The sequence below is a fragment of the Cupriavidus sp. 01L43 genome (assembly GCF_056399925.1).
Genome location: NZ_JBFTSH010000001.1, coordinates 558,242 through 651,855 on the forward strand (window position 1 = coordinate 558,242; position 93,614 = coordinate 651,855).

The window sequence follows — 93,614 nt, forward strand, 5'->3', positions numbered from 1 at the left end:
GCGCGCCCATCCGCTGCCCCCGATTTCATGAAGCGAATCCTGCTGATCAAGATCACCTCGCTCGGTGACATGGTGCACACGCTGCCGCTGGTGTCCGACCTGCGCCGCGCCTATCCCGACGCCGCCATCGACTGGGTGGCCGACGCCTCGTGCGCGGACATTCCGCGCTGGGCCATCGGCGTAGACCGGGTGATTGCGCCGCCGCTGCGGCAGTTCAAGAAGAACGGCAAGCAGTGGAAGGACCTGCGCGGCATACTGCACGCCGTGCGTGAGTTGCGCCGCGAGAAGTACGACGTCGTGGTGGACGTGCATGGCGTCTACAAGAGCGCGATCGTCGCCCGGCTGGCCCGCTCGCCGCGCCGCTTCGGCTACGCCGCCGAATTCCTGGGCGAGGCGAAGGCCGAATTCGCCTACACCGACATTTTCGGACCGCATGGCGACGCCACCTGCCGCGAAAAGATGCGGCTGGTGACGGCCAACGCGTTGGGCTACACCTATCCCGAAGCCGAGACCAACGCGCTGCGCATACCGGCCCCGGCCACCCCGCTGAACACGGACGGCGTGCCGCGCGCGATGCTGTTCCATGCCACCTCCGCCGAAATCAAGAAATGGCCGCAGGCCCATTGGATTGCGGTGGGCCAGTCGCTGGCGGCGCGCGGGTTCCGCGTGCAGCTGCCGTGGGGTTCGGAGAAGGAGCACGAGGAGTCCCGCGCGCTGGCCGCCGCGATTCCGGACGCCGAGGTGCTGCCGCGCATGTCGATCACCGAGGTGGCGCAGCGCCTGGACGCCGCCGCGCTGGTCGTCGGCATGGACACCGGCTTTGTCCATCTGGCCGACGCGCTCGGCAAGCCCACGGTGATGATCTTCACGGCCACTTCGTGCGAGCACTTCGGCGTGCAGAAGCCGGGCCAGTCGGTGTCGATCGGCGACCAGGGCAAGCCGCCCTCGGTGGAGGCCGTGCTGGCCGCCATCGACTCCGTGGCGCCCAAGTTGCCGGGTCAGGCGGGTCAGGCGGGTCAGTCGGGTCCGTCGCATCAGGCCGCCGGCAACGTGTCCGCGTAGGACCAGTACTCGAACTGGACGATCGTGGCGTTGCCATGGGTCGTCACCACATCCAGCATGCAGGGCCGCCGCCGGATCGCCATCCGGGCCAGGTAGCGCGCCGCGCCGGGCACACCGGGCGGCGGCTGGATGCGGTCCCCGTGGCGCATGGCCAGCCGCAGGATATGCACCGGCACGAAGCGGTGCGCATCGTTCATCGTGGTGTGCGCGGCGGCCGTGAACAGCAGCGGTGCGGCCGCCAGCCCGGAAAAGCGCTTGCGCAGCAGGGCCAGCGTGGTCGGGGCCATGGCCGAGCCGATGCCGGGCAGCGCCAGCGCGGTCAGGCCGCGCACATTGGCCGCCCACAGGCCGCCCACCACCAGCATGGGGTCGCGCTTCTCCACCGGCACCGTGTCCCGCAGCCCCTCCCAGATCGCCGTCATGTCGCCGTTCAGGTCGTACAACTGATAGCAGCCGCCAAAGCTGCGCTGGTAGCCGATGATGCAGTCAAGATCCTCGTCGAACACGGGGCGCGCGTCGCGCGGAATACGGGGCGGCCGGATCTCGAACAGGCCGGCGGACACGGCGTAGTGGCCGGTCCACGTCAGCGTCCGGCCGGCGACGGCCTGCAGGGTGATTTCATCGGGAAGGACATCGAGGGACATGCGCGGCGCTTTGTGGTGGGACGGAACCCCCACGGTAAGCACGGCGCCCGCTGCTGTCTTTGAGACGATTCTGAAAGTGCAAAGCCCTCGGGCTAATGGACGAAGCCGCCCTTGACGAAGCGGACCGGCTCGGCGTCCATGCGCAGCAGCAGGGCGGTCAGGCCATCGACGGGGGCATCGACCGATGGATCCGGAGACTGGCGCGGTCCCCCAGACGTGCACAGCAGGTCCGATTCGCGCCACGCGGCCTGCCCCGGCGTCCCTCGGGCCCGCAGCCAGCCCTGGCGGTCGCTCAGCAGGGCGGTGCCCGGCAAGGCCGCCGGGGACACGCCGGCAATGCGCGCCATCACCGCCCACGCCTCGGACGCGGCGGCGACGCAGCCGGCCCGGAACTGCGGCACCTCGGCGGGCGCGTGGCCATCCGGCGTCACCAGCAGGGTCAGGAAGCGCGGGTCCTCCATCGGCAGCGCCGCGCGGCTATCCACGGCCACCAGCCGCACCCGCTGCGTCCCGCGCCAGTCGGCCAGCGAGCGGGGCGCCGCGCCTTCGCATTGCACGGGCATGTCCGGCAGGGCCAGCGCCGTGGGCCACGTCCCCTGCAGGCGCGCGCCGGTGCCGGCGGAAAGCGCCTTCATATAGTCGATGACGGCCCAGACATCGGCGTCGCTCAGCGTGGCGCCGAACGTGGGCATGGTCGGCTGCCCGTCGCGGCCCCGCATGCCGGCCACGATATGCCAGAACAGTTCGCCATCGGCGCGGCGGCCCAGCAGCGGGCCGGCGAGCGTGGGCGGCCAGCGTGACAGCGACGCCGCCAGCGGGCCCTCACCCCGGCCATCGTCGCCATGGCAGGCCGCGCAGTGCTGGGTATAGACCCGTTCGCCCCGCGCGATGGAGGCCACGGCGAAGCGGGTAGGACTGACGTGGAAGCTGGTGGGGGCGGCGGGGCCGAGGACGAGGTCGGGCGCCGGCCATGGAGCGAGGATCAGGGCGAGCGCGCCGGCGCCGAACGAGGCCAGCCGGGCCCGTCGCCATGCCAGCGCCAACATCAGCGCGAGCAGCGCGAATGCCATCGCCCCAATGCTCCACGCCAGTTGCCGGGCCAGCCCGGGATCGATCAGCAGCGTCTCCCCGGCGATGCGCCGTGCCCACGGCCACGCCGGCTGGCCGTGGCTATCGCCCGTCAGGCCCAGCGCGTGGCAGAGCCGCAGCAGCGCAAGCTGCGCCGCCTGCAGCCCCGCCAGCAGGTTGTTGAGCCAGACCGAAGCACCCATCACCAGCTGGCATCGAGCCCCAGATGGCGCAGCGCTTCATGCCGCAGCGCGGTCAGGCGCGGATCGCCGCGATGGCGCGGGTAGGGCAGGTCCACCACGATCTCCGCCGTGATGCGCGCCGGCCGCTGGCTGAAGACGATCACGCGCTGGGCCAGGAACAGCGCCTCCTCCACATCGTGCGTGACCAGCAGGGCCGAGAACCGCGCGCGCTGCCACAGTTCGACGAGATCGCTCTGCATGGTCAGGCGCGTCAGGGAGTCCAGCTTGCCGAGCGGTTCGTCGAGCACGAGCAGGCGCGGGTCGTTGACCAGCGCGCGGGCCAGCGCCACGCGCTGCGCCATGCCACCGGAGAGCTGGTGCGGAAACGCGCGGTCGAAGGCTTCCAGCCCCACGCGCCGCAGCGCCTCGTCCACGCGATGCCCCTCCTGCCGGGCGATGCCGCGTGCCTGGAGGCCGAGCGCCACGTTGGCGCGCACGCGGCGCCACGGGAAGAGCGTGGGGTCCTGGAAGACCACGATGCGCGACGGATCGGGCTCGGTGATCGGCGTGCCGTCCTGCAGGATCTGGCCGGACGTGGGCGCATCCAGCCCSGCCACCAGCCGCAGCAGSGTGGACTTGCCGCAGCCGCTCGGCCCCAGCAGCGCCACGAACTCGCCGGGCGCCACGCTCAGGTTCACGTTGTCCAATACGGGCAGGCGCTGGCCGGCATCGCCAAAGTCATGGCTGACGTTGCGGATGTCGATGCGGGCCCCGGCGCTGGCCTGGGCTGCCGGTGCTTCCGCCACGGGTTCACGTTCCAGCACGGCTACCATTTCACAGTTCCTTTCTGCCACGAGAGCGCGCGGTCGCGCACGGCGAACAACAGCGTGATGACGCTCGAGAACAGCAGCGCCATCACGATCAGCGCGGCGTACATGTTCACGTACGAAGCCCAGCCCTGCGCCCAGGTGAGGTACCAGCCCAGCCCGGACTTCACGCCCATCATCTCGGCCGTTACCAGCACCGAGAACGACGCGCCCAGCCCCATGAACAGGCCGACGAAGACCTGCGGCAGCGCGGCCGGAATCGCCACGCGCAGCACCAGGAACCAGCCGGAGGCGCCCAGCGTGCGCGCCACGTCGTAATAGCTCTTGTTGACGCTCGCCACGCCGGACCACGTGAGCACCGCCACGGGGAACGCGGTGGCCAGCGCAATCAGGAACACGGCGGCCGAGTAGCTCGACGGGAAGAAGTAGAAGGTCAGCGGCAGCAGGGCGGTGGAGGGCAGCGGACCCAGCACGCGCAGCACCGGGTGCACCCAGTAGCCGATGCGCCGCGACCAGCCAATCGACACGCCGATCAGGAAGCCCGCCACGCCGCCATAGGCCACGCCCAGCCCCAGCAGGCGGATGGTGTTGAGGACACTGTCGCCCAGGCGGCGCCAGTCATCCACATAGACCTCGATCAGGGCCTGCGGCGGCGCGAAGAAAGGCGTGGGCAGCAGCGCGGCCTTGGCGGTGAGAATTTCCCAGCCGAGGAAGCCGAGCGGCAACGCCACCAGCCACGGCCCGGTGGGGCGCAGGGTGGCCAGCGTGCGGTGCAGCGGGGGGAGGCGCGATCCCGCCAGCGCCAGCCCGGCCAGCGCGGCAGCGACCACCAGCGCGGCGATGCCGAGTTCCTCGGTGTAGGCCCAGTCGGTGAAGCCGGCCACCTTGTTCGGCCAGCGCCAGGTGATGGCGCCGAACGCGGCCCAGGCCAGCGCGGCCAGGAGGCCGGTGGGCCAGAGGCGGCCCGGCCGGGCCACGGCGGTCTGGCGTGGCGCGTTAGCGGCGAGCGAGGCATGCCGGGTGTCGAGCGTGGAGGGACTCGTTGTGGTCATCGCATCATCCCAGTACGTTGGCGTAGACGTGCTGCGCCAGCCGCTTCGCGTCGGTGGACTTCTTCAGCACGCCGATCTTGCGGAAGTCGTCGGCATAGAAGGCGATTTCCTCCTGCAGGTCCACGCCGGTGGGGTGGTGGGTGTAGGTCAGCGTGGCGTAGAGCTTGCGCAGATCGTCCGGGCTGATCTTGGGCGAGTACTTGGCGAAGATCTTCGCGGCCTCGTTCGGGTTCTCGTTGACGAAATCCGTGGCCTGAACGATGGACCGCGCCAGTGCGGCGGCGGCCGGCTTGTCGTTGCGGACCAGATCGCCCCGGGCGCCGACCACGCAGCAGACCTTGCGCGCGTACTCGCCGGTCAGGTTGGTGCCCAGCTCCACGTAGGCGCCGTTGGTGCGTTTCTCCAGCAGGTAGAGATTGGGGTCGCCATCGGCAATCGCCTGGATCTCGCCCTTGTCGACGGCCACGCCGAGCAGGTCGGCGGGGTACTGGCGCCAGGTGATGTCGCGGTCGGGGTCGATGCCGTTCTTGGCCAGCAGGATCGTGAAGAAGTGCTTGCCCGGCGCGGCCAGGTCGCTCACGCCCACGGTCTTGCCCTTGAGCGCCTGGAGGTTGGTCACCCCCGCCGCCTTGGCCCCCACCAGCCGCACGCAGCCGCCGTGGGAGCTGCCGATGATCTTGACGTCGAAGCCGGCTTCCAGCGGCTTGAGCCAGCGGTGGATCATGCCCACCGCCGCATCCGCCTTGCCGGTGGCAATCGACTCCAGCAGCTGGTCCGTGGAGCCGCTGTAGTTGATCAGGTCCACCTGCAGGCCGTTCTTCTCGAAGAAGCCGCGCTCCTGCGCCACCACGATCGGCGTCAGGCAGAACGAATTCTGGTTCCACGCGAAGGTGAGCTTGCGCGGCGCCGACCACGCCTGCCGGCCCAGGATCAGCGCCGGGGCGGCAAGGGCGGCGCTGCCGGCCAGCCGCAGCACGCCGCGTCGGCGGGTGTTGGGTTGCGGCAGGTTGGGCGGATTCGATTCGTTGGATTGGCTCATGGTGTGGAAACTCCCCGTTTTCGTTGTTGTTGGGCGCAGGCGCAGGTGGCCTCAGGTGGCCTCAGGCGGCCTTGCGGCTGGCTTCCGCATCGCGGCGTGCCACCAGCTCCCGTACGCGTGGAATCAGCTCGCGGCCGTAGTCGATGGCGTCCTCCAGCGGGTCGAAGCCGCGGATCAGGAAGGTGGTCACGCCGACGTCGTAGTAAGCCAGCAGGGCCTCCGCCACCTGTTCGGGCGTGCCGACCAGCCCGGTGGAGTTGGAGCGGCCGCCGGTCTCGCGGGCGATGGCGGTCCAGAGGCGCTGGTCCACGCGATCGCCCTGTTCGGCGGCGGCCAGCAGGCGGCGCGCGCCTTCGCTCTGCTGCGGGCCGCCCCGGCTGTAGCCGGCCTGCACGCGCAGCGCGCGGGTCCGTTCGAGGATGCTGTCGGCACGCGCCCACGCTTTCTCTTCGGTCTCCGCCAGCACCGGGCGGAACGACACCGAGAAGCGCACCTCGCGCCCGTGCTTGGCGGCTTCCGCCCGCACGCGGGTGGTCAGTTCGCGCACCTGGTCGAGCGATTCGCCCCACAGCGCGTAGACATCGGCATGCTTGCCCGCCACGGTCAGCGCCGCCTCGGACGCGCCGCCGAAGTAGATCGGCACATGCGGTTTCTGGGCCGGCTTGACCTCCGAGAAGCCCTGCGTGAAGCGGTAGAACTCGCCGTCGTGGTCGAACGGCTTGTCCTCGGTCCAGATGCGCCGCAGGATGCCCAGGTACTCGTCCGTGCGCGCGTAGCGCTGGTCGTGATCGAGGAAATCGCCGTCGCGCGCCTGCTCGCTGTCGGAGCCGCCCGAGATGAAGTGCACCCCCAGCCGGCCGCCGCTGAACTGGTCGAGCGTGGCGATCTGGCGCGCCGCCAGCGTCGGCGCCGTGAAACCGGGGCGGTGCGCCAGCATGAAGTGGATGCGCTCGGTCACGGCCGCCGCGTAGGCAATCGTCAGCGTGGCCGACGGGCCGGTGGAGTGGTGCGGCACCAGGACGCGGTCGAACCCGGCCTGCTCATGGGCCTGGGCGAACGCGCGCACATAGTTGCGGTCGATCACGGGGCCCGAGGGCGGATGGATCTCGGACTGCTTCTGGCTCTGGATCATGCCGATGAAATCGACGCTCATGGCGCGGGCCTCCTTGCGGGCGGTGTCAGGAATGACGAGCAAAGTACGCCCGGCGGGCGGTGGCCCCAAACGAATAAAAACGCGGCTCGATATGCGGCAGAAACCGTCGCTCGATATGCGATATGCGTCGTTATCGGCGCGGCGGGCGCGCGGTACGCTATGCGGCACTCATCGCACGATGCTTTCCCGAGATCCCCCATCATGGCTTCGACTTCCCCGCGTACCACCCTGCGCCGCCTGCCTGCGAGCGAGCCCCGGCTGGCCGAGTTGCTGGCGACGCTGACCGCCCGGCTGGCTACCACCGCCGCGCGCCATGACGCAGACGGCAGCTTCCCGCACGCGAACTTCGAGCTGCTGCACGAACATGGCCTGATCGCCCAGGTGGTGCCGCGCGACTACGGCGGTGGTGGGGCGGGGCTGGCGGAGGCACGCCGGATCATCGCGGCCGTGGCGGCCGGCGACCCGGCCACGGCGCTGGTCCTGACCATGACCTATCTCCAGCATCGCGCCATCGGCCGGGCCGATTCGCGCTGGCCCGAGGCGGTGCGCCGCGAGGTCTTCGCCAGCGCGGTGGAAGAGGGCGCGCTGATCAACTCGCTGCGCGTGGAGCCGGAACTCGGCTCGCCGGCGCGAGGCGGCCTGCCGGGCACCGTCGCCACGCGTGTCGGCGACCGCTGGCGCATCCGCGGCCACAAGCTCTACACCACCGGCATTCCGGCGCTGCGCTGGCTGGCCGTGTGGGGCCGCACGCACGAGCCGGAGCCGCGCGTGGGCATTTTCCTGGTGCCGAAGCCATCGGCCGACACGCCGGGCATCCGCGTGGTGGAGAGCTGGAATCACCTCGGCCTGCGCGCGTCCGGCAGCCATGAAACCGTGTTCGAGGACGTGTGGATTCCGCTCGACCATGCGGTGGACATCCGCCGGCCCGAGGCCTGGGCGCCAGCCGGGGCCAGCCAGGCCGACGTGGATGCCAATGCCGACCAGCAGGCGTGGATGGTGGGCCTGCTCGGCACGCTCTACGACGCCGTGGCGCGGGCCGGCTTCGACTGGATCCGCAGCTTCGTGCAGGACCGCGCGCCGGGCAGCCTGGGTGCGCCGCTCGCCACCCTGCCGCGCGTGCAGGAGACCATCGGCGAGATCGCCGCGCTGCTCCGTACCAACCAGGTGTTGCTCGACGATGCCGCCGCGCGGGCCGATGCCGGCACGCCGGCCTCGGCGACGGACAGCGGGCTGCTGAAGTACACCGTCACCGGCAATGCGATCCGGGCGGTGGAGCTGGCGCTGCAGCTGTCGGGCAATCACGGCCTGAGCCGCAACAATCCGCTCGAACGGCACTATCGCGATGTGCTTTGCAGCCGCATCCACACGCCGCAGAACGACGCCATCCTGACCGCCGCCGGCCGCGCCGCGCTGGCCGGTTGACCCACATCGGAACGATGGCTTCGTGCTATGTTTAAGGCCGCTGTTCGAGACAGGGCCGCAGCGATCGTCGCCATCCACAGACGGCCCACCGAACGGGATCACCGCGCGGACCACCGAGGAGACACGGGATGCACGACGCCCTGACACACCCCACGCACCCAGCGCGTACGCTCACGCCGCTGCGCGAGTTCATCACCGGCCTCTCGGCGCTGCTCGACCAGCAGCCCGATGAGCCCCGCATCCTGGCCGAAGGCGGCGCGCTGCTCGCCACGCTGGTGGCGCGCGACGACTGGCTGCCCGACGCCTTCGCCCAGCCGCACCCTGAGTACTACCAGCAGGTCCTGCTCCATTGCGATTCCGCCGAGCGGTTCTCGATCGTCAGCTTTGTCTGGGGGCCGGGGCAGCGCACGCCCATCCACGACCACACGGTCTGGGGGCTGATCGGCATGCTGCGCGGGGCCGAGTATTCGCAGCCGTACCGGATCGATGCCGAAGGCCGCCCGCAGTTGGACGGCGCGGCCACGCGGCTGGAGCCGGGCCACGTGGAGGCGGTGTCGCCCACGGTGGGGGACATCCACCGTGTGCACAACGCCTACGAGGACCGCGTCTCCATCAGCATCCACGTGTACGGCGCCAATATCGGCGCGGTGCGGCGGCACGTCTACCCGGAGGCGGGCGAGCGCAAGCCGTTTATCTCCGGTTATTCCAATTCCACCCTGCCCAATCCCTGGGATCGATCGAAGGAACCCGTTTCGTCATGACCGCTTTGCCCTCCGTCATTCCCGCCGTGTTTCCCGCCGTCTCCAGCCTGTCCGTGCGGCAGGCGCTGCTCGGCCGCGCCGAGATCGCGCTGATCGACGTGCGCGAGGAAGACCCCTACGCCCAGGAGCATCCGCTCTGGGCGGCGAACTTCCCGCTCTCGAAGCTCGAACTGGAAGCGTGGCGACGGATTCCGCGCCGCGACACGCGGATCGTCGTCTATGGCGAGCATGCCGGTGAGGATCTGGCGCCGCGCGCGGCGGCGGTGCTGCACGGGTTGGGCTATACGGATGTGTCGCGGCTGGACGGCGGGCTGGCGGCCTGGATCGCCGCCGGCGGCGAGGTGTTCCGCGACGTGAATGTGCCGAGCAAGTCGTTCGGCGAGCTGGTGGAGGCGAAGCGCCATACGCCGTCACTGGCCGCGCAGGAAGTGCAGGCGCTCATCGACGAACGTGCCGATGTGGTCATCGTGGACGCGCGCCGCTTCGACGAATACCAGACCATGAGCATCCCCACGGCCACCAGCCTGCCTGGCGCGGAACTGGTGCTGCGCGTGCGGGAGCTGGCGCCGGACCCGCAGACGCGGGTCATCGTGAACTGCGCGGGCCGGACGCGCAGCATCATCGGCACGCAATCCTTGATCAATGCCGGCCTGCCGAACCCGGTGGCCGCGCTGCGCAACGGCACCATCGGCTGGACGTTGGCGGGGCAGACCCTCGACCATGGCGCCAGCCGGCGCGCGCCGGTAGCGGTGGACGCCGCCCACCGCGAGCGGGCCCGTAGCGGCGCCCGGGCGATTGCCGACCAGGCCGGCGTGCAACGGATTGCCCACGACGCCGTGGCGACGCTGGCCCAGCCGGGGCGGACGCTGTACCGCTTCGACGTCCGCACGCCCGAGGAATATGCCGATGGCCACCTGCCGGGCTTCTCAAGCGCGCCGGGCGGCCAGCTGGTGCAGGAAACCGACCACAGCGCCCCGGTGCGCGGCGCACGGATCGTGCTGGCCGACGACGACCACGGCGTGCGCGCCGACATGACGGCTTCGTGGCTGGCGCAGATGGGCTGGGAAGTATTCGTGGTGGAGCCGGCGGGCGAACATGCTCGCAGCGAGCGCGGCACGTCGGCGGCGCCGGTGCCGGAAGCGGATGCCGTCGATTCCGTCTCGCCAGCCGAACTCGCGAAATGGCTAGAGGATGCGAGCGAGGGCGACATCGCCGTGCTCGACGTGACGGCCAGCGCCAACTACGTGAAGCGCCATATCCCGGGCGCCTGGTTTGCCATCCGCGCCCAACTGGCGCAGGCGCTGGCGACGATCCCTTCGGCAAAACGCTATGTGCTGACCTGCGGCACCAGCCAGCTCGCCCGCTTTGCGGCGGCGGACCTGAAGCGGCTCACATCGGCGCAGGTGGTGGTGCTGGAAGGTGGCACCACGGCCTGGATCGACGCTGGCCTGCCGCTGGAATCCGGCGAAACCCGCCTGGCCGTGCCGAGAACCGACCGCTACCGCCGCCCGTACGAAGGCACCGACAACGCCGCAGCCGCCATGCAGGCCTACCTCGACTGGGAATTCGGCCTCATCGCCCAACTCGACCGCGACGGCACGCATTTCTTCAAGGTGGTCTGATGACGCGCTAAGCGCGCGGCTGCAAGGCAATCAACGCCATGCCGGCCAAGCACACCACCGCGCCGGCCACATCCCAGCTGGTCAGCCGCACCCCATCCACCACTCGCAACCACACCAGCGCCACGACGATATACATGCCGCCATAAGCGGCATACGTCCGCCCGGCGGCGGTGGGGTGGAGGGTCAGCAGCCAGGCAAACAGGGCCAGGGAAATTGCGGCGGGGATTAGCAGCAGCATGCTTTTCCCCTGCTTGAGCACCAGCCACGGCAGGTAGCAACCGACGATCTCGGCAACAGCGGTGATGGCGAAGAGGAGGGCGAGGCGGAGCATTTAGGGAGGGGAAGCGGACGGGATGGCGCGATTGTGCCAGAGGGCGCCGTGCATCCAACTTCGGCGGCCCCCCAAAGCAAAAAGGACCTGGGCTTTCGCCTCAGATCCTTTTTGGTCACCGTATTCTGGTGGGTGGTACAGGGATTGAACCTGTGACCCCTGCCGTGTGAAGGCAGTGCTCTACCGCTGAGCTAACCACCCCTTGCTGCGTCGGCGTCGTTGTTGCGTGACGTCGTGCAGTGGAGAAACGAGATTATGCAGATGCCGCAGTATCTTGTAAAGCCCTTTTTTCGGCTTTCCGCGAAAAACTTCGCGGGTTACTGCAGCGTCGGCGTCGCTTCGGCGGCGTCCTGCCAGACGGTCTTGCCGCCGCTGGCCTTGTCGAGCTCCTTCAGCACGCCCATGTGGGCGGTGACTTCGTCGTCGGTGGCCAGCAGCACGGGCAGGGTCAGGGCGGAGAGGTCCGCCGCGGCCTGGGCGCCGGCGCCGTGGGGGCCGGCGTCGAGCATGTCGATGACCAGCGAGTTCTGGCCGCGCGTCATGGCCAGGTAGACCTCGGCGAGCAGTTCCGCGTCCAGCAAGGCGCCGTGCAGGGTGCGGTGGGCGTTGCTGATGCCGAGGCGGTCGCACAGGGCATCGAGCGAATTCCGCTTGCCCGGGAACATCTGGCGCGCCTCGCGCAGCGTATCGATCACGTTGGCGGCGTGCGAGCGGAAGGGCTGGTGGCCCAGCCGCTGGAATTCCATGTCGAGGAAGCCCAGGTCGAACGCCGCGTTGTGGATGATCAACTCGGCGTCCTGCACGAATTCGCGGATGTCGTGGACGACTTCGGCGAATTTCGGCTTGTCGGCCAGGAAATCGAGCGTGATGCCGTGGACGGCGATGGCGTCCTCGTGGATGTCGCGCTCGGGGTTGACGTAGTAGTGCAGGTGGCGGCCGGTCAGGCGCCGGTTCACCAGTTCCACGCAGCCAATTTCGATCAGGCGATCGCCGGTGGCGTGGTTCAGGCCGGTGGTTTCGGTGTCGAGAACGATCTGTCGCATGGCGGGCATTCTAACGGAGACGGAGCGGTTACACGGCGATGGACGCCACGCCGCGATTCGCCAGCGCGTCGGCCCGCTCGTTGCCCGGGTGGCCGTTGTGGCCGCGCACCCAGTGCCAGGAAATGGTGTGCGGCTGGCGCGCTTCGTCGAGTTGCTGCCACAGGTCGGCGTTCTTCACCGGCTTCTTGTCGGCCGTCTTCCAGCCGCGCGCCTTCCAGCCGGTGATCCACTCGCTGATGCCTTTCTGGACGTATTGCGAGTCCGTATAGACCTGGACCACGCACGGACGCTTCAGGGAGCGCAGCGCCTCGATCACGGCCATCAGCTCCATGCGGTTGTTGGTGGTCGGGTTCTCGCCGCCGAACAGTTCTTTCTCATGGGTGCCCGCGATGAGCACGGCGCCCCAGCCGCCGGGGCCGGGGTTGCCCTTGCAGGCACCGTCGGAGTAAATCGTAACTTCTTGCATGGCGTGGTCGATGGGTTCAGCGATGGTCGCGCGGCGTCTTGCCGTGCGTGCCGGTGGGCGTGGCCACCGGGGCGGAGACTGGCGCCAGCGCGGATTTCGGACTTTTCCAGGCCGGGCCGACGAGTCGGATGTTCTTCACCCGCTTGACCGCCGAGATCATGTAGACGGCGCCGAAGATGGGCCACCAGCGGTCGCCGGCCTTCTCCATGAACGCGCTGCGTTGCAGCCAGCGCTCGGTGCGGTAGGGCGGGCAGTAGCAGCCAAAGCGGCCGCGAATGATATCGAACCCGAGCAGCTTGAGCCAGTCCTTGATGCGAACGAAACCCATGGTCTGGGCGTCGCTGGGCAGGAAGGGCAGGGCGCCGAGCCGGTTCAGGCCCTGGCGGGCGCCCCACAGGCTCATCGGGTTGAAGCAGGTCACCACGATGCGGCCTTCGGGCATCAGCACGCGGGAGACCTCGCGCAGCACTTCGTGCGGGTCTTCCGAGAATTCCAGGATGTGGGGCAGGGTGACGAGGTCGATGCTCTGGGTGTCGAACGGCAGCTCGTCGAAGCGGCACAACAGTTGGCGGGCGTCCGGATGGGCGTCGCGCGGGCCGTGGGGGCCGGCGCGGCCGTCCAGCGCCAGTGCCGAGAACGGCATACGGTTCTCGCGCAGCGTGTCGATGGCGGGCAGGCCCATCTGCACGGCGTGATAGCCGAAGATGTCCGCCACGACCTGGTCGTACTGGCGCGACTCCCATTCCAGCACGTACTGGCCGGGCGGCGAGGCGAGCCATTCTTCCCAATCTATAATCGGTCGGTTGGACATAGGAGCACTCATGTTGAAAGTGGAGCCAATCCCCGCATTCCAGGACAACTATATCTGGGCGATCCATGACGGGCATAGCGCCGCCATCGTCGACCCCGGCGAGGCTGCGCCCGTGGCGCGATTCCTGGCCGAGCGCGGGCTGGCACTGGGCGCTATTGTAATCACCCATCACCATGGCGATCACCAGGGTGGGGTGGCGGACCTGCTGGCGGACCATCCCAAGGGGCCCGATGGCGCCCCGGTGCCGGTGGTCGGGCCGGCCGGCGAACGTATTGGCCACCGCACCCAGGCGGTGCGCGAGGGCGACACGGTGACGCTGCGCCATCCGGCCGCTACCTTCCGGGTGATCGACGTACCGGGGCACACCGCCGGCCATGTGGCCTATGCGGGCGACCTGCCCGGCGCCGGCCCGGTGGTCTTCTGCGGCGACACCCTGTTCGCCAGCGGCTGCGGGCGGCTGTTCGAGGGCACGCCGGCGCAGATGCTGGCCTCGCTGGACAAGCTCGCCGCGCTGCCGGGCGACACCCGCGTCTACTGTGCCCACGAGTACACGCGCAGCAATGTGCGCTTTGCGCAGGCGGTGGAGCCGGCCAATGCGGACCTCGCCGCCTGGGCGGCCCGCGTGGATGCGCTGCGCGAAGCTGGCACGCCCACCGTGCCGACTACCGTGGCGCACGAGCGCGCGGTCAATCCGTTCCTGCGCTCGCGCGAGCCGGCAGTGCGCCGGGCCGTCCAGGCCCAGGGCGCGGATATGAGTACCGACGCGGCGGCTTTCGGCGCGCTGCGCGGCTGGAAGGACAACTTCCGCTGAGCGGGCGCAGGGCTTCCGCTGACCCCGGGCCGGCGCGCGGGGAGGGATCGAAAAGGACATCGAATTTGTCCGAAACAGGCCGGCAGATCGGCCGATCGCGGGAAAATCTCATTGACGCCAACGGGGCTTTTCCATAGGATCGGGCCACCTTTTTTGGCGTCACTTCAGAGAAATTCATGCAATTTGGTCGATTTCTGGCGGTAGTTGCGTGTGCGGTGCTGGTTGCAGCCTGCGCCAGCACACCCACCCCGCCCGCCGGCGAGATGGCCGGCACGACGACCGCCCTCGAATCCGGTCCGCCCAAGGACCCGCTCAATACGCTCAACAGCACCGGCAAGGCCGGCTCGCTGGCCAGCACCACCGTGGTCAACGTGGACCAGGTCAGCCTCGACTGGCTGCGCGGCCCGTCGAACGATATCTGGGACCGCATTCGCCGTGGCTTTGCCATGCAGGACCTCGAGGGCACGCTGGTCGACGACCGCACCCAGTGGTACGCGGCACGCCCTGACTATATGGAGCGGATGGTGGGGCGGTCGAGCCGCTACCTGTACCACATCGTGGAAGAGTTGGAGCGGCGCAAGATGCCCACGGAACTGGCCCTGCTGCCGTTCGTGGAGAGCGCGTTCAATCCGCAGGCGGAATCCACGGCCAAGGCGGCCGGCATGTGGCAGTTCATCCCGAGCACGGGCAAGTCCTACAACCTCAAGCAGAACATGTTCCGCGACGAGCGGCGCGATGTGCTGGCCTCCACGGATGCCGCGCTCGACTATCTCTCGCGCCTGTACGACATGTTCGGCGACTGGCACCTGGCCCTGGCCGCGTATAACTGGGGCGAGGGCGCCGTGTCGCGGGCCATCGCGCGCAACCAGGCGCGCGGGCTGCCCACGGACTACGCCAGCCTGACCATGCCGAACGAGACGCGCTACTACGTGCCCAAGCTGCAGGCGGTGAAGAACATCATCGCCAACCCGGCCGCGTACGGCGTGAAGCTGCCCGAGATCCCCGATCACCCGTATTTCGTCACGGTGACCACCTCGCGGGACATCGACGTGGCGCTGGCCGCCAAGCTCGCCAACATGCCGCTGGACGAGTTCAAGGCGCTGAACCCCTCGTTCAACCGCCCGGTGATCCTCGGCGCGGCCAATCCGCAGATCCTGCTGCCGTTCGATAACGCCGAGCGCTTCCAGTTCAACCTCAATACGTACCGGGGCGGGCTGTCGAGCTGGACGGCGGTGACCGTGGACAGCCGCGAGCGCGTGGAGTCGCTGGCCGCGCGGCTCAATGTCGATGCGGACACGCTGCGCGAGATCAACCGCATTCCCAAGGGCATGCGCCTGAAGGCTGGCTCGACGGTGATGATTCCGCGCTCGGAGCGGCATGACCAGGACATCAGCGCCTCGCTGGTGGACACGGCGATGCTGTCCGTGGAGCCGGATGTGCCGGATGCCAAGCGCATCGTCGTGCGGGCCAGCCGCCGCGACACGGTGGTGTCGGTGGCGCGCCGCTACGGTGTTTCGCCGCGCCAGGTGCAGTCGTGGAACAAGCTGTCGGGCAGCAAGCTCGTGGCGGGCCAGAGCCTCGTGCTGATGGTGCGGCCCAACTCGCCGGCCGCCGCCCGCGCCGCGCGTGACGACGATGACGACACCCCGGTGCGTGCCGCTACCCGTGGCAAGCCGGAGCCCAAGGGCCACACCGTCAACAAGTCCGCCAAGGCGGAAAAGACCGAGAAGGCCGAGCCGCGCAAGCGAGTGGTGGTGGAAGCCACCCCGCGCAAGGGTGCGGCCAAGCCCGCATCCAAGGCCGCGCCGGCCAAGGTCGTGCGCGAGGCCAAGCCGTCGCCGGCGCCCAAGGCCAGCGCCAGCAGCAAGAGCAAGGTCCACTGAGACCGGGAGACGCCGCGCCCCTTCCATGGCGGCGCGGCGTCTCTTTCCCCGCAGTCTTCCCCCCGAGCTTCCCCCCGAGCTTCACCCCATTTCCCCCGATAGACCGGCGCCGCACGCGCTGGCACACTGGCCGTCGACCAAAGACACGCCGGATAAGGCGGAGGAGACACACCATGACGGCAAGCCGTGCCCTGCATGCGCGATCGCTGTCCGACCCGGCGGGGTTCTGGGCGGAACAGGCGAAGCGGATCGACTGGGAAACGCCCTTCGAAACGGTACTCGACGACAGCCGGCCGCCCTTCGCCCGCTGGTTCGTCGGCGGGCGCACCAACCTCTGCCACAACGCCATCGACCGCCATCTGGCGGACCGCGCCGACCAGCGCGCGCTGATCTACGTGTCGACCGAGACGGACCAGCAGCGCGTCTACACCTACGCCCAGCTCCATGACGAAGTGCAGCGCATGGCCGCCATCCTGCAGGGGCTCGGCGTGGGCAAGGGCGACCGCGTGCTGGTGTACATGCCGATGATTCCCGAGGCGATGTTCGCGATGCTGGCCTGCGCCCGCATCGGCGCCGTGCATTCGGTGGTCTTCGGCGGATTTGCCTCGGTGAGCCTCGCCGCGCGCATCGACGATGCCAAGCCGAGCGTGATCGTCAGCGCCGACGCGGGCTCCCGCGCCGGCAAGGTGGTGCCCTACAAGCCGTTGCTGGACGAGGCGATCCGGCTGGCCGGCCATCATCCCGACAAGGTCCTGCTGGTCAACCGTGGCCTCGCGGACATGCCGGTCACCGCTGGCCGCGACGAGGACTACGCCGCCTGGCGCGAGCGCGTGGCCGGGCAGGTGGTGCCCTGCGCCTGGCTGGAGTCGAGCGAGCCTTCGTACGTGCTCTACACCTCCGGCACCACCGGCAAGCCGAAGGGCGTGCAGCGCGACACCGGCGGCTATGCGGTGGCGCTGGCCACGTCGATGGAATACATCTTCTGCGGCAAGCCCGGCGACACGATGTTCACGGCATCGGATATCGGCTGGGTGGTGGGGCACAGCTACATCGTCTACGCGCCGCTGCTGGCGGGCATGGCCACGGTCATGTACGAAGGCACGCCGATCCGGCCCGATGGCGGCATCCTCTGGCAGATCGTGGCGGAGCACGGCGTGAACATCATGTTCAGCGCGCCCACGGCGATCCGCGTGCTCAAGAAGCAGGACCCGGCGCTGCTGCGGCGCCACGACCTGTCCAGCCTGCGGCTGCTGTTCCTGGCCGGCGAGCCGCTGGACGAACCTACCGCGCGCTGGATCCAGGACGGCATCGGCAAGCCCGTGGTGGACAACTACTGGCAGACCGAGTCCGGCTGGCCAATCATCGCCATCCAGCGTGGCGTGGAGCCGCTGCCGCCCAAGCTCGGCTCCCCCGGCGTGCCGGCCTATGGCTACGACCTGCGCATCGTGGATGAGGTGACCGGCGAGGAATGCGCGCCGAACCAGAAGGGCGTGGTGGCCATCGACTATCCGCTGCCGCCGGGCTGCATGAGCACGATCTGGGGCGACGACGCGCGCTTCGTGAAGACCTACTGGTCCGCCGTGCCGAATCGCCAGTGCTACTCGACCTTCGACTGGGGTGTGCGCGACGAAGACGGCTATGTCTTCATCCTGGGCCGCACCGACGATGTGATCAACGTGGCGGGGCACCGGTTGGGCACGCGCGAGATCGAGGAAAGCCTGTCCTCGCACGCCGGCGTGGCCGAGGTGGCCGTGGTGGGCGTGCAGGACGCGCTCAAGGGGCAGGTGGCGATGGCGTTCTGCATCGCCCGTGACGCGGCCCGTACCGCCACGCCGGCGGACTGCCAGGCGTTGGAGGGCGAGCTGATGAAGACGGTGGACCAGCAACTGGGCGCGGTGGCGCGGCCGGCGCGGGTCTATTTCGTCAACGCGCTGCCCAAGACGCGCTCCGGCAAGCTGCTGCGCCGCGCGATCCAGGCCGTGGCCGAGGGCCGCGACCCCGGTGACCTGACCACGATTGAGGATCCCACAGCACTTGAGCAGGTCAAGACCGCCATGGCGGGCTGACTGCCTATATATATAGGGGCGAAGTCTGCACGGCTCGGGGAGGCATCCTTCGACCGCGCAGATTTCGCTTGCCACGACTTCCCATGCGGCCTAATATTTTAAGCATCAAATATTTAACCATGATGTAGTGAGGCGACCCTATGCGCGTGCTTTGCATTGGTGGTGGGCCATCGGGCCTGTATTTCGGGCTGCTGATGAAGCTGCAGGACCCCGCCAACGACGTAGTGGTGGTGGAGCGCAACCGGCCGTACGACACGTTCGGCTGGGGCGTGGTGTTCTCCGATGCCACGCTCGAGAACCTGCGCCAGGCCGACCCCGTGAGTGCGCGCGAGATCGACGCCGCGTTCAACCACTGGGACGACATCGACATCCACATCGGCGGCCGCACCATCCGCTCGGGCGGCCACGGCTTTATCGGCATCGGCCGCAAGCGGCTGCTGAACATCCTCCAGGCGCGCTGCGAGGCGCTGGGCGTGCGGCTCGTGTTCGAGACCGATGTGGCCGATGACCAGGCGCTGGCGCGCCAGTACAGCGCCGATCTGGTGATTGCCTGCGATGGCATCAACAGCCGCATCCGCACGCGTTACGCCGAGACCTTCGCGCCGGACATCGACACCCGCCAGTGCCGCTTCGTCTGGCTCGGCACGCACAAGCTGTTCGACGCCTTCACGTTCGCGTTCGAGAAGACCGAGCACGGCTGGTTCCAAGCTCACGCGTACCGCTTCGACGACACCACGTCCACGTTTATCGTCGAAGCCCCGGAGCGCGTCTGGCGCGACGCCGGCATCGAGCAGATGAGCCAGGAAGAGGGCGTGGCCTTCTGCGAGCGCCTGTTCGCGCGCCATCTGGACGGCCACCCGCTCATCAGCAACGCCACCCATCTGCGCGGCTCGGCCAACTGGATTCGCTTCCCGCGTGTGATCTGCCATCGCTGGGTGCACTGGAACACGCTGGACGATGGGCGCCGGGTGCCGGTCGTGCTGATGGGCGACGCGGCGCATACGGCGCATTTCTCGATCGGCTCGGGGACCAAGCTGGCGCTGGAGGATGCAATCGACCTCGCCAACGCCATCGGACGCGCGCACGGCGGCATCGACGGCCTGCCCGAGGCGTTGACGCACTATGAGGCCACTCGCAGCGTGGAGGTGCTCAAGATCCAGAACGCCGCGCGCAACTCCACGGAATGGTTCGAGAACGTGGAGCGCTACGCGGACAGCCTCGCGCCGGAGCAGTTCGCCTATTCGCTGCTCACCCGCTCGCAGCGCATCTCCCACGAAAACCTGCGCGTACGCGATGCCGGCTACGTGGCGGACTTCGAACAATGGCTGGCCGCCCAGGCCGGCGTGCCGCCCGAGACGCTGCACCTGCGCGCCGCCGATCCCCAACACGGCCTGCCGCCGATGTTCACGCCGTACCGCGTGCGCGGCGTCACCCTCAAAAACCGCGTGGTGGTCAGCCCGATGGCGATGTATTCGTCGGTCGATGGCGTGCCGGGCGATTTCCACCTCGTGCACCTGGGCGCGCGGGCGCTGGGCGGGGCGGGCATGGTCGTGGCCGAGATGACCTGCGTGTCCCCGGACGCGCGGATCACGCCGGGCTGCCCCGGGCTGTGGAACGACACCCAGCGCGATGCGTGGCGCCGGATCGTCGATTTCGTCCACGCCAACAGCGACGCGAAAATCGCCATCCAGCTGGGCCATGCGGGCCGCAAGGGCTCGACCCAACTGGGCTGGGAGAAGATGGACTATCCGCTGGCCGAGGGCAACTGGCCGCTGATCTCCGCGTCGCCGCTGCCCTATCTGCCGGGAATCTCGCAGATGCCGCGCGAGATGACCCCCGCCGACATGGCGCAGGTGCGCGATGACTTCGTGGCCAACGCCCGCCGCGCGGCGGAAGCGGGCTTTGACTGGCTGGAACTGCACTGCGCCCACGGCTACCTGCTCTCCAGCTTTATCTCGCCGCTGACCAATCTGCGCACCGACGCCTATGGCGGCACGCTGGCGAACCGGCTGCGCTTTCCGCTCGAGGTCTTTGCCGCGGTGCGCGCGGTCTGGCCGGCGGAGCGGCCGATGTCGGTGCGGATTTCCGCGCACGACTGGGTGGAGGGCGGCATTACCGCCGACGACGCGGTGGCCATCGCGCGCGCGTTCAAGGCGGCCGGCGCGGACATGATCGACTGCTCTTCCGGGCAGGTCAGCCCCGATCAGGCGCCCGTCTATGGCCGGATGTACCAGACGCCGTTCGCGGACCGCATCCGCAACGAGGCTGGCATTGCGACGATTGCCGTCGGCGCCATCTTCGAGGCCGACCATGTGGACAGCATCGTCGCAGCGGGCCGGGCCGACCTGTGCGCGATTGCCCGCCCGCATCTGGCCGACCCGGCCTGGACGCTGCACGAGGCCGCGCGGCTCGGCTTCCGCGACGTAACCTGGCCGAAGCAGTACGTGGCCGGCAAGCGCCAGCTCGAAACCAATATGGAGCGCGCGGCGGCCACGGCCGGCGTGCCGGGGGGGAAGTGATCATGGGCCTATCCCCATCGCCATCATTGATTGGCAAGCACGCGCTCGTCACCGGCGGCGGACGCGGCATCGGGGCCGCCATCGCGCGCCAGTTACTGGGCGAAGGGGCCAGCGTGACGCTGCTGGGCCGCGATGCCGCCACGCTCGACGCCACCGTCACCACGCTGCAGGCGCACCGGCTCGGCGACGCCTCGGTGGGCGCCGTGTGCGCCGACATCGCCGAGCCCGCCAGCGTGGAAGCCGCCTTTGCCGCCGCCACCGAGGCGCGCGGCGCCATCACCGTGCTGGTCAACAACGCCGGGCAGGCGCACAGCGCGCCGTTCGGCAAGACCGATCTCGCGCTGTGGCAGCGCATGCTCGACGTCAACCTGACCGGCACCTTCCTGTGCACGCAGGCCGCGCTGCCGGCGATGCTGGACGCGGGCTGGGGGCGCATCGTCAACGTGGCGAGCACGGCAGGGCTGATCGGCTACGGCTACGTCAGCGCCTACTGCGCGGCCAAGCACGGCGTGATCGGCCTCACGCGGGCGCTGGCGCTGGAGCTGGCCGCCAAGGGCATCACCGTCAACGCGGTCTGCCCCGGCTACACCGAAACCGACATCGTGCGCGACGCGGTGGCGAATATCGTCGGCAAGACCGGCCGCACCGAGGCGGAGGCCCGGGCCGAACTGGCCGCACGCAATCCGCAGCGCCGGCTGGTGCAGCCGGACGAGGTGGCCGATGCCGTGGCGTGGCTGTGCCGCCCCTCGGCCTCCGCCATCACGGGGCAGGCCGTGCCCGTGGCGGGCGGCGAGGTCATGGCCGGCTGACATCGAACAAATTCGAGAACAAATTCGAGAGCGAGAGAGACAACCCATGAGCGAGATCGCACTGCACATGCACCACCACAAGCGCCCGTTTGCCGACTACCAGCCCAAACACTTCTTGTGGACGGTGTCCGGCGACGGCAAGGTGGCCACCATCACGCTGAACCGGCCCGAGCGCAAGAACCCGCTGACCTTCGATTCGTACGCGGAGCTGCGCGACCTGTTCCGCGGTCTCTGCTACGCCACCGACATCAAGACCGTGGTGGTGACCGGCGCGGGCGGCAATTTCTGCTCGGGCGGCGATGTGCACGAGATCATCGGCCCGCTCACCAAGATGAGCATGCCCGAGCTGCTCGATTTCACCCGCATGACCGGCGACCTGGTCAAGGCGATGCGCGCCTGCGCGCAGCCGGTGATCAGCGCCATCGACGGCATCTGCGCCGGGGCCGGGGCGATGATGGCGCTGGCCTCGGACCTGCGCCTCGGCACCCCGCAGGCGAAGACGGCGTTCCTGTTCGTGCGCGTGGGGCTGGCCGGCGCGGACATGGGCGCGTGCTCGCTGCTGCCGCGCGTGATCGGACAGGGCCGGGCGAGCGAGTTGCTCTACACGGGCCGCGCGATGACCGCCGAGGAGGGCCAGCAATGGGGCTTCTTCAACGCGCTGCACGCGCCGGACGCCGTGCTGGCCGCTGCCCAGACGCTGGCCGCCCAGATCGCGGCGGGGCCGACCTTTGCCCATGGCGTGACCAAGAAGCTGCTGCATCAGGAATGGAACATGGGGCTGGACGAAGCCATCGAGGCCGAGGCCGAGGCGCAGGCCATCTGCATGCAGACGAAGGACTTCCGCCGCGCCTACGACGCCTTCGTGGCGAAGCAGAAGCCGGTATTCGAGGGCGATTGAGGCCGGGGAGCATCCATGAGCGACAAGACCTACCTCGACCTGCCGTTTTTCGACGATGCGCACCGGGCACTGGAGCGTGACCTCGATGCGTGGTGCCGCACCGCGCTGGCCCACGTCGATCACACCGATACTGACGCCGCCTGCCGCGCGCTGGTGCGGCAACTCGGCGACGCCGGCTGGCTGCGCTACTGCGTGCCGGCCGCGCATGGCGGCGCGCTGCCGGCGCTGGACTCGCGCGCGCTGTGCCTGCTGCGCGAAACGCTGGCCCGCCACGATGGGCTGGCCGACTTCGCCTTCGCGATGCAGGGACTGGGCTCGGGCGCGATCACGCTGGCCGGCAGTGACGCCGTGCGCGCCCACTACCTGCCGCGCGTGGCGCGCGGCGAGGCCATCGCCGCGTTCGCGCTGTCCGAGCCCGAAGCCGGCTCCGATGTGGCGGCGATGCAATGCAGCGCGCGGTTGTCCGAGGACGGCAGCCACTACGTGCTGAACGGCAGCAAGACGTGGATTTCGAACGGCGGCATCGCCGATTTCTACTGCGTGTTCGCCCGTACCGGCGAGGCGCCGGGCGCGCGCGGCATCACCGCCTTCGTGGTGGATGCCGACACGCCGGGCCTGCGCATTGCCGAGCGGATCGACGTGATCGCCCCGCATCCGCTGGCCACGCTGCAATTCGACGATTGCCGCGTGCCGGTGGGCCAGCGGCTGGGCGAGGCGGGGCAGGGCTTCAAGGTGGCGATGATGACGCTCGACATCTTCCGCGCCTCGGTGGCGGCGGCTGCGCTGGGCTTCGGCCGCGCGGCGCTGGACGACGCGCTGGCGCGGGCCACCAGCCGCCCGATGTTCGGCGGCGTGCTGGCGGACCTGCAACTGACGCAGGCCGCCATCGGCGACATGGCCACGGCGGTGGATGCCGCCGCGCTGCTCACCTACCGTGCCGCGTGGCTGCGCGACGTGCGGGGGGTGCGCACCACCCGCGAGGCGGCCATGGCCAAGATGGTGGCCACCGAGAACGCCCAGCAGGTCATCGACCGTGCCGTGCAGATGTTCGGCGGGCTCGGGGTGAAGGTCGGGACGCGCGTGGAAAGCCTGTATCGCGAAATCCGCTCGCTGCGGATCTACGAGGGCGCCACCGAGGTGCAGAAGCTGATCATCGCGCGCGAGACGCTGGCCGCGGCCGAGCGCAGCCGGTCGTAAATCGACGAAAACAGGAGAGACAAGCATGGTCGCCCCCGCCCCTGCCACCGCCGCTTCCACTTCCACTCCCACTTCCACGCGCGATACCGTGGTCGACACCTTCGCTCGCGACCGCCTGCCGCCGCCCGAGCAATGGCCCGAATTCCGCTTCAACGCCGACACCACCTATCCGGCGCGGCTGAACGCCGCCGAGGCGCTGGTGGACCACCACGTGGCAGCCGGGCAGGGCGCCCGCGTGGCCATTCGGCACGAGCGCGACGGCCGCATCGAGACCGTGACCTATGCCGAACTGGCCGCGCTGGTCAGCCGTATTGCCCATGTGCTGGTGGAAGACATGGCGCTGGTGCCCGGCAACCGCGTGCTGCTGCGCGGGCCGAACAACCTGATGATGGCGGCCTGCTGGCTGGCCACGCTCAAGGCCGGGCTGATCGCCGTGCCGACCATGCCGCTGCTGCGCGCGAAGGAGCTGAAGCAGGTCATCGACAAAGCCGAGGTGGGCGCGGCGCTCTGCGATGCCCGGCTCCAGGCCGAACTCGACGCCAACCGGCTGGCCGGCGGCGAGCACTTCTGCCCCAGCCTGAAGACGGTGCGCTACTTCAACGGCACCGGCCCGGACGCGCTGGAGACGGCGCTGGCCAGCAAGCCCGACACCTTCACCGCCTGCGACACCGCTGCCGACGACACCTGCCTGATCGCCTTCACCAGCGGCACCACCGGCCAGCCCAAGGGCACGATGCACTTCCACCGCGACGTGCTGGCGATGTGCGACCTGTTCCCGCGCCACGTGCTCAAGCCCACGGCGGACGACATCTTCTGCGGCACGCCGCCGCTGGCGTTCACCTTTGGGCTGGGCGGCATGCTGTGCTTTCCGCTGCGGATCGGGGCGAGCACGGCGCTGGCCGAGAAGCTCACGCCCGAGACGCTGCTGAAGCTGATCCAGGACCATCGCGCCACCATCGTCTTCACGGCGCCGACCTTCTATCGCCAGATGGCGACGCTGGCGCCGCAGTTCGACCTGTCCAGCCTGAAGAAAAGCGTCTCCGCCGGCGAGGCACTGCCGGACGCCACGCGCCAGGCGTGGAAGGCGGCCACCGGCATCGAGATGACCGATGGGCTGGGCGGCACCGAGATGATGCACATCTTCATCTCCAGCGCCGGCGCCGACGTGCGCCCCGGCGCGGTGGGCCGCGTGGTGCCGGGCTACGAGGCCCGTATCGTCGATGAAGCCATGCAGCCGGTGCCGCCGGGCACGGTCGGCAAGCTGGCCGTGCGCGGGCCCACGGGCTGCCGCTACCTGGACGACCCGCGCCAGGCCAACTACGTGCGCGATGGCTGGAACCTGCCGGGCGACACCTTCCTGGCCGACGCCGATGGCTATTACTTCTATCAGGCGCGCTCGGACGACATGATCATCTCGGCCGGCTACAACATCGCCGGCCCCGAGGTGGAAGGCACGCTGATGCGCCACGAGGCCGTGGCCGAGTGCGGCGTGGTGGGCGCGCCGGACCCGGAGCGCGGGCAGGTGGTGATGGCCTACGTGGTGCTGCGCCCCGGCGTGGAGCCCGGCGACGCCATGCGCGCCGCGCTGCAGGCCTACGTGAAGCGCGAGATCGCGCCCTATAAATACCCGCGCCGGATCGAGTTCGTGGCCGCGCTGCCGCGCACCGAGACGGGCAAGCTGCAACGGTTCCGGCTGCGCCAGCTGGCGACCGAGACCGCCGAGACCGGCGCGGAAGGCACCAAGCCATGAGTGACGTGTTCCGCAACACGGTGCGGGTGCGCTTCAAGCACTGCGACACGGCCGGCATCGTGTTCTATCCGCGCTACTTCGAGATGCTCAACGACTTCATCGAAGACTGGTTCGCCGATGGGCTCAACTGGCCGTTCGACGCCATGCACCTCGCCGGCCACGCCGGCGTGCCGACCGCCGAACTGCAATGCCGCTTTACCGCGCCGAGCCGGCTGGGCGAACTGCTGACCCGCGAGTTGCGTGTGACGCACATCGGACGGACCAGCTTCGCCATCGACACCCGCTTCGCCGGGTCGGACGGCGAGACGCGCCTGACCGTGGGCCAGCGGCTCGTCTGCGTCGATACCCAAACCATGACGCCAACGCCGCTGCCCGACCGGGTACGCATCGCGATGGCGCGTTTCCTTCATCCCCACGCATAACCGGATCGTCATATGTTGAAAACGCTGCAACCGCCCGACTGGGCACCGCCCCGGGGCTACGCCAACGGCATCCTCGCCGAGATGACGGTAGGCAGCCGCCTGATCTTCGTCGGCGGTCAGATCGGCTGGAATGCCCAGTGCGAGTTCGAGACCGACGACTTCGCGCTCCAGGTCGCGCAGACCCTGCGCAATATCGTGGCGGTGCTGGCGGCGGGCGGGGCTCGCCCCGAGCACATCGCGCGCATGACCTGGTACGTGAAGGACAAGGCCGCGTACGTGGGCGCGTACAAGGACATCGGCCAGCACTATCGGGAAATCATCGGCCGGCACTTCCCGGCGATGACGGCGGTGGAGGTGGCGGACCTCGTGGAGCCGCGCGCCCAGGTGGAGATCGAGGTCACGGCGGTCGTGCCGGCGGACGTGTCGGCAGGTTAGTGGCGGCGCTGTATATAACCGATCACGGCAGGGCTTGCCATCGCAAGTCCTTGAAAACTTGAGAAATTGGGCACGGCGGGATATAATTCGAAAGTTTCGCTTTCAGAACCCTTCACCCTAGCGCCTACCGTATTCCACCTTCCGCCGCCCCATCCGCGCGCGCCGTTCGTGCACTACAAAAAGTGACGAATGAGACGCAGCCGGCCGGTCCCTCGCCCATGCGCGCGAGGCGCCGCCCCGGGGCACGAGGCGTTGAGCAGGTCGGTCACGGGGTGAGTCCAGCAGGAGCCTACCCGTGTTACCGTCTTTTCCGTCCGCCATTCTCGCGCTTGCAGACGGCACGGTCTTTCGTGGCTATTCCATCGGCGCTTCCGGCCATACCATCGGCGAAGTGGTGTTCAACACCGCTCTCACCGGTTACCAGGAAATCCTCACCGACCCGAGCTATTCCCGGCAGATCGTCACGCTGACGTATCCGCATATCGGCAATGTCGGGGTGAATCGTGAGGACGTCGAAGCCACGAAAGTCCATGCCGCCGGCCTGATCATCAAGGATCTGCCGATTCTGGCCTCGAGCTTCCGCAAGGAACACACGCTCGCCCACTACCTCAAGCAGGAAAAGGTGGTGGCCATTGCCGGCATCGATACCCGCAAGCTGACCCGTATCCTGCGCGAGAAGGGTGCCCAGAACGGCTGCATCCTGGCTGGCGAGGACAACGTCCAGCGCGCCATCGACCTGGCCCGCTCGTTCCCCGGCCTGGCCGGCATGGACCTGGCCAAGGTGGTGTCGGTCAAGGAACCGTACGAGTGGACCCAGAACGAGTGGAAGCTCGGCGAGGGCTACGGCAAGCTGGACAAGCCGCAGTTCCACGTGGTGGCCTATGACTACGGCGTCAAGTTCAACATCCTGCGCATGCTGGCCGAGCGCGGCTGCAAGGTCACGGTGCTGCCGGCCCAGGCCAGCGCCGCCGATGCCCTGGCGCTGAATCCGGACGGCGTCTTCCTGTCCAACGGCCCCGGCGACCCCGAGCCGTGTGACTACGCCGTGGCTGCCACGCGTGAGTTCATCGCCCGTGGCATTCCCACCTTCGGCATCTGCCTGGGTCACCAGATCATGGCCCTGGCCGTGGGCGCCAAGACCCTCAAGATGAAGTTCGGCCACCATGGCGCGAACCATCCGGTCAAGGACATGGACGATGGTCGTGTGGTGATTACGTCGCAAAATCACGGTTTTGCCGTGGATGCCGACACGCTGCCGGCCAACGTGCGCGTCACGCATACGTCGCTGTTCGACGGCTCGCTGCAGGGCTTCGCGCTGACGGACAAGCCGGCGTTCTGCTTCCAGGGTCACCCGGAAGCATCGCCCGGCCCGCACGACGTGGCCTACCTGTTCGACCGCTTCATCAAGCTGATGAAGGACGCGAAGCAGTAAGCCGCCGCGAACGAGAACAAGGACACAGCGAGAAACCATGAACGCGTTCATGCACGCCAGCCTGGGCATTACCGATTTCTGGACCTTTGTGCTCGGCACGATCTTCATCGTGCTGCTGCCGGGGCCGAACTCGATGTACGTGCTGTCGGTGGCCGCCCAGCGCGGTGTGCGCGCCGGCTACCGGGGCGCGTGCGGCGTATTCCTGGGCGACCTGATCCTGATGGTGCTGTCGGCCGCGGGCGTGGCGTCGCTGCTCAAGGCCAGCCCGGCGCTGTTCTACGTGGTCAAGACCATCGGCGCGGCCTACCTGGCCTGGATCGGCTTCCAGATGCTGCGCGGCGCGCTGCGCAGCTGGTCCCAGCGGGGCGAGGCCGGGCAGCCGGCGGCGGCCGAAGTGCCGGTCGAGCGCACCACGGACCCGTTCCGCAAGGCGCTGGTCATCAGCCTGCTGAACCCGAAGGCCATCCTGTTCTTCATCTCGTTCTTTATCCAGTTCGTGGACCCGCAGTTCGCGCGCCCGGTGCTGTCGTTCGTGGCGCTGGGGCTGGTCTGCCAGATCTGCAGCTTCGTCTACCTGACCACCATCATCCTTGTGGGCGCGCGGCTTGCCGAAGCGTTCCGCCGGCGCCGCAGGCTGTCGGCAGGCATGGCGAGCGGTGTGGGGGCCATGTTCATCGGCTTCGGCGCGAAGCTGGCGACGGCCACGCTGAACTGATCCGGCGAGTCGAAATAACCTGAATATCCGGCGCGGCGCGCGAGACTTTCGCGCACCGGCCACCAAAGAGAGCGTGCAATGCCAAAACGCACAGACATCAAGAGCATCCTCATCATCGGCGCGGGCCCCATCATCATCGGGCAGGCGTGCGAATTCGACTACTCCGGCGCCCAGGCCTGCAAGGCCCTGCGCGAAGAGGGCTACAAGGTCATCCTGGTCAATTCGAACCCGGCGACCATCATGACGGACCCGAACACGGCCGACGTGACCTACATCGAGCCCATCACCTGGGAAGTGGTCGAGCGCATCATCGAGCGTGAGCGTCCCGATGCGATCCTGCCGACCATGGGCGGCCAGACCGCGCTGAACTGCGCGCTGGACCTGCACCGCCATGGCGTGCTGGACAAGTACAAGGTGGAGCTGATCGGCGCGTCGCCGGAAGCCATCGACAAGGCCGAGGACCGCCAGAAGTTCAAGGACGCGATGACCAAGATCGGTCTCGGTTCGGCAAAGTCTGGTATCGCGCACTCGATGGACGAGGCCGTGGCCGTGCAGTCGCGCATCGCCGCGGACACCGGCACGGCGGGCTACCCGATCGTGATCCGCCCGTCGTTCACGCTGGGCGGCTCGGGCGGGGGCATCGCCTACAACCGCGAGGAATTCGAGGAAATCTGCAAGCGCGGCCTGGACCTGTCGCCGACGCGCGAGCTGCTGATCGAGGAATCGCTGCTGGGCTGGAAGGAATACGAGATGGAAGTGGTCCGCGACAAGGCGGACAACTGCATCATCATCTGCTCGATCGAGAACCTGGACCCGATGGGCATCCACACCGGCGACTCGATCACCGTGGCCCCGGCGCAGACGCTGACCGACAAGGAATACCAGATCCTGCGTAACGCCTCGCTGGCCGTGCTGCGCGAGATCGGCGTGGATACGGGCGGTTCGAACGTGCAGTTCTCGATCAACCCGGCCGATGGCCGCATGATCGTGATCGAGATGAACCCGCGCGTGTCGCGTTCGTCGGCGCTGGCCTCGAAGGCCACCGGCTTCCCGATCGCCAAGGTGGCGGCCAAGCTGGCCGTGGGATACACGCTGGACGAGCTGAAGAACGAGATCACCGGCGGCCAGACCCCGGCGTCGTTCGAGCCGTCGATCGACTACGTGGTCACCAAGGTGCCGCGTTTCGCCTTCGAGAAGTTCCCGCAGGCCGACAGCCACCTGACTACGCAGATGAAGTCCGTGGGCGAGGTGATGGCGATGGGCCGCACCTTCCAGGAATCGTTCCAGAAGGCACTGCGCGGCCTGGAAGTGGGCGTGGATGGCCTGGACGAGAAGTCGACCGACCGCGACGAGGTGGTGGAAGAGATCGGCGAAGCCGGCCCGGACCGCATCTGGTACGTGGGCGACGCGTTCCGCCTGGGCATGTCGCTCGAGGAAGTGCATGCCGAGACCGCCATCGACCCGTGGTTCCTGGCCCAGATCGAGGACATCGTGAAGACCGAGGGCATCGTGCGCAACCGCACGCTGGCCAGCCTCTCGACGCCCGAACTGCGCCTGCTCAAGCAGAAGGGTTTCTCGGACCGCCGCCTGGCGAAGCTGCTCAAGACCGACGCCAAGTCGGTGCGCGAGGCGCGTATCGCCCAGAACGTGCGCCCGGTCTACAAGCGCGTGGACACCTGCGCGGCCGAGTTCGCCACCAACACCGCCTACATGTACGGCACGTACGAAGCCGAACACGGCGAGTGCGAGGCCGAGCCGACCGCCAACAAGAAGATCATGGTGCTGGGCGGTGGCCCGAACCGGATCGGCCAGGGCATCGAGTTCGACTATTGCTGCGTGCACGCCGCGCTGGCGCTGCGCGAAGACGGGTACGAGACCATCATGGTCAACTGCAACCCGGAAACCGTGTCGACCGACTATGACACCTCGGATCGCCTGTACTTCGAGCCGCTGACGCTGGAAGACGTGCTGGAAATCGTCGACAAGGAAAAGCCGGTCGGCGTGATCGTCCAGTACGGCGGCCAGACCCCGCTGAAGCTGGCGCTGGACCTGGAAGCCAACGGCGTGCCCATCATCGGCACCAGCCCGGACATGATCGACGCCGCGGAAGACCGCGAGCGCTTCCAGAAGCTGCTGCAGGAACTGGGCCTGCGCCAGCCGCCGAACCGCACCGCGCGGGCCGAGGACGAGGCGCTGCGCCTGGCCGAGGAAATCGGCTACCCGCTGGTGGTGCGCCCGTCGTACGTGCTGGGTGGCCGCGCGATGGAAATCGTGCACGAGCCGCGCGACCTCGAGCGCTATATGCGCGAGGCCGTGAAGGTGTCGCACGACTCCCCGGTGCTGCTGGACCGTTTCCTGAACGACGCGATCGAATGCGACGTGGACGCCCTGAGCGACGGCCAGCGCGTGTTCATCGGCGGCGTGATGGAGCACATCGAGCAGGCTGGCGTGCACTCGGGCGACTCGGCTTGCTCGCTGCCGCCGTACTCGCTCTCGCAAGCCACCGTGGACGAGCTGAAGCGCCAGACCGCCGCCATGGCGAAGGCCCTGAACGTGATCGGCCTGATGAACGTGCAGTTCGCGATCCAGCAGCACAACGGCGAAGACACCGTGTACGTGCTGGAAGTGAACCCGCGCGCCTCGCGGACCGTGCCGTATGTGTCGAAGGCTACCGGCCTGTCGCTGGCGAAGATCGCCGCACGCTGCATGGCCGGCCAGTCGCTGGACTCGCAGGGCATCGGCGAAGAGGTGATACCGCCGTACTTCAGCGTCAAGGAAGCCGTGTTCCCGTTCAACAAGTTCCCGGGCGTGGACCCGGTGCTTGGACCTGAGATGCGCTCCACCGGTGAGGTGATGGGCGTGGGCAAGGTGTTCGGCGAGGCCCTGTTCAAGAGCCAGCTGGCCGCCGGTTCGCGCCTGCCCGAGAAGGGCACCGTGCTGATCACCGTCAAGGACAGCGACAAGCCGCGTGCCGTGGGCGTGGCCCGCATGCTGCACGACCTGGGCTACCCGATCGTCGCCACGCGCGGCACGGCGTCGGCCATCGAGGCAGCGGGGATCCCGGTGCGCGTGGTCAACAAGGTCAAGGACGGCCGTCCGCACATCGTGGACATGATCAAGAACGGCGAACTGGCGCTGGTGTTCACCACGGTGGACGAGACGCGTACGGCCATCGCCGATTCGCGTTCGATCCGTATCGCCGCGCTGGCCGGCCGGGTGCCTTACTACACCACCATTGCCGGCGCCCGCGCCGCAGTGGAGGGCCTGAAGCACATGCAAAGCCTGGAGGTCTACGACCTGCAGAGCCTGCACAAGCAGCTGGCCTGATTGCTGCACCGCCAGACCCGCCGGGTTGATACCGGCGGGCTTTCTGGCCTACACTACGTCGAATTCGTCGATTGAACGGCCTACGGGCCGTTCGGTCCTATCCGAAAGCCGCGGTCGAGCGGAAGTGCTTCCGGCAACCTTGCCGGGAGCATGGCTCCAGCTCCGCTGCGGCTCATTTTTTTGTTGAACGAGATATGAGCACCATTCCGATTACCAAGCGTGGCGCCGAACTCCTGAAGGAAGAACTGCAGCGCCTCAAGGCCGTCGAACGTCCCGCGGTGATCACTGCCATCGCCGAAGCGCGCGCGCAGGGTGACCTGTCGGAAAACGCCGAGTACGACGCCGCCAAGGAAAAGCAGGCCTTTATCGAAGGCCGCATCCTGGACGTGGAGTCGAAGCTGTCGGCTGCCCAGATCATCGATCCGACCCAGCTCGACACGGACGGCCGCATCGTCTTTGGCGCCACCGTGGACCTGGAAGACCTGCAATCGGGCAAGCCCGTGAGCTACCAGATCGTCGGCGACGACGAAGCCGACCTCGACAGCGGCAAGATTTCGGTCAGCTCGCCCATCGCCCGGGCCCTGATCGGCAAGTTCGAAGGCGACGTGGCGATCGTGCTGGCCCCGGGTGGCGAGCGCGAATACGAAGTGATCACCGTCCGCTACGTCTGACGGGCGCCCACACGTGTTCTCTTCCTCGTATTCGAACCTGCCGCCGCTGCCCCACCGGATTTTCCTGCTGCTGACCGTTGTTTGGGCCGGCAGTTTGTGGACAGTAGGTTACATGGTGGCACCGACGCTGTTTTCGGTGCTGCCGAACCGTGAGATGGCAGGCATGATCGCCGGCCACCTGTTCCGGACCGAGGCGATCCTCGGCATCACGGTGGGCGTGCTGCAGTTGGTACTGTGCAATGTGATGATCCGCCGCGGTGCCAAGCGCTATCGCACGCTGCGCTGGATCGTGCTGGCCATGCTGGTTTGCGTGCTGGCCGGCTACTTCGGCGTGCAGCCGTTCATGGAAGGCCTCAAGGTCCGTGCGCAGGCGCTGAACCTGGGCGTCTCCGAGTCGCCGTTCAAGGGCCAGTTCGGCATGCTGCACGGCGTGTCGAGCGTCATCTACCTCGTGCACAGCATACTGGCACTAGTGCTGGTGTGGCGCGCGGCAGCGCCGCGTTCGGCCGGGGAATAAAAACGCCCGCGCAAGCGGGCGTTTTTCAGGCCAGGAAGGCAGGGCAGGGCGGATCAGCCCAGCGCCTTCTTCTTCTGGCTGCTGGGGCGGGCGCGCAGGCGCTTGACGTTGCCGCCCTGGGTCACGCGCTCGTTGCCGAGCACGGTCACTTCCTTGCGGGTGGGCCGACGGTTCGGCGCGGCGCTGGGCTTGCGGACCGTCACGGTGCGCGGCGCGGTGCCAGTGGTCGGGCGGCGCGGGGCCATGCGACCCAGTTCCTCGGGCCGGTTCTCTTCCAGACGGGCCGGACCCGGACGCCAGATCACGAGCAGCTTGCCGATATGCTGGATGGGCGCGGCGTCGAGTTCGTCGCAGATGGCTTCATAAATGGCGATGCGCGTGTCGCGCTCGTCGCCGAATACACGGATCTTGATCAGATCGTGAGCCGCCAGGCTCCGGTCGATCTCGGCCAGGACCGCGCGGGTCAGGCCTTCCGCACCGACCATGACCACAGGGTTCAGACCGTGGGCGCGGGCGCGGAGGGAGGAGCGTTGGGCAGGTATCAGTTCTAGTGCGGGCATGTCAGGGCGCAAAGCGGAATGGCGCGTATTATCCGCCAAAATGACGCCGGCAGGCGGTAAAGATCAGCAAAAAATGGCAAAGAACAAGTTTAATCACGCGTGGTTGCATGACCACATCAACGATCCCTACGTGAAAATGGCGCAGCGCGAGGGCTATCGCGCCCGTGCGGCCTACAAGCTCAAGGAGATCGACGAGCAGGACAAGCTGATCCAGCCGGGCCACGTCATCGTCGACCTCGGCGCCGCCCCGGGCAGCTGGAGCCAGTACGCCCGCAACCGGCTGGCGGCCTCGCCGCGCGCCAAGGATGGCAAGATCGACGGGGCGGTGATCGCCATCGACCTGTTGCCGATGGAACCTGTCGCCGACGTCACTTTTATTCTGGGTGACTTCCGCGAGGAATCGGTATTCCGGGAATTCGAGGAGGTGGTCCTGGCCGCGTCTGGCGGCACCCGGATCGACCTTGTTATCTCGGACATGGCCCCCAATTTGTCCGGTGTGTCTTCGGCCGATTCGGCCCGGATCGAGTATTTATGCGATCTGGCGCTCGAGTTCGCCCTGGCGCACTTGAAACCCGAGGGATCGTTGCTGGTAAAGTGTTTCCACGGCAGCGGGTATAGCCAGATCGTGGAGAAATTCAAGCGCCAGTTCAAGGTAGTCGCGAAGCGCAAGCCCAAGGCGTCGCGCGACAAGTCTTCAGAAACCTTTATTCTTGGGCGTTACCTGAAGTCGGTGGACTGAAACGTGCGCCGGACACCCCGGGCGGCTTGCCGCCATGGGGCGCCTCGGGCACTATCGGGACCATAGATTCAGAGATTCCCTGCGGGGGCGGGGGCTGCATTACAATGCAATGCAGCTATCCCGTTGGCAAGGCAATTGCAAAGGAGTTCGGCCTTGAATAACAACCTGTTTCAAAAGGCGGCAATCTGGCTCGTAATCGCGCTGGTATTGTTCACCGTCTTCAAGCAGTTCGACAAACCACGTGCCCAGGACGGTGTCACCTATTCGCAGTTCATGGATGACGCCAAGAACGGCAAGGTGAGCCGCGTCGACGTGCAGGGCCGTAATCTCGTGGTTTCGCCCAAAGAGGGCGCCAAGTACACGATCATCTCGCCGGGCGACATCTGGATGGTCGGCGACCTGATGAAGTACGGCGTCCAGGTCACCGGCAAGGCCGACGACGAGCCGAACGTGCTGGTCCAGGCCCTGTACTACCTCGGGCCAACCTTGCTGATCATCGTCTTCTGGTTCTACATGATGCGGCAGATGCAGGGCGGCGGGAAAGGCGGTGCCTTCTCGTTCGGCAAGTCCCGTGCACGCCTGATCGACGAGAACCAGAACGCCGTCACGTTCTCGGACGTGGCCGGCTGCGACGAGGCCAAGGAGGAAGTGGTCGAACTGGTCGACTTCCTCAAGGATCCGCAGAAATTCCAGAAGCTGGGCGGCCGTATTCCGCGCGGCGTGCTGCTGGTTGGCCCTCCGGGTACCGGTAAGACGCTGCTGGCACGCGCCATCGCCGGCGAGGCCAAGGTGCCTTTCTTCAGCATTTCCGGTTCGGACTTCGTCGAAATGTTCGTCGGCGTGGGCGCGGCCCGTGTGCGCGACATGTTCGAGAACGCCAAGAAGCAGGCGCCTTGCATCGTGTTCATCGATGAAATCGACGCGGTCGGTCGTCATCGTGGCGCCGGCATGGGCGGCGGCAACGACGAGCGCGAGCAGACGCTGAACCAGATGCTGGTCGAGATGGACGGCTTCGAGGCCAACTCGGGCGTCATCGTGATCGCCGCGACCAACCGTGCCGACGTGCTGGACAAGGCGCTGCTGCGTCCGGGTCGTTTCGACCGCCAGGTCTACGTGGGCCTGCCGGACATCCGCGGCCGCGAGCAGATCCTGAAGGTGCATATGCGCAAGGTGCCGATCGGCAACGACGTGGACGCGTCGGTGATCGGTCGTGGTACCCCGGGCTTCTCGGGTGCCGACCTGGCCAACCTGGTCAACGAGGCCGCGCTGTTCGCCGCCCGCCGCAACAAGCGCGTGGTGGACATGCAGGACTTCGAGGACGCCAAGGACAAGATCTTCATGGGCCCGGAGCGCAAGTCGACGGTCATGCGCGAAGAAGAGCGCAAGGCCACGGCTTACCACGAGTCCGGCCATGCGGTGGTGGCCAAGCTGCTGCCGAAGGCCGATCCGGTGCACAAGGTTACGATCATGCCGCGCGGCTGGGCACTGGGCGTGACCTGGCAGCTGCCGGAGCATGACAAGTATTCGAAGTACAAGGACAACATGCTCGACGAGATCGCGATTCTCTTCGGCGGCCGTGCGGCGGAGGAGGTCTTCCTCAACGCCATGAGCACGGGGGCGTCCAACGACTTCGAGCGCGCCACCAAGATCGCCCGCGACATGGTGACCCGTTTCGGCATGAGCGATTCGCTCGGCGCCATGGTCTATGTCGATACGGAGCAGGACGGCATGTTCGGCAAGCTCTCGTCGAAGACTGTGTCCGAGGCCACCCAGCAGAAGGTTGACGGCGAGATCCGTCGCATCATCGACGAGCAATATGCGCTGGCGAAGCACCTGCTCGAAGATCACCGCGACAAGGTCGAGGCGATGACCAGCGCCCTGATGGAGTGGGAAACGATCGACGCCGATCAGGTGAACGACATCATGGCTGGCAAGCCGCCGCGTCCGCCGCGTAACGTGTCGGGCCAGAACGGTGGTGGCAACACGCCTTCGGGCGGTTCGCCGGTGGCGCCGACCAACGCGCCTGCCACGGCCTGATCGCGATTGCCCTGCCTTCGCAGGCGGGCAGTTCAGAAGCCGGTGCCCTGCGCACCGGCTTTTTCCATTCCAGGACAGCAGATCTTGTCGACCGAGTTCTTCCAGTGCGGGCGCTACCGTTTCGCCCGCAACCGCCGCCCACTGGTGATGGGCATCCTCAACGTCACACCCGATTCGTTTTCCGACGGTGGCCAGCATGCGGGCCGCGATGCGGCCTTGCGCCACGCGGAGCAGATGATTGCCGAAGGCGTGGACATCATCGACATTGGCGGGGAATCGAGCCGTCCGGGCTCAGCGGCGCTGCCGCTGGATCAGGAACTGGCCCGGGTGATGCCGATCATCGAGGCCCTGGCGCCGTGTGGCAAACCGTTGTCGATCGACACCTACAAGCCCGAAGTCATGCGTGCGGCACTGGCGGGCGGAGCGGATCTGATCAACGATATCTGGGGCTTCCGCATGCCGGGCGCGGTGGAAGCCGTGAGCGGCGCGGCGGCGGGGCACGCGGGCCTGTGCGTGATGCACATGCAGCGTGACCCGCAGACCATGCAGGAAGACCCGCAGTATGTCGACGTGGTGGCCGAGGTGGAGGGGTTCCTGCGCGAACGGGTGTCAACCCTGCGTGCGGCGGGCGTGGACGACGCGCGCATTTCGCTCGATCCGGGGTTTGGATTTGGCAAGACGCCGGATCATAATCTCCGCCTGCTCGGCCAAATGCCTCGGCTGGCCGTCGACGGCCTGCCGATCCTGGCCGGGCTCTCGCGCAAGTCGACGCTTGGCGCCATTCTCGGCGGCAGACCGCCGCAGCAGCGCGTGGCGGCCAGCCTGGCCGCGGCCGTGTGCGCGGTGGAGCGGGGCGCATTTATCGTGCGGGTGCACGACGTGGAACAGACGGTGGACGCCATCAAGACCTGGTGGGCGATTCGCCATGAATCAGTTGCCGGTACAGGGCAATCGGGAGAATGAAACAGATGACGCGCAAGTATTTCGGGACAGATGGCGTGCGGGGTCGGGTTGGTGAAGCACCGATCACGCCGGATTTTGTGATGCGGCTCGGCTACGCCGCCGGCAAGGTGCTGGCGCTGGGCCAGAAAACCAGCCAGGGCCGGCCGACCGTGCTGATCGGCAAGGACACGCGGATCTCGGGTTATATGCTCGAAGCCGCGCTGGAAGCCGGTTTCACGGCTGCCGGCGTGCACGTGCTGCTGACCGGTCCGCTGCCGACGCCGGGCGTGGCCTACCTGACCCGCGCGCTGCGGCTGGCGGCGGGCGTGGTCATTTCCGCGAGCCACAATCCGTACTACGACAACGGCATCAAGTTTTTCTCGTCGACGGGCGACAAGCTGCCGGACGAGACGGAGCTGAAGATCGAGGCCCAGCTCGAAGAGCCGATGGCCTGCGTGCGTTCGGACGACCTCGGCCGCGCGCGCCGCATCGACGATGCGGCTGGCCGCTACATCGAGTTCTGCAAGAGCACATTCCCGTATGAGCAGGACCTGCACGGGCTCAAGCTCGTGGTGGACTGCGCCCACGGGGCGGCGTACCACATCGCCCCGCACGTGTTCCACGAACTCGGTGCCGAGGTGATCTCCATCGGCAACCAGCCGGACGGCCGCAACATCAACGCCGGCTACGGCGCCACGGCGCCTGAGCGGTTGATCGAATCCGTCAAGGCGCACGGCGCGCACCTGGGCCTGGCCTTCGACGGCGATGCCGACCGCCTGCAGGTGGTGGACGCCGATGGCCGGCTCTACAACGGCGACGAACTGCTGTACCTGATCGTGCGGGACCGGCAGGCTGCTGGCCACCGCGTCGATGGCGCGGTGGGCACGCTGATGACGAACATGGCTGTCGAGCTGGCGCTGAAGCGCCTTGGCGTCGAATTCGTTCGCGCCAAGGTGGGTGACCGCTACGTGCTGGAAGAACTCAACAAGCGCAAGTGGACGCTCGGCGGCGAAGGCTCCGGCCATCTTTTGTGCCTGGATCGTCACACGACGGGCGACGGCATCGTGTCGGCACTCCAGGTGCTGGCTGCACTGCGCCGGAGCGGCAAGACGCTGGCGCAGTTGCTGGAAGGCGTGAAGTTGTTCCCGCAGACCCTGATCAACGTGCGCGTGGAGAAGGGTTTCGACTGGCAGACCCATGCCGGGTTGCAGGCGGCGCGCGCCAAGATCGAGCCGGAACTCGAAGGCCGTGGGCGGGTGCTGATCCGCGCCTCGGGCACCGAGCCGGTGGTCCGTGTGATGGTGGAGGCCGAACAGGTCGAGACCGCCGAACGCGCGGCCCAGGCCTTGGCTGACTCGCTGCGCGTCTGACCGCTCCTGTCGTGACCGAAAATGACGCCAGCGTGATACTGGCGTCATTTTTTATGCCTTTTTCTCCACATATAAGAGTTAACTACCCATCACAAAAGGCCGCTTTAAGAACATCTCGTGTTGTCACGGATCTGTCATATAGAAAGCATAAAGTTCGGATGTCAAAAATTTGTCATTCCCAACCATGTTCTCTGGAGGACATATGAAGCTGGTCAAGACTGCCGTGGCAGGCATCGTTTCGATGGTAGTGATGGGTACTGCGTTCGCGGCGGAAATTACCGGTGCAGGCGCCTCGTTCCCGGCGCCCGTGTATTCCAAATGGGCAGACGCCTACCAAAAAGCTACGGGTAACAAGGTCAACTATCAATCCATCGGTTCGTCGGGCGGCATCAAGCAGATTGGCGCCAAGACGGTCGATTTCGGCGCATCGGACGCCCCGCTGAAGGACGAGGAACTGGCCAAGCAAGGCCTGGTGCAGTTCCCGACGGTGATCGGCGGCGTGGTGCCGGTGATCAACCTGCAAGGCGTGAAGCCGGGCGACCTCACCATCACCGGTGAACTGCTCGCCAACATCTACCTGGGCAAGATCAAGAAGTGGGACGATCCCGCCATCAAGGCCCTGAACCCGAAGGTCCAGCTGCCGAACCAGGACATCCTGCCAGTCCGTCGCGCCGATGGCTCGGGCACCACGTTCATCTTCACGAACTACCTGTCGAAGGTCAGCGCTGACTGGAAGAGCACGGTGGGCGAAGGCACCACGGTCAACTGGCCGGGCGGTGGCACGGGCGGCAAGGGTAACGAAGGCGTGGCCGCTTTCGTGCAGCGCCTGAACGGTGCCATTGGCTACGTGGAGTACGCGTACGCCAAGCAAAACAAGATGACCCACCTGAACATGAAGAACGCCTCGGGTGAAGTGGTGCAGCCGGGCGACGACGCCTTCAAGGCCGCCGCCGCCGGTGCGGACTGGAGCAAGACGTACTACCAGATCCTGACCAACCAGCAAGGCAAGACCGCATGGCCGATCGCTGGCGCCACGTTCATCCTGGTGCACAAGAGCCAGGAAAAGGCAGCGCAAGGCGCGGAAGTGCTGAAGTTCTTCGACTGGGCCTACAAGAGCGGCGCCAACATGGCCGCTGACCTGGACTACGTGCCGCTGCCGGAATCGGTCGTGAACCAGATCCGCACGACGTGGAAGACCAGCGTCAAGGACGCGTCGGGCAAGTCGCTGTACTAAGCTGCTGTACTGACGGCACGGGCAGGGCGCGAGGATCTACCGGATCACGTGCCTTGTCATCCGCAGGGCTGGCCGGCCCGCCCAGGTAAGTCACCGAGGCGGGCCGTGCCGCTTGCATCCACGCACTCCATATCCCACCATGGCCACTACGCCCGATCTCCCCGCCGTCCGGCCCCCCAGCCGCATGGGCGACATCCTGTTCGGCGGCCTGACGCGCGGCGCCGCCATCGTGACGCTGCTGCTGCTGGGCGGCATCATCGTTTCCCTGGCATTCAGCGCCTGGCCCTCGATCCAGAAATTCGGCATCTCGTTCCTGTGGAACGCCGAATGGGATCCGCCCGCCGACGTCTACGGCGCCCTGGTCCCCATCTACGGCACGCTGATCACCTCGATCATCGCGCTTATCATCGCCGTGCCGGTCAGTTTCGGCATCGCCCTGTTCCTGACCGAGCTGTCGCCCGCCTGGCTGCGCCGGCCGCTCGGCACTGCCATCGAGCTGCTTGCTGCCGTGCCGTCCATCGTCTACGGCATGTGGGGCCTGCTCGTGTTCTCGCCGATCTTCGGCGAGTACTTCCAGAGGCCGCTGGCGAACACGATTGGCCAGGTGCCCGTGATCGGCAAGCTGTTCCAGGGCGCGCCGCTGGGCATCGGCCTGCTGTGCGCCGGCGTGATCCTGGCGATCATGATCATCCCGTACATCGCTTCGGTGATGCGCGACGTGTTCGAAGTGACCCCGGTGCTGCTGAAGGAATCGGCATACGGCGTGGGCTGCACCACCTGGGAGGTGATGTGGCGCGTGGTGCTGCCGTACACCCGGGCCGGTGTGATCGGCGGCGTGATGCTCGGCCTGGGCCGTGCGCTCGGCGAGACCATGGCCGTGACGTTCGTGATCGGCAACACCAACCTGCTGGACAACGTCTCGCTGTTCTCGCCCGGCAACTCCATCACCTCGGCGCTGGCGAACGAATTCGCCGAAGCCGGTGCCGGCCTGCACACGGCCGCGCTGATGGAACTGGGCCTGATCCTGTTCTTCATTACCTTCGTGGTGCTGGCGCTGTCCAAAGTGCTGCTGCTGCGCCTTGCCAAGAATGAGGGGGGCAAATGAACCAAGCCAGCCAAACCGTATCTGCCACGCAGATCCCGGCCGTTCGCCCCGATGCGGACGCCGTGCGCACCCGGCTGCAGGCGTCCCGCCGGCGCATGAACGTCTACGCGCTGACCGCGTCGCTCGCGGCCATGGTCTTCGGCCTGTTCTGGCTCGCGTGGATCCTCTGGACCACCATTTCGCTGGGCGTGGGCGGCCTGTCGCTCGACCTGTTCACGCAGATGACCCCGGCGCCCAACACCGCCGGCGGCGGTCTGGCCAATGCCATCTTCGGCAGCTTCGTGATGGTGGGTGTGGCCACGCTGATTGGCACGCCGCTGGGCATCCTGGCCGGCATCTACCTGGCCGAGTATGGTCAGAAGTCGCCGCTGGCCAGCCTGATCCGCTTTATCAACGACATCTTGCTGTCGGCGCCGTCCATCGTGATCGGCCTGTTCGTCTATGCGCTGGTGGTCACGCGGATGGGGCACTTCTCGGGCTGGGCCGGCATCTGCGCGCTGGCACTGCTGCAGGTTCCCATCGTGGTGCGTACCACCGAGAACATGCTGAACCTGGTGCCGAACGCGCTGCGCGAGGCTGCCGTGGCCCTGGGCACGCCGAAGTGGAAGATGGTGATGTCGATCACGGTCAAGTCGTCGTATGCGGGCATCGTTACCGGCGTGCTGCTGGCCGTGGCCCGTATCGCCGGCGAGACCGCGCCGCTGCTGTTCACGGCGCTGTCCAACCAGTTCTGGACCAGCGACCTGAACAAGCCGATGGCCAACCTGCCGGTGACGATCTTCCGCTTCGCGATGAGCCCGTTCACCGAATGGCAGCAACTGGCCTGGGCCGGTGTGTTCCTGATTACCGTCGGTGTGCTCGCGCTGAATATCGTCGCGCGCATGCTGTTCAAGAAATAAGCCGGCGCCACGTGCCCCGATCATCGAATTCCAGCGAGACACGAGCATGACCTCTACCGTCATCGACATTCCCGACACCGTGCGCGCCAAGATCGACGTGCGGAACCTGAACTTCTATTACGGTCAGTTCCACGCGCTGAAGCACATCAACATGTCCATCCCGGACCGCAAGGTGACTGCGTTCATCGGCCCGTCCGGCTGCGGCAAGTCCACGCTGCTGCGCACCTTCAACAAGATGTTCGCGCTGTACCCGGAGCAACGGGCCGAGGGCGAGATCAACATGGACGGCGAGAACCTGCTGGCCAGCAAGCAGGACATCGCGCTGCTGCGCGCCAAGGTGGGCATGGTGTTCCAGAAGCCCACGCCGTTCCCGATGTCGATCTATGACAACATCGCCTTTGGCGTGCGTCTGTTCGAAAAGCTCTCGCGCTCCGAAATGGACGACCGCGTGGAGTGGGCGCTCTCGAAGGCCGCCCTGTGGAACGAGGCCAAGGACAAGCTGCACCAGTCGGGCTACGGCCTGTCGGGCGGCCAGCAGCAGCGTCTGTGCATCGCGCGCGGCATCGCCATCCGTCCGGAAGTGCTGCTGCTCGACGAACCGTGCTCGGCGCTGGACCCGATCTCCACCGGTCGCATCGAGGAACTGATTGCCGAACTCAAGGACGAGTACACGGTGGTCATCGTCACCCACAACATGCAGCAGGCCGCGCGCTGCTCGGACTACACCGCCTACATGTACCTGGGCGAGCTGATCGAATTCGGCGAGACCGAGAAGATCTTCATCAAGCCGCACCGCAAGGAAACCGAGGATTACATCACCGGCCGCTTCGGCTGATCGCAGACCTTCCACGCCCCGGCCAGGAGAACATCATGACTGACAAGCACCTGTCGACCCAGTTCGACGCCGACCTCAACGCGATCAACACCAAGCTGCTGCAGATGGGCGGGCTTGTCGAGTCGCAGATCGAGCTCGCCATGCGCGCGCTGGCCGACTTCGACGCCGACCTGGCGGACCAGGTCATCACCCGCGAACAGCAACTCAATGCGCTGGAAGTGGAAATCGACGCGGACTGCAACAACATCATCGCGCGCCGCCAACCCACCGCGCGTGACCTGCGCCTGGTGATGGCGATCTCGAAGACCATCACCAACCTCGAGCGCGCCGGCGACGAGGCCGAGAAAGTGGCCAAGCGCACCAAGCACATCATGGAAGACGCGGCGGCGCACAACATCAACTACTCCGAGGTGAAGCTGTCGGGGGAGATGGCCATCACGCTGCTGCGCCAGGCGCTGGACGCCTTCGCCCGGCTCGACACCGTGGCGGCTGCGCGCATCGTCAAAGATGACAAGGCCATCGACGATGAATTCCGCGCCTTCGTGCGCAAGTTGATCACCTACATGATGGAAGACCCGCGCTCGATTTCGGTAGCGCTGGACTTCCTGTTCATCGCCAAGGCGATCGAACGAATCGGTGATCATGCCAAGAATATTGCAGAATTCATCATCTACATCGTCAAGGGCACGGACGTGCGCCATACCTCGCGCGAAGATATGGAGCGCGAAGCGCTGAGCTGACCCTGGCGGCAAGACTGAGAAGCGGAGAAAACATACATGCCAAGCAGTATTCTCGTTGTCGAAGACGAACCGGCGATTGCAGAACTGATCGCCGTCAACCTGCAGCACGCGGGGCACTATCCAATCCGAGCGTATAACGCCGAACAGGCGCTGTCCCTCATGAGCGATGTCCTGCCAGACCTCGTGTTGCTGGACTGGATGCTTCCGGGCAAGTCGGGCGCGACCTTCGCCAAGGAGTTGCGAACCAACGACCGCACCAAGCAGATTCCCATCATCATGCTCACCGCCCGCAGCGAGGAGCAGGACAAGGTGATGGGGCTCGAGGCTGGCGCGGATGATTACGTCACCAAGCCGTTCTCGCCCAAGGAACTGCTGGCCCGCATCAAGGCCGTGCTGCGCCGTCGTGCGCCGCAGCTGACCGACGACGTGGTGGCCATCAACGGCCTGCGGCTGGACCCGGCCACGCACCGCGTGACCGGCCAGGATGACTCCGGCCCGATCAAGCTGGACCTTGGTCCTACCGAATTCCGTTTGCTGCATTTCCTGATGACTCATCCGGAACGTGTGCATAGTCGGTCACAATTGCTCGATCAGGTCTGGGGTGATCACGTGTTCGTGGAAGAGCGGACAGTGGACGTGCACATCAAGCGTCTGCGCGCCGCGCTGACGCCCGGGGGCTACAGCAATATGATCGAAACGGTACGTGGCAGCGGGTATCGGTTGGCGCGCTCGCCGAGCCACTGATCCGCCGATCGCCAGATCCTGGCAAGTCCGGCGCGGAGCAGCAGTAAGAGGGGCCGCGCCGGCACCATCGCCACGGCGGATTCGTGGCACACTCCGTCGCAACGACTGCGGTCGACCCGGCCTCCGGCCGGCCGCCTGACTCCACATCCCTCTCATGAATGTCATTTGGGCCCGATCCGCGGCCATCCTCGTCAGCCTGGCGGTCATCGCCGCCGGTCTGTACGTCTTTGTGAGGCCGGTTGCCGGCCTGACCTTCCTTTGCATCGCGCTGTTCCTGCAGCTTTGCTACTACCTGTTCCAGATCAACCGGCTGTGGAAGGTGCTCGACGCGCCCGCCTATGGCGAAATCCCGAGCGCGCTGGGGCTGTGGGGCGAGGTCTATTACCGCCTGCACCGGCTGGTCAAGCGCTGGCGCACGCAGGTGCTCCAGGTGGAGCAGCAGCACACGCGCTTTATCCAGGCCATCCAGGCGTCGCCTTACGGCGTGCTGATGCTTGACGATGCTGACCAGATCGAATGGTGCAACGGCGTGGCCGAGCAGCATTTCGGCCTGAACGCGCGGCGCGATGTGCGCCAGCGCATTACGCACCTGATCCGCCGCCCCGAGTTCATCCAGTACCTGACCCGCGAGCGCTACGACGAACCGCTGGTCATGCGCGACATGGGCGAGCACAAGCGCAACATCACCTCTGTCCAGATCCTTCCTTACGGCGAAAACCGCAAGCTCGTGCTGACGCAGGACATCACCAAGGTGGAAAACACCGAAGCCATGCGCCGCGATTTCGTGGCCAATGTGTCGCATGAACTGAAGACGCCACTGACCGTGCTCACCGGCTTCCTGGAAACCGTGCGCGACTTGCCGGTGTCCGAAGAGGACCGCAGGCGCTACGTGGACCTGATGCTGGTGCAGTCGATGCGCATGCAGCGGATCGTCGAAGACCTGCTGGCGCTGGCCAAGCTCGAGAGCGATGTGCAGCCGCCGACGCAGGATCGCGTGAATGTGGGCGCCCTGGCGGCCCACCTTGTGCACGATGCGGAGGCGCTCTCGCAGGACCGCCACCAGATCGCCGCCGAGATCGACACAGGCGTGGTACTGCGCGGGGCCGAGAGCGAGTTGCTGTCGGCGCTGGGTAACCTGGTGTCGAACGCAGTGCGCTACACGCCGGACGGCGGGCGGATTGCGATCCGGCTGAGTTTTACGGATGGACACTCGGTGTTTTCGGTCAGCGATACGGGGCTGGGCATTGCACCCGAGCACATCCCGCGCCTGACCGAGCGGTTCTACCGCGTGGACCGCAGCCGCTCGCGCGACACCGGCGGCACCGGCTTGGGGCTGGCCATCGTCAAGCATGTCCTGTCGCGCCACCATGCCGACCTGCGCGTGACCAGCGAGGTCGGGCGCGGCAGCACCTTCCGGATCGTCTTCCCGACGGACCGCAGTGGCTATGAGCCGGCGGCCGTTGCATCGCACCTGCCAGACCCGCGCCGCCACGCGGCGTAACATCGGGTCCCGGCAAATCGCCCCCTCCCGCACGCGGGAAGGGGCGAATCGGCGAATCCATCAGTTCCCGAATATCCTCAGCAGTTCCGCCTGACTCACCAGCTGCCGCTTGGCCGCCGAGCGCTTGCGCACGTACTGGCCATCCGGCTGCATCAGCCATGCGGACGCGTTGTCGCGCAGGTGCACCTGCAGGCTTTCCTTGATCACACGCGCCTTGAGCTTGCGATCCAGCACCGGGAAGGCCACCTCCACGCGGCGGAACAGGTTGCGATCCATCCAGTCGGCGCTCGACAGGTAGAGCACATCCTCGCCATCGGCACGGAAGTAGTAGACCCGATGGTGCTCCAGGAAGCGGCCCACCACCGAACGCACGGTGATGTTGTCCGACATCCCCGGCACGCCCGGGCGCAGCGCGCACACGCCACGCACGATCAGGTCGATCTTCACCCCCGCGCGCGACGCCTTGTAGAGTTCGTCGATGATCGACGGCTCCAGCAGCGCGTTCATCTTGGCGATGATGCGCGCCCGCTTGCCCGCCCGCGCATTGCGCGCCTCGGCGCGGATATGCTCGACGAGGTTGCTGTGCATGGTGAACGGCGACTGCCACAGGTGGTTCAGCCGGATCGTCCCGGCCGTGCCGGTTAGCAGCTGGAACACGTGGTGCACGTCCTCGCAGACTTTCTCGTCGGCCGTCAACAGGCCGAAGTCGGTGTACAGCCGAGCCGTGCGCGGGTGGTAGTTGCCGGTGCCCAGGTGCGCATAGCGGCGCAGGGTGACCTGCTTCACCTTCGGGCCGGCTGCCTCGCGCCGCACGATCAGCAGCATCTTGGCGTGGCACTTGTGGCCCACCACGCCGTAGACCACGTGGGCGCCGGCGGACTCGAGCCGCTCGGCCCAGTTGATATTGGTTTCCTCGTCGAAGCGCGCCAGCAACTCCACCACCACCGTGACTTCCTTGCCGTTGCGCGCCGCAGTCATCAGCGCCTCCATGACCGCCGACTCATTGCCGGTGCGGTACACGGTCTGCTTGATGGCCACCACGTTCGGGTCGGCCGCGGCGAGTTGCAGCAGGTCGAGCACGGAGGTGAAGCTCTCGTACGGATGGTGCAGCAGCACGTCCTGCTGGCGGATGACGTCGAACATGCCGAGCCCGGTCAGGAGCGGCTTGACCGGTGCCRGCACGTGCGGCGGATACTTGAGGGCAGGGCGATCGACCAGATCGGGGATCTGCATCAGCCGCACCAGGTTCACCGGGCCGCTCACGCGGTACAGGTCCTGCTCGGTCAGGCCCGATTCCAGCAGCAGTCGGCGCGAGAGCGCGGGCGGGGTATCGGACGAGACCTCGAGCCGCACCGTATCGCCGAAATGCCGGGCCGGCAGTTCGCCCTGGAGCGCCTCGCGCAGGTCGGTGATGTCGTCTTCGGAGACGAACAGGTCGGAATTGCGGGTGACGCGGAACTGGTAGCAGCCCTCCACGTCGATGGCGGGGAACAGTTCATGCACGAACGCCTGCATGAACGAGGACAACATCACGAAGCCATACGGATAGCCGGACAGCTTCTCCGGCATGCGCACCACGCGCGGCAATGCGCGCGGGGCCTGCACGATGGCGAGGTCGGCGTCGCGGCCGAAGGCGTCCTTGCCGGACAGTTCGACGACGAAGTTCAGGCTCTTGTTGAGCACGCGCGGGAACGGGTGCGCCGGATCGAGCGCGATCGGCGTCAGCACCGGACCCAGCTCGCGCGTGAAGAAATCGCGCGCCCATCGGCGCTGATCGTCGGTCCAGGTGTTCGTCAGGTGAAAAAACACGCCTTCCTGTTCGAGGGCGGGGAAGATCACGTTCTGCAGCATGTCATACTGCGAGGCCACGAGCCGCTGTGTGCGCTCCGTGACGAGCTGATAGGTCTGGAGGACGGAGAGACCATCGGGCGTCAGGCCCGATGCGTTATCACGCATCTGCTCCTTCAGCCCCGCCATGCGGATTTCAAAAAACTCGTCCAGATTGCTGGAGACGATGCAGATGAACTTCAGCCTTTCCAGCAGCGGTACGTTCGGGTCGGCAGCCTGCGCCAGCACGCGCGCATTGAATTCCAGAATGCCAAGCTCGCGGTTCAGCAGCGTGCCGGGCGGCGTCGTCATCATGTGTAGAACCTTATTTTGGCGATGTGGCGACTTTTTCATAGAATCGTGTCAATTTGATGACACTTTGATTTTGTCATGATGCAGACATGACAAGGACATAATCTTACGCGTTTGGCGGGGTTGTACGTATCTTGCCAAACTTGCACCGATCCTGCGCTACTTACGCACGCAATGACACAGAATCCCCGCCTGCTGGCCGCCGTCGACATGGGTTCCAACAGCTTCCGCCTGATGATCGGGCGGGTGGACGAGACGCCCACGGCCTCCGGCCCTGCCAGCCAGATCTTCCAGGTGGATGCCCTGCGCGAGCCGGTACGACTTGCCGCCGGTCTGACGCCTGACAAATACCTGGACCAACCCGCGCGACGACGCGGCATCGACGCGCTGCGCCGCTTTGGCGACCGCCTGCGCGATTTCTCGCCAGAACACGTGCGTGCGGTGGCCACCAACACGCTGCGCGTGGCCAAGAATGCTTCCGAATTCCTGATCGAGGCAGAAAGTGCGCTCGGCTTCCCGATCGAAGTGATCGCCGGGCGCGAAGAGGCGCGGCTGATCTATCTCGGCGCCTCGCACGATGCGCCAGCCTGCCAGGGCAACCGGCTCGTGGTCGACATCGGCGGCGGCTCCACCGAGTTCATCATTGGCAGTGGCTATCAGTCGAAGCTGATGGAAAGCTTGTATATCGGATGCGTGTCGCACAGCCGTCATTTCTTTCCGAGCGGCAACGTGGATGAATACGCGTTCAAGCAGGCCGAACTGGCCGCGCGGCGCGAGATCCAGGTGCTGGTGCGCCAGTACCGCGCGGCGGGCTGGCAGCAGGCGGTGGGCTCGTCGGGCACGGCACGCGCGCTGGCCGAGCTGATCGAGCTGAACGGCATGAACGACAACCCGGCCGAGCACGGCATCACGCGCGAGGGCCTGGAGCGGCTCAAGCGCGCGCTGATCAAGGCCGAGAACGCCAATCGTGTGAAGCTCGCGGGCCTCAAGGCTGACCGCATCCCGGTGCTGCCGGGCGGCCTGTCGATCATGCTGGGCGTGTTCGCCGAACTCGACGTGGACCGCATGGACGTGACCGACGGCGCGCTGCGGTTGGGCGTGCTGTACGACCTGCTCGGCCGTAGCCACCACGAGGACATGCGCACGGTCACCGTCGACCAGTTCATGCGCCGCTACGCCGTGGACCGCGCGCAGGCGAGCCGGGTAGGGCAGGCCGCGCGTGATCTCCTCGCCCAGTTCCCCGATCCGCCCAACGAGCGCCGCGACGACAACCTCGCGCTGCTGGGCTGGGCGGCGAGCCTGCACGAGATCGGCATGTCGATCTCGCATAGCGGCTATCACAAGCATTCGGCCTATATCTCCACGCACGCGGACATGCCGGGCTTCTCGAAGACCGACCAGGCGCGGCTGGCGACGCTGCTGCTGGGCCATGCGGGCAAGCTGGGCAAGCTCTCTGGCAGCGGCAAGTTCGTCGACTGGCGCATGCTGTTCAGCCTGCGTCTGGCTTTTGTCCTGTGCCGGCGCCGTGCGGACGTGAAGCTGCCCCAGATCGAGGTCAGCCAGCGGTCGGATGCTCTCGATGAGGGTTTCGAAGTGCGGCTGCCCAAGGTGTGGATCGATGAGAACCCGCTCGTCGAGTACAGCCTGGCACAGGAGTCCGACGAATGGGAGCGCGTGGGCAAGCGCTACAAGGTGGTGTACGTCTGATTCGGCAGTCTTCCGAGCGGCCAGTTAAAAAGGCGACCCCGTTTCCGGAGTCGCCTTTTTTCATGCCGATGAAATGTGCCGTTTCGATCGGGGAGCCGACAGGCTTCGGTCGCGGACTCAGCCGCGGTTGAGGCCCAGGAAATGGCGGGAGTAGCGCGGGTTCATGTCGCTCACGCGCAGCAGCGTCAGGAAGTCGGCCACGTTGAAGTCGGGATCCCATGCCGGCTCGCCGCAGATCTTCGCGCCCAGGCGCAGATAGCCCTTGATCAGCGCCGGCGGTTCCACGTCGAGCGTCTGGTTCAGGTTTTCCACCGGCAGGCGAGTGCGCGGGAAGGCGTGGTACTCGATCGGTGCCAGGAACTTCTCGGAGAACAGACGATGGAGGCTGGCCGCGTAGTGGCCGCCGTCGCTCATCGGCACGCTGGCGCAGCCGAGCATCGACTCGAGGTTGTAGCGTTGCAGGTATTCGCCCAGCCCGGCCCAGAGCGCCATGATGACGCTGCCCGAGCGGTAGTCGCGGTGCACGCACGAGCGGCCCAGTTCCAGCATCTTGGGGCGCAGGTGCGCCAGGCGCACGAGGTCGAATTCGGATTCGGCATAGAGGCAGCCGACGCGCTTGGCCTGGTGCGGCGGCAGCACGCGGTAGGTGCCCACCACGCGCAGCGTTTCCTGGTCGCGTACGATCAGGTGGTCGCAATAGGCGTCGAACATGTCGACATCGGTGCCATTGGACGACGACTGGAGCCGTGCGCCCATTTCTTCGGCGAAGACCTTGTAGCGCAGGCGCTGCGCCTCGGCTACTTCGTCCTGGTGACGTGCCCACGCCACACTGAAAGCAGGCGCTGGAGCTTGTGCATGGGTTTGGTGCTGTGCTGGCTGACGAGGAAGACGGCTCCGCGCCGACTGGCCGGAGCGGCCAGTGGGCAAAGCGTCAAACAGCGGCTGGGTAGGCGTCGGAAGGTCGCGCATGTATGTCCTTTCGGTGACGAAACGGCTTCGAAACAATGTAGAGAGGGCTGGTGACAGTGCCGTGAAGCAGTGATGACGCTTCCATGACGTCCCTCTGTTGGGCGGCGCACCGGCGACTCTAGCCAGCGGCCTCCCGTGTTTCCATCGTCGTTATCCGAAAAAGGACCGGTATTGCAGTTTGAAAACCTTGCCTCGGAATTGAGGCAGATCCGTCGCGAATCTGCCGCATCGTCCTAGAGGAAATCGGGACCCGTGACGGCGCGCAGGACGACCTGGGCCTCGGTGTCGCGCGTGCGTGCGGACAGCCACCAGATGCCGCTCTTCTTCACGCTCCAGTTGATTTCGTGGCCCGCCAGCAACAGGCTGGCCAGGCGGCCGATCCATGGCTGGTGGCCCACGACCACGGTGTGCTCGTGGCCCTGGGGCCAGTCGATGGCGGCGAGGATGGCGCTGACATCGGCGCCAGGCGCGAGGTCGGGCAGGACTTCCACCTTGCTACTGAGTGCGCCAGCGGTCTCGCGCGTGCGCAGGGCCGGGCTGCAGCTACGCGATGATCGGCGGGCAGATGGGCGCGCAACCATGCGGCGGATGCCTCGGCCTGCTTGCGGCCACGCCGCGTGAGGGGGCGTTGCAGGTCAGCGCTGCGCGAGAGGCTGAGGGGGTCAGGCAAGTCCTCGGCTTCGGCGTGGCGCCACAAGATCAGATTCATGTTGGCAGGTATTCGTTGTGCCTTGAGTATGGTGAAGCGGGTAGCCCAAGGCAAGACGCGGGGCGCGCGTCGTCAAACGAATCGCCAGAAACAAAACGGGCCGCCCGAAGGCAGCCCGTCAGTGTCGGCGGGGGCGATGTCAGCCGCGTGACAGCGGCGCTCGCCCGATCGGCGCGAACTCAGGATTTGTGGCGGAAATTGATGCGGCCCTTGGTCAGGTCGTAGGGCGACATTTCGAGGGTCACGCGGTCACCGGCCAGAATGCGGATACGGTGCTTCTGCATCTTGCCCGAGGCGTATGCCCAGATTTCCACGCCGTTTTCCAGCGTGACGCGATAACGGTTGTCGGGCAGGGCTTCCGACACCACGCCGCCAAATTCAATGAGTTCTTCCTTAGCCAATCTGTTTTCCTTTGCGGCAGCCCCGAGAGCTGCGTAAGTTTTTAGGGAATACGTGTGAAGCGCCCGATGGATCATCGGGCTGGACCGTGCCATGGCGCGGCCCTGTGCGTCTCGGGACAGGCGGGCAAGGTGTTTCCGGGCTGGCCGGCCGCGACATACCCCGAATCTGGGGGTGCGGCGCCGAAAAATCCAGTGTGCCTGGCGGCACGGACCCGGTTACAGGGCATGCTCAGATACCCCGGAACTGACGCGGGATTATAGCACGTTCGGCGGTGCAGCATGCCCTGCGGCCGTCGGCCAGGCGCCATGAAAAAAGGGCCTACGCCGAAGACGTAAGCCCTTGATTCCACCACTTGTTCCACTGCCTAAAACTACTTGCAAAACTGGTCGGAGCGATAGGATTCGAACCTACGACCCTCTGATCCCAAATCAGATGCGCTACCAGGCTGCGCTACGCTCCGAAGCCGGCGATTCTAGCCCGGGACGGCTCGTGCGGTCAATCACGGCGTGCAATAAGCATTCCTGACGTCGAAATGTGACTTCATCGCCGCTGCGCCCAACACCCCGCTTCAGCGGGGCGCTTTAGGCTTGACTTGGTTCCGGGCGCTGACATAATCCGCACACCGCAAAGGTCCGACCGGCGCACGTCGCCGGGTTGCTGTTCCCATCCGGACCCGGTCCCGACTATCACAACAATGGTGCGCCAGCCGCCGCGAGCGACGCGAGCGGCGCGGCAGTGCCTGAGCCACGCCCCACCGGTGCCCTTGCGGCCACCGGCTGCCCAGGGCGCCCGGAACCTGCGGAAACAAAACAGGACGGCCATCGCAGGCCGCAAACAGAAGGTGGTTTCCCAGTGCCGCGCGGAGCACTTGGCGATGCCTTTGTGAACGGGAAGGAAGATGTTTCAGTCGCAGGTGGTAGTGCTGATCGCAGGCCTGTTTGCGCTGCAGATGGCGGTCGTCTGTGCCGTGTTGCGGCGCGCGCCGGGCATGGAGCGCAGCGGGCTGACCTCGTGGGCGCTGGGGGACCTGATTGTCACGCTCGCGGTGGTGCTTCTGGCGGCCCATGCGTGGCGTCCCGAATGGCCACTCCATGGCCTGCCCGAGCTGGCGTTGAGCGTGGGATTGTCGATGATGGTCTACGGTACGCGCCATTTCGTCGGCAAGCCGGGCCGGGGCAGGGTGCTGGCCATCGCCAACCTGCCGGCCCTGGTCGCGGTGGGGGCCCATGCGGCCAGCCACCTCGCGCCGGCCACGCTGCCGGAGTCGGCGGCGTTCGGGGTGTCGCTCTCGCTGGCGGCCGCCTGTATTCAAATACTGTTGTCGATCGAGATCATCCGCATCACGGCGCCGTGCGTGGCGGAGAAGCGGGGCACCGGGCGGCTGGCCGCGCTGTGCCTCTGCTTCGTGGCGCTGGCCTGTGCCGCCCTGGCAGCCATGCAGGCGCTGCCGATGCTGGAGGCGCTGGGCCAGGTTCGCCCGCACGCGCCGGTCGATGCCGATGGCGGCGTCACAGTCTGGTTCGTGTTCGGCGTAGTGGGGTTGTCGGTCAGCTTCGCGCTGATGGCACACGACCGGCTGCGCCGCATGCTGGAGCGCCGTGCGCGGCACGACGACCTGACCGACGTACTCTCGCGCGGCGCGTTCTGGGAGGAACTCGAGCTGGCCTGCAAGCAGGCGGAGCGCACGCGCCAGTCGTTCACCGTGGCGTTCATCGACCTCGATCACTTCAAGGCCATCAACGACCTCTACGGCCATCTGGCCGGCGACAGCGTGCTGCGCCACTTCGCCGGCCTGCTGCGCAAGGCCGCGCCGGCGGGTGCGGTCCTGGGGCGACTGGGCGGCGAGGAGTTCGCCATCGTCCTGCCCGATACCGCGATGGAGGCGGGCCGCGCCGTGAGCCTGCGCCTGAACGCGATCGTGCGCGGCGCGCCGTGCCCCTCGGAACCGGACCCGATTGCCTACACCGTCAGTATCGGCATGGCCGAGCGGCAGGCGGGCGAGAATGCCGATGCCGTCATGCGTCGCGCCGACCGCGCGCTGTACGACGCCAAGCAGATGGGCCGCAACTGCGTGTCGTCGCACGACAGCGGCGAGCCGGTCGGCATGCCGCGCCGGCCCCGCGTGCGCGAACGCGAATCCACCTGATTTCGCACGCGCGGTGGAGTAGAATGCTGGCCTTGCCGCCACGGCAAGGCTCGTGGCACCCCGGCCGCCCTTAGCTCAGTTGGATAGAGCACTCGCCTTCTAAGCGAGCGGTCAGAGGTTCGAATCCTCTAGGGCGGGCCAAGTCTTCACGCGGAAGGGTTCACGGCGGCGCCGTGCTTTCCACCTCCAGGGCGGGCATCCAGCTACCGGGTGCCGGCGCCCGCCGTACCGTCCCTCTTACCGTTGCCCGTCGGCCCACCAGTGGCCGCGCCAGCGCGACGCTGATCCCGGTCAATTCCCATACCGTCTGATCGTCCACCTGCAGCACAGCCATGGGGTGGGGCGCATTGCCGATGATCCGAACCTCGCCCGTGAGCGCGATGCGCGCGCCCACCGCCGGAGGCGGCGTCGCCCCGACGCAGGCGGCGAGGCAACCGGCGGCCGCCATCACCAGAAGGCCGCGCTTCGTCACCCCCCTCATTGGATGACCACCGACAGCGCGGTGCCGGGCGGCACGCTCACCCGTTCGCTATAGATCCCATGCATCGCCGGCCGGACGATGGGAATGCTCGCATACGGCTGCAGCTGCGCCGGCACGGTTTGCGTCAGCGCGCGGAGCCCGGCGAGATGCTGCGGATCGATCACCGGCAGTGTGAGCGCGCCATCGACGCGCGCCGGAAAACCGTAGCCAGCGGGGCTGTCGGCGGCCCGCATCAGCGACCCGGCTGTCGCCGAGAAGCGGCGCAACTGCTCGCCGAGCCCCGCGCCGGCGTGCTCCGCCCGGATCGCCGAATCAAGGACTGCCAGGGACTTCTCGCTGCTCACGTCGCGCAACAGCCGCGAGAAGAACCCCGCGCCAAGCTGGCGATTAAGAAACCCGCCCAGCGAGCCTGACACCGAATAGCTCTCGCACGTCTCCCCGAACGGCTCCCACGTGGTCAGGCTGCAGTTGTACATGCCGTTGCGGATCCTGACGTAGTCGCGGAACCGGACATCGCGAATATCGTTGACGGCCGGGTCGATGGCGTGCCCGGCGAAGTCCTCCATCATCATCGCGGTGGCTTCGTCGAGCCAGGTATCGAACAGATACTTCGGGCCGTGGCCAGCGCCCCGGCGGTAGAAGTTCTGCAAGTGCATGCCTTCGTGGGCCATGGTGCTGGCAGCCTGCTTCAGCGCGGCGTCGCCCGCCGCGTACAGCGATTCCGAATTCAGGAAGAAGCCCACCGCTTCGTTGCTATGAGGGAGTCCGGCGCTGCGCCGGATCACGTCGCGCGAATAGAAATAGCCCATCAGCCGCGCGGACGGGTTGTCGCTCGTCAGCTTGAGGATGACGATATCGAGCGGCTGGCCGGCACCCGGGATCAACTCCGCATACCCATGCGCGCCCCAGAGCGGCCCGCCGACGTGCGTCAGCAGGTCATAGACCTTGCCCGGCCCCAGGAAACTGGCGGCAAGCGCGTCGATGGTGGCGTCACTGACTTTTGCAGGACCGCGCTCGGCATCCTCGATCCAGAAATTGACGACCGTGCCGTCGCTGGCCTGGGACTGGCGTACCAGCGTCGCCGTGTGCGGCTGGTCTTCCGCGTCATGCCAGAGGCGGGTCTCGTTGAGCATGGCCTGGCGCGGGGCGATCCGAGCTTCCCGCGCCTCCAGTGCCGCCAGCGGGCGTGTGGCCGCCAGTCGGGCCCAGCCATGGGCGTTGAATTCGCCGACGCGCCGCATGACGGCGCTGTCCTCTCCATCGAGACGCCACGTCTTGCCGATCGCCGACGCGGATGCCTTGGGCACCAGCGGGAGAGCCGGCATCGCCTGCGGCTCAGCGCCCTGATTGGTGAAAACCAGCGTGACATCGTGCCCGGAGAGCCCGCGGATACTGACCGGCACATCGACCGGCGCGGCGGTGGCGTTCACATGCCGCCAGACCCCCACGCTGGTTCCGGCATACGTATTGGCGTCCAGCGCGCCACAGTCGGTGCACGCCACCGACAGCAGGTCACCCGGAGGTTGGGGCGCCGTCGGGGCAGGTGGGGTGGGTGGGATGGGCGGCGCAGTGGGGTGGTCGGACCCGCCATCACCCCCGCACGCGGCAAGGCCGCCAACCATGCAGCACGCCAAGGCCAGCTTCTTCATCATGATTCCTTTCCTCTTCGTATGGGAAAGGAAGCTTTTTCCATGGACCGCCGGCTAGGCGCTTGATCTGAATCAGTGGGCCGCAGAGATTCGCAATTGTTCTATCCGAAGGCCTCCGCGAGCCATTGCGGGTTGGAACATTTCCCACTTTTTCGCCTATTCTTGGGAGGCGCTTGATGCTCCGCATTGATGCCAATGTGACGCCCTATTGGCAGGACTCTCGGCAGGATGATTGGTAGGCAGCAGCGCGCAAGATCAACCCCTCACCCGGTTTCGGCGCTCATGGGTAACAGCCAAAGCCTTCAAATCCTGTGGCAGGACGGCGAGCACGTTTTCTGTCGAGGCCAGCGCCCGGGCAATGACGGCGCCGACATCGTCCTGATCGTCCGGCCCGCCGCCGACTATCCATCGTCCGCCAGTCTCGACCGCCTTGCTCACGAATTCAGGCTGAAGGATGAACTCGACAGCGCGTGGGCGGTGCGGCCGCTCGAGCTTCTGCGCGAGGATGGCCGGACCTCGCTGGTGCTGGAAGACCCGGGCGACGAGCCGCTCGAGTTGCTGATCGGCGCGCCCATGGAGACGGGCATGGTCTTGCGCTTCGCTGCCGGCATCGCGGCGGCGCTGGGCCAGTTCCATCAGCGCGGCCTGGTCCATAAGGACTTCAAGCCTGCCCATGTTCTCGTGAATGTCACGGACGGACGCGCGCGACTCACCGGCTTCGGCATCGCCTCGCGGCTGCCGCGCGAGCATCAGGCACCCGAGCCGCCCGAAACGATCGCCGGCACGCTCGCCTACATGGCGCCCGAGCAGACCGGTCGGATGAATCGCTCCATCGATTCGCGCAGCGACCTTTATTCGCTCGGTGTGGTGATCTACCAGATGCTCACCGGTGTCCTGCCGTTTTCGGCGAGCGAGCCGATGGAGTGGGTGCACTGCCACATCGCCCGAAAGCCGATGCCGCCCAGCGAGCGCCTGACGTCGATACCGGCCCCGCTTTGCCAGATCGTCATGAAGCTGCTCGCCAAGACGGCGGAAGAGCGCTACCAGACTGCGGCCGGTGTCGAGCAGGATCTGCGACGCTGCCTGGCTGCCTGGGAGAGCCATCGCCAGATCGATGGTTTCCCGCTTGGCGAACACGACACGCCCGACCGTCTGGTGATTCCCGAGAAGCTGTACGGCAGGGAGCGCGAAGTCAACAGGTTGCTGGCGGCCTTCAACCGCGTGATGACGCGCGGCGTACCGGAACTCGTGCTGGTCTCGGGATACTCTGGCATCGGCAAGACCGCCGTCGTCAACGAGTTGCACAAGGTACTGGTGCCGCCACGGGGGCTCTTTGCCGCCGGCAAGTTCGACCAGTACAAGCGCGACATTCCTTATTCGACCTTGGTGCAGGCGTTCCAGAGTCTGGTGCGGCCGCTGCTTGGTAAGCGGGACGCCGAACTGGCGAGCTGGCGCGCCGCGCTGCTGGAAGCCCTGGAGCCGAATGCACGGCTCATGACCGACCTCATCCCCGAGCTGAAGCTCATCATCGGCGAACAACCGCCGGTGCCGGAGCTTGAGCCGCAGCAGGCGCAACGCCGCTTTCAACTGGTCTTCCGCCGATTCATCGGTGTCTTCGCCCGGCCGGAACACCCGCTGGCACTCTTCCTCGATGATCTGCAATGGCTGGACACGGCAACGCTCGACTTGCTGGAGGATGTGCTGACGCGGTCGGACTTGCAGCACCTGATGGTGATCGGCGCCTATCGGGACAATGAGGTGGATGCCGCCCATCCCCTGACGCACAAGTTGCAGGCGATCCGGAGCGCTCGCGGAACGGTGGAGGAGATCACCCTGGCGCCGCTTGGCCGTGAACACCTCGGGCAGCTGATTGCGGATGCCGTGTGCTGCGACACGACGCGCGTGGCATCGCTGGCGCAGCTGGTGCATGAGAAGACGGCCGGCAATCCGTTCTTCGTGATTCAGTTTCTCTACGCGCTGGCCGAGGAGCGCTTGTTCCACTTCGACCATGACACGAAGGGCTGGTCCTGGCATCTCGATCGCATTCATGCCAAAGGCTACACCGACAATGTCGTGGATCTGATGGTGGGCAAACTGAGCCGTCTGCCGAGCGAGACACAGCAGGCGTTGCAGCAGCTGGCCTGCCTCGGCAACATCGCCGAGATCACGATGTTGTCCACCGTGCTGGTGATTCCGGAGAAGGAGGTCCATGCGGTGCTCTGGGAGGCCGTCCGCCTGGAACTGGTCGAGCGGCTGGAGGGCGCTTACCGGTTTATCCATGACCGCGTGCAGGAAGCCGCCTATTCGCTGATCCCGAAAGCGATGCGCGCCGAGGTGCATCTGCGGATCGGCCGCTTGCTGGTCGCCCGAACGCCCACCGGGCAGCAGGAGGCCGCGATCTTCGAGATCGTCAATCAGCTCAACCGCGGCGCTGCGCTGATCACGGCGCAAGCGGAGCGGGACCAGCTCGCCGGGCTCAACCTGATGGCGGGGAAGCGTGCCAAGGGTTCTACCGCCTATGCCTCGGCGCTCACCTATCTCAATATCGGCGTGGCGCTGTTGGGGGAGGATAGCTGGGAGCGCCAGCACGAGATGCTCTTCGCGCTGGAGCTGAACCGGGCCGAATGCACCTTCCTGACCGGTGAACTCTCGGTTGCGGATGAGGAATTGGCGGCGCTGTCAGGTCACGCCGCGACGACGGTCGAACAAGCCATCGTGGCCTGCCTGCACATGGATGTCTGCCTGGTGCTCGATCAGAGCAGCCGCGCGATCAATGTTGGACTCAATTGCCTCCGGCATTTCGGCATCGATTGGTCACCCCATCCGGACGGCGACGAGGTACGGCGCGAATACGGGCGCATCGGGTCGGCGCTTGGGGATCGGGAAATCGAGGCGCTTATCGACATGCCGCTGATGGAGGACCCTGCCTCCCTGGCCACCGTCGATGTCCTGATGAAGCTCTGGACGCCGGCCTTGTACACCGATGAAAACCTGGCTTCGCTGACGATCTGCAAGGCGGTCAGCCTGAGCCTGGAGCACGGCAATTGCGATGCTTCGTGCTTCGCCTACGTCATCCTCATCCGCATTGCAGGGCCGCATTTCGGCGACTACAAGACGGGGTTCCGGTTCGGCCAGCTTGGCTACGACCTCGTGGAGCGCCGCGGGCTCAAGCGCCTCGAGGCGAGAACCTTTGTTTGCTTCGCGCTGTTTGTCGTGCCCTGGATGAAGCACGTGGGGGCTTGCCGTGATCTGCAACGCCGCGCCTTCGATGCGGCAAACCGCGTCGGGGATCTCCAGTATGCAACCTACACGCGCAACGATCTGAACTCGAACCTGATCTTCTCCGGCGAGTCGCTGTGCGACGCGCTGGCCGAAGCCGAGCACGGCCTGGCGTTCGCCGAGAAATCGCGGTTCGGTCTCGCCATCGACATCATCGCCACGCAAGTCGCGCTGATGCGCACGCTGCGGGGGCTCACGCCCAAGTTTGGTTGCCTCGACGACGCGCAGTTTGATGAGGCGCGGATCGAGCGGCGTTTCTCGGAGAACCCGGATCTGGCGATTGCGGCGTGCTGGTACTGGATCCGGAAGCTACAGGCGCGCTGTATCGCCGGCGACCACGCGGCGGCCATGGACGCCGCTGCGAAGGCAAAAGGACTGCTCTGGACCACAGCCTCGTTTTTCGAGGAAGCCGAATACTATTTCTATGGGGCGCTGTCGCACGCCGCCTGCGCCGATGCCATATCCGGCGATGCGCGGCAAGCGCACCTGACGGCGCTGGCTGGGCATCACGGGCAACTGACGGTCTGGGCGGAGCATTGCCCGGAGAATTTCGAGAATCGCGCCGCGCTGGTGGGCGCGGAGATCGCCCGGATTGAAGGCCGCGAACTTGATGCGATGCGGCTCTACGAACTGGCGATCCGCTCGGCGCGCGCCAACGGTTTCGTGCACGTGGAAGCGCTCGCCAACGAGCTTGCCGCGCGATTCTACGCGGCGCGTGAGTTCGCGGTCATCGCCGAGACCTACTTGCGCCATGCGCACTACAGCTACCTGCGCTGGCGAGCCGATGGGAAGGCGCGGCAACTTGAGCAGATGCACCCGCACCTCACAACGGAAGCGTTTGCCCCCGGCCCGACGGGCACGATCACGACGCCCGTCGAACACCTTGATCTCTCGACCGTGATCAAGGTGTCGCAGATGGTCTCCGGTGTGATCGTCCTGGAAAAGCTGATCGAGATGGTCATGCGTACGGCGATTGAGCAGGCGGGCGCCGAACGCGGGGTATTGATCCTTCCGGATGCCGGCGAACAGCGGATCACTGCGGAGGCAACGATCGACGGTGATACGGTCGCCGTGCATCTCCACGACCAGCCCATGACCGATGCGGTGCTGCCGGAGTCTGTCCTCAACTACGTCCTGCGGACGCGGGAAAGCGTCATCCTCGACGATGCCGTGGCGGATCCCACGTTTGCGGCCGATCCTTACATCGCACAGCATCGCGCCCGTTCCATTCTCTGCTTGCCGCTGATGAATCAGGCGAGGCTCACTGGCGCGCTCTATCTCGAAAACCATCTCACGACCCGTGTGTTCACTCCCGCCCGCATTGCGATCCTGCGGCTGGTGGCCTCGCAGGCCGCGATTGCGTTGGAAAATGCCCATCTCTACCGCGAACTTGTGGAGCGTGAGGCGAAGATTCGGCGCCTTGTCGACGCCGACATCATCGGGATCGTCGTCTGGACTGTGGAGGGCGACGTTCTCGAGGCCAATGATGCGTTTCTTCGCATGGTGGGATACGCGCGCGACGATCTCATCGCAGGGAGCGTGCGCTGGACGGACCTGACACCACCGGAATGGCGCGAGGGCGACGAGCGCGTGCTGCAAGAGATCAGGGCGATGGGAAGCGCGCCGCCGTTCGAGAAGGAGTTTGTCAGGAAGGACGGCAGCCGCGTGCCCGTCCTGATTGGTGCAGCCACCTTCGAAACCGGCCGAAGGGAGGGCGTCGCTTTCGTGCTCGACCTGAGCGAGCGCAAACAGGCGGAGGAAAGTATCCGGGAGGGCGAGCGACGCTATCGCGAGGCGCAGACGGAACTGGCCCATGCGAACCGCGTTGCCACAATCGGGCATCTCGGGGCCTCGATTGCGCACGAAATCAAGCAGCCGGTCGCTGCGACAGTGACCAATGCGCACGCAGCCGTGCGGTGGCTGAGGGCCGAGCCGCCCAACATCGACGAGGTCAGCGAGATACTGGGTCGCATCATCAAGGATGGCAATCGGGCGGTGGACATCATTGGCCGCATCCGTGAACTGGTGAAGAAGGCGCCGCCCCGGAAGGAGCCGCTGGACATCAACCAGGCGATCCGCGAGGTGGTCGAACTTACCCGTGCCGAAGCACGGAAGCACGACACGCTGGTGCAGACGCATCTCGCGGACCCGTTGCCGCTTGTGCAGGGAGATCGGGTCCAGTTGCAGCAAGTCCTCCTCAATCTGCTCATCAACGCCATGGAAGCGATGAGCGGCGCGAGCGACGGCGCGCGAGACTTGCTGATCAGTACGGAGAAAGCGGAGGGGAACTGCGTGCGCGTGGCGGTGAGTGATTCAGGGCCCGGCTTTGCGCCAGACGACCCCGAGCGCATCTTCGCTCCCTTCTACACGACCAAGTCCGCCGGGCTGGGGATGGGGCTGTCCATCTGCCGTTCGATCATCGACGCCCATGAGGGTCGAATGTGGGCGAGTGCGAACGTGCCCCACGGTGCGGTCTTTCAGTTCACGGTGCCCGCGGAGCCGGGCACGTCATTGTGATCCCCTGAGCGGGTATCTCAGGCGATGACCGTCGGCTATGCGGCAGCCTCCTCGCGCAGGCGACGGGCTTCGTCGCGCAGGAATTGCTGGTAGTCGTCCAGATCGCCGTCGAAAGGCTCGACGCCGCCCTTGGTGACCAGCCAGAACTCATCGCATACAGCGCGCAGCAGGGCCCGGTCGTGACTGACCAGCATCACCGTGCCTTCGAATTCGTTGAGCGCCATGCCGAGCGCTTCGCGTGTGGCCAGGTCGAGGTGGTTGGTCGGCTCGTCGAGCAGCAGCAGGTTGGGGCGCTGCCACACGATCATGCACAACACGAGCCGCGCCTTTTCGCCGCCGCTCATCGTGTGCACCGCCTGATGCACCATGTCGCCACTGAAACTGAAGGTGCCGAGGAAGGTGCGCAGGGATTGCTCGGTGCCACTCTGGCCGGGGGCGCGCATGTGCGGCGGCGTGTCCTTGGCAAGGCGGATCATGTGCTCCATCGGCGTGTCGAGCGGGCGCAGCACGTCGAGTTCCTGCTGTGCGAAGTAGCCGATGTTCAGGCCCTTGCCTTCGCTGATTTCACCGGCAACCGGCGCCAGCGCGTGCGCCACCGTCTTCACCAGCGTGGACTTGCCCTGGCCGTTCGCACCGAGAATGCCGATGCGCTGCCCCGCCAGCACGGAACGGTTGATGCCCTTCACGATGACCGTGGGCGGCGTGCCCGGGAGTGCGTCGGTCGGCGCCGGGTAGCCGAAGCTCGCGTCCAGCATCGACAACAGCGGGTTCGGGACGTTGAGAGGCTCCTTGAACTCGAACGTGAATTCCGCATCGGCAAGCACCGGGGCGATCTTCTCCATGCGTTCGAGCGCCTTGACCCGGCTCTGCGCCTGCTTCGCCTTCGAGGCCTTGGCCTTGAAACGGTCGATGAATTTCTGCAGGTGGGCGATCTTGTCGGCCTGCCTGGCCACCGCGGCCTGCTGCAATAGAAGCTGCTCGGCGCGCATGTCTTCGAACTTGCTGTAGTTGCCGCCGTAACGCACGAGCTTGGCGTTGTCGACGTGCACCGTCACCTGCGTCACGGCGTCGAGGAACTCGCGGTCGTGGCTGATCACCACCATGGTGCCCTGATAGCGCTTGAGCCAGGCTTCCAGCCAGACCAGTGCGTCGAGGTCCAAGTGATTGGTCGGTTCGTCGAGCAGCAGCAGGTCGGACGGGCACATCAGCGCGCGCGCCAGTTGCAGGCGCATGCGCCAGCCGCCGGAGAAGCTGTTGACCGGCTGGCTAAGCTGCGCACCACTGAAGCCAAGGCCCAGGATCAGCGCCTGGGCACGTGCGGGGGCATCGTGTGCACCAGCGTCGTGCAGGGCCATATAGGCGTGCGCCATGCGCATGCCATCGTCGCTGGCCTCGGCGGCGTCGACTTCGGCCTGCGCGGCCAACAGCACGGTGTCACCCTCGACGACAAAGTCGGTAGCGCTCTGCTCGGTCTCCGGCATCTCCTGCGCAACCTGGCCCATCCTCCACGCAGCAGGAATCGAGAACTCGCCGCTGTCTTCGTGCAGCGTGCCGTTGAGAAGGGCGAAGAAGGACGACTTGCCGGCGCCATTGCGGCCGACAAGACCGATCTTTTCGCCGGGGTTGAATGTGACGGACGCGCGGTCGAGCACGACATTGACGCCGCGACGCAGCGTGACATTACGAACGGAAATCATGGGGAGCCACTTCGGAGAGGACTGCCATGATAGCCGACCGGGCGTGTGACGGTCGTTATTTGTTGCGGTGCAACAATGGCAATCGGCGGAAAATCGACGATGAACGCCCAAAAAAAAGCGCCCCAACTGGGGCGCTCTTGATGGCCGCGGGCCGCGCGCCGGGATTACGCCCCCACGCCCCCCGCGCCGACGATGTTGAAGCCACCGTCGACGTAGGTGATCTCGCCCGTCACGCCGCTGGACAGATCGGACAGCAGGAAGGCGGCCACGTTGCCGACTTCGTCGATCGTCACGTTGCGGCGCAGCGGGGCGGCTTCCTCGAAATGCCTGAGGAGCTTGCCGAAGTCCTTGATGCCGGACGCAGCCAGCGTCTTGATCGGGCCTGCCGAGATGCCGTTGGCGCGGATCCCGCGCTCGCCCACGGCTTCGGCCAGGTAGCGCACGCTCGCCTCGAGCGACGCCTTGGCCAGGCCCATCGTGTTGTAGTTCGGAACCACGCGTTCGGCGCCGAGATAGGTCAGCGTGAGCAGCGATGCCTTGTCGGACAGCAGCGGCAGCGCAGCCTTGGCCAGTGCCGGGAAGCTGTAGGCCGAGATGTCATGCGCGATGCGGAAGCCTTCGCGCGACAGCCCGTCCAGGAAATTGCCGGCGATGGCTTCGCGCGGCGCAAAGCCGATCGAATGCACCAAACCGTCGAATTTTTCCCAGCGCTGCCCCAGAGCGGCGAAAGTCGCGGTAATCTGCTCATCGCTGCCCACGTCGCACTCATAGATCATGTCGGAGCCGAATTCCTTGGCGAAGTCGCTGATGCGGTCCTTGAAGCGTTCGCCGACATAGGTGAAAGCCAGCTCGGCGCCCTCGCGCTTGCACGCGGAGGCGATGCCATAGGCGATCGAGCGGTTGGACAGCAAGCCGGTGATCAGGATCCGCTTACCTGCCAGAAATCCCATAAATTCTCCAAGATATGTGAGGGTGGGGCGGGCATGTTTCATGCTCGGCCCCCGGGGCCGGTGCACGACGGGTAAAGTTCCCCGCAGTTTGTTGCGCCGCGCAGAGGGAATGTCCGGATGGCTGGGGGCCACCCGGACGCATGTAAAATTGTCGCACAACTTCGCCCGGCCACAAGACGCCGGGCATGTCCAGGTCAGAGTGGAGGTCTGCAACGGGATGCCTATTCGCGCACGTTGGCCGCTTCAGGCGGCAGGGCAGTGCTTTCGTCGTGGCGCGGTGCTGCAGAAGGTGCGGGGGCTGGCGCCATTGGCGCTTTGGATATGCGTGCTGGCCTCGGGTTTTCCCGCATTGGCGCATGCCGCGCACGGGATTGCCCTGCACGGCGACCTCAAGTATCCGGCCGATTTCAAGCAATTCGACTACGTCAACCCCGATGCGCCCCAGGGCGGCACGCTGACGCTGGCCAACCCGGACCGGCGCACGAGCTTCGACAAGTTCAATCCGTTCACGCTCAAGGGCACCTCGGCGCCCGGCCTGACCGCGCTGATGTTCGAATCGCTGTTGATCAGTAGCGCGGACGAAACCGCCAGCGCCTATGGCCTGCTGGCCGACGACGTCACCGTGGCGCCCGACGCGCTGTCCGTGACCTTCCGCATCCGACCGGAGGCGCGCTTCACCAATGGCGACCCGGTCATGGCTTCGGACGTCAAGTACTCGTACGACATGCTCATGAGCAAGTCGGCCAGCCCCGGCTACCGGAGCATGTGTACCGACGTGAAGGCCGTGGTCGTGACCGGCGAGCGCACCGTCCGCTTTGACTTCAAGCAGCGCAACACGGAATTGCCGCTGATCGTCGGTTCACTGCCCGTGTTCTCGAAGAAATGGACCGCCAAGGTGCCGTTCGACAAGCTGACCTTCGAGGAACCGATCACCAGCGGCCCCTACGTCATCGACCGCTACGACGCCGGTCGCGGCATCATTTTCAAGCGAAACCCGAGCTATTGGGGCAAGGATCTGGCGGTACGGCGCGGCACGTTCAACTTCGGCCGCGTGGTCTACCGGCTCTATAAGGACGAGACGGCCAAGCTGGAGGCGTTCAAGGCCGGCGAATTCGATGCCATTGTCGAATATCGGTCGAAAAACTGGGCGAAGAGCTATGTCGGCACGCGCTTCCGCAAAGGCGAGCTGATCAAGACCGAATTCCCCCACCGCAACGGCGCCGGCATGCAGGGTTTCGTGATGAACATGCGCAAACCGGTGTTCCAGGATGTACGCGTCCGCCGCGCGCTGATCCTGGCGCTGGACTTCGAATGGCTGAACCGCCAGTTGTTCTACGGCGCGTACAAGCGGCTGGACAGCTGGTTCTCGAACAGCGAGCTGGCCGCCAGCGCGACGTTCGACAGCCGCCCCGGTCCGGGCGAGATGGCGCTTCTGGAGCCGCTGCGCGCCCAGCTGCCGGCGGAAGTGTTCGGCCTCGATGTGGTGCAGCCCACCACCAACGCACCGCGCTCGCTGCGCGACAATCTGCGCGAAGCCCGCCGCCTGCTGGCCCAGGCCGGCTGGACCTATGAGGACGGCGCGCTGCGCAACGCCAAGCGCGAGCCGCTGGTGTTCGAATTCCTCGATGACGGCGGGGCGATGAGCCGGGTGATCACCACCTATGTGCGCAACCTGGAGAAGCTCGGCATCGAGGTGCATCAGCGCACCACCGACTTTGCGCTGTATCAAAAGCGTCTCGAGGATTTCGACTTCGACATGGTGTCGATCCGCTTCCCGGACTCGCAAAGCCCCGGCAACGAGCTGCGCGACCGCTTCACGACCGAGGCCGCGACCACGCCCGGCTCGGATAACCTGTTCGGCGTGAAATCGCCTGCCATCGACAAGCTCGTGGACCACGTGCTGCACGCGCATACGCGCGACGAACTCGTCACGGCGGGCCGCGCGCTGGACCGCGTGCTGATGCACGGGTACTACATCGTGCCGAACTGGTACAGTGCCTCGCATCGCGTGGCCTATCGCAATACGATGTCCTACCCGACCCGCCTGCCGTACTTCTATACGGCGGAGGGCTGGGTCCTCTCCAACTGGTGGCGGAACGATCTGACGCCGAAGACCCAATGACGGCACTGACGGAACCCGGACGCGCATGATTGCCTACCTGCTCAAACGCATCCTGCTGATGATTCCGACCCTGATCGGGGTCATTACGCTGACTTTCGTCGTGATCCAGTTCGTGCCGGGCGGCCCGGTCGAGCAGATGATGCTCGAACTCAAGGGGCGCGGCGGTGGCGGGGAGGCCAGCGGTGGCGGGGCGGAATACCGCGGCCGGCGCGGCGTGGACCCGGACAAAATCAAGGAAATCCAGGCGCTCTATGGCTTCGACAAGCCGCCGATCGAGCGCTATTTCATGATGCTGAAGCGCTTCGCCCAGTTCGACCTGGGCCAGAGCTACTTCCAGCACCGCAGCGTCTGGGAACTGGTGAAGTCGAAACTGCCGGTGTCGATCAGCCTCGGGCTCTGGACGTTTTTTCTGACTTATCTGATATCGGTCCCGCTTGGGATCTCGAAAGCGATCCGGGCGGGCAGCAGATTCGATGTGATCAGCAGCATGATCGTGCTGGTGGGCTACGCGATTCCGGGCTTCGTGCTCGGGGTGCTGCTGCTGGTGCTGTTCGGTGGTGGCACGTTCGTCCAGTGGTTCCCGCTGCGCGGGCTGACGTCCGACAATTGGGACCAGCTCACGCTGATGGGCAAGGTCATGGACTACCTCTGGCACCTGGTGCTGCCGATCACGGCGTCGGTGGTGGGCAGCTTCGCCGTCATCACCATGCTGACCAAGAACGCGTTCCTGGAAGAAATCCGCAAGCAGTACGTGCTGACCGCGCGGGCCAAGGGCCTGGCGGAGCGGCGCGTGCTCTGGAAACACGTGTTCCGCAACGCGCTGATCCCGCTCGTCACCGGCTTCCCGGCGGCGTTCATCGGCGCGTTCTTCACCGGCTCGCTGCTGATCGAGACACTGTTCTCGCTCGACGGGCTGGGCCTGTTGTCCTATGAAGCCGTGCTGCGCCGTGACTACCCGGTCGTGCTCGGCACGCTCTACCTGTTCACGCTGATCGGGCTGGTGACGCGCCTGATTTCGGATGTCTGCTACGTGATGGTCGACCCGCGCATTCACTTCGAGGGCATGCACCGATGAGCATTCTCTCCCACGGCGCGGTGCCCAACGGGCTGCCGCACTCGCCGTCGCCGCGCCAGCGCGCGTGGCAACGCTTCCGCCGCAACCGGCTGGGCTACTGGAGCCTGATCCTGTTCGTGGTGATCTTCGTCCTGAGCCTGTGTGCCGAGGTGCTGTCGAGCGACCGCCCGCTGGTGGTGCGCTACAAGGGCGAGTACTACTTCCCGATCGTCAAGGTCTACCCGGAAACCACGTTCGACGGCGATTTCCCGACCCGTACCGACTACCTCGATCCCTTCATCCGCGAACGGATCACCACGCACGGCAATTTCGCGGTGTTCCCGGTGAATCAGTATTCCTACGATTCGCTGAACTACTTCGCCAAGGAGCCGAATCCGGCGCCCCCCTCGTCCGAGAACTGGCTGGGCACCGACGATCGCGGCCGGGACGTGCTGGCGCGCCTGATCTACGGCTTCCGCGTGTCCGTGCTGTTCGGCATGGCGCTGACGATCATCGGCGTACTGGTCGGCACGCTTACCGGGGCGCTGATGGGCTTTTTTGGTGGGCGTTTCGACCTGTTCTCGCAGCGCGCCATCGAGATCTGGAGCTCGATGCCCGAGCTGTACCTGCTGATTATCTTCGCGTCGATCTTCGAGCCGAGCCTGGCGCTGCTGATCATCCTGCTGTCGCTGTTCGGCTGGATGGGGCTGTCCGATTACGTACGGGCCGAGTTCTACCGCAACCGCTCGCTCGACTATGTGAAGGCGGCGCGCGCGCTGGGCCTGTCCAATGTCCAGATCATGTGGCGCCATATCCTGCCGAACAGCCTGACGCCGGTCATCACCTTTCTGCCGTTCCGGATGAGCGCTGCCATCCTGGCGCTGACCAGCCTCGACTTCCTGGGTCTGGGCGTGCCGCCGACGACGCCGAGCCTGGGCGAGCTGCTGGCGCAGGGCAAGGGCAACCTCGATGCCTGGTGGATTTCGCTGTCCACGTTCGCGGTGCTCGTTATCACGTTGTTGCTGCTGACCTTTATGGGCGACGCGCTGCGGGACGCCTTCGATACGCGCCTGGGGCTGGCCCAGTTGCGTGGTCGTGTGGAGCCTAAGGCGCCTGCGGGAAGTCCCGCTGCGGAGGCCGTGCAATGAGCCTCGCCGCAACGTTTCCTGACGCCGTGGCCCCGCCGGCGCCCGGCACGCAATTGATGTGTGTGGACCGACTGTCGGTGACCTTCGGCGAGGGCGAGCACGCCACGCGCGCCGTGCGCGAGGTCAGCTTCGACCTGCGCGCCGGCGAGCGCTACGCGCTGGTGGGTGAGTCCGGCTCGGGCAAGACCGTGACCGCGCTGGCCATGCTCCGGCTGGTTGGCGACGCCCACTACCAGGGCGCCATTCGCTTCGAAGGCCAGGACTTGCTGCGCGTGTCCGGCCGCGAGATGCGGCGCATCCGCGGGTCCGAGATCGCCATGATCTTCCAGGAGCCGATGACGGCCCTGAACCCGCTTTACACCATCGGCAACCAGATCGTGGAGACGCTGGCGCTGCACGAGGGCCTGGACCGCCGCGCCGCGCGCGACCGTGCCATCGCGCTGCTCGAGCGAACCGGCATCAGCGACGCTGCCAACCGTTTCAACAGCTTCCCGCATCAGCTTTCGGGCGGCCAGCGCCAGCGCGCGATGATCGCCATGGCCCTGGCCTGCCGGCCCAAGCTGCTGCTGGCCGACGAGCCGACCACGGCGCTCGACGTGACCATCCGCGCTCAGATCCTGGATCTGCTGCGCGACCTCCAGGCCGAGTTCGGCATGGCGGTGATGCTGATCACCCATGACCTGAACCTCGTGCGGGCGTTCGCGCAGCGTGTGGGGGTGATGGAGAAGGGCGTGCTGGTGGAGTCTGGCGAGACGGCCGAGGTGTTCGGCAATCCGCGCCATCCGTACACGCGCAAGCTGATCGACAGCCGCCCGCGCCGCGAGGTGCTGCCGCTGGTGCCACTGGCGCCGGTGCTGCTGGAGACCGATGCGCTCTGCGTCAACTACGCCAAGAAGCGCGCCGGGTTTGCCGGCTGGTTCTCGAAGGAGCAGTTCGCGGCCGTGAAGGACGTGAACCTGCAATTGCGCGAAGGCGAGACTGTCGGCATCGTCGGCGAGTCCGGCTCCGGCAAGACCACGCTGGCTCACGCCGTGCTGGCGCTCCAGCGCCAGAGTAGCGGGGCGATCCGCTTCCTGGGGCGTGCGTTCGACGCCTGCACGCACAAGGAGCGCAGTGCGCTGCGGTCGCGCATGCAGGTGGTATTCCAGGACCCGTTCGGCTCGCTGTCGCCCCGGATGACCATCGAACAGATCGTGGGTGAGGGCCTCGCCCTCCATCAGCCGGGGCTGTCGCCCGAGGCGATGCGCGAGCGCGTGATCGAGGCCCTGCGGGAGGTCGGGATGGACCGGACGGCGCTGGGCCGTTATCCGCACGAGTTCTCTGGCGGACAGCGGCAACGCATCGCCATCGCGCGAGTTTTGATCCTCAAGCCGCAGGTTCTGGTGCTAGATGAGCCGACTTCTGCACTTGACGTCTCGATCCAGCAACAGGTGCTGGCGCTGCTTTCCCAGCTCCAGCACAAGTACAACCTCAGCTATCTGTTCATCAGCCATGATCTAGCGGTGATTCGTGCGATGGCGCACCGCGTCGTCGTGATGAAAAATGGTGAAGTGGTCGAAGCGGGTGAGACGGAAACCGTACTCGGCGCACCGCAGCATCCGTATACGCGCAAGCTGATGGCGGCCGCACAGTTAGGGGTCGTCTGAATGATGTGCGGCGCAGCACGCATGCCGCACTAGCATGACAGCGCGATGTATCACATCGCCGTTATGCGGAATACGAGAAAAAAGATACGTTTTTCACGCTAGCTCATTGATTTGGCTGCGATTTCGGGCGAATTTGTAACCATCTTTGACACGATAATGACAGTCATTTACTATCCCGCGATACCTATTTTGGGGGGTGGTCTGTCGGTCGCATGCTGACCTTTGGGAAGGTCAACCACGCATGCGAATCGTGCACGGTACGCTGGCATATGTCTTGCGTACATACCGCCCTGATGTCTAGCGTTTGTCCGGCAATGTCTGACATGCCGGTCAGATAAGTCCGATTATCAGGAGAACCAATGCAACGAACGGTACTTCATTCCCTGGCGCGCGCCGCTATTGGAATTGCCATTGCATGCGGTGCGACTGTGTCGAATGGAGTGCTGGCGGATACGGTGTTCAAGGACCCGGACGCCCGGATCGACGCCCGCGCGGAACTGAGCGCGGATGCCCATCCGGAAGGCAAGCGTGGCTTGCTGTCGTCGGTGATGAACTCCACCAGCAACGTTGCCAGCAAGGCTGGCGACCTGGTCATGAACGCGCTGGGCCTGATTGGCGTGCGTTACCGCTTCGGCGGTAACAGCCCCGAATCCGGCCTGGACTGCAGCGGCTTCGTCCGCTACGTGTTCAACGACACCTTCGGCTTCGTGTTGCCGCGTCGCTCTGTCGAAATCAGCAAGGTTGGCACCACTGTGGCGGTCAACGAACTGCGTCCGGGTGACCTGGTGTTCTTCAACACCATGCGTCATACGTTCTCGCACGTCGGCATCTATATTGGCGACAACAAGTTCGTGCACGCGCCGTCCACCGGCAGCAAGATCCGCGTGGACGACATGCGTGCCAGCTACTGGGTGACACGCTACAACGGCGCGCGACGCATCGACGATGCCCAGCGCGGCGACGCCGACAACGGCATGGGCAACATGGTCGAGACGCTCAAGCGCTTCGACCCGGCTGCCCAGGGTCGGTCGCTGTACGGCGGCTGAACCGGCTGCTCGCCAAACAAAAAGGACTGCCTCGGCAGTCCTTTTTTATCGGGCTCGACATACAAATAAGACAAATACCCCACTAAAGGGTGACATGATGCGTCACATGAAGTGACACGAATTGTCACGAAGCGAGCCCATGTCCTGACAAGGATTGTCGTTTTACCCCACTATTGGGTGGTAACAATGCCGGTTGGCAGCGGGCGCGTACGGGCGAGAGCGAGCTTGTCGCGCAGGCTCGCCAGCACTGCCGCCGTGGCTTGCTCGCCGGCCAGGATCGCGCGGTTGCGCGCCGTGAAGTCGCTGCCGCTCATGTCGGGCAGGTCAGGGCGGATCACGATGTCCGCGCGCGCCAGCGCCATCTTGTTGATCGACTGACCCATGATGGCCGTGGTCTGCAGCAGCACGCCGCTCTGGCCGCCATTCTTCTGGCTCGACGGATCGGCCGAGATATTCACCGCGATCACGAACTCGGCGCCCATCTCGCGCGCCGCATCCACTGGCACCGGCTCCACCAGCCCGCCATCAACATAGTCATGGCCCTGGATCGACACCGGCTGGAACACGCCCGGCACGCTGCTGGACGCGCGCACGGCCTGGCCGGTATTGCCGCGCCGGAACAGGATCCGCTCGCCGGTCTTGAGATCGGTGGCGACGATGCCCAGCGGCAGCTTCATCTGTTCGATGGTGCGCTGCTTGACCAGCCGGTTCACATAGTTCTGCAGCGCCTCGCCCTTGAGCCAGCCACCGAACTTGGTGCCGAACGGCAGCGCCCAGTCGGCGATGGACGCCTCGTCCATGGTCAGGGCGAGCTTGTTCAGCGTGAAGCCATCCATGCCGGACGCGTAGAGCGCCGCCACCACCGACCCGGCACTGGTACCCGTGACGATATCGGGATGGATACCCTGCGCCTCGAGCGCCTTGATCACGCCGATATGTGCAAAGCCGCGCGCCGCGCCGCCGCCCAGCGCCAGGCCGATGCGCACCGGGCGCGGCGGCAGCGTGGCCACCGGCGGCGTGACGACGGGCTGGGTCGGCAGGGTGGGGGGCGGCTTCGGGCCGGTGGAGCAGGCCGCCAGCAGCATCGCCGCGGAGGCGCCCAGGAAATGGCGTCGTTTCATCGAGGAACGGGAATCTACGGGAAGTGATGCCGGCGCCGTGCGAGGCGGCATCCGAGGTCTCAGACCGGTGGCAGGATAAATGATTCCGGCCGGCGCGTAGCGAAAAAGCGGCGGCGGGCAGGGCGTATAATGCGCCATTCCTCGAATCTGGCCTGCGCGCCGCTGTGCGCGGGCCTTTTTGTTTCTCTCCGCCATGACACAACGCGTCCGCACCCGCTTCGCGCCGAGCCCGACCGGGTTCATCCACCTCGGCAACATCCGCTCCGCGCTCTATCCGTGGGCCTTCGCCCGCCGCATGCAGGGCGATTTCATCCTGCGCATCGAGGATACCGATGTCGAGCGGTCGTCCCAGGAGGCCGTCGACGTGATCCTGGAGTCCATGGCCTGGCTCGACATGGACATCGACGAAGGTCCGTTCTACCAGATGCAGCGCATGGACCGCTATCGCGCGGTGGTGCAGCAGATGATGGAGACCGGCCTCGCGTACCACTGCTACATGAGCACCGAGGAACTGGACGCGCTGCGCGAAGCCCAGCGCGCCGCCGGCGAGAAGCCGCGCTACAACGGCTTCTGGCGCCCCGAGCCGGGCAAGGTCCTGCCCGAGCCGCCGGCCGGCGTGCAACCCGTGGTGCGTTTCAAGAACCCGATCGGCGGCAGCGTGGTCTGGGACGACGCCGTGAAGGGCCGCATCGAGATCTCCAACGACGAGCTGGACGACCTGGTGATCGCCCGCCCCGACGGCACGCCGACATACAACTTCTGCGTCGTGGTCGATGACCTCGACATGAAGGTCACCCACGTGATCCGCGGCGACGACCACGTCAACAACACGCCGCGCCAGATCAACATCATTCGTGCGATGGGCGGCCACGTGCCGGTCTACGCGCACCTGCCGACCGTGCTGAACGAGCAGGGCGAGAAGATGAGCAAGCGCCATGGCGCGATGCCCGTGACCGGCTACCGCGACGAGGGCTACCTGCCCGAGGCCGTGCTGAACTACCTCGCGCGCTTGGGCTGGGCGCATGGTGATGCCGAGATCTTCTCGCGCGAGCAGTTCATCGAGTGGTTCGACCTGGAGCACCTGGGCAAGTCGCCGGCGCAGTACAACCCGGAAAAGCTGGCTTGGCTCAACAACCACTACATCAAGGTGGGCGATAACGCCCGTCTGGCCGATCTGACGCGCCCCTTCATCGAGGCGCTGGGCGGCAAGGTGGACGGCGCGAGCCTGGCCGACGTGATCGCGCTGGTCAAGGATCGCGCCAATACGCTGAAGGAAGTGGCCCAGGCCGCGATGCTGTTCTATCGCGGCGAGCCGCAGGCGGATGCCGCGCTGCGCACCGAGCACCTGACCGACGAGATCCGTCCGGCACTGCAGGCGCTGGCCGCGCAACTGGCCGCGCTGCCTGAGTGGAAGCGCGAGGGCATCAGCGCCACGTTCAAGGCAGTGCTGGCCGAATTCGGCCTGAAGATGCCGAAGCTGGCTATGCCGGTGCGCCTGCTGGTGGCGGGGCAGTTGCAGACGCCGGGCATCGACGCGGTGCTGGAACTGTTCGGCCGCGAGACGGTGCTGCGCCGCCTTGCGGCAGCCTGAGAAAAGTGCGGAAAAATCTCGGCAGGGGCTTGCGCTCGGGCCGGGATTTCAGCATAATCTCCTTCTCCCTGCCGCGCGGCAAAAACCACGCGGATCGGTTGAAAGGCCGAAAAAGGGACTTGCAAAGCGGTTGGATTGCTATATAATCTCGGCTTCGCCGGAATCGTAGTAAATCCCGCGACAGCAAGAAGCAGTAAATGACAGTAACATTGGGGCTATAGCTCAGCTGGGAGAGCGCTTGCATGGCATGCAAGAGGTCAGCGGTTCGATCCCGCTTAGCTCCACCAAGTTTCTGTCCCCTTCGTCTAGAGGCCTAGGACATCACCCTTTCACGGTGAGTACAGGGGTTCGAATCCCCTAGGGGACGCCAAAACAGTAGGGCGTAATCAAACGTCCAGCTAGTCGTCCGAAGCAATAGCTTCGAGCGGCGAACCAACACGGAGCGGTAGTTCAGTTGGTTAGAATACCGGCCTGTCACGCCGGGGGTCGCGGGTTCGAGTCCCGTCCGCTCCGCCAAAACTGAGCCCGCTTGGGTAAAACCAAGCGGGTTTTTCTTTGGGTGAGAGGTTGATTATCTGATAATCGCCTCGCGGTTTTTAGCGAAAGCAAATGCCACATGGCAGTTGCACTTCGAAAGAAAATCGTAATATAATCGCGGTTTCGCTGAAACGCGATTATGCAGTACTGGTAGTAAAAGGAGTACCACGGGGCTATAGCTCAGCTGGGAGAGCGCTTGCATGGCATGCAAGAGGTCAGCGGTTCGATCCCGCTTAGCTCCACCAAGGATTTCGAGGCACCGACCCAGCAAAAAAGTGCCTCAGTCGTTGAAAAGTCTGTTACAGTTACGGACTTCGCAGCGCAGACGGAAACGTTGCAACAAGTTTCTGTCCCCTTCGTCTAGAGGCCTAGGACATCACCCTTTCACGGTGAGTACAGGGGTTCGAATCCCCTAGGGGACGCCAAAACAGCAGGGCGTAATCAAACGTCTAGCTAGTCGTCCGAAGCAATAGCTTCGAGCGGCAACCAACACGGAGCGGTAGTTCAGTTGGTTAGAATACCGGCCTGTCACGCCGGGGGTCGCGGGTTCGAGTCCCGTCCGCTCCGCCAATATTAAAAATGCCTGCGCAAGCAGGCATTTTTTTTGTCCTTCGCTTCCCGTTATTGCATTGCGTGACCCGCCTTTAAATCATGCGGGTTTGCTCACCCGCATGAAATACCGTACCAGCAGCGTGCCGGCCAAGGCCAGGCTGATACTGTTGCCGAACCAGAAACCGACGGCGCCGCGTGTCCACTCGGGTAGCGCGTCGATCAAGCCGAATCCCATCACATACCCACTACCCAGCCCCACGCCCCACAGCGATCCTGCGTAGATCAACGTCGGAATCAGGGCGATCTTGTACGCGCGCAGGATGAAGGCGGTCATGACCTGTACCGCGTCAAATGCCTGATAGAACGCGACGAACAGCATCAACGGCAGTGCCTTGGTGACTACAGTCGGATCCTTGGCGTAGGCCTGCAGCAGCGGCTCGCGGAGCAGCCACAGCAGGGCGCCTGTCAGCAGCGCCAGCCCGGCCCCGAAGCGGATGCCGCGCCACGCCAGCCGGCGTGCCCCAGCCAAGTCACGCGCGCCAATCGACTGGGCCACCAGCGTGGACGTGGCAATCGCCAGAGAGAGCGGCATCATGTACGCTACCGCGCTCAGATTGGCGATGATCTGATGCCCGGCCAGCGTCTCGGTACCGAGTCGTGTGATGAAGATCGACATCAGCGTGAACGAGGTGATCTCGATCAGATAGGTCAGCCCCATCGGCACGCCCAGCCGCAGCAGCGGGCGGATCTTGCTCCAGTTTGGCCACTCCCAGCCGGCAAAAAGCGCCAGCGGCCGGTAGGCGGCGCCGGTGCGCAGGATCAGCAGGCCGGCGATGCACCAGGTCCAGCTGATCAGCGTGGAGGCCAGTGCGCAGCCCGGACCGCCCATCGGCGCCAGCCCCAGTCCCCCATGAATGAACCACGCGTTGAGCGGCACCTTCATCGCCAGCCCGGCGATCTGGAGCACCGTCACCATGATCGGCCGCGACAGCGCGTTGTTCAGCGCCATATAGATGCGGAAGCTCAGCGCGGCCGGCAGGCCGAACGCCACGATATGAAGATAGTGCGAGGCCTTCTCGACCAGCTCAGGCGGCGCCTTGGCAAACGTGAGCAGCGGCCCAGGGAACAGCAGCAACAGCATGCCCGGCACGGCCAGTGCCACACCCAGCCACGCGGCCTGGCGCACTTCGCTGCCAATCTCGGCGGTGCGGCCCGCGCCATAGAGTTGGCCGGCGATGGGTGCCAGCGCCTGGAGTACCCCCATCAGGCTGATATAGATGGTGATGTAGATGGAGCCGCCCAGGCCCACGGCGGCGAGGTCGGTAGCGGAGGCGCGCCCGGCCATCACCGTATCGATGACGCCGAAGGCCACCACCGCGAGTTGTCCGACCAGGACGGGCGCGGCGAGGTGGAGGATGCGGCGAATGTCTTGCAGCGCGCTGCTCATTGTTCTTGTCGGAAAGCATGGCGCGCCGGCCCAGTCGTGAGTCCGGCGCGTGAGGGGGGGCGAGGGGCGTCCTGCGCGGAGGATTAAGGCTGGCGCGGCAGGCGGCGCGGCACCGTGGGCCGGGGCGGCGCAGCGCGGCCAACATCGACCAGGCGGTACAGGCGGAAGCGCTCGTCCCGGTCCGCAGGCCGGCGGCCTTCCCAGACCAGCCGCCATTCGAAGTGCGAAATGTTGCCGGGCGGGCCGTAATCCACGGCGTCGTGGCGCAGCAGCACGTCGCAGCCGTCATCGGGCCCGCCAAAGCGGATATGGCCGTAATACGAGAACGACGCCAGTTGCGCATTCCCCATGCGGATCGGCTGCACGCAGGTATAGGTCGACGGTAGCGCCATCGAGGCGGCCTGCGCCACATCGCGATAAGTCTTGGCGTAGTTGATGGCGGGCAGCCACAGCGTCATGGCCATCACCCACATCAGCGTCGTGCCGGCGGCCGAGATCACCACCGGGCGCCAGATCTGCTTGGGCGCACGCGACAGCCGCCAACGCACCACCAGTACCCAGGCCAGCGTCACCGCCAGCGCGATCACCACCGCGCTCCAGGTGAACGAGTGCTGGAAGCCCGGAATCAGCCGGTACACGTTGTTGGCGATCTTGGGCGGAAAACCGGTCGTGCGGGCGATCCACATGAACCAGAGGAAGCCGCAGAAGATCGTGAAGAACAGCAGGGCGAACCAGTCGATCGCGTTGATTACGCCACGCGCCAGCGTGGGCAATGCGAAGGCAGCCAGCACGGCCATCGGCGGCAGCAACAGGATGAACTGCACGTCGCCGGGGCTGCGTTGCAGCACCAGCAACAGGAGCAGTGTCGTCAGCATCGACAGCGGCAGCGCCACGTGGGCCGCGCGCCGCATGCCACGCCACGACAACCACGCCCAGACGGCCACCGGCCAGACCGGCCACGCGAACAGGAACAGATTTCGTGCGATGAAGCCGGCCGCGGCCAGTGACGGCCCGCCATAGGTGCGACGGTCGTAGCGGGCCCACTCGCGGATGAAGGTGACAGCCTCGTCGCGGTCGGCCGCGCCCAGGTACACCATCGCCATCCACGCGCCGACGATGGCCAGCGCCAGCGGCAGGCCAATCCCCGCCAGCCACTTCGCGGGCAGCGGCCGGCAGGCCACGGCGGCAAGGGCCGTGGCGAGCAGCAGGGCGGCGGCCAGGATCGGCCCGCTGGACAGGCACAGCGCGCCCAGCCCCACGCCGTACCAGAGGCTGCCCTGCACGGGCTTGTCCAGGCTGCGCACCAGCCCGTACAGCATGAAGGCGATAAAGCAGACCTGGCCGACCTGCGCCGTGGTTTCGTGCCCGCGCATCGCCAGCCCCACGCATGCCAGGAACAGCAGCAGCGCGCCATCGGCCAGCGCACGGCCATAGGAGCGCGCATCGGGCTGGCCGCCGAACGCGAACGCGAACGGCTGCACTTCGTCGCGCCGGCCGAGCAGGTAGGTGGAATACCAGATGAAGGCGCAGGTGCCGAAGTAGAACAGCGCCGTGGCCAGCCGCGACGCGTCCGGGGCGCCGAGCCAGCCGCCAAACAGCCGGATCATGATGCCGCCGAGCCAGAACACCAGCGGGCCGTCCTCGCTGAACGGCCGGCCGGCGATGTTCGGCATCAGCCAGTCCTGTGTACCGCCGGTGGCGAGCTGCCACATCACGCCGAAGCCCGCGGCATCCTCGTTCTTCCACGGATCGCGGCCGAACAGGCCGGCCAGCCCGTAGATGATGCAGATGGCCAGCAGCAGGGCGCGCGGCAGCGCGCCGGTGGCGGCGGCGGTCAGGTGGACGGGAGAGGTCTTGGCTTGACTCATCGGCGGTGAAATCGTAGGCAGCAACAATCGGCTGCACAAAAGCAAAGAGGCAGCCGATGCTGCCTCTTTGTCAGGTCGCGCGCGGCGGGAGCATCTGTTCCCTCGTGCGCGGCATGCTCGCGGCTCCGCGAGATTACTTCTTCATCGTGCTCAGCTTGCTGCCGAACTTCTGACGGAACTTCTCGACGCGGCCGGCCGTGTCCATGATCTTCTGGGTGCCGGTGTAGAACGGGTGCGATTCCGACGACACTTCGATCTTGGCCAGCGGGTAGGTCTTGCCGTCGTGTTCGATCGTGTCCTTGGTCTGGATCGTCGAGCGGGTCACGAACTTGAAGTCGTTCGACACGTCGTGGAACAGGACTTCGCGATAATTCGGGTGAATGCCTTCTTTCATGGTGCTTCCTTTCAGGTTGGGTAGCCAGTCCGCTCATGTCTGCCGCGTGCGTGCATCGGATGACGAATGCTTGCGACGAGCGAACCACTTGCCGATAACGGGCAAACCGGGATTATGCCAGAAAAACAAGCGCTTGGACAACAATCCGCGCGCGGCTGTGACCATGTCGTCGGGAGTTCGGAAGTGCATTTTGCGTCATTTTTTGGCCGGGTCCTGACGGTAGAACGTGGCCAGCGCTTCGTATAGCGTAGACCAATGCCGGCGCAGGCCTTCGGGCTCCACGAAAAATGCCTCGGACGCCACTGCGAAGAACTCGCCGGGCGCCTCGCATCCGTAGGGGTCGATCACCCGCAGCCGGGGCGGCAGCCGCTCGGGGTGGTCCCATGCACTGTCCGGTACGGCCTCGCAGGCATCGGCGAAGGCATCGTACTGGCTCAGGAACGCCTCGGCCCACTGTTCGGCATCGACGCCCGGATGCAGCACGCGCGAGAAGGGCGGCACGCCGTCGGGCTCGCCGTCGAGCATGTCGAGCTTGTGGGCGAACTCGTGGATCACCACGTTGTAGGTGTCCGCCGGCAGCGCGTGGTCGGAATCGAGCCCGGCGCCGGGCGTGCTCACGTCCTGCCAGGACAGGATGACGGGACCATGCTCCCACGCCTCGCCGCTCGCCTCCTCCTCCACGCCGTGCACCAGCCCGATCTCGTCCTCCACGGTGCGCCGGATCAGGAATTCGCCCGGATACAGCACGATGCCGTGCCAGCCGCGATACCACTCGATACCGAGCTTGAGGATCGGCACGCAAGCCTGCACGGCCACGCTGACCACCATCTCATCGGTCAGCGGCAGGTCGTGGGCAGTCGAATATTCCTTGCCGGCGATGAACAGCGTGGCCAGCTCGCGCAGCGCGGCCTGATCCTCGGCGCCGTAGCGCTGCACGTAGGGCAGGGCAGCCACGGTGCGCGTCCAGAGGTCGTCCGGAATGGCGTAGTGCTCGAGCTTGCGGGCGCGTGAGCGCGAGCGCAGGTAGCTGGTCAGTTTGCCGAACATGGGCGGAGGGTCGTCGGATCGATTGGCAGAGACAAAAAAGGCGCACCCAAGGGTACGCCTTTCCTGCCTGATGCACTACCGGGGCGGTTAGCCGCCGCGGCGCATCATGTCGAAGAACTCCGCGTTGTTCTTCGTCGGCTTCATCTTGTCGAGGATGAATTCCATCGCCTGCACTTCGTCCATGTCGGAGATGAACTTGCGCAGGATCCAGATCTTCTGGAGGATTTCCGGCTTGATCAGCAGTTCCTCGCGGCGCGTGCCCGACTTGTTCAGGTTGATGGCCGGGTAGACGCGGCGCTCGGCCAGACGGCGCTCGAGGTGCACTTCCATGTTGCCGGTGCCCTTGAACTCTTCGTAGATCACGTCGTCCATGCGGCTGCCGGTTTCGATCAGCGCCGTGGCGATGATGGTCAGCGAACCGCCTTCTTCCAGGTTACGCGCGGCGCCGAAGAAGCGCTTCGGGCGTTGCAGGGCGTTGGCGTCCACACCGCCGGTCAGCACCTTGCCGGAGGCCGGCACCACGGTGTTGTAGGCGCGTGCCAGACGGGTGATGGAGTCCAGCAGGATCACCACGTCGCGCTTCAGTTCCACCAGGCGCTTGGCCTTCTCGATGACCATTTCGGCCACCTGCACGTGACGGATGGCCGGTTCGTCGAAGGTCGACGCCACCACCTCGCCGCGCACCGAGCGCATCATTTCCGTAACTTCTTCCGGGCGCTCGTCGATCAGCAGCACGAACAGGTCAGCTTCCGGATGGTTGTTCGCAATCGCATGCGCGATGTGCTGGAGCATCACGGTCTTGCCCGACTTCGGCGAGGCCACCAGCAGCGCGCGCTGGCCACGGCCGATCGGGGCGATCATGTCGATCACGCGGCCGGTGATGTTCTCTTCGGCGCGGATGTCACGTTCGAGCTGGAGCGGCCGGTTCGGATGCAGCGGCGTCAGGTTCTCGAACATGATGCGGTTCTTCACCGCTTCGGGCGCCTGCCCGTTGACCTTGTCCACCTTGACCAGCGCGAAGTAGCGCTCGCCGTCCTTCGGGGTCCGCACTTCACCTTCGATCGAATCGCCGGTATGGAGATTGAAGCGGCGGATCTGCGAAGGGCTGATGTAGATATCGTCCGTGCTGGCCAGGTACGAGGTTTCCGGCGAGCGGAGGAAGCCGAAGCCGTCGGGGAGGACTTCCAGCGTGCCGTCTCCGTAGATGGTTTCGCCCATCTTGGCGCGCTTCTTCAGGATCGCAAACATCAGTTCCTGTTTGCGCATCCGCTGTGCATTGTCGATCTCGAGCGTTGCCGCCATTTCGAGAAGCGCAGACACGTGAAGCGATTTGAGTTCTGTCAGGTGCATAGACGAGGGGTACAGAAGTGGCCCGGACGGGCGAGACCAAAGGGAAGGGGGAAAGAATGAGCGAACGCTCGGGGAAGTTGTTGATGGCATCTTAGCACAATCCGGCCGGCGCGCCAGAGCTGGCGCACGCGAAGCCGGATCATGCGGTGCCGCAGCCAGCCACGCCGGGCTGGCCGCGGGGTCTGGCGTCAGGCCAGGGCCGGGACGTTGTTCTTCAGGAACGCGGTCAGGTCCGACTTGGACAGGGCGCCAACCTTCTGGGCGACAACCTTGCCTTCCTTGAACAGGATCAGCGTGGGAATGCCACGGATGCCGAACTTGGCCGGCACCTGCTGGTTCTCATCCACATTGATCTTGGCGATCTGCACCTTGTCGCCGAAATCGCGTGCCACTTCGTCCAGGATCGGGGCGATCATCTTGCACGGACCGCACCACTCGGCCCAGAAGTCCAGCAGGACGGGCTTGTCGGACTGGAGGACGTCGGCGTCGAACGATGCGTCGCTCACATACTTGATTTGTTCGCTCATGGCGTGAAACCTCTGGGGCTCAGTTGATGTTGAAGGCTGACCGCTACCTTACACGAGAATCCGGCGATCGGTTTGCGATGGCGCCGGAGGCAGTCAGGTCAGGCGGGTCGTGCCGTTGATGCCGATATGTTACCAGCTTGCCGAATTTCAATACCCCCTCGGAACGGGGTGCCGACAGGGCCGGGGACAGGTGCAATTGTGCCCCCGCGCGGTAATACCTGCTCAACATTGTGTTAATCGCGGCAAGAGAATCGCTCAATCGGCACCGGGTTATCCAGTACTCAAATGGATTATCTTTGTGCCCCGGGAATTCCCCCAATAAGGGTATCCGGCATGACCTGAAAAGCACTTTGAGAATCCTCCCCATGCCGACCGACCGGCCGCGCGCGTAGAATGATATGGATTGCCAACCCCGCAGGCACCACAAGGCCACCGACCATGACTGCCGATCCCCGCAAGCCCGATCCCGCCGACGATCTGCCCGACACGCCACCGGACGTGGATCACCTGAGCGACGCCCTGGCGCACCTGAACAGCGCGGTGGAGACCAACAGCATTGCCACTGGCGCGGCGCGTGGGCTCGTCTACAGCGTGATGGAGACGCTCGGCACGCTGGTTGGCGATCCGGACCTGCCCGAGCACGCCCGCTCCGGCTACGAAGGGTTGCTCGAAACCGCCCGCGAGTTGCGTGCGCGGCTGGAGCGCGGTGATCACTGACCCGCGCCCGCCCGGGCTGCCGGGTGGCCCCGGCCAACGCGATCGTATTTCCTTGACTGACTACGCCGTGGTGCCCTGGCGCGCCACGGCCCCGTGCCCCCATTTGCGCCTGACCCGACGTGGTCCGGCGCGCCATCCATGACCCGGCTTTCGTTTTCTCCCGGCCCCGCCTTCCTTGAGCAGGCCGCCACCGCGACGTGGTATTTCCTTGACCATTGCGGACCGGCCGCCGCCGGCGCGCACGTGGTCGTGCCCACGGCCGCGCAGATTCCGGGTGTCAGGCTGGCGCTCGACGCCGCCGCGCGCGCCGCCGGCACGCCCCGGCTGCTGCCGCGCGTGCTGACGCTGGGCCACTGGCTGCTGGACCTCCCGCCCGACCTGGAAGCCGAGCCCAGGCCGGTGCGCAGCCATGCCGCGCGCCTGCTGGCCGTGCAGCAGGCCATCCGCGAACAGGACTGGCTGCGCCGCGCGTTCGGCGCCCAGACCGAGGGCGCCGCCTGGGGGCTGGCGCAAACGCTGCTGTCGATCAGCGACGAACTGAGCGCGCGCTGGCTGGAGGACGCCGCCGTCCGCGACGATGACGATATCGATGGCGAGGATCGCGCCGCGCTGCTCCAGGGCGCGTTGCAACGCACCTATGCGCACCTGTCGGAACAATTTCTTGGTCAGGAGGCGCAGATTGTTCTGGCGTTCTGGCAGATGCTTTCCGGTCCGGACGATCCGCTGCCAGCCCGGCGCCGCGCCCTGCAGCGGCTGGCGCAGCAGGTGGCCGGCCCAGTGGTGTGGATTGGCCCGACGCCGCCCGAACCCGTCGAGGCCCGCTTCCTCGCCCAGGCTGGCGAGCAGGTGCCGACGCTCGAAGTGGGCTACGACTGGTCCGGCGGCGCGCACGATGCCGAGGCCACGCCCGACTGGTACGGCACGCTGCTGGCACTGTGGCCCGAGGCACGGCGGATCGATGCAGTGGCAGACGAAGACGAATCTGATGCGTCAGACGATTCCCCGACCCGTCAGTCGCAAAATGCATTGCCTGATCAGCTCCCCGAACATCGCCCCCGCATCCGCGTGGTCGGCAGTGCGCGCTTCGAGGACGAGGCGACCGCCGCCGCCGACCAGCTCGTGCAATGGCTCAACGAAGGCCGCCGCCACGTCGCGCTGGTCGCGCATGACCGCGTGGTGGCCCGCCGGGCCCGCGCGCTGCTGGCCCGCGCCGGGGCGCCGGTGCGCGACGAAACCGGCTGGAAGCTCTCCACCACGCGGGCGGCCGCCGCGCTGATGCGCTGGTTCGACGTCCTGGCGCGCGATGGCGACACCGCCGCGCTGCTCGACCTGCTCAAGAGCCCGTTCTGCCTGCCCGGCTTTGCCCATCGCGGCGGCGCCATCGCGCTGATGGAACGCCAGATTCGCCGCGAAGCCATCACCGGCGGCTGGGCGCGCCTGCGTCATCTGTTTGCCGAGCGGCGCGCCAACGCCACGCTGGTCGATGCCGAGACGATGGACGCCGACGAGGCCCAGCAAGCCACCCGCGCCGGCGCGCGCGCGTTGATCGCCACGCTGGCCGACGAGGCCGCCGCGTGGCCGCGCGGCCTGGCGCAGAAACCGCTGACGGTCTGGCTGGCCCGGCTCGACGCCACGCTGGACGCGCTCGATATGCGCGCGCCCCTCGCCGCCGACGACGCCGGCCGGCAGATGCTCGACGCCCTCGCGCGGCTGGCCGAGTTGCCCGACGACGAGACCGGCGCCCACGCCACGCTGAGCCAGCAGGAATTCCGCGCGATGCTGTCCGCCTTGCTCGAATCGGTGGCGTACAAGGAGCCGTCCGCGCAGAGTTCGTCCCGCATCACGATCCTGCCGCTGAACGGCGCGCGCATGCGGCGCTTCGACGGCGTGGTGATCGTCGGCTGCGACGATGCGCAACTGCCGTCCAGCGCCGCCGAACTGATGTTCTTCTCGAACCAGATGCGCCGCGAACTGGCGCTCGAAGACCGCGAGGCGCGCTTCGCCCAGCAGGCGCGCGATCTGGCCGAAGTGCTATTGAACAACGACGACGTGGTGATGACCTGGCAGCGCTTCGGGGGGCGGGGCGAGCCGCACCACGTGTCGGGCTGGATTGAGCGACTGTCGGCGTGCTGCGCGCGCGCCGGGGCGCCGATCGAGGCCAGCATCGCCCCGCGCCTGCACGACACCTTCGCCCAGCCCGGCTATATGCCGGTGCCGACCGCCCCCGAGCGCGTGCCCGCCCGCTGGAGCGCGCAGGCGTACAACATGCTGCGGCGCTGCCCGTACCAGTTCTTCGCCGCGCGGATGCTCGGGCTGGCCGGTCTTGAGGCGGTAAATGACGACCTAGAGAAGCGCGATATCGGCAATCTGCTACACCGCGTGCTGCTGCAATACCACGCCGAAATTGCCGAAGCCGACGAACAGGACGCCGCGCGGCGGCTGGCCCGGCTGCGCCAGATTTCCGACACCGTGTTTGGCGCGCTGATGGCCGAGGACGGCAACGCCATCGGCTACTACCGTCGCTGGCTGGAGGTGCTGCCGTCCTATATCGACTGGCAGGCTGCGCGTGAGGCCGAGGGCTGGCTGTGGCGCGCCGGCGAATTCGACGTGAGCGTGGATGTGGCGATGCCGGACGGCTTGCCGCTGCGGCTGGCGGGCCGCATCGACCGGCTCGACAAGGGCCCGGATGGCGCGCACGCGGTGCTCGACTACAAGACGCAGCCGGCCAGCCGCCTGCGCCGCAAGGCCGGCGATGCCGAGGAAGACTGCCAGCTGCCGTTCTACGGCCTGCTGCGCGCCGATGCAGTGGCGGGAAGCTGGGTCGCGCTGGAAGGCGTGAAGCACGGCGGGAAAGACAGCGCCGCCGCCGCGCAGCGCGAAGTGGAACTGCCCGACTTCGCCGCCGCCGTCACGTGGCTGGAGCGCCAGCTGCGCCACGATGTGGGCCGCCTGCGTACCGGCGCCAAGTTGCCGGCCTTCGGTGACGCCGCCGCCTGTACCTATTGCGAAGCCCGCGGCCTGTGCCGCAAGGGCTTCTGGGAATCCACCGCCTTGCCAGATCTGCAGTCATGACCGACGTCCACGCCTACCTTCGCGATGGGCACCCCATCGAAGAGGCCGATTTCACGCGCGCCGCCTGCGACCCCGCCCGCTCGGTGGTGGTGGAGGCGTGCGCCGGCAGCGGCAAGACGTGGCTGCTGGTGGCGCGACTGGTGCGCTTGCTGCTGGCCGGCGCCGCCCCGCACGAGATTCTGGCGATCACCTTCACGCGCAAGGCCGCCGAGGAGATGCGCGAGCGCCTGCTGGAAGTGCTCTCGCAACTGGCCAGCGGCACAGACGCCGAGGTGCTGGCCGCCCTGACCATGCGTGGCCTGACCCCGGACGCCGCCCGGGCCGCGCTGCCGCGTGCGCGCGGGCTGCACGCGAAGGTGCTCGCCTCGCCGGGGCGCATGGCCATCGACACCTTCCACGGCTGGTTCGGCACGCTGCTGCGTGGCGCACCGCTGGCCTCCGGCATCGTGCCGGGCGCATCGCTGCGGGAAGACGCCCTGCGCATGAAGCGGGAAGCCTGGGCGCCGTTCTGGCGTGCGTTGGCCCAGCCCCAATTCGCCGAATTGCGGGCATCGTACGAACAACTGGTCGATGCCATCGGCGACTTCCAGGCGCGCAGCCTGCTGGACCGCATGTTCCACGCGCGCAGCGAATGGTTTGCGATGCGCGAGGCTGGCGACCCGGCGACGATGCTCGCGGAACACCTCGGCGACGATGCCACGGCGGACGTACTGGTGGAGGCGCTCTGCGAGGGCGAATGGCTCGACGACTGCGCGGCCCTCGCAAAACTGCTAGGGCAGGGCGGCAAGACCGAGCACGGCCATGCTGCCCGGATGATCGACGGCCTGACCGCCATCCGCACCTGGCGAGAGGCGGGCGGCGCGCCCGGCGACGCCGCCGCGCAAGCCTTCCACCGCCTGCGATCGGCGTTTTTCACGGCGGCGGGCGAGCCACGTGCGATGCGTCGCACCACGGCGCTGGTCAAGGCCGCGGGCGGCGAGTCCGCCGTGGACCATCTGCTAGCCCGCCATGCCGAACACTGCGCCCGGCTCGACGAAATCGCCGCGCGCCGCTGCGAGGCCGCCGTGCTGGCCATCAACCTCGCGCTGTACCAACTCGGCGATGCCCTGCTCGAGCGCTACCAGCGCTACAAGAACGACCAGCGCGCGATGGATTTCGCGGATCTCGAATGGCTCGCCGCCCGGCTGATGGCCGACGAGGAGACCGCCACCTACCTCCAGGTGCGGCTGGACGCGCGCTACAAGCACCTGTTGCTCGACGAGTTCCAGGACACCAATCCGCTCCAGTGGCGGATCCTGCAGGGCTGGCTGGCCGGCTACCAGGGCCTGGGCGAGAAGCCGACTGTCTTCCTGGTGGGCGATCCAAAGCAGTCGATCTACCGTTTCCGTCGCGCCGACGCCCGCCTGTTCGGCGCGGCGAGCGCCATGCTGCAGGCCGATTTCGGCGCCACCGTGCTGCGGACCAATCGCACGCGGCGTAACCGTCCGGAGGTGCTCGACTGGGTCAACGCCGTGTTCGACCATGCGCGCGCCGAGGGCCGCTATCCGCTGTACGAGACCCAGACCACGGCGCTGCGCGAGCCCGGCGGGCCGGTCTGGCTGCTGCCGCTGGTCGAGGAGCCAGCTGAGGACGAAGCCGAGGTTCCGGCTGACGCCCCATCCCACCGCGACACGCTGACCCAGCCGCGCACGCGGCAGGGCGATTCGCTGCGCTACGAAGAAGGCCGGCGAGTGGCCGCCTGGCTGCACCATGTGCGCGACCACGTGCCCGTGCGGGAAGGGGACACCACGCGGCCTGCCTGCTGGCGGGACATGCACCTGCTGGTGCGCCGCAAGACCCATCTGGCCGATTACGAGCGCGCGCTGCGCGAGGCCGGCATCCCGTGCCTGAGTCCGCGCCGGGGCGGCCTGCTGGCGACGCTGGAGGCGCTCGACATCTCCGCGCTGCTCGCCTTCCTGATGACGCCGGAGTCCGACCTCGACCTCGCGCACGTGCTCAAGAGCCCACTGGTGGGCGCCACCGACGATGACCTGCTGCTGCTGGCCGGCCTGGAAGGCGAGGGCGGCTGGTGGGCGCGCATCCACGCGGTGGGCGTGCCACCCGAATGTTCCGATGCGCTACGTGGCGGCGTGGCCCGGCTGCGCGCCTGGCTCGCGCTGGCGCCACAGCGACCCGTGCATGACCTGATCGACCATATCTATGATGCGGGCGAGGTGCGCCGCCGCTACGCCGAGGCCGCGCCAGCCGCCATCCGCGAGCAGGTGCTGGCCAATCTCGACGCCTTCCTGAAGCTGTCGCTGGACCTCGATGGCGGTCGTTATCCGAGCTTGCCGAAGTTTATCGACGAGTTGCAGGAAATTCGGCGCGGCGACGAGGACGAGAGCCCCGACGAGGGCGGCATGGGCGAAGGCGTGGAGGACGGCGAGGCGGAGCCRGAAGATGACGGCGAAAGCCAGCTTGATGCGGTGCATATCCTGACCGTTCACGCCGCCAAGGGGCTCGAGGCCCCCTTCGTGGTGCTGCTCGACGCGAACCACAGCGACCCGGCGGCGGACCGCGGCGGCATTCTGGTTGACTGGCCGCCTGAGTCGCCGGTGCCCCGGCATTTCTCGGCCTACGGCAAGCGCAGCGAGCGCGGCCGGGCCCGCCAGCCCCTGTTCGAGGCCGAAGCGGCGCTGGCCGAGCGCGAGAACTGGAATCTGCTCTATGTGGCGATGACGCGCGCCCAACAGGGTTTGCTGGTGAGCGGCGTGAAGGGCCGTGCGAGCAAGGCCGAGAAAGAGGGCGCGGCGGCCGAGATCGCGGGTAGCTGGTACGTGCGACTGGCGGCGGCAGGCGTGGGCGAAGCGGTGGACGGCTACCCGGAAACCGAAGCTGCCCCCGGCGATGCCGCGCTGACGCCAGTGAGCGAGCGCGTGCGCTACGCGGACTTCCGCCTGCGCTATCGCGACGCGGCGCCACTCCCGCAAATTGACGAATTCGATGAGTTCGACGACAAAGACCAGGAAGAAACGGTGGTGTTCGACGCCGCAGCGGCGGCCCATGGCGAACTGGTCCACGCCTTGCTGGAACGGGTGACGCGCTATCCGGAAGCCTTCGGCGCCTTGCCGGACGTGCCCACGGTCATGCGCTGGTTCCCGCTGGCCGGCGCCGGGGCGCCGCAGGCGCGCGAACGCTGGCAGGCCCAGGCCGAAGCGGCCGTGGCCGACGTCCGCACGATGCTGACCGCACCGGCGCTGCGCCCGCTGTTCTTCCCCGAAGCGGCGCTATCGTCGCGCAACGAGGTGGAACTGTACGACGGACGCGGCCGGCTGCTGCGGATCGACCGACTCGTGGAATTCACCGACCGCGTGGTCGTGATCGACTACAAACTGCGTTTGCTGCCGCAGGAACATGCCGCCTATGGCGCCCAACTCGCGCGCTACGTGGCGGCAGTGGGGCCGATGTTCCCCGGCAAGCGCATCGAGGCCGGCGTGGCAACCGCGGCCGGGGAGTGGATCGACGCGGGCAGTTTGCGCGCGCCGGTGCCAGCGATGCGGCAGGGGTCGTTGTTCTGAGCGATTGGGGGCATGCGCCCCCAATCGAAAAATGGGAGCAGAATAGGCGGCATTGCAGGGCATTGCCGACGCTGTTGCCTGATTGTGCGGGGGCTGTGTGACGTGTAACGCGAACGGTTACGAAGATGTGCCGCGAAGGAACGCAGCAAAAGAATATGGGGGACGAGCCTGACCCTCGGCACTGATGGAAAACGGCTGTGGCTGCTTCGTTCCCGACCTGACCAGGTTGACCGCGCCACCATGCGAGGAGGCCCGTCCGACCGGCATTGTATCGCAACCGGCCGGAGGCGTCCCGAAATTAGTTGGAATACGATTTGTTCTAGCTAGTTTGATCTGACGCAGGCTGTGCGCCGGAGGATCGCTGGCAGCATGGCGGACTGGAAAAATCGTTCCATCTGAATGAGCCAGGACATGAACGCAAACGACCAGATCTTGCGCGGCGCGCTGGCGCCGCAGGACATCTCCACCGAAGTGCTGCTGGAGAAGTACGCCAAGGGCGAGGAAAGCACCATTGCCGATGTGCGTGCCCGCGTGGCGCGTGCGCTGGCGGAGGCCGAGCCGGCCGACCGGCGCGAGATGTGGGGCGCGCGCTTCCTCTGGGCGCTGGAGAACGGCTTCGTGCCGGCGGGGCGGATCAATTCCGCCGCTGGCACGGGTATCCAGGCCACGCTGATCAACTGCTTCGTCCAGCCCGTGGGCGACTCGGTTTCCGAGGCGCGCGACGGCAAGCCCAGCATCTACGCGGCCGTGGCCCAGGCGGCCGAGACCATGCGGCGCGGCGGCGGGGTGGGCTACGACTTCTCGGCCATCCGCCCCGGCGGGGCGCTCGTGCGCGCGACGCACTCGCGCGCGTCCGGGCCGGTCTCGTTCATGAAGGTGTTCGATGCCTCCTGCGCCACCGTGGAGTCCGCCGGCGCCCGGCGTGGCGCGCAGATGGGCGTGCTGCGCTGCGACCACCCCGATATCGAGAGCTTTATCCACGCCAAGGACCAGGGCGACCTCACCAACTTCAATATCTCGATCGGCGTGACCGATGCGTTCATGCAGGCCGTGGAGGCAGATGGCGAGGTGGAACTGGTCCACGAGGCCGAGCCGGGCATGGACATGATCGCCGCCGGCGCCTATCGGCGCGATGACGGCCAGTGGGTCTACCGCCGCGTGCCGGCCCGCCAGCTCTGGGACCAGGTCATGCAGGCCACGTATGACCATGCCGAGCCGGGCATCCTGTTCCTGTCGCGGATCAACGCGGACAACAACCTCTATTACTGCGAAACCATCGAGGCGACCAACCCGTGCGCGGAGCAGCCGCTGCCGTCGTATGGCTGCTGCTGCCTCGGGTCGATCAACCTGACCGGCTTCGTGCGCCAGCCGTTCACGGCCGAGTCCTATTTCGATTTCGAGGCCTTCGCCGAGGTCGTGCGGGTGTCCACGCGCATGCTGGACAACGTGCTGGACGTCACGTTCTGGCCGCTGCCCGAGCAGGAGGCCGAGGCCCGCGCCAAGCGCCGCATCGGCCTGGGCTTCCTGGGGCTGGGGAGCGCGCTGGTGATGCTCGGCCTGCGCTACGACGGCGATGCCGCGCGCGAGCTGGCCGGGCGGATTTCGGAAGCCATGCGCGACCATGCCTACCTGGCATCGGTGGAGCTGGCCGACGAGAAGGGCGCCTTCCCGCTGTTCGAGGCCGACCAATACCTGGCCGGCGGCTTCGTGAGCCGGCTGCCCGAGGCCGTGCGCGACGCCATCCGGGCGCATGGCCTGCGGAACTCGCACCTGCTCTCCATTGCCCCAACGGGCACGATCACGCTGGCATTTGCCGATAACGCGTCGAATGGCATCGAGCCGGCGTTTTCGTGGACCTACAACCGCCGCAAGCGGATGCCGGACGACAGTTACCGATCGTTCGAGGTGGCCGATCACGCCTGGCGACTGTATCGCCACATGGGCGCCGACATGGAGCGGCTGCCGGAGAGCTTCGTCACCGCGCTCCAGATGTCGGTGCTGGACCACATGCGCATGCTGGAGGCGGTGCAGCCCTATATCGACACCAGCATCAGCAAGACCGTCAACGTGCCGGAGGACTATCCGTACGAGGCCTTCCGCAACCTCTACCTGGAGGCCTGGAAGGCCGGCCTGAAGGGGCTGGCGACCTATCGGCCCAACAGCGTGCTGGGCGCCGTGCTCTCGGTCACGCCTGCCACCGCCCCGGCGACGGCCTCCGCCGCCACCGCGGCCACCCCGGACGACGATCCGCTGACGCGCCCGTTCAACAGCCGGCCGCTCGGAGACCTGGAAGGCGTGACGTCCAAGGTGGAGTATCTGACCTACGAGGGCCACAAGACCGTCTACCTGACCGTGAACTTCATGCGGGTCTCGGGCGTCATCGATGGAAAGCCGGTGACGGTGGAGCGGCCGCTCGAGTTCTTCATGCCGGCGGGCCAGCGCACCGAGGGGCAGCAGTGGATCACCTCGACCATGCGGCTGCTGTCGATGGTGGCGCGCTCCGGCGGCCCGGTGGCCAAGGCACTGGCGGACATGCGCAACGTGGTCTGGGACAAGGGCACGGTCCGATATGGTGCATTGGTGCGCCAGGACGGCACCGAGGTGCCGCGTTTCCATGATTCCGAGGTGGCCGCCATCAGCTACGCGCTCCAGCGCATCCTGATCAAGCGCGGGTTCCTGGACGAGGACGGCGCCCAGGTGCCGGCGGCGGCGCTGGCGGCCCGGCTGGCCGGGCGGGACGCGTTCCAGGCTGGCGAGCCGGCCCTGGCGCTGGCCGGCAACCCGACGCGGCCGGCCCCGGCCGGCCACAACCCCGGCGTGGGCACCGGCAAGCCTTGCCCCGAGTGTGGCGCCCACGCCCTGCACAAGGTGGATGGCTGCGCCAAATGCGCCAATTGTGGCTACGTGGGGGAGTGCGGTTAATCGGCGCCATTCGGGGCGGCGCGTTTTGCTACAATCGGCGCCATGAGTTATCAAGTTCTAGCGCGCAAATGGCGCCCCAGGGATTTCACCACGCTGGTGGGCCAGGAGCACGTGGTCCGCGCGCTCACGCACGCGCTGGAACAGCAGCGGCTGCATCACGCCTACCTGTTCACCGGCACCCGTGGCGTGGGCAAGACCACGCTCTCCCGGATCCTGGCCAAGGCCCTCAACTGCACCGGCATTGACGGGGCGGGCGGCATCACGGCCCAGCCGTGCGGCCAGTGCAAGGCCTGCCAGGAGATCGACAGCGGCCGTTTCGTCGACTACATCGAGATGGACGCGGCGTCCAACCGGGGTGTGGACGAAATGGCGCAACTGCTGGACAAGGCGGTCTACGCGCCGACCGTGGGCCGATTCAAGGTCTACATGATCGACGAAGTCCACATGCTGACCAACCACGCCTTCAACGCGATGCTGAAGACGCTGGAAGAGCCGCCCGGACACGTCAAATTCATCCTCGCCACCACCGATCCACAGAAGATTCCGGTCACGGTGCTGTCGCGCTGCCTGCAATTCAACCTGAAACAGATGCCGCCGGGGCATATCGTCTCGCATCTGGACCATATCCTGGGCCAGGAAGGCATCGGCCATGACGGCAACGCGCTGCGGCTGCTGGCCCAGGCGGCCCATGGGTCGATGCGCGACGCGCTGTCGCTGACCGACCAGGCCATCGCCTATAGCGCCGGGCAGGTTTCCGAGGAGGCCGTGCGCGGCATGCTCGGCGCCATCGACCAGAGCTACCTCGTGCAATTGCTGGACGCGCTGGCCGCCGAGGACGGCGCCGCCATGCTCGGGATTGCCGATGCGATGGCGGACCGCAGCCTGTCGTTCGCCGGCGCGCTGCAGGATCTGGGCTCGTTGCTGCACAAGGTGGCGCTGGCGCAGGCCGTGCCGGCATCCGTGCAGGACGAATGGCCCGAGGCTGACGAAGTACGACGGCTGGCCGGCGTGTTCGACGCCCAGGAAGTGCAGCTGTTCTACCAGATTGCCAATATTGGCCGCAACGAACTGGCACTGGCGCCGGACGAGTACGCCGGCTTCACCATGACGCTGCTGCGCATGCTGGCCTTCCGGCCGTCCGCCAGCCCGGCGACGGTGGGCGGGCAGGGCGGTGGCGGCCAGCAGCAAGTTGCCCGACCGCGCCCCGCCGCGCCGGCAGCACCCGCGCCGCGTGTGGCGGCTGCGCCGGTGGCGATGGCCCCGGCTGCTGTTCCGGTTGCTGTTCCCACGCCTGCCGCTGTTTCGGCTCCGGTGGCGCCAGTCGCTCCGGTGCAGGCCGCCGAGCCGGTTCGATCCGAGCCCCTGGCGCCGGTTGCCCGCCCCGCCGAGCCGGTGACGCCGGTCCGGGCGGAAGCGCCCGCGCCGTCCGCTCCGGCACCGGTGGCCGATACCGCCGCGATGTCGCCCGCCAAGGCCGCCTTGCTGGCCGCCCGTCAGGCCACGGCTGGCCGTGGCGGCGCGCGGCCGATGTCGGCGCCCGCTGCGGCGGCCGCGCCGAGCCCGCGTCCCGCGGCCCAGCCGTTGCGTCCGCCTGTGGCGGCGCGTCCGGC

At 66.5% G+C, this 93,614-nt stretch carries 69 protein-coding genes, 9 tRNA genes, 1 other RNA gene and 1 pseudogene; 51 read left to right on the forward strand and 29 right to left on the reverse strand.

Going from position 1 to position 93,614, the window contains the following annotated elements:
• Positions 1–27 precede the first annotated feature (27 nt).
• Positions 28–1,062: a lipopolysaccharide heptosyltransferase I gene (gene waaC, locus AC1DP9_RS02745; RefSeq protein WP_477106533.1), complete on the forward strand. Its 1,035-nt coding sequence runs from the start codon at positions 28–30 to the stop codon at positions 1,060–1,062.
• On the opposite strand, the gene AC1DP9_RS02750 is transcribed toward waaC, so the two are convergent.
• The 6 genes from AC1DP9_RS02750 to AC1DP9_RS02775 all read right to left on the reverse strand — a co-directional run bounded on the left by AC1DP9_RS02750 (position 1,035) and on the right by AC1DP9_RS02775 (position 7,027).
• Positions 1,035–1,706: a hypothetical protein gene (locus AC1DP9_RS02750; RefSeq protein ID WP_477106534.1), complete on the reverse strand. Its 672-nt coding sequence runs from the start codon at positions 1,704–1,706 to the stop codon at positions 1,035–1,037. The genes waaC and AC1DP9_RS02750 overlap by 28 nt on opposite strands.
• 92 nt (positions 1,707–1,798) lie before the next feature.
• Positions 1,799–2,977: a c-type cytochrome gene (locus AC1DP9_RS02755; protein WP_477106535.1), complete on the reverse strand. Its 1,179-nt coding sequence runs from the start codon at positions 2,975–2,977 to the stop codon at positions 1,799–1,801.
• Complete coding sequence (locus tag AC1DP9_RS02760) at positions 2,977–3,789, reverse strand: ABC transporter ATP-binding protein (protein WP_092289852.1); 813 nt, start codon at positions 3,787–3,789, stop codon at positions 2,977–2,979. Before AC1DP9_RS02760 ends, AC1DP9_RS02755 begins: the two co-directional genes overlap by 1 nt.
• Positions 3,783–4,835 carry an ABC transporter permease gene (locus tag AC1DP9_RS02765; RefSeq protein WP_477106536.1) on the reverse strand — a complete coding sequence of 351 codons (1,053 nt, stop codon included), beginning with the start codon at positions 4,833–4,835 and terminating at the stop codon, positions 3,783–3,785. Before AC1DP9_RS02765 ends, AC1DP9_RS02760 begins: the two co-directional genes overlap by 7 nt.
• A 4-nt stretch (positions 4,836–4,839) precedes the next feature.
• On the reverse strand, positions 4,840–5,874 hold the full coding sequence (locus AC1DP9_RS02770) for an ABC transporter substrate-binding protein (protein WP_477106537.1): 1,035 nt from the start codon (positions 5,872–5,874) through the stop codon (positions 4,840–4,842).
• Positions 5,875–5,935: 61 nt separating this feature from the next.
• Positions 5,936–7,027: an LLM class flavin-dependent oxidoreductase gene (locus tag AC1DP9_RS02775; RefSeq protein ID WP_477106538.1), complete on the reverse strand. Its 1,092-nt coding sequence runs from the start codon at positions 7,025–7,027 to the stop codon at positions 5,936–5,938.
• A 201-nt stretch (positions 7,028–7,228) separates the two neighbouring features.
• Between AC1DP9_RS02775 and AC1DP9_RS02780 the strand changes: the two genes are divergently transcribed.
• From AC1DP9_RS02780 to AC1DP9_RS02790, 3 genes are all read left to right on the forward strand, one after another.
• Positions 7,229–8,449, forward strand: coding sequence for an acyl-CoA dehydrogenase family protein (locus AC1DP9_RS02780; protein WP_477106539.1), 1,221 nt, complete (start codon positions 7,229–7,231; stop codon positions 8,447–8,449).
• 128 nt (positions 8,450–8,577) lie between these two features.
• Positions 8,578–9,210, forward strand: a complete 633-nt coding sequence (locus AC1DP9_RS02785; protein WP_092289844.1) for a cysteine dioxygenase family protein — start codon at positions 8,578–8,580, stop codon at positions 9,208–9,210.
• Positions 9,207–10,832, forward strand: a complete 1,626-nt coding sequence (locus tag AC1DP9_RS02790) for a rhodanese-related sulfurtransferase (protein ID WP_477106540.1) — start codon at positions 9,207–9,209, stop codon at positions 10,830–10,832. The genes AC1DP9_RS02785 and AC1DP9_RS02790 overlap by 4 nt, the downstream gene beginning before the upstream one ends.
• A gap of 7 nt (positions 10,833–10,839) precedes the next feature.
• Here AC1DP9_RS02790 and AC1DP9_RS02795 read toward each other — a convergent pair whose 3' ends face one another.
• The 5 genes from AC1DP9_RS02795 to AC1DP9_RS02815 all read right to left on the reverse strand — a co-directional run bounded on the left by AC1DP9_RS02795 (position 10,840) and on the right by AC1DP9_RS02815 (position 13,483).
• The gene (locus AC1DP9_RS02795) at positions 10,840–11,163 is read right to left on the reverse strand and encodes a YnfA family protein (protein WP_477106541.1); all 324 of its coding nucleotides are present in this window, start codon (positions 11,161–11,163) and stop codon (positions 10,840–10,842) included.
• A 126-nt stretch (positions 11,164–11,289) separates the two neighbouring features.
• Positions 11,290–11,364, reverse strand: a tRNA-Val gene (locus AC1DP9_RS02800).
• A gap of 116 nt (positions 11,365–11,480) precedes the next feature.
• Positions 11,481–12,206, reverse strand: a complete 726-nt coding sequence (gene dnaQ, locus AC1DP9_RS02805; protein ID WP_092290837.1) for a DNA polymerase III subunit epsilon — start codon at positions 12,204–12,206, stop codon at positions 11,481–11,483.
• A gap of 28 nt (positions 12,207–12,234) precedes the next feature.
• The gene (gene rnhA, locus AC1DP9_RS02810; protein WP_092289838.1) at positions 12,235–12,672 is read right to left on the reverse strand and encodes a ribonuclease HI; all 438 of its coding nucleotides are present in this window, start codon (positions 12,670–12,672) and stop codon (positions 12,235–12,237) included.
• A gap of 16 nt (positions 12,673–12,688) precedes the next feature.
• Complete coding sequence (locus AC1DP9_RS02815) at positions 12,689–13,483, reverse strand: class I SAM-dependent methyltransferase (protein ID WP_092289837.1); 795 nt, start codon at positions 13,481–13,483, stop codon at positions 12,689–12,691.
• A gap of 10 nt (positions 13,484–13,493) precedes the next feature.
• On the opposite strand from AC1DP9_RS02815, the gene gloB reads away from it, so the two are divergent.
• The 15 genes from gloB (at position 13,494) to AC1DP9_RS02890 (ending at position 32,935) form a co-directional block, all read left to right on the forward strand.
• Entirely contained in the window at positions 13,494–14,294 is an 801-nt protein-coding gene (gene gloB, locus AC1DP9_RS02820) for a hydroxyacylglutathione hydrolase (protein ID WP_092289835.1), read from the forward strand.
• A gap of 176 nt (positions 14,295–14,470) precedes the next feature.
• A complete protein-coding gene (locus AC1DP9_RS02825) occupies positions 14,471–16,177 on the forward strand; it encodes a transglycosylase SLT domain-containing protein (RefSeq protein WP_477106542.1) in 1,707 nt (568 codons plus the stop codon).
• Positions 16,178–16,350: 173 nt separating this feature from the next.
• Entirely contained in the window at positions 16,351–18,243 is a 1,893-nt protein-coding gene (locus AC1DP9_RS02830; RefSeq protein ID WP_477106543.1) for a propionate--CoA ligase, read from the forward strand.
• Between the two features lie 140 nt (positions 18,244–18,383).
• Positions 18,384–20,762, forward strand: coding sequence for a bifunctional salicylyl-CoA 5-hydroxylase/oxidoreductase (locus AC1DP9_RS02835; RefSeq protein WP_477106544.1), 2,379 nt, complete (start codon positions 18,384–18,386; stop codon positions 20,760–20,762).
• A 2-nt stretch (positions 20,763–20,764) separates the two neighbouring features.
• Complete coding sequence (locus AC1DP9_RS02840) at positions 20,765–21,571, forward strand: SDR family NAD(P)-dependent oxidoreductase (RefSeq protein ID WP_477106545.1); 807 nt, start codon at positions 20,765–20,767, stop codon at positions 21,569–21,571.
• A gap of 46 nt (positions 21,572–21,617) precedes the next feature.
• Positions 21,618–22,469 carry an enoyl-CoA hydratase family protein gene (locus tag AC1DP9_RS02845; protein ID WP_477106546.1) on the forward strand — a complete coding sequence of 284 codons (852 nt, stop codon included), beginning with the start codon at positions 21,618–21,620 and terminating at the stop codon, positions 22,467–22,469.
• A 15-nt stretch (positions 22,470–22,484) separates the two neighbouring features.
• The gene (locus AC1DP9_RS02850; RefSeq protein ID WP_477106547.1) at positions 22,485–23,666 is read left to right on the forward strand and encodes an acyl-CoA dehydrogenase family protein; all 1,182 of its coding nucleotides are present in this window, start codon (positions 22,485–22,487) and stop codon (positions 23,664–23,666) included.
• 25 nt (positions 23,667–23,691) lie between these two features.
• Positions 23,692–25,416, forward strand: a complete 1,725-nt coding sequence (locus tag AC1DP9_RS02855) for an AMP-binding protein (RefSeq protein ID WP_477106548.1) — start codon at positions 23,692–23,694, stop codon at positions 25,414–25,416.
• Positions 25,413–25,838: an acyl-CoA thioesterase gene (locus tag AC1DP9_RS02860; protein WP_477106549.1), complete on the forward strand. Its 426-nt coding sequence runs from the start codon at positions 25,413–25,415 to the stop codon at positions 25,836–25,838. The genes AC1DP9_RS02855 and AC1DP9_RS02860 overlap by 4 nt, the downstream gene beginning before the upstream one ends.
• A 12-nt stretch (positions 25,839–25,850) precedes the next feature.
• The gene (locus AC1DP9_RS02865; RefSeq protein ID WP_441590503.1) at positions 25,851–26,273 is read left to right on the forward strand and encodes a RidA family protein; all 423 of its coding nucleotides are present in this window, start codon (positions 25,851–25,853) and stop codon (positions 26,271–26,273) included.
• Positions 26,274–26,568: 295 nt separating this feature from the next.
• Positions 26,569–27,705: a glutamine-hydrolyzing carbamoyl-phosphate synthase small subunit gene (carA, locus tag AC1DP9_RS02870; RefSeq protein WP_477106550.1), complete on the forward strand. Its 1,137-nt coding sequence runs from the start codon at positions 26,569–26,571 to the stop codon at positions 27,703–27,705.
• A gap of 37 nt (positions 27,706–27,742) precedes the next feature.
• Positions 27,743–28,420, forward strand: a complete 678-nt coding sequence (gene leuE, locus AC1DP9_RS02875) for a leucine efflux protein LeuE (RefSeq protein WP_477106551.1) — start codon at positions 27,743–27,745, stop codon at positions 28,418–28,420.
• Positions 28,421–28,498: 78 nt separating this feature from the next.
• Positions 28,499–31,747 carry a carbamoyl-phosphate synthase large subunit gene (gene carB, locus AC1DP9_RS02880; RefSeq protein ID WP_477106552.1) on the forward strand — a complete coding sequence of 1,083 codons (3,249 nt, stop codon included), beginning with the start codon at positions 28,499–28,501 and terminating at the stop codon, positions 31,745–31,747.
• Positions 31,748–31,941: 194 nt separating this feature from the next.
• Positions 31,942–32,418 carry a transcription elongation factor GreA gene (gene greA / locus AC1DP9_RS02885; RefSeq protein ID WP_092289809.1) on the forward strand — a complete coding sequence of 159 codons (477 nt, stop codon included), beginning with the start codon at positions 31,942–31,944 and terminating at the stop codon, positions 32,416–32,418.
• Between the two features lie 13 nt (positions 32,419–32,431).
• Entirely contained in the window at positions 32,432–32,935 is a 504-nt protein-coding gene (locus AC1DP9_RS02890) for a DUF4149 domain-containing protein (RefSeq protein ID WP_092289807.1), read from the forward strand.
• A 53-nt stretch (positions 32,936–32,988) separates the two neighbouring features.
• Here the strand turns inward: AC1DP9_RS02890 and AC1DP9_RS02895 are convergent, their stop codons facing one another.
• Positions 32,989–33,495, reverse strand: coding sequence for a YhbY family RNA-binding protein (locus AC1DP9_RS02895; protein WP_092289805.1), 507 nt, complete (start codon positions 33,493–33,495; stop codon positions 32,989–32,991).
• 73 nt (positions 33,496–33,568) lie between these two features.
• On the opposite strand from AC1DP9_RS02895, the gene AC1DP9_RS02900 reads away from it, so the two are divergent.
• The 11 genes from AC1DP9_RS02900 to phoR all read left to right on the forward strand — a co-directional run bounded on the left by AC1DP9_RS02900 (position 33,569) and on the right by phoR (position 45,641).
• Positions 33,569–34,234 (forward strand): RlmE family RNA methyltransferase, encoded by a 666-nt coding sequence (locus AC1DP9_RS02900; protein ID WP_477106579.1) that lies wholly within the window; start codon positions 33,569–33,571, stop codon positions 34,232–34,234.
• A 153-nt stretch (positions 34,235–34,387) separates the two neighbouring features.
• Positions 34,388–36,271: an ATP-dependent zinc metalloprotease FtsH gene (gene ftsH, locus AC1DP9_RS02905; RefSeq protein ID WP_092289801.1), complete on the forward strand. Its 1,884-nt coding sequence runs from the start codon at positions 34,388–34,390 to the stop codon at positions 36,269–36,271.
• A gap of 84 nt (positions 36,272–36,355) precedes the next feature.
• Complete coding sequence (gene folP / locus AC1DP9_RS02910; protein ID WP_477106580.1) at positions 36,356–37,234, forward strand: dihydropteroate synthase; 879 nt, start codon at positions 36,356–36,358, stop codon at positions 37,232–37,234.
• A gap of 5 nt (positions 37,235–37,239) precedes the next feature.
• The gene (glmM, locus tag AC1DP9_RS02915; RefSeq protein WP_477106553.1) at positions 37,240–38,583 is read left to right on the forward strand and encodes a phosphoglucosamine mutase; all 1,344 of its coding nucleotides are present in this window, start codon (positions 37,240–37,242) and stop codon (positions 38,581–38,583) included.
• A gap of 202 nt (positions 38,584–38,785) precedes the next feature.
• Positions 38,786–39,817 carry a phosphate ABC transporter substrate-binding protein PstS gene (gene pstS / locus AC1DP9_RS02920; RefSeq protein ID WP_441590502.1) on the forward strand — a complete coding sequence of 344 codons (1,032 nt, stop codon included), beginning with the start codon at positions 38,786–38,788 and terminating at the stop codon, positions 39,815–39,817.
• A gap of 139 nt (positions 39,818–39,956) precedes the next feature.
• Positions 39,957–40,922: a phosphate ABC transporter permease PstC gene (gene pstC / locus AC1DP9_RS02925; RefSeq protein WP_092289793.1), complete on the forward strand. Its 966-nt coding sequence runs from the start codon at positions 39,957–39,959 to the stop codon at positions 40,920–40,922.
• The gene (gene pstA / locus AC1DP9_RS02930; protein ID WP_092289791.1) at positions 40,919–41,821 is read left to right on the forward strand and encodes a phosphate ABC transporter permease PstA; all 903 of its coding nucleotides are present in this window, start codon (positions 40,919–40,921) and stop codon (positions 41,819–41,821) included. The genes pstC and pstA overlap by 4 nt, the downstream gene beginning before the upstream one ends.
• Positions 41,822–41,867: 46 nt before the next feature.
• The gene (pstB, locus tag AC1DP9_RS02935; RefSeq protein ID WP_092289789.1) at positions 41,868–42,656 is read left to right on the forward strand and encodes a phosphate ABC transporter ATP-binding protein PstB; all 789 of its coding nucleotides are present in this window, start codon (positions 41,868–41,870) and stop codon (positions 42,654–42,656) included.
• A 35-nt stretch (positions 42,657–42,691) separates the two neighbouring features.
• The gene (gene phoU / locus AC1DP9_RS02940) at positions 42,692–43,396 is read left to right on the forward strand and encodes a phosphate signaling complex protein PhoU (protein WP_092289787.1); all 705 of its coding nucleotides are present in this window, start codon (positions 42,692–42,694) and stop codon (positions 43,394–43,396) included.
• 36 nt (positions 43,397–43,432) lie between these two features.
• Positions 43,433–44,140: a phosphate regulon transcriptional regulator PhoB gene (gene phoB / locus AC1DP9_RS02945; RefSeq protein ID WP_066735924.1), complete on the forward strand. Its 708-nt coding sequence runs from the start codon at positions 43,433–43,435 to the stop codon at positions 44,138–44,140.
• A 154-nt stretch (positions 44,141–44,294) separates the two neighbouring features.
• Positions 44,295–45,641 (forward strand): phosphate regulon sensor histidine kinase PhoR, encoded by a 1,347-nt coding sequence (gene phoR, locus AC1DP9_RS02950; RefSeq protein ID WP_477106554.1) that lies wholly within the window; start codon positions 44,295–44,297, stop codon positions 45,639–45,641.
• A gap of 60 nt (positions 45,642–45,701) precedes the next feature.
• Here the strand turns inward: phoR and ppk1 are convergent, their stop codons facing one another.
• Positions 45,702–47,822, reverse strand: a complete 2,121-nt coding sequence (gene ppk1 / locus AC1DP9_RS02955) for a polyphosphate kinase 1 (protein ID WP_477106555.1) — start codon at positions 47,820–47,822, stop codon at positions 45,702–45,704.
• 132 nt (positions 47,823–47,954) lie between these two features.
• Between ppk1 and ppx the strand changes: the two genes are divergently transcribed.
• On the forward strand, positions 47,955–49,487 hold the full coding sequence (gene ppx, locus AC1DP9_RS02960; protein ID WP_477106556.1) for an exopolyphosphatase: 1,533 nt from the start codon (positions 47,955–47,957) through the stop codon (positions 49,485–49,487).
• A gap of 117 nt (positions 49,488–49,604) precedes the next feature.
• Here ppx and AC1DP9_RS02965 read toward each other — a convergent pair whose 3' ends face one another.
• From AC1DP9_RS02965 to AC1DP9_RS02980, 4 genes and pseudogenes are all read right to left on the reverse strand, one after another.
• Positions 49,605–50,456, reverse strand: a complete 852-nt coding sequence (locus tag AC1DP9_RS02965) for a GNAT family N-acetyltransferase (protein ID WP_477106557.1) — start codon at positions 50,454–50,456, stop codon at positions 49,605–49,607.
• Positions 50,457–50,689: 233 nt separating this feature from the next.
• Positions 50,690–51,165 (reverse strand): annotated as a pseudogene (locus AC1DP9_RS02970) (SixA phosphatase family protein).
• A 179-nt stretch (positions 51,166–51,344) separates the two neighbouring features.
• Positions 51,345–51,566, reverse strand: a complete 222-nt coding sequence (gene infA / locus AC1DP9_RS02975) for a translation initiation factor IF-1 (protein ID WP_008641674.1) — start codon at positions 51,564–51,566, stop codon at positions 51,345–51,347.
• A 384-nt stretch (positions 51,567–51,950) separates the two neighbouring features.
• Positions 51,951–52,027 (reverse strand) — tRNA-Pro (locus tag AC1DP9_RS02980).
• Positions 52,028–52,465: 438 nt separating this feature from the next.
• Between AC1DP9_RS02980 and AC1DP9_RS02985 the strand changes: the two genes are divergently transcribed.
• Entirely contained in the window at positions 52,466–53,713 is a 1,248-nt protein-coding gene (locus tag AC1DP9_RS02985) for a sensor domain-containing diguanylate cyclase (protein WP_477106558.1), read from the forward strand.
• A gap of 64 nt (positions 53,714–53,777) precedes the next feature.
• A tRNA-Arg gene (locus tag AC1DP9_RS02990) sits at positions 53,778–53,854 on the forward strand.
• Positions 53,855–53,873: 19 nt separating this feature from the next.
• Here AC1DP9_RS02990 and AC1DP9_RS02995 read toward each other — a convergent pair.
• Positions 53,874–54,185 carry a hypothetical protein gene (locus AC1DP9_RS02995; RefSeq protein WP_255370656.1) on the reverse strand — a complete coding sequence of 104 codons (312 nt, stop codon included), beginning with the start codon at positions 54,183–54,185 and terminating at the stop codon, positions 53,874–53,876.
• Between the two features lie 5 nt (positions 54,186–54,190).
• The gene (locus tag AC1DP9_RS03000; RefSeq protein ID WP_477106559.1) at positions 54,191–55,846 is read right to left on the reverse strand and encodes a M30 family zinc metallopeptidase; all 1,656 of its coding nucleotides are present in this window, start codon (positions 55,844–55,846) and stop codon (positions 54,191–54,193) included.
• 279 nt (positions 55,847–56,125) lie between these two features.
• On the opposite strand from AC1DP9_RS03000, the gene AC1DP9_RS03005 reads away from it, so the two are divergent.
• Positions 56,126–61,639 carry a trifunctional serine/threonine-protein kinase/ATP-binding protein/sensor histidine kinase gene (locus tag AC1DP9_RS03005; RefSeq protein ID WP_477106560.1) on the forward strand — a complete coding sequence of 1,838 codons (5,514 nt, stop codon included), beginning with the start codon at positions 56,126–56,128 and terminating at the stop codon, positions 61,637–61,639.
• A 35-nt stretch (positions 61,640–61,674) separates the two neighbouring features.
• On the opposite strand, the gene AC1DP9_RS03010 is transcribed toward AC1DP9_RS03005, so the two are convergent.
• Entirely contained in the window at positions 61,675–63,336 is a 1,662-nt protein-coding gene (locus AC1DP9_RS03010; protein WP_092289769.1) for an ABC-F family ATP-binding cassette domain-containing protein, read from the reverse strand.
• 164 nt (positions 63,337–63,500) lie between these two features.
• The gene (gene fabI / locus AC1DP9_RS03015) at positions 63,501–64,286 is read right to left on the reverse strand and encodes an enoyl-ACP reductase FabI (protein ID WP_092289767.1); all 786 of its coding nucleotides are present in this window, start codon (positions 64,284–64,286) and stop codon (positions 63,501–63,503) included.
• Positions 64,287–64,503: 217 nt separating this feature from the next.
• Between fabI and AC1DP9_RS03020 the strand changes: the two genes are divergently transcribed.
• The 5 genes from AC1DP9_RS03020 (at position 64,504) to AC1DP9_RS03040 (ending at position 71,302) form a co-directional block, all read left to right on the forward strand.
• The gene (locus AC1DP9_RS03020; RefSeq protein WP_092289765.1) at positions 64,504–66,408 is read left to right on the forward strand and encodes an extracellular solute-binding protein; all 1,905 of its coding nucleotides are present in this window, start codon (positions 64,504–64,506) and stop codon (positions 66,406–66,408) included.
• A gap of 25 nt (positions 66,409–66,433) precedes the next feature.
• Positions 66,434–67,483, forward strand: coding sequence for a microcin C ABC transporter permease YejB (locus AC1DP9_RS03025; protein ID WP_092289763.1), 1,050 nt, complete (start codon positions 66,434–66,436; stop codon positions 67,481–67,483).
• Positions 67,480–68,610 (forward strand): ABC transporter permease, encoded by a 1,131-nt coding sequence (locus tag AC1DP9_RS03030; protein WP_092289762.1) that lies wholly within the window; start codon positions 67,480–67,482, stop codon positions 68,608–68,610. Before AC1DP9_RS03025 ends, AC1DP9_RS03030 begins: the two co-directional genes overlap by 4 nt.
• Entirely contained in the window at positions 68,607–70,256 is a 1,650-nt protein-coding gene (locus tag AC1DP9_RS03035; RefSeq protein WP_441590498.1) for an ABC transporter ATP-binding protein, read from the forward strand. Before AC1DP9_RS03030 ends, AC1DP9_RS03035 begins: the two co-directional genes overlap by 4 nt.
• A 359-nt stretch (positions 70,257–70,615) precedes the next feature.
• On the forward strand, positions 70,616–71,302 hold the full coding sequence (locus tag AC1DP9_RS03040; protein ID WP_092289758.1) for a C40 family peptidase: 687 nt from the start codon (positions 70,616–70,618) through the stop codon (positions 71,300–71,302).
• A gap of 170 nt (positions 71,303–71,472) precedes the next feature.
• On the opposite strand, the gene AC1DP9_RS03045 is transcribed toward AC1DP9_RS03040, so the two are convergent.
• A complete protein-coding gene (locus tag AC1DP9_RS03045; protein ID WP_477106561.1) occupies positions 71,473–72,423 on the reverse strand; it encodes a patatin-like phospholipase family protein in 951 nt (316 codons plus the stop codon).
• Between the two features lie 193 nt (positions 72,424–72,616).
• Between AC1DP9_RS03045 and gltX the strand changes: the two genes are divergently transcribed.
• The 7 genes from gltX (at position 72,617) to AC1DP9_RS03080 (ending at position 75,121) form a co-directional block, all read left to right on the forward strand.
• Positions 72,617–74,014, forward strand: a complete 1,398-nt coding sequence (gltX, locus tag AC1DP9_RS03050) for a glutamate--tRNA ligase (protein WP_477106562.1) — start codon at positions 72,617–72,619, stop codon at positions 74,012–74,014.
• 211 nt (positions 74,015–74,225) lie between these two features.
• Positions 74,226–74,301 (forward strand) — tRNA-Ala (locus AC1DP9_RS03055).
• A gap of 7 nt (positions 74,302–74,308) precedes the next feature.
• Positions 74,309–74,384: transfer RNA gene (locus AC1DP9_RS03060), tRNA-Glu, on the forward strand.
• A 69-nt stretch (positions 74,385–74,453) separates the two neighbouring features.
• Positions 74,454–74,530: transfer RNA gene (locus tag AC1DP9_RS03065), tRNA-Asp, on the forward strand.
• Between the two features lie 190 nt (positions 74,531–74,720).
• Positions 74,721–74,796: transfer RNA gene (locus tag AC1DP9_RS03070), tRNA-Ala, on the forward strand.
• Positions 74,797–74,900: 104 nt separating this feature from the next.
• Positions 74,901–74,976 (forward strand) — tRNA-Glu (locus AC1DP9_RS03075).
• Positions 74,977–75,044: 68 nt separating this feature from the next.
• Positions 75,045–75,121: transfer RNA gene (locus AC1DP9_RS03080), tRNA-Asp, on the forward strand.
• 79 nt (positions 75,122–75,200) lie between these two features.
• Here the strand turns inward: AC1DP9_RS03080 and AC1DP9_RS03085 are convergent.
• The 6 genes from AC1DP9_RS03085 to trxA all read right to left on the reverse strand — a co-directional run bounded on the left by AC1DP9_RS03085 (position 75,201) and on the right by trxA (position 81,736).
• Entirely contained in the window at positions 75,201–76,550 is a 1,350-nt protein-coding gene (locus AC1DP9_RS03085; protein ID WP_477106563.1) for an MATE family efflux transporter, read from the reverse strand.
• 83 nt (positions 76,551–76,633) lie between these two features.
• Positions 76,634–78,418 (reverse strand): ArnT family glycosyltransferase, encoded by a 1,785-nt coding sequence (locus tag AC1DP9_RS03090; RefSeq protein WP_441590497.1) that lies wholly within the window; start codon positions 78,416–78,418, stop codon positions 76,634–76,636.
• Between the two features lie 133 nt (positions 78,419–78,551).
• Positions 78,552–78,812 (reverse strand): type B 50S ribosomal protein L31, encoded by a 261-nt coding sequence (locus AC1DP9_RS03095; protein ID WP_092289748.1) that lies wholly within the window; start codon positions 78,810–78,812, stop codon positions 78,552–78,554.
• Between the two features lie 195 nt (positions 78,813–79,007).
• Entirely contained in the window at positions 79,008–79,859 is an 852-nt protein-coding gene (locus tag AC1DP9_RS03100; protein ID WP_477106564.1) for a M90 family metallopeptidase, read from the reverse strand.
• 87 nt (positions 79,860–79,946) lie between these two features.
• Positions 79,947–81,209 (reverse strand): transcription termination factor Rho, encoded by a 1,263-nt coding sequence (rho, locus tag AC1DP9_RS03105; protein WP_092289745.1) that lies wholly within the window; start codon positions 81,207–81,209, stop codon positions 79,947–79,949.
• 188 nt (positions 81,210–81,397) lie between these two features.
• Positions 81,398–81,736 carry a thioredoxin TrxA gene (trxA, locus tag AC1DP9_RS03110; RefSeq protein ID WP_092289743.1) on the reverse strand — a complete coding sequence of 113 codons (339 nt, stop codon included), beginning with the start codon at positions 81,734–81,736 and terminating at the stop codon, positions 81,398–81,400.
• A gap of 438 nt (positions 81,737–82,174) precedes the next feature.
• Between trxA and AC1DP9_RS03115 the strand changes: the two genes are divergently transcribed.
• The 3 genes from AC1DP9_RS03115 to AC1DP9_RS03125 all read left to right on the forward strand — a co-directional run bounded on the left by AC1DP9_RS03115 (position 82,175) and on the right by AC1DP9_RS03125 (position 89,082).
• Entirely contained in the window at positions 82,175–82,453 is a 279-nt protein-coding gene (locus AC1DP9_RS03115) for a hypothetical protein (RefSeq protein ID WP_092289741.1), read from the forward strand.
• Between the two features lie 138 nt (positions 82,454–82,591).
• The gene (locus tag AC1DP9_RS03120; protein ID WP_477106565.1) at positions 82,592–85,525 is read left to right on the forward strand and encodes a PD-(D/E)XK nuclease family protein; all 2,934 of its coding nucleotides are present in this window, start codon (positions 82,592–82,594) and stop codon (positions 85,523–85,525) included.
• The gene (locus tag AC1DP9_RS03125) at positions 85,522–89,082 is read left to right on the forward strand and encodes a UvrD-helicase domain-containing protein (protein ID WP_477106566.1); all 3,561 of its coding nucleotides are present in this window, start codon (positions 85,522–85,524) and stop codon (positions 89,080–89,082) included. The genes AC1DP9_RS03120 and AC1DP9_RS03125 overlap by 4 nt, the downstream gene beginning before the upstream one ends.
• A gap of 158 nt (positions 89,083–89,240) precedes the next feature.
• Here the strand turns inward: AC1DP9_RS03125 and ffs are convergent.
• Positions 89,241–89,339, reverse strand: an RNA gene (ffs, locus tag AC1DP9_RS03130) — signal recognition particle sRNA small type.
• A 154-nt stretch (positions 89,340–89,493) separates the two neighbouring features.
• Here ffs and AC1DP9_RS03135 point away from each other — a divergent pair.
• Both AC1DP9_RS03135 and AC1DP9_RS03140 read left to right on the forward strand, forming a co-directional pair.
• Complete coding sequence (locus tag AC1DP9_RS03135) at positions 89,494–92,004, forward strand: adenosylcobalamin-dependent ribonucleoside-diphosphate reductase (protein ID WP_477106567.1); 2,511 nt, start codon at positions 89,494–89,496, stop codon at positions 92,002–92,004.
• Between the two features lie 42 nt (positions 92,005–92,046).
• A partial coding sequence (locus AC1DP9_RS03140; protein ID WP_477106568.1) for a DNA polymerase III subunit gamma/tau occupies positions 92,047–93,614 on the forward strand: 1,568 nt, incomplete at its 3' end.

What these genes read in the sequence shown, in the direction of transcription:
- waaC (WP_477106533.1), top strand. Translation starts at nt 28, where the DNA reads ATGAAGCGAATCCTGCTGATCAAGATCACCTCGCTCGGTGACATGGTG.
- AC1DP9_RS02750 (WP_477106534.1), bottom strand. Translation starts at nt 1,706, where the DNA reads ATGTCCCTCGATGTCCTTCCCGATGAAATCACCCTGCAGGCCGTCGCC.
- AC1DP9_RS02755 (WP_477106535.1), bottom strand. Translation starts at nt 2,977, where the DNA reads ATGGGTGCTTCGGTCTGGCTCAACAACCTGCTGGCGGGGCTGCAGGCG.
- AC1DP9_RS02765 (WP_477106536.1), bottom strand. Translation starts at nt 4,835, where the DNA reads ATGACCACAACGAGTCCCTCCACGCTCGACACCCGGCATGCCTCGCTC.
- AC1DP9_RS02770 (WP_477106537.1), bottom strand. Translation starts at nt 5,874, where the DNA reads ATGAGCCAATCCAACGAATCGAATCCGCCCAACCTGCCGCAACCCAAC.
- AC1DP9_RS02775 (WP_477106538.1), bottom strand. Translation starts at nt 7,027, where the DNA reads ATGAGCGTCGATTTCATCGGCATGATCCAGAGCCAGAAGCAGTCCGAG.
- AC1DP9_RS02780 (WP_477106539.1), top strand. Translation starts at nt 7,229, where the DNA reads ATGGCTTCGACTTCCCCGCGTACCACCCTGCGCCGCCTGCCTGCGAGC.
- AC1DP9_RS02785 (WP_092289844.1), top strand. Translation starts at nt 8,578, where the DNA reads ATGCACGACGCCCTGACACACCCCACGCACCCAGCGCGTACGCTCACG.
- AC1DP9_RS02790 (WP_477106540.1), top strand. Translation starts at nt 9,207, where the DNA reads ATGACCGCTTTGCCCTCCGTCATTCCCGCCGTGTTTCCCGCCGTCTCC.
- AC1DP9_RS02795 (WP_477106541.1), bottom strand. Translation starts at nt 11,163, where the DNA reads ATGCTCCGCCTCGCCCTCCTCTTCGCCATCACCGCTGTTGCCGAGATC.
- dnaQ (WP_092290837.1), bottom strand. Translation starts at nt 12,206, where the DNA reads ATGCGACAGATCGTTCTCGACACCGAAACCACCGGCCTGAACCACGCC.
- rnhA (WP_092289838.1), bottom strand. Translation starts at nt 12,672, where the DNA reads ATGCAAGAAGTTACGATTTACTCCGACGGTGCCTGCAAGGGCAACCCC.
- AC1DP9_RS02815 (WP_092289837.1), bottom strand. Translation starts at nt 13,483, where the DNA reads ATGTCCAACCGACCGATTATAGATTGGGAAGAATGGCTCGCCTCGCCG.
- gloB (WP_092289835.1), top strand. Translation starts at nt 13,494, where the DNA reads ATGTTGAAAGTGGAGCCAATCCCCGCATTCCAGGACAACTATATCTGG.
- AC1DP9_RS02825 (WP_477106542.1), top strand. Translation starts at nt 14,471, where the DNA reads ATGCAATTTGGTCGATTTCTGGCGGTAGTTGCGTGTGCGGTGCTGGTT.
- AC1DP9_RS02830 (WP_477106543.1), top strand. Translation starts at nt 16,351, where the DNA reads ATGACGGCAAGCCGTGCCCTGCATGCGCGATCGCTGTCCGACCCGGCG.
- AC1DP9_RS02835 (WP_477106544.1), top strand. Translation starts at nt 18,384, where the DNA reads ATGCGCGTGCTTTGCATTGGTGGTGGGCCATCGGGCCTGTATTTCGGG.
- AC1DP9_RS02840 (WP_477106545.1), top strand. Translation starts at nt 20,765, where the DNA reads ATGGGCCTATCCCCATCGCCATCATTGATTGGCAAGCACGCGCTCGTC.
- AC1DP9_RS02845 (WP_477106546.1), top strand. Translation starts at nt 21,618, where the DNA reads ATGAGCGAGATCGCACTGCACATGCACCACCACAAGCGCCCGTTTGCC.
- AC1DP9_RS02850 (WP_477106547.1), top strand. Translation starts at nt 22,485, where the DNA reads ATGAGCGACAAGACCTACCTCGACCTGCCGTTTTTCGACGATGCGCAC.
- AC1DP9_RS02855 (WP_477106548.1), top strand. Translation starts at nt 23,692, where the DNA reads ATGGTCGCCCCCGCCCCTGCCACCGCCGCTTCCACTTCCACTCCCACT.
- AC1DP9_RS02860 (WP_477106549.1), top strand. Translation starts at nt 25,413, where the DNA reads ATGAGTGACGTGTTCCGCAACACGGTGCGGGTGCGCTTCAAGCACTGC.
- AC1DP9_RS02865 (WP_441590503.1), top strand. Translation starts at nt 25,851, where the DNA reads ATGTTGAAAACGCTGCAACCGCCCGACTGGGCACCGCCCCGGGGCTAC.
- leuE (WP_477106551.1), top strand. Translation starts at nt 27,743, where the DNA reads ATGAACGCGTTCATGCACGCCAGCCTGGGCATTACCGATTTCTGGACC.
- carB (WP_477106552.1), top strand. Translation starts at nt 28,499, where the DNA reads ATGCCAAAACGCACAGACATCAAGAGCATCCTCATCATCGGCGCGGGC.
- greA (WP_092289809.1), top strand. Translation starts at nt 31,942, where the DNA reads ATGAGCACCATTCCGATTACCAAGCGTGGCGCCGAACTCCTGAAGGAA.
- AC1DP9_RS02895 (WP_092289805.1), bottom strand. Translation starts at nt 33,495, where the DNA reads ATGCCCGCACTAGAACTGATACCTGCCCAACGCTCCTCCCTCCGCGCC.
- AC1DP9_RS02900 (WP_477106579.1), top strand. Translation starts at nt 33,569, where the DNA reads ATGGCAAAGAACAAGTTTAATCACGCGTGGTTGCATGACCACATCAAC.
- glmM (WP_477106553.1), top strand. Translation starts at nt 37,240, where the DNA reads ATGACGCGCAAGTATTTCGGGACAGATGGCGTGCGGGGTCGGGTTGGT.
- pstS (WP_441590502.1), top strand. Translation starts at nt 38,786, where the DNA reads ATGAAGCTGGTCAAGACTGCCGTGGCAGGCATCGTTTCGATGGTAGTG.
- pstC (WP_092289793.1), top strand. Translation starts at nt 39,957, where the DNA reads ATGGCCACTACGCCCGATCTCCCCGCCGTCCGGCCCCCCAGCCGCATG.
- pstA (WP_092289791.1), top strand. Translation starts at nt 40,919, where the DNA reads ATGAACCAAGCCAGCCAAACCGTATCTGCCACGCAGATCCCGGCCGTT.
- pstB (WP_092289789.1), top strand. Translation starts at nt 41,868, where the DNA reads ATGACCTCTACCGTCATCGACATTCCCGACACCGTGCGCGCCAAGATC.
- phoU (WP_092289787.1), top strand. Translation starts at nt 42,692, where the DNA reads ATGACTGACAAGCACCTGTCGACCCAGTTCGACGCCGACCTCAACGCG.
- phoB (WP_066735924.1), top strand. Translation starts at nt 43,433, where the DNA reads ATGCCAAGCAGTATTCTCGTTGTCGAAGACGAACCGGCGATTGCAGAA.
- phoR (WP_477106554.1), top strand. Translation starts at nt 44,295, where the DNA reads ATGAATGTCATTTGGGCCCGATCCGCGGCCATCCTCGTCAGCCTGGCG.
- ppx (WP_477106556.1), top strand. Translation starts at nt 47,955, where the DNA reads ATGACACAGAATCCCCGCCTGCTGGCCGCCGTCGACATGGGTTCCAAC.
- AC1DP9_RS02965 (WP_477106557.1), bottom strand. Translation starts at nt 50,456, where the DNA reads ATGCGCGACCTTCCGACGCCTACCCAGCCGCTGTTTGACGCTTTGCCC.
- AC1DP9_RS02985 (WP_477106558.1), top strand. Translation starts at nt 52,466, where the DNA reads ATGTTTCAGTCGCAGGTGGTAGTGCTGATCGCAGGCCTGTTTGCGCTG.
- AC1DP9_RS03000 (WP_477106559.1), bottom strand. Translation starts at nt 55,846, where the DNA reads ATGATGAAGAAGCTGGCCTTGGCGTGCTGCATGGTTGGCGGCCTTGCC.
- AC1DP9_RS03005 (WP_477106560.1), top strand. Translation starts at nt 56,126, where the DNA reads ATGGGTAACAGCCAAAGCCTTCAAATCCTGTGGCAGGACGGCGAGCAC.
- AC1DP9_RS03010 (WP_092289769.1), bottom strand. Translation starts at nt 63,336, where the DNA reads ATGATTTCCGTTCGTAATGTCACGCTGCGTCGCGGCGTCAATGTCGTG.
- fabI (WP_092289767.1), bottom strand. Translation starts at nt 64,286, where the DNA reads ATGGGATTTCTGGCAGGTAAGCGGATCCTGATCACCGGCTTGCTGTCC.
- AC1DP9_RS03020 (WP_092289765.1), top strand. Translation starts at nt 64,504, where the DNA reads ATGCCTATTCGCGCACGTTGGCCGCTTCAGGCGGCAGGGCAGTGCTTT.
- AC1DP9_RS03025 (WP_092289763.1), top strand. Translation starts at nt 66,434, where the DNA reads ATGATTGCCTACCTGCTCAAACGCATCCTGCTGATGATTCCGACCCTG.
- AC1DP9_RS03030 (WP_092289762.1), top strand. Translation starts at nt 67,480, where the DNA reads ATGAGCATTCTCTCCCACGGCGCGGTGCCCAACGGGCTGCCGCACTCG.
- AC1DP9_RS03035 (WP_441590498.1), top strand. Translation starts at nt 68,607, where the DNA reads ATGAGCCTCGCCGCAACGTTTCCTGACGCCGTGGCCCCGCCGGCGCCC.
- AC1DP9_RS03040 (WP_092289758.1), top strand. Translation starts at nt 70,616, where the DNA reads ATGCAACGAACGGTACTTCATTCCCTGGCGCGCGCCGCTATTGGAATT.
- AC1DP9_RS03045 (WP_477106561.1), bottom strand. Translation starts at nt 72,423, where the DNA reads ATGAAACGACGCCATTTCCTGGGCGCCTCCGCGGCGATGCTGCTGGCG.
- gltX (WP_477106562.1), top strand. Translation starts at nt 72,617, where the DNA reads ATGACACAACGCGTCCGCACCCGCTTCGCGCCGAGCCCGACCGGGTTC.
- AC1DP9_RS03085 (WP_477106563.1), bottom strand. Translation starts at nt 76,550, where the DNA reads ATGAGCAGCGCGCTGCAAGACATTCGCCGCATCCTCCACCTCGCCGCG.
- AC1DP9_RS03090 (WP_441590497.1), bottom strand. Translation starts at nt 78,418, where the DNA reads ATGAGTCAAGCCAAGACCTCTCCCGTCCACCTGACCGCCGCCGCCACC.
- AC1DP9_RS03095 (WP_092289748.1), bottom strand. Translation starts at nt 78,812, where the DNA reads ATGAAAGAAGGCATTCACCCGAATTATCGCGAAGTCCTGTTCCACGAC.
- AC1DP9_RS03100 (WP_477106564.1), bottom strand. Translation starts at nt 79,859, where the DNA reads ATGTTCGGCAAACTGACCAGCTACCTGCGCTCGCGCTCACGCGCCCGC.
- rho (WP_092289745.1), bottom strand. Translation starts at nt 81,209, where the DNA reads ATGCACCTGACAGAACTCAAATCGCTTCACGTGTCTGCGCTTCTCGAA.
- trxA (WP_092289743.1), bottom strand. Translation starts at nt 81,736, where the DNA reads ATGAGCGAACAAATCAAGTATGTGAGCGACGCATCGTTCGACGCCGAC.
- AC1DP9_RS03115 (WP_092289741.1), top strand. Translation starts at nt 82,175, where the DNA reads ATGACTGCCGATCCCCGCAAGCCCGATCCCGCCGACGATCTGCCCGAC.
- AC1DP9_RS03120 (WP_477106565.1), top strand. Translation starts at nt 82,592, where the DNA reads ATGACCCGGCTTTCGTTTTCTCCCGGCCCCGCCTTCCTTGAGCAGGCC.
- AC1DP9_RS03135 (WP_477106567.1), top strand. Translation starts at nt 89,494, where the DNA reads ATGAACGCAAACGACCAGATCTTGCGCGGCGCGCTGGCGCCGCAGGAC.